The organism is Neobacillus camarae (genome assembly GCF_054950115.1).
This window is the reverse complement of sequence record NZ_JBUCKX010000004.1, coordinates 628,873-744,215: the sequence shown is the minus strand read 5'-3', so window position 1 is coordinate 744,215 and position 115,343 is coordinate 628,873. Positions and strand designations below refer to the sequence as shown.

Below are 115,343 nucleotides of genomic sequence, written 5' to 3'. Positions count from 1 at the left end.
AGACCGACCATTTGGAGGCCGTGGTAGATGCCGTCGTTTTCTACTGATTTGGTTATATATTTTGCAGCTTCTTTTGCTTTGTCTTCGCCATTTCCCATGGCTACGCTGTTTTCTATTGCTTTCAGCATTTGTATGTCGTTCAGGCCGTCACCAAAGGCGAATTGACGCTCAGGCGGGAACCCCAGTTTTTGGACGATTTGTTCAATGCCTTTGGCTTTTGATCCCCCCTTGGGCAGGACATCACAGGAAACCGGATGCCACCTGACGAAATCAAAATCCTGAAACTCCAGCTCGTACTGTTTCTCCTCCCCTTCTTGACAAAATAAGAGAGATTGATACAGTTCACGGCCTTTGTAGTAATGAGGGTCATAGGTTGGAAAAGTGCCGATTTTTAAGGTGTCAATACTTTCTTTAATATAATCATGTTCCGGGACATTCGCTTTCATATCTTCATGGTCCATATACACAATCGGATGATTGTTCTTCAATGCCGCCTCTGTCAATTCTAGAAGGGAGGAAGTCTTCAACGGATTGGTATACAGCACTTCCCCGTTTAACACCACATATTGTCCGTTATAGCTGACATAAGTATTAATATCCAATTCTTTTCGCAAATCCGCAAACATAAATGGGGCCCGTCCTGTTGCGATGGCAACCACATGCCCAAGCTCCTTTAATTTGAAAACCGCTTCTTTCGTTGACGGGGGCAATTTTTTGTCATGGTCTAACAAGGTCCCATCTATGTCAAAAAAAATAACGCTTTGCTCTTTCACTTTTATGCCCTACTTTCGAAGTATATTTTTGCGCAGTTCGAGTCTCCACGAGATTTTAATCATCATCCATTAAATTAGCCATAAAGGAAAATCCCAGATTTGAGACACGAACGCTAATTGCATTGCCTGCAGTCCCACAAGAGAGAGCCCGCTTGGATCATTGCCTTTTTCGCTCCCCCCTATTACACCAAGCGCAGTCCTTTTCTAAAAGTGTAATATATGAAAGCCGTTTCATGTCAATGAATATCATCGAATATATTGTCCCCAAAGAAAAAATACAATATCACCCCTAACCTTCCTATGTTTTAAAATCTCAGGTGACGGGTATCTTAATAGGCATCATGATGTAGGAGGCGTTTAAATATGGAGATGCTGCTTAAACATCAGGTTGCGATCGTTACCGGTGCTGGATCAGGCATTGGAAAAGCCGCTGCATTAAGGCTGGCCGAAAATGGAGCCAAGATTGCCTTAGTTGATTTACATCAAGAAGAATTGGTTGAAGTGAAATGCCAAATTGAAGCATTAGGCAGTGAAGCTCTTATTTTAAAAACCAACGTTGCTAACCCAGAGGAAGTACAAAGCTGCTACCAAAAAATCATCGACAGTTGGGGAAGGCTCGACATTGTCTTTGCAAACGCCGGTATAAATGGCAAGGTAACACCCATTGAAGACTTGGAGCCCAGTGAATGGGATTTAACCATTACCAATAACCTAACAAGTACCTTTTTAACCGTTAAATACGCGGTGCCCCATTTGAAGAAAAGTGGCGGGAGCATCATAATCACCAGTTCAATAAATGGAAACCGGGTATATCGTAACATAGGAATGTCTGCTTATAGCACCTCAAAAATCGGCCAGATGGGCTTTGGAAAAATGGCAGCGTTGGAACTGGCCAAGTACCACATTAGGGTCAACATCATTTGCCCTGGTGCGATTGAAACCAATATCAGCGAGAACACCTGGAAAGAGAGTGACAACCTGAAAAAAGTGGAGGTCCCTATCGAATACCCCAAAGGCAGCCAGCCGTTAGAAAACAGACCAGGGAAGCCGGAACAGGTTGCCGACCTCGTGCTCTTCCTTGCTTCCAGCAGGTCTAGCCATATCACCGGCAGTGAACTGTATATTGATGGAGCTGAATCCCTTTTATAGAAGTCAAAAACCCATGAGCACACCAACTCATGGGTTTTCAATTTGGAGAAAAAAAATGAGGTAACTACTAAACTCCATCTGTTTAAATAATCTGAATTTTGTCCAAACTGGTGAGGAAAATTTTAATTATTTTGAGGTGGTATTGTGAGAAAGTCAGTCATTTACAGTACTCTAGGAGTTCTGTTCGCAGCGGGCTTAGGGACTGCGTTAGTCTGGAATAATCAGAAAGAAGATCAGGACGCCAGCAAAAATCAGGGGTCCCTCCGGCAAGATGCGATTGAAGTAATGGAAAAAACAGTTGAGGTTGTGAAGTCGGATGATGGAGGCGTAAATGCCAATCATTTGTATATCCCATGGACCATCAACAAAAATGGTAATTTGTTTTTCTTAAGCCAACGGGAAGGCTCCGTTATCCAGATTGACGGTGACCTCGGTCTGGTAAAAGTGCAGCAAGTGAAGGTCTCAAAGGATATTGTACATGAAGGAGAAGGCGGCTTCCTCGGTTTCGCACTAGCGCCGGATTTTGAGAAATCAAAAATGGCCTTTGCCTATCATTCGTACAAACAAGATGGCAAAATCCTAAACAGAATTGTTTCACTGAAGCTGGCAGATAACACCTGGAAAGAAGAGAATGTCCTATTGGAAGGGATACCTGGCGGAACAGCGAATAATGGCGGCCGGATTAAAATTGGACCGGACGGAATGCTCTATGCCACGACTGGTGATATTACCCAGTCGGACAATGCCCAAAATCTCAACAGCTTAGCCGGCAAGATTTTAAGAATGGATTTAAACGGTCATATTCCTGCTGACAATCCATTTAAAAATTCCTATGTTTATTCATATGGCCACCGGAACCCTCAAGGGCTTGCCTGGGATAGCAATGGTAACTTATATAGTTCCGAGCATGGAGAATCAGGTCATGACGAAATCAACCTGATTCAAGCTGGCAAAAACTATGGATGGCCTGTCATTCAAGGAGACGAAAGCAAAGAGGGCATGGTCAAGCCGCTAGTGCAATCCGGAGATCAAACCTGGGCTCCTTCCGGAATGGCCTTTCATGATGGAAAACTTTTGGTCGCTTCTTTAGCCGGGAAAAAACTGTTTGCCTACGACCTAACAAGCAAACAGTTCCAGGAATTTTATGGTGATGCCGGACGTTTGAGAGATGTACTCGTAGACAATAACGAGTTATTCACCATAACCAGCAACCGTGACAACCGTGGAAATCCAACCGATAAGGATGATAGGCTGATTCATTTAACTTTAACTGAAAAAGCTAATGCAAACTAATATGTAAAAAAAGGTAATCGTCGTGATGACGATTACCTTTTTTGTATTATCAAACGGTTATCCTCCGCCAAGGCTCTTTACATAATCGGCTACAGCTTCAATCTGCTCTTTTGTCAGCGTATTTTTAAATGGAGGCATCCCGCCGCCACCATTGGTTACCTGCTTAATTACACCAGCCCTATCCAATTTTGTCTGTTGCAAGTTTGGTCCATTATGCCCTCCGGCGCCTTCTGCACCATGACAGGCCAAGCAGTTATTAGTATAAATACTTTCTCCGTCATCCGCACTATCTTTTTTCGAGCTATCATTTTTCTCCTGCTGATTAGCCTGTTTGTTCCCTTTATCTTGGACAGGGGATACATTGATTTTATCCTTAGGAACATCATTCACAGAACCATATTTCCCCTCTAATGAGAAGGTATAAATCTTATCACCATGTTTGGTTCCAGCCAATGTATTACCAGCCGCAAAGATGGTGATATACTGTTTCCCATCCACTTCATAGGTCATCGGCGGTGCATTGGCACCAGCATCCATTTTGAACTCCCACAATTGCTCACCGCTTGATGCATCATAGGCAAGCATCCTACCGTCATTGTGCCCAGTAAGCACCAGGCCGCCTTTTGTGGTTAAGATACCGCTATAGGCGATGGCATCCCATTTCTGCTGCCAAACGATTTTATTGGTTTTAACATCGATGGCCGTAACGGTTCCGCGGCTCGGAGATTTCTCCACCGGCTGCCAGACACTTCCGATATACTCTTTTCCTTCCTTATAGCGGTTTTTATCTTCTTCAGCATAATGTGCATACGCAAAATAATTGTCATTTCCTAATACATAGAAATATTCAGTGTTAGGGTTATAGGCCGATGGCGGCCAGTTTGCCCCGCCTTGAGGCGTTGGTTTAATCGTAACAGGCTTATCCCAGAATGGAGTAAAAATGCCGCCAAAGTCCCCTTTAAAATCGGCTGGCAAGTCACGTTTGACATCTTCTGCCGTGACGGTTTGCGGTACAAACGCATCCCCGACTGGAATCGGCTGAGTAGGGGATGTTTTTTGATTTTCGTTTTGCGGCACCGGTTTTTCCTCAATGCCAATCAGCGGTTTCCCATTTGTCCGGTCCAAAAGATAGACCCATCCAGTTTTTCCCGCCTGAGCGATCCCCTTTTGCATTTGTCCATTCAAATTCACATCAAATAAGACAACAGGATTGGCAGGATCCATATCCCAAATATCATGATGGACTTCTTGGAAATGCCATTTATAGGCTCCCGTATTCGCATCGACTGCAAGGATGGAATTTGCAAACAAATTGTCCCCTTCCCTGCTGCTGCCATCCAAATCAGGGGATGCATTCCCAGTCGCAAAATACACCATGCCCAGATCCGGGTCAACCGCTGGTGTGTTCCAAACCGGCGCACCGCCTTTTAGCCAGTCCTTATTATCCTTCGGCCAGGTTTCACTTCCAATTTCCCCGGGAGCAGGCAATGTATACGAACGCCAGATTTGCCGGCCCATTTCGGCATCATAGGCTGCAACATACCCTCTAATGCCATACTCGCCTCCGGCAATACCCGTATAAACTTTACCATCATAATAGAGCGGAGCACTCGTAATGGTATAGCCTTTTTTCCAATTATCCACTTTGGTTTCCCAAACTACTTTACCTGTCTTTTGATCCAGGGCAACCAGTCTTGCATCCAGCAAACCAACAAAGACTTTTCCGTCCCCTATCGCGACCCCTCGGCTAATCCATCCACAGCATACTGTATTAAGACCGTTACCAAGCTGCGGACGGTATTCCCAAATCATCTTCCCAGTTTTGGCATCAAGCGCTTGAACCTCATCCGCCCCAGTAACTGTGAACATCACTCCATCATAAACGAGCGGGGTGGCTTCTCCTGAATATTTGAATTCCAAACCAGATCCCAGACTAGTGACCCATTCTAATTTTAAGTTTTTAATATTGGTTTTATTGATTTTGTCCAGTGGCGAATAGCGGCTATTACGAATATCTCCGCCGTTGGTAATCCAGTTGCCTGACGGAGCGGCGGCCAGATCATCGGCCGAAAATTTTGGTGCCAATTTTGACTTGTAATCCATATGCTGATAGGCCTGATAATCATTATCCTCTTCGTTGTCATTTCCCTTGTTTTCATTCTTTGCCGTTGTTTTCGTCTGTTCTTGTTTCTTGGCCGTTTTAAAATGCGGCATATGAAAATCAGCATTGGCAGCAAATACACCAGCAGCGACAACAAGCAACAATAGAATCACAAGCACTTCTGACTTTTTCACATATGACACTCCTTTCTAAGATTTCTTTGAGAGTAATTTACCCGGATAGGAATAAATTAACCAAACAAAGAAAAAAGCAATAATCATACGGCCAACTGGCGAAAAACTCTTTTTTAAAGCAAAAAAAAGAAGCAAGGGTTTGCCCTAAGCTCCGATGATACATTTTTATTGAGGTTCCTAATGCTTCGAAAGTTCTCTTATTTTATCCACCCAGTCCTTAAAACTGTTGTACTCTTTTTCGTCAAAGCCAAAATGAGTTTTTATCATTCTAACTGAATCACGTTCTAAGTCATGAAACACACCATCTGCAAAGATTAGTTGAAATAGTTCTGCCAATACTATTTTTTTCGAGCGTTCGCTATTAAAGTGCGGCAGGATTTCTTCTAAAGCAAGCCCTTTTGTTTGATAGTCGGTAAGATCCATTTCCTTCCGGTATTTATCAAGTATCGATGCCTCAAAAATGGAAAGATTTCCATCAATCTTGGCTATGCGGGAAGCCAACTCAAGAAATGCCTTTTTCTCTTCCAACTGCAGTTCTGCCAGGAACATATTCTTCACCCCCTACTAATGTTGTTAATCTAAAAATCGTATCGACAAAACAATTACCATTGGCCAGATTATTTCTTTGGAAAATTATTGCATCGGATCGGCGTAATCATTAACGAGGATCTGAACTTGATCTCCCGAAGTGATTTCTCCGATGCATTCAACGGCACAGACGATGCCTCTTCGCTTGTATCCCGCCTTCACAAAACGGGAAGCAAGTTTGGGGTGGTCCTGATACTGCTTCTGAACCTCCGCCCCTGGCAATGTACACGGTTTATTTTCCCCCATACAAATCAATCCCGCTCCGCCTGGAAACAAAATGCGAGAGCCTATGGGAAGTTTCGTTAAATGGGGGACTCCTATTAATAGAATATTAGCGCCCAGCCACTCTGGCTCAATCTTTTCAACCCCTAATTCTTCTGCTATCAATGCGAGCTCCTCTTCCGCCACAATGGTAATTTGCCGGCGGTTCAAAATCTCTGTGCCTCTAGGATACATCGGCTGTCTTGAATCAGCCAGGCTTGTCATGCCAAAATGCCTGTCTCCCCTTATTCCTCCAAATTCCAAAAGAACGCTTGAAATGTTCCTAGTCACAAATGTTTCCGGCTGGTCTGCTATATATATCCCCTTCACAATTGCTTCCAATTTTTCCATTCAATCCCTGCTTTCTAAAAATAATTATAACACGTTTTGTCCTGTAACCTGGACTATTCTCTTGCATAAGAACACCTTAAGTCAAATATGATAATGATAAGAGTTTAATGAAGGGGTTGTTGTCGTGATTATTTTTAATAAAATTGCCGTCTTTTTCGTCGTTTTATATTCTATCTTCATTATTATCAACACCTATTTAGGAGAAACAGAGCGAGTCCAATCAAATGTTATTTACTTTTTGATGAACGGGTTTGCTTATATTGTATCCGCTATTGAAGTGGAGAAAGGAAAACAAAAGCCGGAAACTTTACAACATATATAAATCCTTGGCACAATAAAACCTTTTCAATTGTTCATCATCATCACTCCTCACTATATTACACAAAAAGAGAACCGATTGACGAGCCTTTAAACTGTGAAGACAGAGATATAGCTTGTCGAAAAGGCCAGCATTTGACTGCGATGCTGATACTTCAAAGCCTTGCTAAGGGCACAATGGTTTTCTTATAGCTAAAAAAACAAGCCCATCTCGGGGCTTGTTTTTTATGCTGATTCTCTTGCCAATCTAGCTTTTTTACGCTTACTTTCAGCCCCAAGGACTCTAATTGATAAGTAAATCCCTGTTCCAGTCAAGATCATCATGGCAACGGCGGTAAGGTCAATTAACCATTTGATATTAGTCGTGCCAATTCTGCCTTCATGAAGACCCCTGATAATTCCCATAAAAGATTGTGATGAACCTTCTCCGCCAGAGAATCCAGTTCCGCGGCCTCCACTTGGGAACTGACCGTTTCCTCCAAATTTCCCATTCATTTGGCCGCCCATTTGCCCGCCAGTTTGGCCATTCGTTTGACCGTTCGTTTGGTTATTCGCATTTCCCTGTGTTTGTCCTGATGACTGTGTAGAATTAGTTGTTGTACCCTGCTGCCCAGGCATCTGGCCCGGCTGGAAATTCCCTCGCTCCGTTGCTGTTGCTTGCCCAATTAACCATGGTTCATTCATGAGCAAGCCGGTAAGGGACTCCATAAAGATAAAAATCGAACAAATTAATCCAATCCATAAATGTACTTTTCTTGCGCTTTTCATAAAAATGCTCCTTTTTCATTTGAATTTTTATATAAAAATACTTCATTACCCCAGATTTTTATGAAAAATAGAATCCTATACGTACATTATTCATACCGCAATGCTTGAATAGGATTTAATTTGGATGCCTTGTTGGCCGGGAAGACCCCAAAAACAACACCGACAGCCAGTGAGAATAAGAACGAGGCCAAAATGATGTTTGATGAGAAGGATATGGTCAAACTCATCACGGATGAGAGAATTTTCCCTACCCCAAGGCCTAATAAGATACCGACGATTCCGCCCATGGCACTTAAAACAACCGATTCAATCAAGAATTGCAACAGGACATCACGCCGTTTGGCACCAATTGCCTTCCTGATGCCGATTTCCTTCGTCCGCTCCGATACCGAAACCAGCATGATATTCATGATCCCGATACCGCCAACCAATAATGAAATACTGGCAATACCGCCAAGAAGCATCGTCATCGTATCCGAGACTGATGTCATCGTATCCATAACATCCTGTTGGTTTGTTACACCATAATAATCACTTTTTCCTGGATAAAGGCTTGCCATCTTCATTTTGACTTCATTCATGACGAAGTCCATTTGGTCCGCATCCTTAGCTTGCAAATAAACGGTACTAATCACAGTAGACCCGACCAAGCGCTGGCCCGTACTTAATGGAACAATCACAACATTATCCCCGCTTTGGCCCAGCGAGCTCCCTTTTGAGGCTAGTACCCCCACGACTTTAAAAGAGGTACCCTCGATTTGAATATATTGTCCAACCGGGTTATCAGCTCCAAAAAAGGTAGAAGCAGTTTCGGATCCAAGAACCACGATCTTTTGACGGTATTCCACGTCCAAGTCCGTGATAAACCGCCCCTGGCTGACATCAGTATCCCTCACATCAGAATAGGCGGCATTAGTTCCCGTTAAGGTGACCTGGGAGGTGGTCTTTTCTTTTTTAACATTGACACGGCCCGAAACGACAGGCGATATCGCTTTTACCCCGGATAAATCACCCAATTCACTGATTTTGTCCTCGGATAATTCTATATCCGTACTGTACGTATTGACTGTTAACAGGTTTGTTCCCAACGAGTTAATGGAATTGGTCACACTTTGGGTGGACCCTTGTGCAATCGATACTAGAACAATCACTGAGGATACCCCTATAATAATTCCGAGCATGGTCAACACGGACCGTAGTTTATTGCCTTTAATACTTTTTAACGCCATTTTAATGGATTGCAAAATGCCCAAGCAGCTCACCCCCATTTTCAAATAACTGGCCGTCCTGAATGCTGACCATCCGTTTCGCTTGTTTGGCAATCTCCAGATCGTGGGTGATTAAGATAATCGTGTGACCTGCTTCATTTAATTCCTTCATCAGCTGAAGGATTTCCTTGCTGGTTTTGCTGTCTAAAGCTCCTGTCGGTTCATCGGCCAGAAGAATCGCCGGCTCGCCGGCCAGGGCCCGCGCAATCGCCACCCGTTGCTGCTGGCCCCCTGAAAGCTGGGTGGGCAGGTGGCCTGCCCTTTCACTCAGCCCGACTTTACTTAAACTCTGCAAGGCCTTTTCGCGGCGATCTTTAGCCGATGCCCCTGCATATAACAAAGGCAATTCCACGTTTTCCAATGCCGTGAGCTTGGTCAGGAGGTTAAAGTTTTGAAAAATAAACCCGATTTTCTGATTTCGAATAACTGCCAGCTGATTGTCATCCATTTTCCCTATGTCTTTTCCATCCAGCTTGTAGGTACCTTTGTCAGGTCTGTCCAGACAGCCAAGCATATTCATTAGCGTCGACTTACCCGATCCGGATGGTCCGATAATCGCAAGGAATTCTCCCTTTTCAATCTCAAGAGACACATTGTTTAAGGCATTAACGGTTTCACCGCCAAGCATATAGGTCTTCATCAAGTTCTTGATTTCAATCATTGGAGAGCTCATTATTGACCGCCTCCACTCATACTGCCGCCGCGATTGCCGCTTGGAGGCATGCCGCCGCCAGTCATTCCACCCATGCTGCTGCCGCCAAATCCTTGCATGGACCTTCCTGATGTAGTGCTAGAAGTGGAATTGCTGGTTGCCAGTGCCGGCAATTGAAGCGTATCACCTTCGCTTACTCCTTCAGTTATTTCTACATTATCCTCATTGGCAATACCTGTTTTCACTGTTTTTTGTTCAGTAGAAGAACTATCGGACCCTGAAACGACGATCACATATTTCTGGTCACCATTTGTATAAACAGCATCTACTGGCACGTAAAGGGCATCATTTTTGCTTTCTGTCAGAATGTTTGCTTCTGTACTCATGCCAATTTTTAAGTTTTCAGGGTTCTCAATATGAATCGTGACATCAAACGTCGAAACGCCATTTGAGGATGTTCCCTCTTCTGCAACAGCCGTTACCTTTCCGGTATAGGTTTTGTCAGAAAAAGCACTTGCCGTGATCTCAGCTGTCTGATCGACCTTAACCTTTGAAATATCCAGTTCATCTACTTGGATAACCGTTTGGAAATCACTATAATTCGTTAGATGAGCGACTGTTTGTCCACTTGTCACGCGCTGCCCTTCAGCAACTGATACAGTTGTAATCGTTCCTGCAGCAGGTGCAGTGATCGGGTCGCTTCCATCCGTGAACGTGACAAGCTCGTCACCCGCGTTAACCACATCTCCGGCTGCGACTAACACTTCATCAATCTCATTATTATCATTAGTTGCCGTTACATCGGAGTTGGTAACAGAGGCCACGGTCCCTGACCCGCTGATTTTCACCTCAAGTTTTCCCTTTTGCACGGTAGCGGTCCGCACCTGTGCCGATGCTTCCTGGGCGGAGGTTTTCGAGTTGAAATATTGAAATCCAACAAATCCAATGACTAAAACACTTATGACGATCCATATCCATTTCTTCATTATCATTTCTCCTTTTTATCCACGGCCAGCAGCGCACGCTGAACCAGGGTAGTTTTATTTTGATGTACCCTATTATCGTGGGAGTTCCTTAACTTATCCTTAAGAAAAGACAAGCAAAAAATAAAAAAGTACACATGAGAATCCTTTAAGAATTCTCGTGTGTACTTTTTGGATTGTTCTACTATTTTTCGTTATTGCGGTGGGCTTCGGTGAGGTGGTATTTATAACATGTTACTCCTTCCACTTGCCGAAAACCTTCCTGAATGTATAAAGCTTTAGCACGTTCGTTTTCACCATTGACCGAAAGGATGGTTCGAGAATAGGCGTTTTCCTTGGCGTAATGAAGAGCGCACCGAAGCAGACACCGTCCCAGCCCTTTCCCCTGATATTCTGGAAGAATGGCAAGCGGCCCGATATTCATAATCGGGGCTCCCTCATATTCGTCGTCTGCTCCCCTGACAACACCGACTGGTTTTTCCTGATGGAATAAGAGCTTCATTCCGCCTTCTAGGTACTCCTTGCTTTTTGTCTGATTTGCAATCATTTCCGGTGTTATCGGTGTCTCATTTCCCTTCAGTGTGGCAAACGCTGCGTTACGGACTTCACACCATAGCTGCTCGTCCTTCCCCCGCTTAAAACTCCTAATCTGATAATCTTCTGGCAATGAGATCTCGGGAACCTCCATGTCCTCTCTCATCAGCAGGAAGGCAAATCGGTCTACAGAAAAACCAAGCCGCTCAATCATAGCAGATAATGGTTTATTTATAAGCGGCACGAAAATGAACAAGTTTTCAATCTCCTTAATGTGTGGCAAAAGGGTGTCCAAGAGCATCGAGTAACAGGCTACATCATCCATCTCAGAATGAAAGATTCGGAACCTGGCCCGCTTCCCTCTCTTTTGATACTCATCCATGATCAGCGAGGCTGCCGCAATTATTTCTCCTTGATGGTTCGTTATTATATAAGTAGGGTTTTCTTCGTTAGGCTCAAATTGTTGTATATCCTCATCATATAAAAAGGAGTCATCGATGGAACTTCGATGTTTCTTACAATAGAGGGCAAAATCTCTTGTTCTTTCATGCGTCAAAGCCTCGGCCTTCATCGTGCACCATCCTTATCCCTATGCATGCTGGGTGATGCTTGGAACAAAAATTTTATCAAACCGGTAATCTCCATCCTCTTCATAAACCTTGATGACAGAGGCATTTTCCACTGGTTTAAACTTTTCTAAACTCTCGATTGGCCAATCCATAAGAAAGGTTAACAGCATTTGAATAAATGCTGCATGAGTCACGATCACTACATTGTCATAGCGCTGCTGCTTCTTGATCCGCTCGATTTTCGTGTTCATGAACGTTGCCGCGCGTAAATACACATCCGCTAGTGATTCGCCATTTTGAAATCGAAAATAAAATTGGCCCGCCGCCTTAAATTCTTTCTTTGCTTCTGGAGTACGGTTATTAAAGTCATAAAGATTTCCCAGTTCCCACTCTCTTATCAACGGATTCTCAAGAAACGGCACCCCTTCAGGGAGCGAGGTGTGGATGGCCTGTGCCGTTTGCTTTGTCCGTAAATAGGGTGAAACAAATAGTACAGTTTTTTCATTTAAAATGGTTTTCATAAATTCGCCGGTCTCTTCTGCCTGCTTAAACCCCAATTCTGTTAAACTATGCTGTGAATCATGGGTATGGGCCATAACGGTACGGTCTACGTTGTGCTGTGATTCCCCATGACGGATGACATAAATATTCAACACGTTCCACCCCTTGAATGATTACTTGTTTTTAGAAAAAACCAATACATGCCAGCCTGCTTTCATTTTGATTGGCTTTTTATTCCATTTTAACACGTAGGGAAAGATATTTTGTTATATTTTAAAATTAAGCTCGTTCTAGAATATACTTCAGTTTCTTTAAATCGTTGTTATTTTCTTTTTTCATCATACCTGACATAAATGGAGAAAGAATTTTAGAGAAGCCAGTCGGAATTCCTTTGTTTCGTAACGTCATTCGAGTGCTGTTGTCAGACAATTCTTCCCAAGTATAGGTTGTCTCCATTGGGAATGGGCCATTGGAAGTTCTCATGACGAGCTTTTTCCCAGGGATATATTCGACAATTTCATAAATATAGGCAAGTTCCCGCCCAAGAAACTGAGCTTTAAAGGCTATTTGTGAACCTAACCTCAGCGGTTTGGCAGTTTTCCATTCAGCTGACTGGATATTGACATACCAGTTTGGCGCATGATCCGGGTCCGCTGCATAGGCAGCCACTTCATCGATGGGGCGTTGTATATTGATTTCCGTAAAAACATCTACCATTGGATTCCTCCTGGGTTTTGGGGCATTAAACCTGTTATTGCTCCATGTAATTTTTCAGCGTTGTACCAAGCAGATACTTCCATCCTTCCCTATGTTCGTGCTCCCCGTTTTCCGGATTACACAGTGTAGTATAGCAAAATTGAAGAATTGTTCCTCCAGCAGAAGGTAGTTACAACCACTTTTACCGTTTTCTTAACGCATCCTTTAAAAAGTTATTGAAAGTGGATACTTCATCAGTTTCTACTTTTGTTATTAAATAAGTAGAAGATGTGGGAGGAATAATGTTGCCTGGCTTAATTTCTATCAATTTTTCCCGATCGATTTCATCTTTAACGGCAGTAGCAGGTAAATAGGAAACCCCAAGCCCTTCTTCGATAAAACGCTTTGTAACCTCTACTTGGTCAACTTTCATTGTGTGCACAGTCGGATAATGCCTCTTAATATCATCCAACAGATGTTCCCAATAGTCTGGATGGTTATGGGTTATTAGTCTATATTTATGTAATATTGTTTGTTCATCAAGGTTTGTACTATTTTTGCATTCATTTGGAGCAACTAATATGACAGATTCTTTATGCACAATCTGGCTCTTTATATTGGTTTGCATTGGTAATATTCTCGTTAGTCCTACATCTGCATTCCCTGCACTGACTTCCTCCCCTATTTCATAAGACTTGAGGACATTAATTAAAACTTCTATATGAGGATTTTCATCCATAAATTCTCTTAATATTGACGGCAAGATTGAGGAGGCAATTTGTGGGGCAGCAGCAATAATTAACCTTTGATTATACCCTTGTTTCCACGATTCAAATTCCATCACTCCTTGCTCATATTTTGAAATGATCTCCCTTGAATAGGAAAGAAACTTATGACCTGCTGGAGTCAGAACCACTTTTTTGCCTGTCCTTTCAAACAACTGAATGTTAAGGTACTCTTCCAACCTTTTAATATGTTTTGTGACAGCAGGTTGAGTCAGAAAAAGCTCCTCTGACGTTAGGCGAAAATTTTCGTACTTAGAGGCAACTATGAAAGTCTTTAACCATTTAATATCCATTTTGTCCCCCTATCTAATAACAATTAGTTATTAATTTTCTTTATTTTCGTTAATATTCATTATTTAATTTTTCAATTATAATCTATTTAAGGAACAACATACAGTCTATTTTGATAATTAGGAATTTCCATACCGAAGGGAGAGAATAATTTTGGAAAAAATCAAACCTGCAAGCGATAGTTGGAATGCAAAATTATATGATAACAAGCATTCTTTTGTTTCAAAATATGGGAAAAGTTTGATTGAATTATTGGCTGCAAAGCATGGGGAGAAAGTTCTTGACCTTGGTTGTGGAACAGGGGATTTAGCCAATACATTATTTGAAAATGGTGTAAAAGTAATCGGTGTAGACAAATCTGAAAATATGGTGAAACAAGCCATCCATAAATATCCGCATATAGAATTTCTGGTTCAAGACGCAACAGAATTGAGTTATCACAACGAATTTGATGCAGTGTTCTCTAATGCAACAATTCATTGGGTACAACCAGCTATCCAAGCACTACATGGTATTTATCGATGCCTAAAAAACGGAGGTAGATTCGTTGCTGAATTCGGAGGAAAAGGAAATGTTCAAACGATAACAAATGAAATCATTCATCAAATAAATGAAGCAGGGTTTGATTTTAAAAAGGAGCAATTCCCTTGGTTTTATCCAAGTATTGCCGAGTATTCTGCTTTAATGGAAGAAGCAGGATTTAGGGTAACTTTTGCCCAGCACTTTGATAGACCAACTCCATTGAATGGGGATCATGGATTAAAAAACTGGATTGATATGTTCGGTCATAATCTGTTTGAAGGTATCCCTGAACAATCCAGAAATGAAATATTGACAAACGTTGAAAATAATTTGAAAGAAGTTTTATACAAAGACGGTAATTGGATGGCTGATTATAGAAGAATACGTGTAATTGGAATAAAAGAATAATGGACAAAAGGGGATTCAACGGAATCCCCCCTTTAATCTTTTCCCTCCTTCACAATCTTGTCCGGTAGTCAAATAAGTTCTTTTTTTGAAGGTTTAACATAACAAAAAAACACAGCCTGCGATAAGCTCACGGCTGTGTTCACATAGTACTGCTCATTTTATCGGACCATTCGCTAAACTTAATAGTGATACATTAAGATTTGCCGGTCTTTATGATGCTCATAAAGCTTTTCGATCATTTGCTGATGGAAAGCATCATCTCGTGTTACTTTACGTTTTGATATATGAATGGTTAGAGATAAAATATGAAGATTCATCCCATTTCCCTTCCTTTCACTGTCTTTTGTTTACTGGTCATGGAAACTAGCATGATACTAAATACAACACAAGCAATTCCCACCATGTGGTACCAAAGCAGCTGTTCCCCTAATACGAAAAATGATACAAGGATGGCACTTACGGGCATAATGGCTGTAAAAACGGCTGTTGAACTTCCCGGTAAAACTTTTGCCGCCTGATTAATGAATAACACCGCCACAACGGAAACCGGTACAGCTGAATAGAAGACCAAGGCTCCATCACTCCAGGAGATGGTAGAGAAATCAAAGTCTATGGCTTGGGATATGGCAAACGGCAAATTGAGAACGGCGCCAATGGTGATGACGATGGTGCTGACCGCAAGCGGGCTGATCTGTTTGGAAACCAGTTTTCCAAAAGTAACGAAAAACGCTTCCCCTGTCACCGCCATCAGGATCAGGATGTTGCCCAACAGCGAGTAGACCGTCCATGACATGTTGCCGCTGATGCCGAACACATTGATTAAAATGGCGCCTGCCAAGGCCATCGCGATCCCCGCTTTTTGAGGGCTGCTAAGCCGTTCTTTAAATATGATGACAGATACGATTGCGACTAAAGCGGGTGTTAAGCTCGTAATAATGCCACTTTCGATTGCACTGGTATACTTGGAACCTAGCAACAGGAACATACTAAATAAGAATACCCCGAGGAATGCCTGGATAAACAATACCAAGACATCCCTTTTGTTGAGAGTGGGAAATTTTGATTCTTTTTTTAATAAAATCAAGCTTAGAATCAAGGCGGCAATCCCCAGCCTTAATTCTGAAAACAAGAAGATGGGCAAGGCAGCCGAGGCTAATTTGTTTAAGGCCACAAATCCGCCAACAAGGATCATCGCTATGACCGTTTTGAAATAGGCACCTGCTTTAGCAGACATTAACATCACCCCACCGCCAGTTGTCTTTCATCGGCAGATGGCTGATTTTGCTTTGAATATAACTCTTGATAATAGCCGTTTCTTTTTAATAGATTTTGGTGACTGCCGCTTTCCACGATTTCACCATTTTTGACCACAAAAATCATATCGGCATTTAAAATAGTGGAAAGTCTATGGGCAATCATGATAATAGTTTTATCACTGTCAAAATGGTTAATCGATTCTTGGACAAGCTTTTCACTTTCGTTATCCAGCGCGCTAGTCGCTTCATCCAGGATAATCAAAGATGGATCCTTTAAGAATACCCTTGCAAGGGCAATCCGCTGTTTTTGCCCGCCGGAAAGCTTGATGCCCCGCTCGCCAATTTCGGTGTCATACCCATTTGACAGGGCCGAAATGAAATCATGGGCAAATGCCTTCTGGGCGGCAGCAATGATCTCTTCATCTGTGGCATCCAGTTTTGCCATTTTAATATTGTCTTTTATAGACGTGCTGTACAGGAAATTGTCCTGTGTGACGATCCCCATATGTTCTCTCAAACTGGCAATCGAGTAGTCTTTAATATTGACTCCATCGATGGTGACTTCTCCCTTGGATGCATCATACATTCGGAGAAGCAGCTGCAGGATTGTGCTCTTTCCGCCTCCGCTTTCACCGACAAATGCATAGGTTTTCCCTTTTTCTAAGGTCAACGTAACGTCTTGCAGGATTTTCCTTTTCCCATCGTAAGAGAATGACACATGATTCAATTCAATGGAATCGTTAAACTGCTTTAACTCAACAGGCTGGGCTTTTTCTTGGATGGATGATGGGGTTTCGAAGAAATCGAATATTCGCCTTAACGCCACATTTCCCTCCGTGATAGTCGGGTAGGCATTGACCAAGGCAGCGACTGGACTTCTCATTTTATCGACGTAAGCGAAAAAGGCAATCAGGCTGCCAACGGTTAAACTTCCATCAATGACATACAGGCTTGCGACGATGGCCACAATGAATGGGGTCATATCACTGAGTACGTTTACCAAGGACAGCATGATGGCATTTATTTTTGCATGCTTATCAGTTAAGGTATCGAAATGGTGTAAATGCTGATTCAATTGCTCTTTATCGTGTTTTTCACTGGCAAACAGTTTGGCTAGAAACGCCCCTTGTATTTTTTCAAAAATAAAGCCGCTCATCACCGACCGATATTTCATCATGTCACGGGTGGATTGTTTAAATCTTTTGGATAAAAGATGCGCCAAAACAAATTGGAAACCAACCAGCAAGACGGATAAAATTGCTAATTTCACATTGAGGGTCACCATGACGATGATCACGAACAGCAGAACAATCATTTCAATCCAGATGTTTCCGAAAACAGCTGTGAGAAAGCCGCGTACTTTTTCAATATCATCGAAGAACCGGGTTCCGATTTCACCGCTTTTGTTTTCCACAAAATATTTGGCGTCGAGTGCGTGAACTTTTTGAAAGGCGTCCTTGCGAAGCTGTTTGATAATATTGTTGTTGCCTTTATGGATGCAAAATTGGCGGACGTATTCCATGGGTGTCCGGATGAAGAGGAATACCACAATCATTCCGCCGGCAATATACAATAATTGTTCCAGCATCTCCGTGCGTGTCATGGCCTCATTTTGCAGCAGTGAGTCGAAGATGTACTTTAGAATTAATGGTACAAACAACGGGATCAGAAAGCGGAACAGGCTCCCGGCAAATCCAATTAAATAATACCGTTTGACTTGATTGACATAGGGTAAAAAACGCTTAAAATCTTCCATTTTTCAATTTCTCCCTTCCCAATAAAGGTCTCATCTATTTGATGATTTCATTCTACGGCAATTTCCCCCCTGCCAAACCGCAGACTTCCCGCATCAAAAACGCACAGTTTTATGGGGCCCACCGCAAGTTTTTTGTGGTGGCCCGCGAAAACCTGTAAAAAACATCTTATCGGAGGCTCGATTACTCTCGGATACTTTGCGTTTACTCTCGGATGGGACCGTGTTACTCTCGGATGAGACCGTGCGAGTGACTCTCGGATGGGACCGCGTTACTCTCGGATATATCTCTTTTTCTCTCGTTCTTTGGTTTTAATCTCGTTACTGCACGGTAACCTAACATTCACTCAAAAAGAAAACACCTTAACAAACCGTTAAGGTGCCCGATCTTTATTTGCTCTCTATGCTCTTTGTACTGTCTTCTTTCTTGCTCCCTCGCTTGATAAGAAAAGAAATGATGCCGATTCCTCCAATTAGAATCACGGCTAAGAATAGAATAATCATATAGGTTGGCAAGAATAAATAGGCAATCGCTAACCAGGCAAACAAAAGGGAAACAGGACTGGTTGCCCGCAAGCATTGATAAATGAATCTCATCCACCCCGTCTGAATAAACGGAGTGGCCTCCAATAACAAAATCGTTGGATTCATCATCGCACCAAAAATAAACGGAATCAGGATATATCCTGCAAACTCGATATTGGCAGCAGCCCCTATTAAATAAGCAAAGCCCGCACTTAACGCCTGCATGAAGTAATCTACGTGCGCTGATTTTAATTTTCGATAGTTCACAAAAATCGTTTTCAATGGCGAGTTCTTTTGGTAATGAACAGCTGCCAATGGCAGCGACAATGCAAGGCCAATCATAAAGGAAAGTAACCCCCATTGCAGCAATACGGTATTCATATCAATACGTCCCCTTTGATTTTTTTAATAAAACCGAATGATAAAAATGGCAAAAATAATGTCATACACCGCGCATAATGGGGGAAACCATTTTACAACACTCGTTTTTACAAGTTTCGGATGGTGCAGCATATCCCATATTCCGTGAAGTAGAAACCCTAGCGCGACCCAAATGGGGGAATACACCATTCCCAAAAAGGCAAGGTGAAAGAAAACCAGCGATACTAACGTTTCGATTGAGATCCACTTCACCCGGGAATCTGATAACGCAGCCCCAGGATACACGCAAGCGGTATAGGCGAGGAAAAGTGTAAATAATTGATAGGAAAGTGGAAATTCAAACGAGTAAAAAAGCCGGATTACCAATAGTGAGAGTAAAATACCTGCCACTATACTTTTCACATTTGTTTTCATTTGGAAATCTCCTTCCATTTATTAAGTTATAAACATCATAAAACAGAAGAAGACTGTCCAAACCGCAAACAATGATATCTACCCCCGCAATTCTTTGCGTGTTTCCCGCATTCGATTCATAAGAAAAGGCTCTTTTCTAAGGAATTGTTGCTATTTTTACATTCATAGACCATCGGACGAGGGTGTTAGCAGATTGGTCTATTATTAGCTACCGATCTCTCGAGAAGATCGCGAGAACGGTAGCTAATATCGTTATATTAACGACCGATTTCTTTGGAAAATCACAAGAACGGTAGCTAATAGCCTTTATTAACGACCGATCTCTCGGGAAAATCACGAGAACGGTAGTTAATAACCTTTATTAACGACCGATCTCTCGGGAAAATCACGAGATCAGTAGCTAATAGCCTTTACGACAAAACACAAGTCCGGTTGATTATACCCCTAATTGGATAACGAGTAATTCAAGAAAACAACAAATATCCCCAAAAACAGCCTAAAAAAAGGCCGGATCCCCGGCCTTCTTTAATACAAATCTTCTGTTGGCAGTATCCCCAGGCTCTTCGCTTTTTTGATTGCTTCCACCCGCGAATTCACATTTAACTTTTGAAAGAGCTCCGTCAAGCTATATTCCAATGAGCGCTGGCTGATTAAAAGTGTCTTGGAAATCTCCTTGTTGCTGTGGCCCTTTGCCAATTCCCGAAGCAGGTTTTCTTCCTTTTTCCCAATCGTCGTTTTTTCATTTTCTTTATCACCTTGGACGACAATTTCCTGACGCCTCAGCTGCTTCAATAGCTGCATTGGGACAATCGCTTCCTTTCTGGCCGCACAGCGGATTGCCTGGACCAATTGCTCCCGTGTCGAGGTTTTAGGAATAAAGCCCGAAACACCGGATTCCATCAGCAGATTAAAATGCGGAGCAATATCAAATCCTGAGTAGATCAGAATCGTGGCATCGGGTACCATATCCAGTACCTTGCGGGCCAAATCCGCTCCATTAATATTGGGCATATATAAGTCAAATAAAATGACATCAAAATGTTTCAGGCGCACTAAATCTGTCACCAGATAGACGTCCGTTTCCACCGTCACATTCATATCCTTCTCCGCTTCAATTAACATTTTGGTCCCTTCGACAACGGATCTATGATCATCAACCAACAATATTTCCATAGTGATCACCTTTTTGCTTTTTTATATAGGGAATATAAATATCAACCTGCAGTCCTTCCCTCGGAGCAGAATATAACTCCACCTCTCCGTCGAGGCTAAGTACCCGATTTTCAATACCGGCAATTCCCATATGTTTAAACGAGCCTTCCTTTAAGTCTGTTAAATCCACCCCAATCCCATCGTCCATATAGGAAAAATGAAAATGGTCATGGTGGCTGGTTAAGATCATGGTTACCTTTTCAGCCTTTGAATGCTTGTTGGCATTGTTAAGCAATTCTTGCACAATCCGATACAGTCCAAGGATTTGATCCTCATTAAGCGGATGCTCCAAATCTCCAGGTTGAAACTCAATCTCATAATTGGAAAACATTCGCGCATAAGAAAACAAGCTTTTTAACGATTCAACCAGGCCCATTTTTATCAAAAACGGAGGGCGGAGTTCATTACACGTAATCCGGATTTGATGGATGGCATCCAACAGTCCCTCTTCAATTTGAATTATTTCCTCTTTTGTCTCATTACTGAAGGGGGAAGAAGAACGCAAGGATTCCAGCTTGCGGTACCAGATGATGAGATCCTGTAATACGGAATCATGCAAGTCGCTGGACAGGGCCGCCCGTTCCTTTTCGGATAAACGAAATAACAGTCTTAACATCCATTTAGGCGTTTGGTTATCTGATACCATCACTTCAAGGCGCTGCATTAAATCTTCAATCAGCTGAAGGTTATCATAAAGTAGGGAAACATAGTGGACAGCCATTTCCAGCCACTCCTGCTCCATTTTTAGTAAAGGCTTCGATAAGGCAATTCTTAAATAAACTGGATGTTCTTTTTCGGCAATTTTCATCCAGGTTTCATGGCTGTTTTCTAGCAAGGACACCTGATCTCTCGTGATTTCTTCAATGGTTACATGGGAAACAGGCAGAACGTTCTTTGCCTCATCGATCAGTCGATTTTCCAATTCAGCGACTTTCATGACGTTGGTAAGATCGTGCGAAAAAACGTTGATGCTATGCTGAAGTGTCTTGTAACGTTCCTCACTTTGAATGAGCTCCTGCTCCTCCTGTTTTCGCTCAGTAATGTCTTTGACGATGCCGTGGACTCCATTAAGTTCGCCGGAAAGCATAATTGGCACAAAAGTAATGCTCACAATTCGCTGCACGCCATTTACGGCGCGAGTAATCCTGCACTCTACATCCCCTGGTTCTTTCATCTGCATAACTTTAGATAATACTTGATAAACCGATATATGATCCTCATCATATATCAATCCGACAAAACAGCGGTCGGAGAGGTTTTCTATTAAAATGCCGGTTATTTTTTCAAATGTCTGGTTGGCGTCAACAAAGTTTCCAAATAAATCGATGGAAAAGACCCCGTCCAAATTATTCTCAAATAAAGATTTATATCTCTGTTCGCTTTCTTCTAATGCCAGCTCGGCCTGCTTTTTTTCGGTAATATCCAAAAGCATGCCATCGAGTCTCTCAACCTCACCTGCGTGATTCTTGTAAGGTCGCACCAACAGATTAACCCATTTGGTATGATTCTCCATATGAATATAGCGGATGATTTTGTTAGCAGGCAGTCCTCGATCTAGGGCTGACTTCAGTTCTCCCATCATCATGGCATTATCATCCGGATGGATATGGTCGTGCAGCCGAATTGGGTTATTCATAATTTCCCGTCTTGCAATTCCTGAGATACTTTCAATACTATTGGAACAATAATTGTAAAAATTAAAATCTTTATCGGTTGACCAAACCGCCGCATTAACGCTTTCCAAAATGGATTCGAGCAGCTGCTCCGTTTGTTTACGGGCAGAGATATCACGAACAACCGCGACAATATATTTGACATTCCCCAAACTATCCAAAACCGGTTTTACACTAGTCTCAACGTAAACCGTTGAACCGTTTGCATGAACCAAGCGGTACTCCAAATGAGTCGCAGTCTTCGTTTGAACTGCTTGGTAGTGGGTTTTTCTTACAAAATCAATATCTTCTGGATGAGTGTGTCCGAAAGCCGTTGTACCAACGTATTGATCACTCGAATACCCAAGCATTCTCTTGATTGATGGAGAAACGTATCTGAACATCTCTCGATGATCCACGAGCACAATCACATCCGATGTGTTATCCGCCACGATTTTGTACATCATATCCTGTTCGTCTTTTGGGGGATAGTACTCTTTTAAAACTCCTGTGTATCCTACCACGCTCTTCTCATCGTTTAAAATGGGGACAAGCTGCCGTTGTACGGTAATGCCAGACCCATCCTTACGGTGGACCAGGGTCCGGCAAAAATCATCCTTGGCGGAAAAAATCAACTGGGAGAACAAGCTGTCCCAACGATTAACGTCCGAACCGAATTGCTCTGCAAACAAATTATTTACCCACACTACTTGATTTTCGAGGCTAATGATATACATAGGGTCAGGTAGGTTTTGCATCAATTGCTGGGCACTCACAATAAAATCCTTCACTTGGTTCATTGCATACTCCTTTCGGGGGTTTTCCATGATTATCCTGTTAATCTCATTATAAACGGGGCAACTTTATAAAAACACGCAAAAATATAGGGAGTCTCCGCAATTCTAACCTCCGTATACGACACAAAACTGACTGAATATATTTAAAAACTTGCATACGATTCATTTTCATAATGGAATACTAACCATATATTTGAACTTTGGGAGGTTTTCGTGATGGGAACCAATAATAACAACCTGTCCATTTTCGCCTTGGGCGGCATTGATGAAATCGGGAAAAATATGTATGTGGTCCAATATGGCGACGATATGGTCATTATAGATTGCGGCGGCAAGTTTCCGGATGAAAGTCTGTTAGGAATCGACCTCATCATCCCGGATATTACCTATCTGGAAGAAAACCAAGATAAAATTCGCGGTTTGGTGGTCACCCATGGGCATGAGGATCATATCGGCGGGATTCCTTATTTGCTCAAAAAAATCAATGTACCTATTTTTGCGACCAGGTTTACATTAGGTTTGATTGAATTGAAGCTGGAAGAACACCGGTTAATTAGAGATACCAAAATGACAACCATTAATGCGGATTCGAAACTCGAGCTCGGAAAATTGACAGTTTCATTTTTCCGGGTCAGCCACAGCATTCCGGACTGCCTTGGCATTGTTTTTGATACACCCGAAGGAACCATTGTCCATACAGGGGATTTCAAATTTGATTTGACTCCAGAGAATAATCAATATACGGATATACATAAAATGGCGGAACTGGGCCGGCGCGGTGTGCTCGCCTTAGTGTCGGAAAGCACGAACGCCGAACGCCCCGGATTGACCCCATCCGAGCGAATGGTCGGGGAAAACGTTTATGAAGCGTTTATCCGTGCGGAAGGGAAAATCTTCATTTCCACCTTTGCTTCGAATGTCAATCGCGTCCAACAGGTTGTCGAGGCCTGTATGAAGACTAACCGCAAGCTGGCACTGCTTGGCCGAAGCATGGTGAATGTCGTGGATGTGGCCATCGAACGCGGTTATTTACTAGTGCCGGAAGGAATGTTGATTGAGCCGAATGAAATTGAAGCGTATCCACCAGAACGGGTGGCGGTTCTTTGTACCGGAAGCCAAGGGGAACCAATGGCCGCGCTGTCCAGGCTGGCAACCGGAAACTACCGGGATGCCTCGATTTACCCAGGCGATACTGTGATTTTGGCGGCATCCCCCATTCCCGGCAATGAAAAAGATGTATCCCGAATCATTGATAATTTGTATCGGGTTGGAGCCAAGGTCATTTACGGATCGGGAAGTTCCACAGGCATGCACGTTTCCGGACATGGATATCAAGAGGATTTGAAATTGATGCTAACCCTCATCCGACCAACCTATCTCATACCGGTACACGGTGAACACAGGATGCTGCACCATCATAAGCAGCTCGCGGAATCGATTGGTGTGGAGAAAGGAAATACCTTTATTATTCGAAATGGCGATGTGGTTGACTTTGAAAACGGCATTGCCAGGCAAACTCGGTCCATTCCAGCGGGAGACACGTATGTGGATGGTATGGGAATCGGCGATATCGGCGACATTGTCCTGCGTGACCGAAGACAGTTGTCTGAAGACGGAATGCTCGTAATCGTCTTGACGTTAAGCAAATCAGAAAACAGAATCATTTCCGGTCCTGATACGATTACCCGAGGATTCGTTTATGTCAAAAACTCTGAGGACCTGATTAGGGAAGTCAACCGGCTTGTTAAAAAAACAGTCGACGACCTATCCCCGGAAAATGTCCGCCAGTGGAGCGTCTTGAAACAGGCCATCAAAAAATCCATCGGTCAGTACTTATACGCCCAAACCAAACGCAAACCGATGATACTTCCTGTTATTATTGAGATTTGACGGCAAATAAGGACGGTGGTGCCACTTCTAGCTTTAGAAGCGGTACCACCGTCCTTTGCGTTTTTAATTTGTGGTTTTTGCGGAGAAGCCGCAACAATTTGGGGCTGGGGTTGCGGAAACATTGCGGTTTGGAACTCTTTAAACTGGCGTATGATGAGAACAACTTAAACGAAAGGTGTTGTTCTCAATGAGCAATCAAGCACAAGTAAAAGGCCCGTCAATGGGGGCGTTGTTCTCAAATCGTTTTATCCAGGCGATTTTGTTATCCGGATTATTTTTGCAGCTCGGGATTTGGGTCCGAAATTTTGCCATTCTCCTGTTTGTGACGGAACAGACCAACAAGGATCCAGTGGCCATCTCCTTAATTTCTGTAGCTGAATTTGGCCCAATCTTTTTGTTTTCCTTTATTGGAGGGGCATTTGCGGACCGCTGGAAGCCGAAACGTACGATGGTTCTATGCGACCTCCTAAGTGCTGTATCCGTCTTTGTCGTCTTATTTGCCCTGGTTTTTGGAGGATGGAAAGCGATTTTCTTCGCTACCTTGGTTTCGTCGATTTTATCCCAGTTTTCACAGCCTTCCAGCATGAAACTGTTTAAACTTCACGTGCCTGAGTCGTTAATGTCCATCGGTATGTCCATGCATCAAACAATTTCATCCGTTTTCATGATATTGGGCCCGATGATTGGGACGCTCATTTACTTTACATTTGGTATCAATGTCGCTATCGCCATGATGGGAGTCTGTTTCTTGTTATCCGCCGCCGTGCTGGCATTCCTGCCCGCAGATAAAGAAGTGGAATCATCCGGTTCAGTCAACGTCGCAAAGGAAATGAAACTCGGCCTGCAGTACGTGTTCGCCAATAAAATGTTCCTCTATATGGGCGCCTTCTTCTTGGCTGCCGGAATGGCGCTGGGTTTAATCAACCCGCTAGCCATTTTCCTGGTTACAGAACAGCTTGGTTTGTCGGCCCAGCAGCTTCAATGGTTTACTGCCGTGAATGGCGTCGGAATGATCCTTGGAGGGGTCGTATTCATGATGCTTTCTAGAAAAATCTCTTCCCAAATGATGCTGTTGGTTGGTTTTATCACGAGCGCCGCCGCAGTGGCGTCACTTGGCTCGACACAATTGATATGGTTTGCCTTAGTAGCCCAACTCGTTTCCGGACTGATGGTTCCGTTTATCCATATCTCTTGTAACACATTGGTTATCAACAACACAGAGGAAGCCTATGTCGGCAGGGTGAGCGGCATTTTAAATCCTCTGTTTATGGGCGGAATGGTCCTCACGATGAGCTTAGTCGGGATTTTAAAAGAACAACTCCCGCTGACCGCCATCTATCTGATTGCCGCTGGATTGTTTGCCTTCAGTGCCCTTTCCATGCTGCCAATGTTTCGGGTAAAACAGGCGAAACAACTGAAAGTCGAAATGCAGCATCATCATTAAAAAATAGTGAGGCAGGTCATCCTGCCTCGTTTTATTTTGTAAAACAGAGACCCGCTCTCCTCCGTTACTTCAATTTAATATACCCTATTTTCTCCACCAGCTCTTGGCCTTGGGAACCTTGCATCCATTCCAGGAAAGGCTGGATGGCTGATTTTGTGTTGTCCTTTAAGGTAATGGCATACAGGGAAGCGGTAAATGGATAGTGGCCGGTTGAGATATTCCCCGAGTCTGGCTTGACCCCGTTGATGGCAAGCAGTTTGATGTCGGAATTGGGGTTCATTCCGGTGGCAAAAAAGCGGAAGGAATATCCGATTGAATTGTCATAGTTGCGGTAATCGGCTACTTGTTCAATAATGCCTCCCATCCCTTCAGGCACATCTTCTTTTAAGGGTTCGATGATTTTAGTGTCCCCCATGATTTTTTCCAAAAGCGTCTGGCTGCCGGAATTTTTCGGACGCTGAAAGGCAATAATTTTTTCATCCGATCCGCCAAGTCTTGACCAATTGGTGATTTTACCTGAATAAATGCCTTTTATGTCATTGACCTTCAGATTGTTAACAGGATTATCTGGATTGACGAAAAACACGAATGCTTCTTTTCCAATCGGTGTCAATACGAGTTCTTTTCCCTCTTTTTCGGCCATTTCCCGCTGCTCTTTGGAGGGCTCAGCACCAAAGTAAATATCTACTTCCCCTGATAGCAACCGTTCATACGCATAAATGGTGTTGGTGAACGTAACGACTTCCCGTCCGTTTTCGGCCGGATTCGGAATCTTTTCATAGACAGCATTAGCAAAGGCGGAATAAACCGGGAAGGCTGCTTCCGCCCCGTCCAATACAGGCATTTCATTGGGATCCTTAACAGAAAATGTTGAAGCATTGTCTAGTTTGGGAAGCTTATTATCAGGGTTTGTCACTTCATACGGCGTCAGGTCTGTGCTGGAATAACCGCCTCCATATTGGAAACCATATGAGGCAGGTAGTACCGTTTTGCTCCGCTGCCACTGTACCGCTCCGCCGGTACCCATTGCCAGAAAAAATACACTCAAGACCGTAATCAATTGTTTTCGATTAATGGATGGATAGGCTTTTTTTAGGATAGTTGAAATTATCATCCCACCGATAAAGGCTAATTCGTAAGCCAACGGTGCCCAAAGAAACAATCTCCCTTCCCCCATTAACATGGAAAAGAAATAAATCGGCGCCAGTCCAGCATGAAGGATCCCATACACCAGCCAGGCTTCGTCACCGTAAAAACCACCGGTAACCAGCATGAATACCGCCCACAAAACAGCCGTATAGGCAAGCGGCAAAAGGAAAAGGATAAAGCCAGTGCTCGTTTTGCCGAATTGGAGTTTCCTCCCGGTAAAAATTCCCGTCGCACCCCCTCCAAGAACAAGTACCATAAGCGATGCCATCAGGATATGATCCATACCAGTAAACATGATTGCCAATGTTATAAATGCTAGAATCAAAGGAACTCCGCCAAAATAACCCGCCAACACAGAAATTTTTCTCCCCATCACAGTCCTCCTCACGTCAAACCAATCATTTCCATCTGTTTCTATTAGTGTAATTTTACACTTTCTCCCCCCCAATTTACAACAAAAATATGTACAAACCAAAATACCCCCACAACCGAATTGGTGTGGAGGTGTTCTTTAACGCATTAACGCGCTGGGGGACAGGCCCCCAACCTGTTAACGCATTAACGTACCGGGGGACAGGCCCCCTAATCCGTTGTAAACTTATACCTTAGAATAGCTGCTAACCCGGCGCCATGGTTGAATTGACCGTTGATGGTCATTTCTTTGAGGTCTTCCATTTTGATTTTATGCAGTTCGATTTGTTCGCTGCTTTCTAGGTTGGGCTGGGTTTTGGTTAGTCCCGCTGCAGCAAATAAGAAGATTTCTTCACTGGTGGAACCAGGGGATGGATAGAAGCTGCCCAGGTCCATCCAGTGCTCGGCTGTGTAGCCTGTTTCTTCCTCCAACTCCCGCTTTGCGGCTTCAAGTGGCGAAGCATCTTCCAGGTCAATCATTCCGGCTGGGAGCTCCCATTGCCAGTCTTTTAATGCGTGACGATATTGTTTTAAGCACAAGATTTGATTATTTCTAGCAATCGGGAAAATGCATACCCCTTTCGCAAAGTCCACATAAGAAAAAAGCTTTTCCTCTCCGTTTGGCAATTCCACTTCATCGATCGTAATCTCAAACCGGTCAGCCTTTTGTTTCGTCGAACGATTTACTTTCCATACCATTCTCCTTCACCTCACTGGATACTATTGTATCACGAGTATTTCTTTTTATGGATTGACTTTATACAAAGTCTTTACACGTTCTTAACTTAAAGTTAAAAAAAGGACATCCCTTCTCAAATATAATAGAGATAAGTACTATTTTTGACAGTTTCATTTAACAAAAGCTTCTGGAAACGATGCTCCGATAGCCTGATCCGTGAGTAGGGATGAATTGAAATCATATGAAGGAGAGCGCAGCAATGATAAGAATATTACATGTGCTTTATGGTTTTGAGTGTCGAATTTTTCATAAGATTAATCGTTATTTTGAGCGGGTGTGGCTGAATCTGTTTTTTCGTAACGTAACACATCTAGGTGGAGCAAGATTTACGATTACAACTGTCATCCTTCTTTTTTTCGTTGCATGGTCCAAAGAAACCCGGCTGCTGGCGATTGCTAGTGCTCTTGCCTTATCGTCCAGCCATATCCCGGTTCATCTGGCAAAAGTGCTGTTTCCTAGAAAAAGACCCTACTTAACATTAGAAAGCACCAAGTTTCCAGAGAATCCTCTAAAGGATCACTCGTTTCCTTCTGGTCATACGACGGCTATCTTTGCCATTTTGACTCCCTATATCCTATCCGTCCCCGAGTTTTCTTTCCTTTTTGTCCTAATTGGTCTTAGTGTAGGGTTATCACGGATTTATCTGGGACTCCACTATCCATCCGATGTCCTTGCCGGTGCCCTTCTCGGCATATGCGCCGGATGTTTTAGCTACTTGTTATTGTGCGCATAAATAAGGACGCCTCTTCTGCTTCACTTTTCATCTAAAAGAAGCAGGAGAGGCGTCCTCTCTATACGATTAGGCTTCCTGAATTGGTTGATTCTGAGTCGCCATAGCTGGTTCCTGCCTGCGAATCAAATAAACCAGCAGATAAACGATTGGCGTGGTCAGAATGGATGCAAAGAATTTAAACAGGTATTGTGTCAAGATTAGCCCGCCCAATGCCGCAATGGGCATGGTGCCATAAAAGGCTATTGAAATAAAGATAGTTGTATCAATTAACTGGCTCAACATGGTGGAGGCGTTATTGCGGAGCCAAAGCTTTTTTTGCCCGTGCTTTGCCTTTAACTTGTTGAACACCAGAACGTCCAGGTTCTGGCTGACAGCATAAGATACTAAACTTGCGACAATGACCCGGAAGCTTCCGTTTAAAATCGTCTCAAATGCTGTTTGGTTTTGAAAAACGGGGGCTGCCGGGAGATGGACCGTGATTGCGATAAAAATCAGCGCCAGAATCTGGGTGATTAATCCGGATTGTACTGTTCTCTGGCCAGCCTTTCTGCCATATACCTCAACAATGGAGTCGACGATCGGATACGTAAAGATATAAACAATCACGGCAGCCGGCAGCATGGCCATCGTGCCAATACTGAATAACTTAACGGCTACAATGTTGGCGAGAATCAATAAACCTACAAAAATTCCATTCAGATAAAATACCATTGGTTTCTCCTCCTCTTAGCGGTTATCTACTTTTTCAGGGTAGAGGTCATGGTTCATCAAGCGGAAATCGGCCATTTTTTCGTACTTCGTTCCCGGCTTCCCGTAATTGCACCACGGGTCGATGGAAATGCCGCCGCGAGGAGTGAATTTGCCCCAAACCTCAATGTAGCGCGGGTCAAGCAGTTCAATTAAATCATTCATGATGATATTGACACAGTCTTCGTGAAAATCACCATGATTTCTAAAACTGAATAAATACAGCTTAAGAGATTTGCTTTCCACAATTTTTTGATCCGGAATATAAGAAATATAGATCGTCGCGAAATCCGGCTGGCGGGTCAGCGGGCATAGGCTCGTAAACTCCGGGCAGTTAAATTTGACAAAATAATCGCGGTCCACGTGGAGGTTATCAACCGCCTCCAACACCTCAGGGGCATAATCAAATGAATAAGCAGTGCCTTGATTACCTAATAAAGTTAAATCGTTTAATCCTTGATCGGATGTGCGTCCAGACATAAAAAAACCTCCTGTAATGGTAGTAAACAGGAGAGTTCTCGTTCAAGCATTCCATAAATAACTAAAGATAACCACATAAAAAGCCACATCCGTATGGACATGGCTGATTGTCATGTATCCATAGTTTTTTATAGAGGGTTTCCGCTATGAACCTCTCCCGTTTATCGGGTATTCACTTCACTATATGATAAAGAACAATCACATAGTCGTCAACACTAAATCTCAAATAAAAATTTTCCAACTTTGGTCCTTTAACGCGCTGGGGGACAGGCCCCCGCTATGGTAACGCATTAACGCGCCGGGGGACAGGCCCCATTATATAATTGGATAATGTTGTTCATACCTGGGATTTGTGTAGTAAGGCGGTCTGGTGCCGATGAGCGGCAGCCGGAACGCGTAGGGGTTGGATGCGTATAGCACTTCTACTTTTTCATTAGAATGATTGATTAATAAGTATTTGACTTCAGGGCTGTAATGCAAGTAGGTCAATGTGATCTCCTCCGCAGATGCTTTTTATTTAACGATATTCAAAAGTCCCTTGCAGCGAGCCCGTCCCCGGTTTAATAAATTGAATGGCAATCCTCACGCCCATGCAATGGCCAGGCACGCATTAAGCCTAAATACCATATGTTACCGCAAACTGTTTTTTTACGAGGAGGATTTATCCGTGCCAGAAGATCAGCAAAATCAATCCTACCCGCTGTATCCCCATTACGGAAAAATAACGCGGTATGAAGATATCCCGCTCACCGTTCCCGAGCAGCGGCAGCTGCGCCAGCCTGGCGTGGAAAGCTTAATGGTTCCCAGGCCCATTATTGAAAACCCCAACTATCGCGGCAGTGGCAAACTGTCCGGAAAAACCGCACTCATCACAGGGGGTGACAGCGGCATCGGGGCAGCGGTGGCAATTGCATTTGCCAAAGAGGGGGCTAATATCGCGATATCGTACTTAGACGAACACGAAGATGCCAACCGGACCAAGTCCAGAATTGAAGAGCTAGGACAACGCTGCTTATTGCTGCCCGGCGACCTAAGAAATAAACAGCAATGCATCGATATTGTGGAACGTACCGTCCAGACCTTTGGCGGACTTGATGTTCTTGTCAACCATGTCGGGGTCCAGTTCCAGCAATTAAGCCTGTTGGACATTTCCGATGAGCAGTTCGACACGACCTTTAAAGTCAATGTTTACTCCCATTTTTATATCACACGGCAAGCCCTTCACCATTTAAAGGCCGGCAGTTCGATTATTAACACCGCCTCCGTCGTGGCGTATTACGGAAATGACCAGCTGATTGATTATTCGGCGACAAAGGCCGCGAATGTTGGTTTTACCCGGGCACTGGCCAATAATTTAGTGGAGAAGGGCATTCGCGTAAACGCGGTTGCCCCCGGCCGCGTCTGGACACCGCTGATTCCTTCAAGCTTTTCAGCCGACCAGGTTCCGCTTGCCGGCAATCCTATGCAGCGGCAAGCACAGCCCTTCGAACTCGCCCCTGCCTATGTTTACCTAGCCTCGGACGATTCACGATTTGTTACCGGCCAAACCATTCATGTGAACGGCGGCCAAATCACTTCATCTTAATATTGATGTAAAGAAGGCACCATCCCTAATCGATGGAGCCTTCGCGCTCTATTCAAAGGAACCTGGAAGCCATTGCTTTGCTTTTTTAATAAATACCATCCCGATCACACCGATGACTGCCATATACAGTTCGATCCCCCATAAACTTTGGGTTTTCCCCATTTGCCAAAAAACGACTGGAAAATCAATGACCGCATGAAAGAGAACCGCATAAATGACATAAATGAATTTCTTTTTTACAACTCCGATTAGTACCAGTAAGCTAAAACCGATTTGCATAAATACGGCAAAGAACCGCTCAGACAGACCCCATAAATAAAAGGAAACACCATGAGATAAGACAGCATCTTTAATCACAGCCATTTGTTCGCTTGGTAATTTGCCCCCCAATTCACTGTCTAATGTACCTGCATTGATCATGAAGGCAAACAGGAGATAGGGTATAACCGTCATTAGCACCAGGGCCACTGCTTCAATACCGCCCCAACCGACACCAAAGGAAATGCCGCCTTTATAATCCAGATATTTTTTCAAAAACCAAGTATATAACAGAAATCTAGCAAACTCCTCGAAAATGCCCGCGGCCAATCCACCGTAAAGTCCGAACAGCCATGGGTGATCGGCGTAATGTGGAAAGTTTAACACGACAATCGTATGCGGTATTTTCTCTAATACCTGCGTAGCAACGATGAATCCTACTGCTCCAATAATGACCGGCTTTGCGGCAATGCCCGTTCTTTTTCGAAAAAATAAAATCAGTCCCACAAATAAAAGAAGTGAAAATACGATTAGTACAAACATCGAAATAATTGTAGCTGTGCTTACCATTTTAAGTCCCCCTTTTATTATCATTATTGATAATGATAATATTATATTTTTTTATTCCCGTCAATAACTTTTTGTAAAATTTTTATTCAATATCCTTTTTTTGTAAATAAAAAGGCTTCACCATAAACTGGAAGCCTTGATATCACGGTTTACATTATTTTTGTGCGAACCAAATCGTCCATCTTTCTTTTTCCACCAAAGGGAATGGTTGTTGGACCCGTTTTGCTATCCGTTCCGCCAGATCATGAACTTGCTCATCGTTTAACTCAAATAAAATCGAACGTCCTTTTCGGGAAATGATTTCCTCTTGCAGTTCCTTAACCGAATCGTATATTTTACGGTGTTCCCAAAACGACACGACCTGAACGGAATCAAATCCAGCTTCCGCCAACAGGGACTGGACTGTTTCAACGGAGTGCCTTCTGGCCATATCTTTTTCCAGCAATTCCGGAAATACCTCAAAAAAATAACCCCTAATATGCTCTTGGCTTCCCGGCAAGCCGCAGTCCTCAACAGTCCGGTCTTGAACAATAAAAACTCCCTGATCCGCCAAGACTCTGGCCGCTTCCTTAAAACATTCCCCGAGCTCCGGTCTTCTTAAATGATGGATTAACGCCCGTTCTAATAGTACATCTACCGACTGGTCCGGAAGATTGGAATCACTCGAATTACCGGATTGGAACCTGATATTATGATAGTCGCGGCAATTTTGCTTGGCTGCCTTGAGCATGTTCTCCGAAATATCAATCCCGATGACACTTTCCGCCCCTAAATCCGCCAAAGCCATCGCATAAATGCCACCGCCCGTGCCTATATCGGCGGCCCGCTTATTCTCGACCTTTACATGGTTCCGGATAAGTTCCATCCAGTTTCGATCCGCCATCCGCTGTGTATAAGTGTCTTTTTCAATTCCATTAAAGAACTCTTTTCTCACCATTTTCCACCCCTTTTTTACTATAAGGGCGACAGGAAATTTTTACTAGTATCCTGTGACAAATAATTGTTACAATTCATGATTTTTATTTTAAAGGGAAAAATATATAATTGGATGGTATCGCATATTTCATGGACAGGAAGTGAAGGAGATGCACCATTTAGCTGGTTTAATTGGGCATTATGGTTATTTTGGGATTACCCTGGCGTTAATTGGCGGTATGATTGGCCTGCCGATTCCCGATGAAGTTCTCCTTACCTACGTCGGCTATAATGTTTATACAGGTAACATGTCATTTCTGCTGTCTCTGTTATTCTCTGTCATTGGAGCGTTTGGTGGAATTACCTTCAGTTACTTGTTGGGTTTCAAATTGGGACTGCCGTTTTTACATAAATTTGGCCCGAAACTGCATCTTACCGAAGAAAGGATTAACCGGACCCATAAACTTTTTGAAAAAATGGGGCCGATTCTGCTGTTTGTCGGTTACTTTATTCCCGGAATCCGGCATATTGCAGCCTATCTCGCGGGGATCAATAGTTACAGTTATAAAAAATTTGCCTTGTTTGCCTATTCTGGTGCCATTAGCTGGTGCTTTACTTTTATAACGGCAGGCAGGTTACTTGGGGAAAACTGGATCCACGTGACTGGCTATTTATCTAAATACAGTATTTATTTGTTTTTCGTCCTATTATTGGGATGTATCGGAATTTATACTTATTGGCGGAAAAAAAGGGTCATCACCAATTAAGTTGGGCCGGAATGCACTCTAAGAATCAAGGGCTTTCCATGATGGAAAGCCCTTGTTTTCACCATATTGATGCAAATGCAATAACGGGGTCACCAGCCGCGGCTGGAACCTCCACCCCCTGACGACCCGCCACCGCCGCCTCGTGAACCCCCGCCACCGCCACTGCCACCGCCTCTTCCTCCACCGTTAGAAAAGATTGACAGAACCAAATAGGTAATGGTTCCTCCCAAAAATTTAAAATCAAGGAACACCAAGACTACTACAATCAAAATAATCAGCCAAAAGGGAATATCCACCCCCTCATCCTGACCTTGCGTATTCAGTGGTTCTGCTCCTGGCTCGGCACTTTGCTGACCGTCTATACCGTATTCGGCAAATACTTCGTTAGCTAAGGCCTTGTATGTTTCCATTACAGCACGGTTGGGCTGTTGGTTTTTCAGGTAAGGAATGGCGTATTGATCCAATAGTCTTCCGGCTTTTCCATCCGGAATCCGCCCTTCGAGACCGTATCCCACTTCAATCCTCACCTTTTTTTCTTTCATGGCCAGCACAAGCAAAACCCCATTGTTTTCCTGTTTGCTGCCAATTCCATACTGACGGAATGCCTGATTTGCATATTCCTCTATTGTCTTGTCCCCGATGGATTGGACCGTTAATACGGCGACTTGAGCCGTTGTCTGTTCCTCGATGCTCCGGCCCAGTTGAACCAGCTCTGATTTTTCTGTTTCTTTTAAGACTTTTGCAAAATCCTGTACATAAATATCCCCGATTGGATTGGGAACTTGAATATCCTCAGCAAAGGCACCCGATGCCCTCAGGAAAAAGGTGATAATCACCAATAATAAGCTGAAGACCTTCCTCCCTCTCATCACCCATTGCCCCCAAAGTCGACTTGGGGCGCCTCTTGCGCTTTAGGGTCCGCTTTGAAATATTCTTTTTCATCAAAACCGCCGACTCCGGCTAGGATGGAGCCAGGGAATCGCTTGACCTTTTTGTTATACTCCGCGACCTGGTCATTATAATCCTTTCTGGCCACGGCAATTCTGTTTTCTGTTCCCGCCAGTTCATCCATCAGCTGGGTGAATTGCTGGTCGGCTTTTAGAGTGGGGTAGTTTTCCACTACCACAAGCAAGCGGCTTAACGCACTTGAAAGTTCCGCGTTTGCCGTTGCTTCTTCCCCTGGTGTATCCGCACCGGCCAACTTGGCCCGCGCATCCGATATCGAGGCAATCACCTCTTTTTCGTGTGACGCGTAGCCTTTTACTGTATTCACTAGGTTTGGTATTAAATCCAGCCTTCGTTGCAGTTGATTTTCAATTTGCGCATAGGACTGATTGACGTTTTCTTCTTGGTTCACAAAACCGTTATAGCTTGACATAAACATGATTCCGAGAGCAACAATGACAACGGCAATAATCCCCAGGACCATATAGCCTTTTTTCAAAATAACCACTCTCCTTTCACTATAGTATATATATCCTGCCAAATAACTTTCTAAAATTAACCATCATTTCATAATTAGTCTTTTTTGCCCATAAAGAAACACCTAAACACAAGGAAAAAACTCCTGTTTTAGGTGCTTCGATCATCCATGAAAAGGTCTTGTCCGGCCACTTACGACTGCTAGTGGGCCTTTTAGCCCATGTACTCCATTGGCGTTTATTTTATCAGGCTCGCGGCAATTGAATCCTAACCATTGTGCCTTCGTTCTCTTTGCTTTCGTAACTAATCGTGCCATGGTGCTGCTTAATGATTTTGTGACAAATCATTAAGCCTAGTCCAGTCCCCTTTTCTTTCAGTGAATAAAAAGGCTCGCCCAAGCGTGGCAAAATTTCTTCGGGAATCCCGCAGCCTTGGTCCTTAATAGATACCACGCAAACGTCTTCTTCCCCTTTTCGAAGCTGGACTTGAATCTGTCCGCCATCAGGCATGGCTTCAATGGCATTTTTAAAAAGATTTAAAAATACTTGCTTTAACTGATTTTTTTCACAAGTGATAATAAAATCAGTATCCTCCGCTTCAATGCTTATCGCCACACCATTCATGTGAGCTTGAGGAGAGATCAACTCCACCGTACTTTCAATCAAATCCCGGGCATCGGCACGAGCCAGTTTGATCGCCTGGGGCTTTCCTAAGGAAAGCATTTCACTGGTAATTGTCTCAATCCGTTCTAATTCATTTAACAACAAATCACTATATTCAAACGCAATATTTTGCGCTTTATACAATTGGACAAAGCCTTTGATTGTCGTAAGCGGATTGCGGATTTCATGGGCCACTCCAGCGGCCAGCTCCCCTACTATCGACAGTTTTTCCGATTGGATTAAAATTTCTTCCGATTTTTTACGTTCAGAGATGTCGCGGCTGATGATGACAATATGCTCGATCGAACCATTTTCCCCTTTAACTGGCATGCAGCGTGACTCAAATTCAATCCAGCGCCCGTCCTTATGCCGGAAGCGGAATTCCATGGAGTAGGATTTCTTTGTATCGAACATGTACTGCACTGTGCTTCTAAAACCAGCTACATCGTCCGGATGAATGAATCCGCATAGTTCAATTCCCTCTAATTCCTCCAACTCATAGCCTAAAACATGTTTATGAGACGGGGAAAAGTATCGGATATGGTGGTCTTTACCCATAACCTTAATAAGGTCGGAGGTATTTTCGGCAATCAATCGGTAATTGGACTCGCTTTCCTCCACCAGCTTATACATAATCGTCAATCGATTATTAAGACGGTATAGCTTTAAGTAAGACTCAATTAGCAGTACCCCTAATATGACGCCAAACAAGACAAACACAACATACTGAACATGGAACAGCGGCTGATCCCGAAATACGTGAAACAATCCTGGAACAGTCACCACGTAGATAACCAGGTAAGCTGCAAACAAGATGTATGATTTTTTTACGGTGGAAACCCTAGTTGTCAGCCAATGAACGGCCATAAAACCAACCGCAATGATCGTCCAGCCTATAATAGCTGGTTCCCAATGGCCGCTGGCAGAAAGTCTTGTCAGAAGGGCAAAACTGCCGGCTATTAGACCGGGAATGGGCCCCAAATAAGCAAAGCTTAAAATAATGGCAGCATAACGGATATCATAGGAATAGCCTTGTTGCTGAAAAGACAATTGCACTAAAATCACAGATACGATACCCGCATATAAGCCCAACCAAAGACGGGCATGTTTGATTGGTTTAATGTTGATAAAAGACTGTATGATTAATGGTAAACTTACCAGCAGAGAAAAAATTGAGAGATTAATAATGTAGTCGAGAAGAAACAAATGACTCCCACCTATATACATTCTTACTCTCTATCATAATGGAGTTGGAACGTTTTTGAAATAGTTTCCTTTAAGTAACAAGACAAAAAAGTGAGGCATCCATTTCAGATACCCCACAGCCATTAACCTTTTAAAAGAAATTCATTTCCGTCTTCATCACTAAACTGGACGAAGGTTCCCCATTGCATTTTTTCTGGTTGACCTTTGAACGTTACACCGTTTGCTTTCATCGTTTCATAGGTTTCTAGGACATTCTCACATACAAAGACAATCGATGCCTTCATGCTTTCATGGCCTTTCATCATCGATTTCGGGTAAATGACAAGATGGGACTGAGCGTTTGACGGCGCAACCTCAAGCCAAAAAGCATTTGGGCCCATTGGGAATTCTGCAGCTACTTTAAATCCGACTTTCTTTGTCCAAAATTCTTTTGCTTTTTGCTGGTCATCCACATAAACGGCAACCGTTGCGATATTTTTAATCATTTTACGTTCCCTCCATATTCTTGTCCAATCAGCTTTACATCGCCTCATCTGGCTTCGGATTTATTGTACCAAAAGTTTGCGGAATACGAATGATAAAGCTAGTCCCTTTTCCTACCTCGCTGGATACGTTGATGGTTCCCTTATGTGCTTCGACAATCCATTTCGCGATGGACAGCCCTAAGCCGTGTCCGCCAATTTGCCGGTTACGTGAGGCATCGGATCGGTAAAACCGTTCAAAGATTTGGCTATAGTCATCCTTTTTAATTCCGATTCCCGTGTCTTGGACGATAATTCCCAGCTCCTGTCCTTTTAGTGCAAGAAAGAGCTTGACCTCTCCGCCATACGGAGTGTATTTTATCCCATTATCCAAAAGGATATATAAAAGTTGGGCTAACTTTTGCTGATCTCCTGTGATCATTATCGGACCTTTCACCTCAAAATGAAGCGATATCTCCTTTGATGCCGCCAATGGACGGACTGACTCAATCGCTATATGTGCCTGCTGATAAAAATCAAAAGTTTCCCTGGCTAGTTCCAATCCATCGGAGTCGGACCGGGCCAACGTCAAGAGATCAGTGACCAAATGAGTCATCCGTTTGACTTCCTGCCTCATGTTCGTCAGCAGTTTATGGGAGAAAACATCCTCACTTGGTTCGATTGTCATCTCCATGGCATCCACACTCGAGAGCATCACGCTTAATGGAGTCCTCAGTTCATGGGAGGCATCCGCCACAAATTCCTGCTGCCGCTTAAACGCACGGCTAATAGGGACCATGGCCCGTTTCGACATAACCACACTGATATACATAGCAACACCAAAGAAGACGGATCCAATGGCCAAAAGAATTACAAGCAGCCAGTGGAATAATTGATAAGCAAAGGAAATATCTTTGCCTATATAAATCTCTCCAACAAATTGTCCTTTATAATATAACGGTTGGCTGGCAATCATGAGACGGATATCTTGGTCTTGTTCGGGGGGGCGAAATTCTCCCTTGTCACCCCGTCCTCTTGAATTCCCCTGGACATGGACCGTTTCTTTGTAAATTCCCCCATTGCTCTGATAATTTTTATTCAATATACCCAGCAGTTGTGATCTCATGCGGGAATTGGATTCATTCCCCATGATTAATTCCCCGTCAGAATTGACCACATAGTAAAAGAATTGATTCGCTCCGGCAAATACGACCTCTTGATTCTGCATGTTGCGGAGATCACTCTGTTGGTTGCTCAATAAGTAGTTTTCAATAAAGCTGGCTTCCTGTTTAATCATCGTTTTTAGTTCACGTTCCTGATTGTTCAGGATGACAAAATAAAGAACAGAAAACACGATGACAATAAATAGAATGAGAAATAGCATAATAAGACCGCTATAAACGCGGATCAGCCGCCCTTGTGTATTTTTAAATACGTCCTTCTCGCGGCGATTCGTAACAGCGCGTATAAACGAAACGAGATTAGTGTTCAAACTTATACCCTACCCCCCTAACACTCTGCAATACACCCGATTTCCCCAATTGATCCAGCTTTTTGCGGATTAACTTAACGGTTGCATCAATGGTTTTCAGCGTCACATCGGCATCCAGCCCCCAAATCCGTTCCAAAATAACCTCACGCGGCAGGACTTGTCCCTTATTTTGCACCAATAAATCCAATAGTTGAAATTCTCGTGGGCTTAAGGTCATTTCATTGGGACCGGACCGAACAATATGGCTTTGGCGGTTTAATTGCAGATCACCGATTTGCACTTCTTCTTCCACGATTGGCGCATAGTTTCTCCTGGAAAGAGCACGCAAGCGGGCTAACAGCTCATCTATTTCAAAAGGTTTGACCAGATAATCATCGGCACCCGAGTCCAGCCCCACGATCCGGTCCTGGACCGAATCTTTGGCAGTCAGCATCAGAATGGCACCCGGATAGCCTTGCTTTCGTAACTTACGGCATGCCTCGACTCCCGTGCCATTAGGCATCATCCAGTCCATGATCAGAACATCATAATGGGCGGAGGTGGCATAAAAACAGGCCTCTTCCCCTTCCATAACCCAATCCACCTTATATCCACCCTTCTTTTTTAACATATACGCAACCAATTCTCCAAGTTGTTGATCATCTTCAGCTAACAGGACATTCATGGCTCCGGCTCCCTTATATATTTTTATCGCTTTAACGCAGTGGGGGCCTGTCCCCCACTGCGTTAAAGCACTGATCCATCCTCATCACAATTCAAATAATAGCAATTGATGCTTAAGACTAGCTTAAAATGAAAGAGAAGCACCCAGGTTCATCAAGGTGCTTCTCTTTTGTTTCCGCGTTACTAGATTGTGATTTTTTCGTTCTTTAGTTTTTCAATTTCCTTATTCAGTTCGTCGTCGTTTAATAGGTTGGTATAGGCTGCATCGAATTGTGCTAAGGGGGCGGCAAATTTCTGCCCGGCTTGAGCCTCTGCTTCCATCAGCATGATTTTTTCCTCAGCCCGGGCTACTCCCCTTGCTATGGTATCGGTCTGGAAGGAGACTGTGGCTTTTTGAACCTGTTTCATTGTCTGGGCAACATTGGCCCTTGATGCTAGCAATATTTTCTTATGCTGCAATTGGTTATAGGTTTCTTTGAGCTGGTCCAATTTTTCGATAAGAAGTTTGGTTTGTCCTTTAACGGATTCATACTGCTGCTCGTATAGGGCAAGCTGCTTTTCGTGGAGCAGTTTTTCCTGGACAGCCAATTTTGCCATCGCCTCCTCGCCCTGCTCGATCGCAAGCTTTGCTTGGCGTGTCCGTTTATCCACTACAGCTTTTGTTTCATTAATGAGTGCGGCCTGTTTATTTTCTACAAAGATTTGTCTTGCCAAGGCTTTCTGGCCTTTGGCAATTTCCTGCTCCATTTCGCGGGAATACTCATTTAACATGGCGATTGGATCTTCCAGCCCATCCAATAATCCATTCAGTTCTGCCATCGTAATTGTTTTCATTCGTTTAAAAATACCCATTTTATTCATTCTCCTTTTTGCTGATTATTTTTTGTTCCCATTGGTCCAATATGTTGGCATTTTGGTTAATTACCGGTGTATGTGAACTCATGATAAATGTGTCAATAAACTGCTGCATCGAGCCTTGCTTTGCTTTTTTTCTCAGCCATCTCACAATCAGAACAACGATCGCCAGTCCGATTAGCAGGGCAAACCAAGGAAAACCTCCATTATGATAACCATTCATCATATGCTGGGGTAAAGCTTCTCCCCGTATCCCCATTCCTCCCGAACCATGTCCGTGCGGTCCGGCAGCAATTGCTGTGGAACTTCCCAAGAGTAATTTGGTTACGAGTACCACTAAGGCAGCCAGCACTCCCCAGAACATTCCTTTTTTCAGTTTCGGATTCATGAAGTTGTTCCCCCTTTCGACTTGATACTTGAAGTCTAGTAAACAATGGTGAAAACTTGGTGAAAGATATAGTTACTTAAAAAAACTATTATTTTTTTAACATATGCGGCCAAGTTCGGCACTGTAGGCTTTCGTTCCCAGAGGTTTGGCACCTATTTGCGAATTTCTGCTGTCTAGTTGCGAATATGGGGATCTTATTTGCGAATTTGCCGTTTTTATTTGCGAATCCCATTCTTTGCAAAAAAATAGCTTTCCCGTTGAACGCGGGAAAGCCTCGTTTCATTCTTTTTATTTTGCCAGTAGCGCTAACACAGTATCCAAAACCACATTTACTCCTTTTTCGCAATCCTCCCAGGTGGTCAACTCCTCCTCACAATGACTTTTTCCATTGATGCTCGGCACAAACAGCATGGCCGTTGGAACGAAGCTCGCAACAAACTGTGAATCATGTCCGGCCCCGCTGACCATCCGTTTATGGGTATACCCCAGCGTCTCGGCAGATTGCTCCAGTAAATCACACAGCTTGGGCTCAAACCAGACAGTATCCCGCTCCCATAATTTTGTCGTCTTCACGTCACAGCCTTCATGATCGCCCAGGTTCGGGAGACCTTCGATGATCCCCTTAACCGTGTTGACGATTGCCATGTCTTTATGCCGGGCCTCCAGCGTGAAAATCACCTTATTCGGGATGACCGTGTGGATGCTCGGATACACATTCACCCGGCCAATGGTAAACACCAATTCTTCGTCCAAGACACTCAAGCGTTTGCGGATTTCGTTGATTAAATTGTTTGCCGCAAACAAGGCATCCTTTCTCATATTCATGGGTGTGGTCCCCGCATGGTCGGATTCGCCCGTCACCTCAATTTCATAGCAGGCCATTCCAACCACACATTCCACTACCCCGATGGACTGCTCCTCTTTTTCTAAAATTGGCCCCTGCTCGATGTGAAGTTCCAACAAGGCCGTGGCCTCCCGCAGCCGATGGGCTGCATCGCCTTCATATCCGATCGAACGGAGGGCTTCTCCGAATGTAACACCATTGGCATCTTTCTTTTGCATCATGGCGGCTTTATCAAATTTACCAGACAGCACCCCGGATGCCATCATCGAAGGTTCAAACCTGGCCCCTTCTTCATTGGTAAAATTCACTACAGTGATTGGCACCCTCGGCTTGATTTGATTGTCCACCAGTGTCCGCACCACTTCCAGCCCTGTCAGCACGCCGAGAACCCCGTCAAACCGGCCGCCTTTTTTCACTGAATCCAAATGGGAACCAATCACTATGGGCGGCCCGTTTTCCACGCCTGAGAGCGTGGCATACATGCATCCCATATCATCGACGGTCACCGTCATGCCCAGCTGCTCACAGCAGGAACGGAAGTAATCTCTCGCACGGCGGTCTTCCTCCGATAGAGCCAATCTAGTGACACCATTGTTCTCTGTCCGGCCAAATTCCGCAAAACGCTCTAGTTCCTCCCTTAAACGTTCCCCATTGATTACTAGTTTTTGTTTTTGCATGTCAGACCTCCCAAGAATCGTTTCCTAACATTTCACCTCATACAAATTTACAGAAATATCCATCCAACTCCATTATATATGACTGGCTGCTATTGTCATTAGACATAATATAAAAACATTCCGGCTAATATTTTTATAGTCTGTATATTTTTTTTAGAAAAAGAAGGTCAATTCTTGTAGTAAAATAGAATATATATTACAATTAGTTGCATAAAAATACAAAAGGAGTCTTCCACACCATGATAAATACTAGCTTAGTAGATACAGAACTAAAAGACTGGGCCATTGAGCAGCGCAGACATTTCCATATGCACCCTGAACTGTCCGGTCAGGAATATGCAACAGCCGCCTATGTGAAAGAACAATTAGCTCAATTTGGCATTCCCGTTGATACGCGATACTCACAGCCTAATGTGATTGGATATTTTAAAGGTACAGAAGGAAAGAAAACGATAGCCCTACGCGCAGACATGGATGCCCTTCCCCTTCATGAGGAAGGAGACAAGCCGTATCTTTCTACTGTTCCAGGTGTCATGCACGGCTGTGGTCATGATGGTCATACAGCCATTCTTTTGGCGGTGGCCAAATGGATGAGCCAAAACCCTAGTTTAGTAAAAAATAATATTGTATTGATTTTCCAAAGCTCGGAAGAAGCCTCGCCGAGCGGCGCAAAGCAGCTAATCCAGGAAGGTATTTTAGACGGGGTTGACGCGATTTACGGAATTCACTTAATGTCGACTGTGCCGCTGGGCAAAATTGGGTTTGCCCCTGGCTTTGCGATGGCATCCAGTGATGACTTTGACATTACGATTGAAGGCAAAGGCGGCCATGGAGGCTTCCCGCATGATGCTGTCGATCCGATTTACATCGCCAGCCATTTAATCCAAGCCTTTCAATCGGTCGTGAGCCGAAGTTTAAATCCGCTTCACGCCGGCGTCATTTCCTTCGGCGGCATGCAGACGGGGAAATCCTATAATGTCATCCCTTCCGAAGTAAAGCTTCAGGGGACCATCCGGGCATTAACTTTTGAAGCGGCTGAACTGATGCATCAAAAAACGGCCCAGTTGACCGAATCGCTTTGCGCCAGCTTCGGGGCCAAGGGACACTATGACTTTATTGAAGGAACTTTGCCCTTGTACAACCATCCGGAAGCATGTGAGTTTGCCAAGGATGTGATCGTCAAAACCTTTGGCGAAGAGGTATTTGTCACCTTGGATCCTGTACTTGGCGCCGAAGATTTCTCTTACTATTTAAAAGAAAAAACTGGTGCGTTTATCAACGTCGGCATGCAAAGCGAAAAGAGCCAATACCCGCACCACCATCCGAAATTTGATATTGACGAAACCGCCATCCCTACTGCTATTGAACTTATGATTCAACTGGCTTTGAACGCATAAAAAAGGTGTCAGGACCTAACCGTGTACGTTATCCGCGGCCGGGTCCTGACACCTTTTTTTTAGTACGACAGTTTGGGTTTGGAACAATGGTTACCTAAAAGCTGCTGTTTCGGATCACGAGTTTGGTGGCGATGTGGACGGTTTTGGCTGTTTTTCTGCCGTCGACTCTTTCGAGCAGCAAATCAACAGCAGTCTCTCCCATGAGTTCGGTATACACCTTCACCGTGCTCAAGGACGGGAACACATACTTTGAAATGCTCACATCATTCACGCCGACGATATTCACCCGGTCCGGCACGGAGATTCCCGCCTCCAAAAGGGCTCTCAGGGCCCCGACCGCAATCGAATCATTGGCGGCAAAGAAAGCGGTCGGCAGATTGTCGCCATGCTCCGCGATGGCCTGTTTCATCAAGTCATAACCATCCGCAACCGAAAATGTCCCTTGGTAAACAAACTCCGGGTTCAAAAGCTCTCTTTCCGCTAAATACCGTTTAAAGGTGGTTTCCCTGGCATCTTCTATCATGGAAGTTTGGTCTTTGAATACCTCCCTGCCGCCGATAAAGCCTAATTTCTTATGGCCTTTCTCCAATAAGTAATCCAGCACCTTCACCGTGGCTTTCTCAAAGTTCACCACGACGGAGTCAAACTGTTCCTCATCAGGGCATGAGTCCACAAATACAACATTTTGGCTGATTGACTGTAGTTCTTCAACTTGCTTAGAACTGAACTTGCCGATCGCCACAAGCCCTTGGATGTCTTCCTGCTTCAAATCCCCTAAATGGTCCTGCGGGCATCTGATCACCTGGATTCCCTGGTCTTGGCAGCGGTTTTCCACACCGAGGCGAATGGACATATAATACAAGTCCTCGAGCTCCTCCTTTTCGGAGTACCAATGGACCAACGCCATTTTTCCTGTCTCCTGCTTTTTCACGGATTTCTTTTTATAAGACAATTCCTCAGCCGCTTCGAAAATCCGCTTCTTGGTTTCATCGCTTACCGAAAGACTGGTATCATAATTCAACACACGCGATACAGTCGCGATGGAGACCCCGGCTTTTTGAGCAATATCCTTAATCGTTGCCATAAAAAACTCCTTATGGTTGGACAAAGAAACGGTAGGTCGTCACCTGATGGTAGACTTCATCAGGTTTTAACACCACAGAAGGAAATTCCGGATGATGAATCGCATCTGGAAGACCTTGCGTTTCTAAGCATACCCCTAAATACTTTCCGGCCGGGACACCCGAGATGGTAAACGGCCCTTCCAATTGGTTGGTCGTATACACGACCACACATGGTTGATCGGTTGCTGCTTCAAGAGCCCGGCCGCTTTTTGCATCACTCAATAAAATCTTGTTGTTTTCCCCTTGCTTGGAAAATACCATTGGGTGGTCGTAACCATTTCCCGCCAGCAGGTTTTGCGGGTGCTCCGATTCTATGCCATCCTTTATCAGCCTGCCCTCGCGGAAATCAAACGGAGTCCCGTTTGTATTCAGCAGGGATCCAGTTGGTATCAGGTCCGGCCCCAGTTCTACAAACCGGTCATTATCAAGCTGCAGCTTGTGCTCTAATACGTCGCGCTTATTATTGCCGCTCAAATTGAAATAAGAGTGATTCGTTAGATTTACCAGCGTTTGTGCATCCGTTCTGGCTTCATAGCTGATCTTAAACTCATTGTCATTATTTAACCAATAGGTGACGGTGGTTTCAAGGTTTCCCGGATAGCCCTCTTCCCCTGCGGCACTGCGGTAAGAAAATTGGACTCCGACAGCCTGTTCATCTTGGATTGGCTCCGCCTGCCAGATGACCGAATTAAACCCCTTTTTACCACCGTGAAGATGGTTTTCTCCTTCATTGAGCGTGAGATGGTAGGTTTTACCTTCCAATTCAAAGCTTGCTCCTTGAATCCTGCCTGCCACCCGCCCGACGACAGCGCCAAAGTATGGGGACCATTTTAAATAGTCTTCCATATTGTCAAAGCCCAGCACGACATTTTCCACATTTCCCTCGCGGTCAGGCGCGAGAATTTTCGTGATGACGCAACCGAAGTTCAAGCAAGACACTGTCATGCCTGAGTCGTTGGTCAAGGAGTATTCAATGACCGGCTGTCCATCATATTGTCCGAAGACTTGATTATCTATTTTCACTCTTTGCCACATCCTCTTCGTTTATTAAGGTTTCGATGAACCGCTCAAATCCCGCTTTTCCGGCTTTATCCCGTTTAAATACACCGGCGTCTTCCAAAACTCTTAAAAATTTCTTTCCGACTTCTTCACGCACGAAGGCTTCAACATTGGACCCTTTCGCTTTTTCGCTATAACGTGCTTTCAGCTGTTGTGCCCAAGCCTCATGGTACTGGGCTACAGTGGATGGTTGGCCAAGAATAAAGTTCTCCACTTCCTTCAGTTCTTCCTTCAACCGGGCCGGTAAAACGGCAAGCCCCATGACTTCAATTAGGCCGATGTTTTCCTTCTTGATATGATGCACATCCGCGTGCGGGTGAAAAATGCCCAGCGGGTGCTCTTCACTTGTCCGGTTGTTGCGCAGAACTAAATCGAGTTCGTAAAAGTCCCCTCTTTTCCGGGCGATTGGCGTAATCGTATTATGAGGAGTTTCATCCGTCCATGCTAAAATGCCGACTGCTTCATCACTGTAATTTTTCCATGATTCTAAAATATGGGCTCCTGCATCGATCAACTGGCTTGTTTGTTTGGAACGCAAGCGAATGACCGACATCGGCCATTTTACGACGGACCCTTTTACGTCTGGATACCGGGACATGTCAAAGTGCCAGTCTGCCTCTGCCTTTGCCATGGCAAATTCATAATTTCCGCCCTGATAATGGTCATGTGATAATATCGAACCGCCGACAATCGGCAGGTCGGCATTGGACCCGAGGAAGTAATGCGGAAATTGTTTCACAAACGCTAAGATCCGCCGGAACGTATCCGGGCTGATTTTCATGTCTGTATGCTGTTCGGACAACACGATGCAATGCTCGTTATAGTAGACATATGGCGAATATTGCAGGTACCATGTCTTTTCCAAAAGATCCACACGGACCATCCGGTGATTGGAACGGGCCGGATGTCCGATTCTTCCGGCATAGCCTTCATTCTCGACACAAAGCAGGCATTTGGGATAGGAGGACTGTTTCGCCTCACGTTCCCGGGCAATGCTTTTTGGATCCTTCTCCGGCTTCGATAAATTAATCGTTATATCAAGCTCCCCGTAAGCCGTCGGCACTTTATATTCGATATTATTACGGATCCGCTTCATTTGAATATAGTTGTTGTTTTTGCTTAACTCATAAAAATACTGAGTGGCTGCCTCCGGACTCTGCTGATATTTTTCAAAAAACACCCGATTTACCTCGGATGGGCGGGCCACGAAACAGTTGATGATTTTGCTTGAAAAAATTTCTTTCTCATCAAATAGATCTTCAATAATTCCTTGTTGAACAGCATAATCCGTGATTTGTTCCAGTACATCCGGAATGGTTTCGGGATTGGCAGATGGAGTTGGTGCCGTTTCGGGAAATTCCGATAGCCGCAGCAAGGACAGCACCTGATTCCTGGCATACATTTCATCTTGCCGGTCGATTAATTCTGCTTCAATGGCTTGATTAATAAGCTGTTGCACATGCTGATAAATCATTTCTCTCACCTTACCTTTGATACCCATTTGGGTGATGCTGATGCCAGTTCCAGGCATCCTGAATGATTTGCCGGATGGACGTTCTAGTCGGGTTCCAGCCGAGCACCTCTGTTGCTTTGGCTGATGAAGCGATTAGTGTACTTGGGTCGCCGGCACGGCGTTCACCCATTTGGACCGGAATGTCGATGCCCGTTACCTCTTTGGCAGTTTCGATGATTTCCTTTACTGAAAACCCTTGGCTGCTGCCGAGATTAAATTTGTTGCTTCCGCCGCCAGTTTGCAAGTAGCGGAGGGCTAATAGATGGGCGGCAATCAAATCTTCGACATGAATATAATCGCGGACACAGGTCCCATCAGACGTGTCATAATCTTCCCCGAAAACCGTAATCGCCGGACGTTTCCCAAGTGCCGCTTCCAATACGACCGGAATGAGGTGGGTCTCCGGGTTATGGTCTTCCCCAATTTGGCCATCATTTCGCGCTCCGGCCACATTGAAATATCGCAAGGAAACATAGTTGATCCCATAGGCCTTTTCACACCAGGCCATCATTTTTTCCATTGTCAGCTTTGTTTCGCCATAAGTATTGGTCGGCAATGCCGCTGCTTCTTCTGTGATGGGCATGACCCTCTGTTCACCGTAAACGGCTGCGGTTGAAGAAAAGACGATGTGCTTCACGCCGAAATCCCGCATGGTTTCAAGCACGATTTGTGTCCCATACACATTGTTGTCAAAGTACTTTAACGGCTCGACCATTGATTCCCCGACTAGCGAGTTGGCGGCAAAATGAAGGATCCCTTCAATCTTTTCTAGTTCAAAAACCGAACGCATAAAATCACGGCTGCGGATGTCCCCTTGATAAAAGCGGGATTTTGGATGAATGGCTTCCTGATGCCCTGTTTGCAGATTATCAATGACTACCACATCGTAGCCTTGGTCGATTAATTGGTAGACAGCATGTGAACCAATATAGCCTGCTCCCCCTAGAACAAGAATGCTCATTTTACTTCCTCCAATTCAATCTCTTTTGCCCCATCGCCAATGCTTGCCACATAGAAGTCCGCTTCGTATCCGATTTTCTCGAGATAAGCTGCTCCCACGTTTGTAATAAAGCTATCTACTTCATTGTTTTCCACTATGGCAATCGCACAGCCGCCGAAGCCTGCCCCTGTCATCCGGGCGCCAAGTACTCCCGGCTGCTTCCAAGCAGCTTCTACTAAACTATCAAGTTCGATTCCTGTCACCTCGTAGTCATCTCGAAGTGAGATATGGGACTGGTTCACCAACAGACCGAATTCTTCCAGATTGCCGGCCCTTAGCGCTTCAAGTGCCTTTATTGTTCTTACATTTTCATAGACAGCATGTTTGGCCCGTTTCCGGACAATTTCATCGGTAACTAGCTGCTGATTTTCATCAAACTCCTGCTCTGTCAGCTGGCCCAGCGCTTCAATTGGAAGTTTTTGCTGAAGCTGCGACAGGGCCAGTTCACATTCGCTCCGGCGTTCATTGTATTTGGAATCCGCCAATTCACGGCGTTTGTTCGTATTCATAATGATAATTTTATGGTTTTCGAGTTCAATTGGCGCATATTCGTAGTTTAATGTTTGGCAATCTAAAAGAATGCCGGCATTCGTTTTCCCCATGCCAATAGCAAATTGGTCCATGATACCACTGTTGACGCCGATGAATTCATTTTCAACCCTTTTGCCAGTTTTGATAAGATCCAGACGGGGAACTTCCAATTGATATAATCCGCTTACCAAAACCCCGGTCAACAGTTCAATCGACGCAGAGGAGGATAGGCCGGCACCGTTTGGTATGTTGCCCTGGATCGCACATTCAAAACCGGTTGGAATTTGATATCCCGCTTCGATGATGTAGCGGATCATGCCCTTAGGGTAGTTCGCCCATGCATGGGCTTTGTCGTAATCCAGTTCATTTAGATTAAATTCAATGATCCCTGTTTCCGGGAAATTGGTTGAGTAAAGCCGGATTATCTGGTCGTCCCGCTTCCTGGCAACCGCATAGGTTCCGTAAGTAATCGCGCAAGGGAAGACATGACCGCCGTTGTAGTCGGTATGCTCGCCAATCAGATTAATCCTTCCTGGAGCAAAGAATGCTTGTTTAGGCAATACTTGAAACAAATCTAAGAACGTTTTGTTGAGTGATGTGATTTCCATATAAAAGGCCTCCTGTGTTCGATTTAAGTAATTGTAATCCCTTACATTATATCTACTGTTATTCTACTCCCCCATCTAAAAACAGACAATGTCTTTTACTAAAATTTTTACTAAAATTTATACTTATTTTTTCAAAAAATAAGCTCTGACCAATTTGACTGTTGTGTTCCGCTCTATTAAACAGTGTAAAAAATAAAAAAATCAACATTATCGGTTTAACAGAGTCAAAATGAAGGGGCGGCATTAACTTAAAGTTAATACCGCCCCTTTCTTATGTTGTCTAACCGGATTCCTAAACCTATTTCTCTCTTATTCTACTGGTACTGCCTCTTCTGCATTTAAGTATCCTGCACCATAGGCATTAGGATCCCTTCCAGGCAGTGAATAGGCCCCATTTACCAGCCATTCTTTTATTTGCTGAGGCGATGCATCAGGTTTATGCTGTTTGATTAACGCGGCAACACCCGCACAAATCGGCGTTGCCATGGAAGTGCCTGATAAAACAAAATAGTCATTGTCTACCCTGCTTGACTTTTGCCATCGATCTAAATAAGAGTTGGGGGAGCGCAATGACACAATATTTACCCCCGGCGCTAATAGGTCCGGCTTTGGAACGTTATAAAGTGTTGGTCCTCTGCTTGAAAAGCTGGCCACCGCATCATCACTATGGCTTACCGTATCCTTATCGTCTAATGCCCCTACGGTAATTACCTTGTCACTAATCCCCGGACTGGCAATTGTTCTGGCTCCTGGTCCTTCATTTCCCGCTGCCACACATACGACAATTCCCGCCGCCCACGCTTCTTCCACAATTTTTACCATCGGGTCGGCATCCTCGTTCCCGTAATTTTGAGCAGGACTGCCAAGCGACATACTAATAATGTCAATCTTTCGTCCCGTATTGCCCTCGTTGTATTGCAAGCACCATTCAATCCCCTGAATGATGGTTTCTAATGATCCCGACCCTCCACTGTCCAATACCTTAACCCCAATTAAGTTAGCTTCTGGAGCGGGACCTGCATATTTAAATCCAGAGGTCCTGCCATTACCCGCCGCGTCACCCGCACAGTGGGTTCCATGGCCGTTATCGTCATATGGGCTGGTCCGATTATTGATAAAGTCTTTGAAACCTATGATTCTATCTGAAACATCCGGATGAGGATAGATTCCCGTATCGACTACAGCAATGGTTACTCCCTCCCCTGTTAAAACCGATTCGTTCCTAATGACATTTTTAGCATTGGCTGCAGGGACTGCGATATTCAAAAGGGCTTGTACTTTGCGGTTTAAATAAACCCTTTTAATATGAGCACAGCTCTTGAGCATTTCCTCTAAACCTGTTGGAGTCACATGGGCGCTTAAACAGGAGATTCTAGCAAACTCCTGCCTGATGCCATTCCTTACATGCTTGCCCATAATTTCCCTGACCTGATGGCATCCTGCCTCATGACAATCTTTTTCAAATTCAATAATAACGGACATTTTCCTGCCCTTCTTGAGAGTACCTTCAAATACTTTGTGGAAAAAGCACGGTGTCCGTTTGAACGGCTTGTATAAGTTCAGGATTTCTTCCCTTAATGGCCTGTCCAGTTTTTCTGCATGGGCCCGTACCATTTGAACCATTGAATATCCAAACATGGATAACTCCTCCTTCATTACGTATCACCATACGTTATGAAAAAGAAGAATTTTGGTAACGGCAGAATACTATATTGCCAAAAATATTTTTAAAAGGGAAAGCAGAACTTTTCCTACGGCTGCATCCCAAATACCTTACTTGATTTCATGACAAAAGTTTGCAATATCTTGGGGATTTAATGCTAGATCGTTTTCAGAGAGACGGCAGTTATATAGACTTTCCTGATAATAATCGTTGTCAAATTGATGCCGGTCCCCGTACTTTTCAAACGTTTTCAAAAGTTTCTCCGGATAATATTCCACTTCCATCCGATACGTATCTAAGGCACGGCTGTTCACAATCTGCCAAAACTGATAGAGTTTCTCCAATTCCACCTCTTTATTGAAAGATGCCGGAAACATCACAATATGGATATACTCATGGGCTTTAAGTGGATGATCCTGATAGATGGACTGATAGGTATCATTTATATCGTATTTTTCTGCGATCTCTTCGGGAAAGGAGCCGAATGCATAGAGTTGCCCCGGATGTTTGAAAAAAGGTTCGGCCATCTTTAGGTATTCCTGCCTTGTCTCATTGCCCCATTTATTTTCCTTAAAGTCATCACTCGTAATTTCATAGTTTTCATTCGCATCTAACAGGAAAGTAATTTCCGGCTTATCGAGTGACCGTGCCTCCACCTGGTAACTTCCTTCATCCTCGCCAAGAATTTTGGAATATTGGACATCGTCTATCTTAAACTGTTGTCCATATTGTTTTTCCAAATACTTTAAGGCGGCATTTTCAACCTTAAAGCCCATTATATTATAATAAACATCTTCTAAAGCATAGATGGCGAAAGCAAAGAGCGGGAGACAAAAAATCACCCCGATTATGATTAAAACCTTTTTCATAATGGACCCCCTTTTTATACCCCTAAAAAGTTGAACGTAGGAATTTCTTCCTATATTGTAACAGAAAAGGAACCACTATCCTTTTGATTTTTCAATGGCAAGTCCATCTTTTTCTCAGACTACGCTCTTATCGGAATAAAGCAGAGTTAAAAAAAATGACAGAGAAAAAATCTCTGTCATTTTGTACGAGTTATTAAAATTATTTATTCAGTGAATCCAAGCTAACCGCAATTTTCGCTCCCAATACGGCATTGTTTTTAACAAGCGCGATATTGGACTCCAAGCTCTTTCCGCCGGTCAGTTCTTTGACTTTTGCCAGCAAGAACGGGGTGACGTCTTTCCCCTTAATATGCTGCTCATCGGCTTCCTTCAGGGCTTGTTCAATCACGTTATTAATGGTTGCTTCATCCATGGCATCTTCTTCAGGAATCGGGTTGGCGATGATGGCGCCGCCATTGATATTTAAATCCCATTTAGCTTTCAATGTTGATGCAATTGTCTCGGCATCATCGACACGGAAGTTGACATTAAACTCGCTTGAACGGGAATAAAAGGCCGGAAGCACATCTGTTTGATAGCCCATGACCGGAACCCCTTTTGTTTCAAGATATTCCATCGTTAGGCCTAAATCCAAAATAGACTTGGCACCAGCACAAATGACAGCTACATTGGTTTGGGCCAATTCTTCCAAATCTGCTGAGATATCCATCGAGGTTTCAGCACCGCGGTGGACGCCCCCAATTCCGCCTGTTACAAATATTTGAATGCCAGCAAGTTCGGCACAAATCATCGTCGCAGCAACGGTCGTAGCGCCCATCTTCTTGGTTGCGAGCAAGTAGGCCAAATCGCGGCGGGATGCTTTTGCTACATCCGTGCTCTTGCCGAACATTTCCAGTTCCTCATCTGATAAGCCGATTTTGATTTTTCCATCCACCAGCGCAATGGTGGCTGGCACAGCCCCAAGGTCGCGAATGATTTGCTCGACTTCACGGGCAGTCTGGACATTTTGCGGGTATGGCATGCCGTGGGAAATAATTGTCGATTCCAAGGCCACAATTGGCTTCCCTTGTTCTTTTGCGGTACGGACTTCTTCTGATAAAGTAATATATTGTTTCATGATTATTCCTCCATGTCTTTGTGCAGTTGCTCTGCTGTTAAGTCTTGACGGACGGTAGAAGCGGATTGCAAAGTTTTTGCCGCATTTACTGTTCCCGCCCTGGCAATATCTTTTAAATTTTTCCCATCGAGCCAGGAAAAAATCGCGGCCGATGAAAAGGCGTCACCTGCTCCCGTGACATCGACTATTTCGTGAATTTTTACAGCGGGTATATGAATAATGCCTTCCTCACGATTCCCAATCATCGCCCCGTTTTTGCCATTGGTGATGACCACATTGGCAATCCCGAGCGAAAGCCATTTTTCAAGGGCTTCTTTCCATTCGTTCTGGTTGGTAATCTCGCAATGAAAATATGTTTCTGATTCATCCCGGTTGGTAATCAACCAGGTCACACCTTTTAAATCATCAGGCAGCCGATTCATTTTTGGAGATGAAACCGGGATTAACACCAGCGGCCGTTCATACTTTTGGGCAAATTGCGTTAAAAATTGCAGCGTGTCTTTTGGACAGTTTAAATCAGCCACAATGCATTTGGCCCGGCTCAATGACATTTCCTGCTTGAGCAAAAGCTCCGGAGTAATCGCCTCGTATACTTCCATATCGGCAAGGGCTATTATCAGCTCCCCGTCGTCATCTAATACGGCCGTATAAGAACCGGTGGACATTCCAGGAAGTTTTGTGACTTGATCCAAGTTCATATAAAAGGAAGAGGCACCCTCAATAGAAGTCCAGTCACTATCTGCCCCGCATGCGGTCAGCAAAGTGACTTCCATCCCAAGCCGGCCTAGATTTTCAGCAATATTCCTGGCCACTCCCCCCACACTCTGCGAGGAGCGAATCGGATTCGATGTCCCTAGCTGCGCATGACTTTTCACCTGCAATTTCCTGTCCAGGTTGGCTCCGCCGATACAAATGATTTGCTGCGATTCATTCACAATATAGGCCCTGCCGATGATATAACCTCTTTTTGTCAGCTTGGAGATGATATTGGCCACTGATGGCCTCGATAAGCCAATGGCTTCGGCCAGCTCCTGCTGAGAAATATAAGGGTTTTTGCGGATTAGTTCAAAAATCACCTGTTCCTTTTCTGTCAAATCATTTGGCAAGCTTTCCCCTCCTTTTATACAAACTTTTGTTTTTAATATAAACTTCTGTTTGTATTGTACTCTCTCAACCCTATCCCAGTCAACTCTATCTATTTACCTTAGCCGAAAGTCTCAGGAAAAATGTATAATTGCCCGGATAGTGACTGGCACTCAATCCATCAAACACTAAGAAAAAAAGGAATACTTTGATACTAGACGAATATAAAAAGTAAGGGACTATTGAAATGGTGCTGAAGGAGGAAACTTGATGGTTCGTTTAGAGGAAATGCAGGAAAAGTTGGCGGAAACGCGGTTTTTGCTATTGAAAGAAATAAGTTCTTTCACGGATGAAGAACTAAACAAGGTACCGGATCAAGATGTATGGAGTGTTGGACAAATAGGCCACCACCTGTATTTAACGGAGTCGGTTTTTACCAAGGCCATTCTATACGGACTTAACAAGAATTATGACCAGGAGTCTTTGCCAACACAAAGACCGATACAGGTCTTAACTGATCGCTCATTCAAAGTGAAAGCTCCCGATCTGGTTGTGCCAAGTGCGGGACCCTTTACCCGGAAGCAAATCTCCCTAATGCTTGAAGAATCTAGGACCAAACTGCTCGACGTGCTAAACGCCATTGACGACGAGCATGTTCTGACCATCAAATCGACCAAACACCCCCTCTTGGGTCAACTGCCTCTTAATCAATGGGTCGAAACCGTTTATTTACACGAACAAAGGCATATTAGCCAAATCAAGGAAATCAAAGCAACAGTCCTTTCAAAATGACCTCCATGTCAGGCACCGGGCTAAACTTACATAGGTAGTTCGATGACAGATGGTGCCTGACGCCAATGTTAAAAATCCATTAAGTTATTTAATAATAATCATACTTGGCCGCCGCTTTTAATAATGTTTAACATTATGGCAAGAGTTGCATCCCATTAGGATTGACAGTCCGATTTTCGTCCAATTACTGCACGCGTGTACCATTCCTTCCATAAGATAACAGTAACAACTCATGCCGAAAATTACTTCTCAGGAAGGGAAAGATGTGGTGGTTTTATGATGAAGAATCCCAGGCCAGCGAGCCTGTTGTTTCAGAATCTCCAAGAGAAAGCGATGTCGTTCGACCAAGTCATGGAGAGAATACTCGAGTTTATGGAAAGCGATCCAAAGGGGAACTACCGGCTGATGGTCGGGACCGATTCCCAGGTCCATAAAACATACACCCGGTTTATTACCGGAATTGTCATCCAGAATGTAGGAAATGGAGTATGGGCATGCATCCGCAAGGTGGTGGTTCCAAGGAAAATGAATCACTTGCATGAGCGGATATCCCTTGAACTCTCCCTAACGGAGGAGATTGTCTCCATGTTTACTGACCAGCAAAAAAACGCCATGATCAACATTGTGCTGCCCCATCTTTATCACGGGGCTACCTTTACCATGGAAGGCCACATTGACATCGGTTCAGGCAAGCGGAACAAAACTAGCGAGTTCGTCAAAGAAATGGTCGCGAGAATGGAATCGATGGGCGTCGAACCTAAAATCAAACCAGATGCCTTTGTTGCTTCTAGCTATGCGAACCGCTATACCAAATAAACAAAAAAACACACTTGAATTCAAGCGTGTTTTTCATATTTTGGGTCATGCTGGAATTGGATTGGGTTTCAAAAGTTTTACGACCTATTTTTCAGCACTTACGTCACATATTTGGTCCTATACGACCTATTTTCAGACCTTTACGACCTAAATTTGGTATATATTGGAAACATTACTCAAATTTTTGCAAATTACTGCTTTTAGTTAAACGCCAAAATAAACATCTTGACTGGATTCAATCACATACTCCGGCTTGGCTGTTCCCTGCTTTGCCTTGTGCCCGGCAATATGTTCAGGGCTTTTCTCCCAATTCTTCCAAGCTTCCTCTGTTTCCCAGCGCATCATCACCATTACTTCCTCATCACCGCGGCGCGATTTTTTCACCAATACATCACGTCCGATAAACCCAGGCTGCTTCTCTACTAAACCACCGCGTTTGGAGAATCTCTCCACGATTTGCTGTGAAAATCCCTCTTTTACGACAAACTTTTTTATTTGATAGAACATAAGTCTCTCTCCTTATAGAAACAGCCAGGGGAGCTAGCTACCTGGCTGTTGCATGATTCATTAGATTGCCTTTTCAATTTCGTCGGCCATCAGCTTAAAGGATTTTAAGCCACCGCCGCTTAAATACCAGGTATCAGGGTCTAAATAGATAATCTTGTCGTTTTTATACGCATTGGTTTTCTCGACCAATTCGTTCTCCACTGCCTTTTTCGCTCCGGCTTCACCGCCAACCGCGACATTACGGTCAATTACAAACAAGACATCCGGATTTTTCTCCATGATATATTCAAATGTTACGGTTTGGCCGTGCGTAGAAACTTCAATGTTCTTATCTGCAGCACCGAATCCGAAAACATCGTGGATTAATCCGAACCGGGAGCTTGGACCGTAGGCACTGATTTTCCCTTCATTAGCCAGGACGATCAGAGCTTTTTGGTCATTTCCTTTTATTTTGTTGTTTACTTCTTCCGCTTTCGCCTTCACGTCTTTAAGTTCTGAGGCAACTTGATCTTCTTTGCCAAAAATCTGGCCGACCAGCTTCATGTTTTTCTCAAATGAGTCCATATAATTGGTGTAATCAAAATCGACATAGACAGTAGGAGCAATTTCCGCAAATTGATCATACAGTTCGGCCTGGCGTCCGGAAATGAAAATGACATCCGGCTGCAGTTCATGAATCGCTTCGAAGTCCGGTTCTTTCAGGCTTCCGACATTGGTATATTTCTTCGTATCCGCATATTCTTTCAAGTATGGAGGAACCGTTGCTTGCGGTACCCCGGTCACTTTAATCCCCAGTTCATCGAGCGTGTCTAAAATGCCAAAATCAAACACCACTACTTTTTTGGGATTTTTCTTCACTTCGACTTCCCCATATTTATGGTTAATGGTAATCGTTTTTCCATCTTCACTTGTACCGGAAGTCTTGTCTTTTTGTGCCTCTTCCTTTGCGCCGCCGCATGCTGCCAACACTAGAATGATGGAAAATAGAATACCAAGCAAACTCCATTTTTTCATTTTCATTCTCCCCCCGAAAAGTTTTTTAAGAATTGAAATACACACAAATCCTGCATCCGCCCATTTGTTGAATCGGAATATCCATGTCATAAATTTCTTTTAACGCATCCGATTGAATGATTTCCTCAGTAGGTCCATCCTTAACAACGTGTCCGTCTTTCATCGCGACAATCCAATCGGAGTAAACCGAGGCAAAATTGATATCGTGCAGCACGATAACCACCGTTTTCCCCAAATCATCAACGAGGCGGCGAAGAATCTTCATAATTTGAACAGAATGCTTCATATCCAAATTATTCAGCGGCTCATCCAGCAATATGTACTCAGTGTCCTGGGCTATGACCATGGCGATAAATGCCCGCTGCCGCTGCCCGCCGGATAACTCATCTAAAAATTGTTCCTGCATATCGGTCAGTCCCATATATTCGAGCGACTGGTCCACAATCTTTTCATCCTCATCCGTCAGTCTCCCTTTAGAGTATGGGAAGCGCCCGAAGGACACCAGTTCACGAATCGTCAGACGGACATTCATATAGTTCGACTGTTTCAAGATGGAAACCCGCTTGGCGAAATCATTGGATTTCATCTTCCGGACATCTGTTTTATCCATCAGAACTTCACCCGTGTCCGCATCCAAAAGCCGGCTTACCATGGACAACAAGGTGGATTTCCCAGCCCCGTTTGGCCCGATAAACGAAGTGATTTTTCGCGGCTGGATGGTGACCGAAATATCTTCGATAACCGCCTTTTTTCCGTAAAACTTTGATAGTGACTTCACTTCAATCATGCCTTTTTCCTCTCCTTCAACAGTAAATAGATGAAATAAACACCGCCGACAAAGTTAATAATGACGCTGAGTGTCGTGGAGAAGGTGAACACCCGCTCAACCACCCACTGGCCGCCGACCAAGGCAATCACACTCATCACCACGGCCCCGCTGATCAGCACTTTATGTTTATAAGTTTTGAAAAATTGGTACGACAGATTCGCAACAATCAGTCCGAAAAAGGTAATCGGACCAACGAGTGCTGTTGAGATAGAAATAAAAATTGCCGTAATAATCAACATTTGCTTCACAACGGAATCGTACGGAACCCCTAAATTGATGGCCGTCTCCCGGCCGAGTGACAACACATCCAAGTATTTGACAAACCGCCAGGCATAAATGATAACGGCGCCGACAATGATTAGTGCCAGCCAGACCAAATCAGCGTTGATATTATTAAAGCTGGCAAACATCCGGTCCTGAACGATTTGGAATTCATTTGGATCAATCAGCACTTGGAAAAACGTCGAGAAGCTTGAAAAGAATGTTCCAACAATAATTCCTACCAGCAGTAAAAAATAAATCTGCTGATCGCCTTTTTTAAATAAAAGTTTATAAAGCAGCATCGCGAATACCATCATCGCCACTACTGAGATTAAGAAATTGATTTGTTTATTGGCAGACACCATATGGTCTGACCCCAAGAAAAAGATAATCAAAGTTTGAAGCAGCATGTATAGCGAGTCTAAGCCCATGATGCTCGGCGTCAATATCCGATTATGAGTGATGGTTTGGAAAACCACTGTCGCATAAGCGATGGTAAAACCCGTAATTATCATAGCAATCACTTTAATCGCTCGGCGCGGCAGGGCATAGTCAAAGCTGCCATTCAAGTCGTGGAACAGATAAAGTGCACAGCATCCGGCTGCCACAAGAACAAGAATCGTCATTTTCATTGAGTTACGCATAAGCCTTCCTCCGGAACAATAAATATAGGAAAATTCCGCTTCCGATTACGCCGACCATGAGACTGATGGAAATCTCGTAAGGATAAATAATCAGCCGGCCTAAAATGTCGCAGATCAGAAGGAAAATGGCCCCGAGAAGAGCAGTATGCGGCAATGTTTTTTGCAAATGATCTCCCTTAAATATGGAAACAATGTTCGGAATGATCAAACCAAGAAACGGTATCATTCCTACTGTTAAAACTACTGTAACGGTAATTAAAGCTACTAAGATGAGACCTATATTAACAATTCGTTTATAAGCAAGCCCTAAGTTTTTCGAAAAATCCTCACCCATTCCGGCAACCGTAAACCGGTTCGCATAAAGGTAGGCGATGATCAGGATTGGAATACTTATGTAGAGAAGTTCGTATCTGCCTTTCATCACTGCCGAAAAATCGCCTTGCAGCCATGCGGACATGTTTTGAATGACATCGGCACGGTAGGCAAAAAACGTCGTGACGGAGGATAAGATATTCCCAAACATCAAACCCACTAGCGGAATGAAAATCGCATCTTTGAATTTGATGCGGTCGAGAATTTGCATGAACAGAAAGGTTCCGGCAAGAGCAAACACCAATGCCACCAGCATCTTTTCCATCATGGTCGCGTTTGCAAATAATAGCATGGCAGCCAATATTCCCAACCTTGTGGCATCCAATGTTCCCGCTGTTGTCGGTGAAACAAATTTGTTTCGGCTGAGTTGCTGCATAATCAGCCCGGCAATGCTCATTCCTGCTCCGGCAAGTAATATGGCCACCAGCCTTGGCAATCGGCTGATCAGGAAGATCTGGGTTTCATCCGAATGGATATTCAATAAGTCTATTGGTGAGATCCGGCTGACTCCAACAAACAGTGAAATCGCTGATAGAACTAGTAAAGTTAGTAGTAAGTATCTTTTCTTCATGAGGGTCCCCAACATTTCTATATTTCTAGCATTTCAGTTGACATTGAAAATCATTATCATTTACCTTCTTTTTTGATTATAACACCCCGTCTCGGTTTGTTCAATTGCTAATTGAGAATTTTTTTCAATTACGCTACTATTAAAAAAATTTGCGCATCCTATTTTCTTTAAAAAGGCTGTGTAAAATTGGGCAGTTGTATTCCTCTCCAGTCGCTCAGAAAACCCGCGGGAGTGCCGTGTGGAGCATCACCGGCGATAGTAGCACCTGCCTGCGAGGTCTCCCCAGCCCCGTACTCCCGCAACCATCTAGCTTATCCGCACCAATCAACTGAGGTAAAAAACCAACCATATCAACTAACAGAGCCTTTAAAAAGGAAAAGGCCAACCGTATGTCGGGCTGGCCTTTGTGGGATGTAATATGTTTTTTACCTTCTAATCGGCAATCTTTCCAGGTAGGTGATCATGCGCCAAACCCATTCCAACGGGCCATAGCGAAACCAACGCAGCCAAACGGCACTAAAGATGAGCTGGACCACGTAAATGAAGATACATACATACAGGGATTGTAAGTAAGTCATATTTCCGGAAAGACCGAAGGCATTTCCTGCTATTAAGACAACGGCCGTTTGAGAAACATAGTTGGTTAGTGCCATCCGACCGTAGCTTTTCAGTGGCGATAAGATTTTTTGAAAAAATGTCCGTCTAACCAGCCATATCAGCAAACAGGCATAAAATGCCGAGACAATCGGGCCGATGGCGATTCCGGCCTCTAGGAATTGCCGAGTTCCCAAATGGCTGCGATCTACATCTGCAGGGGAGTAGTGATTTTGATAAATAAGACCTCCAATGCTTACGGCAAACAAAGCACCGGTCAATACAGCTAGCTTTCTATCATTTATTTTTTCAAAAATCCGATATTGCCCCGCCGCAATGCCCATCAGCATCAAGGGAATGACCATCAAAATCTTGATGGCAAAATAGCCCAATAGGATGAGCAGACAGATGCCAACGAACAGGTTAATCTCTTTTGTGACCTTGTAAAAAGGCATCAGGAGCAATCCGCATACCGCATAGATCGATAAAGCTTCTCCGGGGTGGAATTGCACGTGTACCACCCCCAACATAAACAGGACCAGGATACGTCGCAAAAATAAAGCATAGCCGTTCCTGCCTTTGGCGAATGCACGGGAAAGAAACAGGTAAAACCCGACCCCAAACAGAAAGGTGAAAATTGTATAAAACCGTCCCTCAACAAACAGATACAGAAACCGCGAGTAAGCGGCATCAGCGGAACCAGCTTCCGGGGTTTTTAGATCCAACAGCGGGATGATATTGACAAGGATAATCCCCATCAGTGCAAATCCCCGCAAATAATCAAGGACGTCGATTCGTTTACTTTCTTCCATTGCATTCACCTTACCATCCGGCTAACTATCGTTTAAACTATTGTACCAAATTTAATCGACTTCGCGGATTTCGAACGGATAATCCACTGCCGCTTGCATGGAATTGCCTTTGGTAAATGCCGGTGTGTCCGGATCGGCGATTTCGTAAACAGCATCCTCGATGATTTCTGCCGTCTGTTTCAGCTTTTCTTTGCTGATTTTATCAATTGTATCGGTCGGTTTATGATAATCAGGCTCAGCAGGGGCATGCATGAATAACGCCGCGGGAATGCCCAATTGATGGAACGGCTCATGATCGCTCCGCCCGGATTTTCCATACGGAATCACTTCCGATAAGACCTGTTTGGCTGCCGCAGCACTCAGGTCGGTGACCAGATTTTTCTTTCCATCGAGCGTATACATGATTAAACCGCCGGCAGTATGTTTTCCTCCCGCGTTTTTCGAGCCAATCATGTCCATTTGGAAATGAGCGGTTATTTGGCTGATTTCCTTTTTAGGAAGATGGTTTACATAGTAGGTAGAACCGATTAACCCGCGTTCTTCCGAGCCGAATGTAAGAAAGCGCAGCTCGGTGTCGATTGGCGTTTTGGCAAAAATTTGAGCCAATTCAAGGACAGCCGATACCCCCGAAGCATCGTCGTTAGCCCCCGGCGCCTCAGGTACGGAATCATGGTGTGCCCCGATCGTGACAATTTGCCCAGTGTCGTCCCTCTTATCCGGTTTGCGTGAAGCGATGACATTATAGGATTTGGATTCAACTTTTGTGATATCAATATCCATGTCGGCGGTTACCGATGCGGTTTTAAGCTGCTCCACCAGTTTTAATCCGGCTTCCCGTGATATTGCGACTGCCGGAAAGGTCGTGTTGTCCGGCAATTGGCCGGCAACAACTCCATCAGGGCTGTTGTTGAACATGATGACACCGATGGCTCCCCCCTTGATGAGATTTTGGACCTTTTCCACAAAGGGGATATCGCCCCTTTCCACGAGGGCAATTTTCCCTTTTACCTCCTCATTGATATTCGATTTTTTTGCTTTGCCGGCATAAATCAAGGGAGCTTGGACTTTGCCCGAAGCATCCCCAGTAAATGGTTCTGGGGTTTCCTTTAAGGCTGTGCCGTTTATTTTAACTGAAAGGTGGTTGGTTTTATAATTGTAAATTGGAAATGATTGAACTTCTGTATCGTATCCCAAGCTTTTAAATTGTTTTTCTATGTATTTAACGGCTTTCCGTTCACCATCTGTCCCGGCTGCCCGCGGCTGGGTGGACAAGTACTCAATGGTTTTGTACATATTATCAGCATTCGGAGTCTGGAGTGCTGTCGTTCTTTGCTGTTTTTCCGGCTGATTGGTGCTTGAGTGGACATAAATGGCCCCGGCAGACAAAATGAGTCCTGCAGCAGCTATAGAAAGTATTGTTTTTTGATGCATGGAAATCCCCCTGTATGGATCAGATGAAAAAATGGAATATTTTGTATTTTACCATGATCCATTAATTAATGACAAAGTTACCATTATAGATAAAAATGCTTGGCGCCGTGACAGATGAACAACAAAGTGACTACGGTTTGTGTACTCATGGGGGCTCCATGAAGACAAAAAGCTCTTAGAACTTGCTTGATTTGTCTTCATGACCGCTTCATGAAGACAAAAAGCTCTTTTGACTAGCTTGGTTTGTCCTCATAAATTGCCTATGAATGAATCTACTGGATTTGGCAATTGCCATTCATTATTCCCAATTATGCAATTAGGTACTCATCATTAAAACCAAAATAAATAAAAAAGGGCAGGCATGAAAATACTTCACGTCGACCCTTTTTCTTACAAATACTATTTAACTAATTAAGCTGTCCGACCGGCAGCAGCATCGTGCCTTTCGATGCATAATTCACATGCCAGGAAAAGGCCTTTTCTAGCACATGCGGTGTTTGCCCTCCTCTTGCCAATGCTTCCTCATAATAGTCGCGGAGTTGCTGGCGATACATCGGATGCGCACAATTCTCAATGAGCAGCTCCACCCGTTCCCGAGGCGCAAGCCCGCGCAAATCGGCGTACCCCTGCTCGGTCACGACCACATCGACATCATGTTCCGTATGGTCCACGTGTGAAACAAACGGCACAATACTCGAAATATTGCCGCATTTGGCAATCGACTTGGTGACGAAAATCGCCAGCCTTGCGTTGCGGGCAAAATCACCGGATCCGCCAATCCCGTTCATCATCTTAGTGCCTAGCACATGGGTCGAATTGACGTTCCCGTAAATATCCAGTTCCAGCGCCGTATTAATGGAAATCAATCCGAGTCGGCGGATAATTTCTGGGTGATTCGATATTTCCTGCGGCCTCATCAGAATCCGGTCGCGGTATCGATCAAACGAACCATAGACCTGTTTCATTTTTTCTTCCGACAGCGTAATCGAACAGCAGGAAGCAAAATTCACTTTCCCTGCATCCATTAAGTCAAACACCGCATCTTGCAAGACTTCTGAATAAACCTCTAAATCGGTAAACTCTGAATCTAGCAAGCCATGAAGCACCGCATTGGCTACAGAACCGATTCCCGATTGCAGTGGGGCCAAGCGTTCCGTCAGATGGCCTGCTGCCACTTCTCTTCGCAGAAATCCAATTAAATGATTGGCCATAATTACCGTTTCGTCATCTGGAGGAACAATCGTGGACGGCGAGTCCAGTTGGTTCGTAAAAACAATCCCTTTTACTTTATCGACATCAATGGGAATGCCTCTGGTGCCAATTCGGTCATCCGGCTTTGTTAGTGGAATCGGGCCCCGTTCTCCCTGCTTGCCTGGGTCATATAAATCATGCAGGCCTTCGAGGTTAACCTGATGGGCCAAATTGATTTCGATAATGATAGATTTTGCATTTAAAGCAAAAGACAACGAATTACCAACCGATGTTGTCGGAATGACCATACCGTCCTCTGTAATTGATAACGCTTCCAATATAGCGAAATCGACAGGCTCCATGACGCCTGCACGCAACAGTTCGGCTGTATGTGATAAGTGCTGATCGACAAACAAAAGTTCCCCATGATTGATTTTTTTTCGCATGGTCGGATCGGCTTGGAATGGCAGCCGCTTTCCCAGAATACCCGCCTCGGCGAATAACTTATCGACATCAGAGCCCAATGAGGCTCCTGTATACACATTCACCTTAAATGATTCCGTCTCCGCCCGTTTCACCAACGCGAATGGCACCGCTTTCACGTCACCAGCACGTGTAAACCCGCTAAGTCCCAAAGTCATGCCGTCTTGAATCCAAGATGCTGCATCTTCCGGTGAAACCACACGGTCCCATAAACGCGAATCGCGGATTCTTTCATACTTTAATTCCATTTTAATCCCACTCCCCCATGAGAATATAAATGTATTCTATCTAAAATAGGAACAGCACGGGCAAATCAAAGGATTAATTACGGAATATTCAGATGAAACAGCAAATTTAACTTCCTAACCAGAAAGTTTTTCTAAAAACCTAGCAATCTGCGAAAATAGCTGGAATACGATTGACTGACCGGAACTCTTTCTCCGTTTTTCATTGTCAGAATAAATGTTGAATGGGTATCTGGATGAATTTCACGAATCTGATTCACATTCACAATATAGGAACGGTGGCAGCGGATAAAATAATCCTTCGGCAGCAGAAATTCAAACTCCTGAAGCGTGTCTTTATGGGAACCGCTCACGCCATTTGCCTTTACAAACGTCTTTTTGTCCTTGGCTTCCAGATAAATGACCTCGGAAAACGGAACCGGAATCCAGCCGTCCTCTGTTTTGATTGTCACGACCAGCTTTCCGCTGGTGAGTGCCGGAAAAATCGCCGTGACGCACCCCTCCAGCCGGCCCTCATGAAAAAACGGAACCGCCATCCCATGATAGGGAACACCGAAAACATCCCGATTGATGAATTCCGAAACCTTTTGCTTGGACAAAATGGCTTTATAGGCGATTGTCCCCTCTTTGATTGGGTCACCTTGCCGGATTTTCAAATCAATCCGCCGGCTGGGCCGGTAATAAATGTATTCCTTTGTGTTCGAAACCGCTATTGAAATCTCATCGGAAAATAGTTCGCTGATGACATCCAAAAGAGAAACAACCGTAATGCTTTCCATATGACTCCCCTCCCTATGATTTGAGCCGATAAATCAAAAATCTTTCATTTGGATTATGCTGGTACATATACGGCACTTGAATCTCTTTTTCACACTCAAAAACAGTATAATTTTCTAAATGGTAGATATAATCCTCCGAAGGATAATATAAAATCAATCCCATATCGCGAGGGAATCGTTCCGCTGACAACAGGATATTGTTGACCACCTTCCGGAACACTTGGACGGAAAACGGATTAAAAAAGTAGAAACAATTGTCCAACGGGTCGATGGGATATTCCTCCGCTAAACAACACAAAAAATGCAGCTTATCGGGGCGGGTCTTCGTTCTTTTCAAATAGCTGGTCTGGTTCGCCAACGCCCGTCCATAAAGCTCTTCACTCATTTCAATTCCAACAACCGTTGCGTGATAGAAATGGTGAATATAAAAGTTTAACCTACCCTTCCCGCAGCCAAAATCCACCACACGGTCGCTAGGTTCCACTTCATAATGCTTGAACAATTCTTCCAATCCGCTATAGGGAGTCGGTTCATAGCGGTGGTAATGCAAGGACTTATGAAAGCCCTGCTGCTCATCCCTTGTTTTGATATTCAGCAATTTATCATAATAGTGTTCTTTCATGGTAGCTCCTATCATAGTGTACCTTCTATGTTCACAGAATAATAGAAGAACAAAGAAGAAATCAAATATCATTCTCATAGGCATGATATCGTAAAACCGGACTATAATCAAAATGCCAAGTGATAAAGCCGCTGCATTGCCCTGTCTATTCAAAGACTGAGAAAGCAGTGTTTGTATCTATTACTACTTTTAATGAAAAAAGGCATACAGCCAGTTTCTTGTTAACTGGCCGCATGCCTTTTTTATTATGATTTACTTTTTGCGGATTTTTGCAATTTCGTCGGCGACAAATTGGACGTTTGTGCCCACAATGACTTGAATGCTGTGTTCCCCGACAATATGGATGCCTGGAACTCCTGCAGACTTGATTTTCTTCTGGTCAACAGTTTTCATGTCTTTTACTTCAAGCCTTAAGCGGGTTACACAGTTGTCAACGGAAATCACATTGTCATCTCCGCCCAACCCTTCATAAATAGTCGCAGCTATGGCGGCAAATTTGCTCTCACCGGCAGCTGCTCCTGTTGCTTCTGTTTCATCATCATCTTCCTCGCGTCCAGGAGTCATCAAGTTAAACTTGATGATGATAAACCGGAACAGGAAGTAATAAATCACGGCAAACACTAAACCTTGGACGAGAAGCATATACGGGCTGTTGGCCAAGGGAAGTCTTGAACTTAACACAAAGTCAACCAAACCGGCACTGAATCCAAAACCGGCTGTCCAGTGGAATGCAGCGGCGATCGCTAATGAGATACCGGTCAAGATGGCGTGAACAAGATATAACATCGGCGCCACAAACATGAAGGCAAACTCAATTGGTTCGGTAACCCCCGTGAAGAAAGCGGCAAAGCCGGCTGCTAACATTAACGAGGCGACTTGTTTTTTCTTTTTGTCTTTAGCCGTATGAACCATGGCCAAGGCAGCCGCTGGCAGGCCAAACATCATGACAGGGAAAAATCCTGCCTGGTACATACCAGTTATCCCTTTTACCCCTTTACCGGACCAAAAGTTACCGATATCATTAATGCCGGCTACGTCAAACCAGAAGACAGAGTTGAGGGCATGGTGCAAACCGGTTGGAATCAGCAAACGGTTGAAGAAGCCGTACAAGCCCGCACCAATGGCCCCCAGTTCAGCGATTCCTTTACCAAAAGTAACTAATGCCGTGTAGATGACAGGCCAGATAAAGAATAAAATGGCAGAGACAATAATCATGATAACAGCCGTCATAATAGGCACTAAGCGCTTGCCGCTGAAAAACGCCAAGGCATCCGGCAGCTTAACGTGACTAAACCGATTGTACATATTTGAAGCCACAATACCAGAGATGATACCGACAAAGGCATTACCGATTTTGGCGAATGCCGGATCGACTTTGGCTGCATCGATTCCTTCCAGCAGGGCAACCGAGTTTGCTGACAACAGAGTCGTGACGACCAGGTAGGCAACCAGTCCGCTCAGTGCGGATGACCCATCCTTTCCTTTGGCCATCCCTAAGGCCACACCTACGGCAAACAGGATTGGAATATTGTCAATGATGGATCCGCCAGCTTTAATTAAGAAGGCAGCCATAGGGCTTTCGGCACCCCAGCCATTAGGGTCAATCCAGTAACCAATACCCATTAAAATAGCTGCTGCAGGTAATACGGCGACTGGCAACATCAACGAGCGGCCTAGTCTTTGGAGATATTTCATCATTTTTTATTCCCCCTATAAAATAATGAAACAATAAAAAAGTGTAATACCCGAAACAGACTGACTTTTCGTTATGGAGTTTTGAAGGAACACTACCCCCTTTCAACTTTTTTCCATCAAGGTTATTGGTGATGTCCAACGTGGTTATGGTGCTAGACGCGTTTGCAGTGACAAAATCCCAATCAACCTCAATCAATTCTATTCCTCATTATAAATATGAAACACGCAAGAAAATTAGTCATATTTACCCTCCCCCGCATGGATGGGCACAAAAAAAGGCATGGCAGTAGAATAAAAGGTGCTAAACACCTTTCATTTTACCGCCATGCCTGATCATATCAGTCAAGTGAGAGTAAAACCGCCTTATCCAAGAGTATTCACTCTTTATCCGGGAGTATTTTGCTTGTCGAGAGTAAACTCAGCCTATACGAGAGTATTCACTCTTTATCCGAGAGTTTTCTCCCTGTATCCGAGAGTTTTGCAGTGTTATCCGAGAATAAATGATTGGCCGTTTATCTTCAAAAGTTTCCTGTCCATCTTAATCCTTTAGGATAGTGATTTTTTAATATTCCCCCGGAGACTTTGCCCCAGCCAAGCGAATAACCGTCCACTTCGACCAGATACCATCCTTTTGGACCTTCCACTTGTAAAGCTTCTCCTTTTAGATAGGCAGTCAATTCCCGGGACTGGCTGTCTAAATTCCATCTATGGTACACACTTTCGCCGGTTAAAGATAACGCCAGTGCATGAGAAGGCTCAAAGCGATTCTTTTTAATCGTCCCCAAATGCCAGCCCGGCCGGATGACCTTAAACTGATTGAGCGACAACATGTCCTTCGGGATTAAGTACAATTGGTCACCGAATAGAAGGTACTCACCATTGGGAGGCTGCTTGAGGGATACTTCGGCAAATGCCTGATAGCTTTTTACTAACTTTTTATCAGATAAGGTTTTGACAAATTTCCTTTTAGACGGTTCCTCTCCGTCTGTTTTTCTCAAGACCGCAATAAAATGGCCTTCACCTTGAACCTGATGCGGCCATATCCGAATCGTATGGTCAATATCTGCTGGTGTCTCCGCTGCCCAATCGCAGCGTCCCTTGGCAAAGCCTTCATATGCTTGGACATGTTCGATTTCAAAGTGCCGATTCTGTTCTAAAAACCGGCTGATGGTCCCCTCGTTTTCCTCTGGCGAAAAAGTGCAGGTGGAGTAAACCAATCGTCCGCCGGGACGAAGCATGGTCGCAGCAGATTCCAAGATTTCCAGTTGCCGCACGGCACAAACCTCCACATTTTCCGGACTCCATTCGGCGCAAGCATCGGGATCTTTACGGAACATCCCTTCACCGGAGCAAGGAGCATCGACCATAATCCGGTCAAAATACGCAGGAAATCTTTGGGCCAGCCGTGCCGGAGATTCGTTTGTCACGACGGCATTGGTTATGCCCATCCGCTCAACATTTTGTGAAAGGATTTTGGCCCGGGCCGGATGAATTTCATTGGTCAACAAGAACCCTTGTTGTTGCATTTTTTCAGCAATATGGGTGGTTTTGCCGCCAGGTGCCGAACACAAATCGAGGACCCGTTCCCCTGGCTTGGGATCGACCATTTCGGCCGCGGCCATGGCACTTGGTTCCTGAATATAATATAAGCCGGCATCATGATAAGGGTGTTTTCCAGGACGATCCTCGTTGCCGTAGTAAAATCCTTCTTTTACCCAAGGGATTTTTTTCAATGTAAACGGGCTGATGTTCTGAAACTCTTCCAAGGATATCTTCAAGGTGTTAACCCGAAGGCCCTGGGCTCGGTTTTCTTCATAACTGTGAATAAAATCTTCATATTCGTCTTTTAAAAGGTCTTTCATTTTTATTAAAAATTGCTCTGGGAGCTGCATTTATTTCACCTCAAACAAACTATCGCACATGTAAATACCGAGTATGGCATCCTCTACTAATTTAACCGAATCACAAGTGCAATGCAAAAAAGAAAGGTGTCCGCACTCTGCAGGTAAACGGCTGGTGCATGACACCCGACAACTAATCAGTCAAAATACTTTTGCAGGTCGTCCTCGGTTACCTTCGCCTGGGCCTTCCCTTGGGTTTTTAGCTCACTCATTAGCTTTTGGATAAAGTCAATTTGCAGCTCATAGTGGGCAAACATGTTTTCAAACTGCAGTTTACTAATGGGGTCAATTGTGACATATTGTTCTTTCACCTTTTGCCCCGATTGGAGCAGTCCCAATTCTTTTTCAAGAATCTGCAATTGCTCCTCCAGCCCTGCAAGCTTCTCTTCTAATGTCAGCTCCTGCATAAACGACATCGCGGCATATAAAGTGCTCGGCAGGCTGACCGATTTCTCCCGCAGACTCTCTTTCACTAACAGGAAAAACTCTTCCTTCCCTTTTTCGGTAATCTTATAGATCGCCTTGATCCGGTGACCTGTTTGTTCCACAGAGTCAACCTCTGCCAAGCCTTCCTTATCCATTTTTTTCAATGCGTGATAGATGGAACCTGGCAAAACTCCTGCCCAAATATCCGATTGATTGGTTTGCAGAATCTGCTGAATTTCATAGCCGGACAGCGCTTTAATTCGCAGCAGACCCAGTACCATTAGACGCACCATTGCTAACACCTCAAGTTTATTTAATCAACATTGACTATTACCTTAAAAATAATATACCACTACTCCCTCTTTTAAACAACAGCGCGCTGCCTTTTTTTGGATTTCTTCATTTGAATTTGACCATTGGCATTTGCTTCCCACTTAAAGGTCAGAACGGCTAATATGAGCAACACCGCAGTATAGATTAATAGCACCATGATCGAGCCTAAAGGCGACTTACTGGAAATTCCTAGTACAGACCTTATACCGTGCACATAATAGCCAAGTGGAAACAAGTCTCCCATTGTCGATACCCATTCAGGAGCACTCTTAAGTGAATAAAAGGTGTCAGCGCCAAAGATCATTGGGAAGAAAAATAAATTGGAGATCATATTAATTTGCGCTTCATTGCCAGCAAAATTGGAAATCAGAAAGCCCAAGCAAGTGAAGCATAGGATGCCAATAAACATCATCCCTATCGTTCCTAACACAGCCCCGAAAGTCACCGTAATCTTAAAGAAAATTACGCCAGCTCCCAGCACCACTAAGTTAATCAGAATTCCCAGTATTGTCCTTGCTGCGGTCATTAGAAAGATAAAGCTAATGGTCGAAAATGGAGTCAATTTCAACAGCTTATATACCCCGCGGCTGCGCTGCCAATGCACCTGAAAGGCAATACCGGATACTCCCCAGAATAATGAACTTAAGGCGATGACGCCTGTTACAAGTCGAGGCGTATAGGAAGGATTATCAAAATAGTATCCCAAACCAATGAGCAGTACGATTGGAAAAATGACCGAATAAAACATGGTTATTTTGTCTCTTATTGATGTTACCAGCATCGTTTTGAAAATGGTCCTCATTGTTTACTACCTCCATTTGTTAAGTGTAAATATACTTCTTCTAAACTTTGCACGCCATGTGATTCACACAGTACCTTTGCTGGACCTTCCGCAATCACGGTTCCTTGGTCAATCATCATCACCCGATGGGAAAGCTTGGCGACTTCATCCATGTCATGGGAAGTGAACACGACAGTGGTACCTCTTTTGTTTAGATCTATCACCAATTGGTGGATTTCCCGGCGCGATTTTGGATCCAGCGCAGCTGTTGGCTCATCAAGGAAAACCACCTTTGGTTCATGGACCAAAGCTACTGATATCGCCAGTCGTTTCTGCTGTCCGCCAGATAACCTGGAAGCCTCCGTTTTCATCACGTCTTGCAGTCCGCATAATGTGAGCAGGTCAAGCCCTGCTCGTTTGGAGAGCCTCTTCTTGTAAAAAGCCGCGAAAAGCTGCAGATTCTCAAAGGCGGTCAATCCTGGAAAAAATGGAGTTGCTTGCAATTGGACCCCTACTGACCTCCTAAATTCCTTATCCCAATAAGACACATCCCCTGCATCCTGTTTCCTTAAACCGAGTACCATTTCCAGGGTGGTAGATTTTCCTGCTCCGTTTGGTCCGATGATGGCAAGAATTTCGTTCTCATAGACCGCCATTGAAACCCCATTTACGACTGTTCTTGTGCCGTATTGTTTCATGAGACCTTGAGCCTTCATTAAAATTGTTGTCAACAGAATAACCTCCTAAAATATATTCATCGTTAATTACTCAACGTTGAATAATTGAAGAAATAAAAAGTTGAGGCATCTATACTCAACGTTGAATAAATAAACTTATATACATAATATACCAGTGCTCTTTCCAAATGTAAACATCTAGATGAAAATTTATTCAAAAAATCGGGTGCCAGCACAATGATTTGTGCCTGACACCCTAAAAGGTTATAACTCTTCCATTTTTTGTGCCAATAGTTGAAACGCCTGGGTTAACTCTGGTTTTGGAATCTGTTCATACTGGTCACCGATACTTACCTCGTAATAGACTTCGTCCCCATCAAGTTCGCTTAAGTTTCCAGTGAATCCAACCCCAGTTTTCCCCTGAACCTCCACAAAAATGGATTCCAGCTTATCTTTTGGGGCTTTTAGGTGGACATGAAACATATTTGAAACCGGCACTAACGGTCTTGTGGTAACAGCTGGCAATTGATTATAAAGTCCGGCCAATTCGATTGCCTCTTTATAATACTGCTCCATTTTCGCCACTCGCTGGTCAAAATAATAATCGGCACTAATGATGTACGGATAAAGGCTGATTAAATCGCCGCCATGCCGGCGTTTCCACACTTTCGATTTCTCTGTAAAGGCACGGCCACCTGCTAAAATTGCTCCCGCCACGCCGCCAATTCCTTTATAGAACGACACATATACACTATCAAACAGGCTGCAGATTTCGGCGGCAGACTTCCCGTAATACGGAAGAATTTCAAACAGCCTTGCTCCGTCTAAATGCAATTTGATCCCCTTCTCCCGGCAGTAAGCAGAAATCGACTCAAGAGTTTCATAATCCGGCAGCTGGCCGCCGATTTCCCTCTGCGGCAATTCCAAAAGTAAGCAAGCAATCTCTTCCTTCAGACCGGTAACGTCTTCCAATTGAATAACTTGGTTTTTATCAGCCAGTAACACGGGCTCAATATGATGCAGTTCTTTTAAACCATCCTCCTCATGAATTTCCAGGTGGCATAAGGGATGATACGCGACTTTTCTTACTCCCTGCTCATCACACCAGATTCGTAAGGCGATCTGCTGGGCCATCGTGCCGCTTGGAAAAAATACGGCAGACTCCTTGCCTAAATACTTGGCCAGCTTGGTTTGGAAATCCCCAATTACAGATCCCTTGCCATACATATCGCTCTCTAGGCTGTCCCCCATTCCTTCCAATGCACGTTTCATCACCCCAACATTGCGAAATCCATGGCCTGTTAACTGATACTTTGTCTGTTTAAACGAGTTTAATAATTCGTTCATTGTCTGCCTCTCCCTTCAAGGACACAATTCTGGACTTTATTCCTCCATTATACAGAGTCACAGATCATAATACCCGAAAAAAAGGTGTCAGCGCGGTGTAGACTCATGTCCCAATCCGGCGCTTGACACCCGTTTTTTTAATTCATTACCCATTTATCCTTTAGAAACATCATTCTCCCAATGATAAACAAGACAATCATACAGAGCAGGTTGCTTGTTAAGGCAATCAGAATATGCTGATAATCGATGATGCCAAAAACCAGTTCTTTCAGCAGACTGAACAGGTTCATTATCGGAATCGCAAAGTGCTGGAATGATAACTCGTTAATCCCCATACTAGATAAGCCCATGGCCGGAAACATGGACAGCATTAACACCGGCGTGCTGTAGCTTTGTGCCTCTTTCACGGTTTTGCCGATGATGCTAGCGAGCATTAGCAAGGAAGCATTAAACATGGCATAGATGACTGAAATGACGACGGCCAGCCCAATAATGGCGTACGTTTGCTCCCCAAAGGAAAGAGCCTTCTTTAAATTCTCCGTCAACAGTTGAATTTCAATGACCACCACCGCTAATGTCACAATCCCTGTAACCGTTCCTACTGCGGCAATGGTCAACCACTTGGAGAACAGCAGGGTCGATCGTTTAACCGGGGTGATTAACAAGGCTTCCATTGTCTTCCGCTCTTTTTCTCCGGCAAATAAATCCGCCGCAGCGGGACTGGAGCCTATGCCGATGGCAATCGATAAAATTAATGGGATGAGCATTGCCAATAGTGTTGTGTTTTCATTTTGATCCGCCATTTCTCTTTGTTGAATCACTAATGGCTCAACCAAGCTCGGGTCACTTCCATTGGCTTGCATCCGCTGGGCAATAATTGATTTTTCATAGGCACCCAAAGCTGTTTGTACCATGCCGCTTAACACCGATGATTTCTGGCTGGAGGTATCGCCGACAATCGTCACTTCCGCCTTCTCTCCAGTGCGAATCTGGCTGGAGAAACCTTTGCCAAACACCAACGCAGCTTCCGCTTTTCCATCTTCCAAAACGCCCTCTGGGTCGGCAGCCTCAACCAACTCAATATTTTTAAATCCTGCAAAAATGGCCTCTAGGTCATGATCCATCGATTCTGATACAGCCAGCCGATACTTTTCTTCATCACCGTCAGAAATCAAGTTTTCATAGAAAAAGGTTAGCCCGGTCATCATAATGACCGGCAGCATGACGGTTAACAACAGTGTCCGCCGGTCTCGGAAGCAGTCCTTCAATTCCTTTAGAAAAATATTAAGAAGCATAGTGTTCGTTCCCCCTTACCAGCTTACTCATGAAAATATAGTTCAAATCGCGGCTGCCCTCGGCTTTATACAATGCCTCAAGATTGCCTTGGTAGACCAGTTCTCCTTTATGCATCATGGCCACCGAGTCGCACAGCATCGAAACCTCCTCCATGATATGGCTGGAAAAAATAATCGTTTTGCCTTCCCGCTTCAGCTGATGGACCAGCTGGCGGAACACGTTGGAAGAAGTAATATCCAATCCTGTCGTTGGTTCGTCAAACAAAATGATCTCCGGGTTGTGGACCAACGTCCTGGCAATCGCCACCTTTTGCCGCATCCCCTTGGAAAAACCGCCCACTCTCCGGTTCAAATAATCGCGCATCCCGAACATTCTCGACAAGTCATCAATCCGCACTTTCGTTTCATGTTTACTTAACCCGTACAGGGAGGCAAAGTATTCCAGGTTTTCGCGGGCTGTTAACCTGTCATATAGCCCTGTTTCGCCGCCAAATAATACACCGATTCTTTTTTTCACCTCATTAGGATTTTTCATCGTATCAAAGCCAGCGACTGTGACCGTCCCTTCTGTCGGCGTCAGTAATGTCGCAATCGTCCGCAACAAGGTTGTTTTGCCGGCACCGTTTTCACCAATCAGTCCGACGACCTGGCCTTCTTTTACTGAAAAAGTGACATGCTTTAATGCCGTGACAAACTTCTTTTTATCTTGAAACTTCTTGGTTACTTCATGGATTTCGATCATTTCTCTCCCACCCCGTTTGGTTGTTTCTGATGTCATCATACAAAGAAAACAAATCGAAATCATCAGTTCTGTCGTGAAATGTCCGTTTTATGTCGTGAAAATGCCAAAACCCCCTTTAAAATGGTAAAATATACTTATAGTGTTATTTTGGCAGGATAGGTGGGGCAGCTTATGATGAAGGTCGGTCTGGTCGATGACCGGTACATAGATTTAGATAAATTGACGGCCATTGTCGGCGGCTTACCCGATTTGGAGATGGTGTTTGCGACCACTTCTGCCGAAGAAGCCTATGAACATATCAAAAAAGAAACGATTGATTTGTTGATTGCCGATATTGAGATGCCTAGTTTATCGGGTTATGAATTGGCCGATATTATTCATTCGCACGCACTAAATATCGCGGTGATTTTTGTGACCGCTAACAGCGGCTATGCCGTTCACGCCTTTGAATTGAATGTGCATGATTATATCATGAAGCCTTATACGAAAGACCGGCTGGTCAAATCCATTGAGCGGCTGAAGGAAAAGACCCAATCGGCCGAGATTGCCGGCAGGCTATATATCAAGCATAAGAACGATATTCATATTATCCAAAAGAAGGATATTATTTTTATAGAAAGATCGGGACGTTCCTCCACCATTTACACCAAGTCTGGGAGCATCAAAACCTATCAAACCCTTAACGAACTGGAAGGGGAATTACGCGAGCGGGACTTTATCCGTTCGCACCGCTCGTTCATCATTAACATCCACTATGTAAAAAATTTTTCCCTTTATGCGAAAAATTCGTATGTGGTCACCTTTGAGGGAATCGAGCAACAGGCAATGATTACGAAGGAAAAGGTCGACTTTTTACAAGAAAACTATTTTTAAAGGCGGGAACAGTTTGAAGGAGAAACTGATTTATTGGGGAATAATTGCGGGATTGGGTTTTGCCCATTTCCAGGCGCTGCTGGCAACTCTGCCCTGGGACATTCCGTTTTACATAGGTTTCGTCATTGTAATAGCGGTTGTTTATTATTTGTATCAGAAACTGAACCTCCCTGTTTCCGTTCTAGGACTGAAATGGAATGGGGTGTTCTTTTTCCTGCAGCTTCTGCTTTTCATCCTATACATAAAGGTACACCCTTCATGGGCGTACCTCGTGCCGTTTGCCATTTTTCTCGGTTTGGAAATTCTCAGGTTAAAGGCGGCCAAAAAAATAGCGGATTTTGGCCAAGAGCTTCAATTATTGCAGGAACAAACGGCCCATTTCAATGAGACCTTTCGGATTGTCCGCAGTGAGCGTCATGACTTCCTCAAGCATGTTTCGGCGATTCACTTTATGCTCGAAAATCAATCGTATGACGAGGCAAAAACCTATCTTGATCACTTGGTTGACGGATATGAGGAAACGAATCTCTCGATTAAGGGTGAACGCGGTGCCGTGGCCGGCGTCCTGCACCAGATGTACCGCCGCGCTAAGGGCAGCGGGATTAGTTTGGTTTATGATTTCGATCTGCCCCTATCCACCCTGCCATTAACCGACCAAGACATCGTTGCCCTGATTGGCAATCTTTTATCAAACAGTATCGATGCCTGTGAAGAGTGGCAGAAGCAGCACCAAGACCAAGCCGTGATTACCCTGCAATTTTATAAAAGAAGCGGGCTGTATCTGTTGATTTGTAAAAATAATAGCCTGCCGGTACCCACGAAGGTGTTGGATTCGTTGTTCGAGTCTTTTGGGAAAACAACAAAGGTTGGGCATGAAGGCCTCGGCACAAAAATCATTGATGAAATTATCCATAGCCACCAAGGATTTTTGGATTTTGTCCATAAGGACGAAGAGTTCACTGTAAAAATGAAGTTTCCGGCCATTCAATGATAGAAAAACGGTCAGCTTTCCAACAGCTGGCCGTTTCTTTGTATCCCTATGTTCTTTTTCACCATTGCCATTTGTCAGTTCTGCTGAATCTGGGACGCCCGTTTCGTCTGAACTTTGGCCGGTATGGCTGAAAGTTTGAGAGTCAGCGGGAAAGCGAATAGAAGTAACAGGACAATAAATCCTATGACTCCATGCCAGCCAAAATGTGTCCAGAAAAATCCTCCGGTTGTTCCCGCAAGAGACGAGCCGCTGTAGTAAAAGAATAAGTATAACGACGAGGCTTGTGCTTTTTCCGTTTGTGCCCTTCGCCCAACCCAGCTCGAGGCGATCGAATGGGAACCAAAGAAGCCGAAGGTAAACAGGGCAATGCCGGCAATTTTTAAAAGCAGAGGTGTCGAAAGGGTGATGGCCGCGCCGCTGATCATCATCACCAGACCCATGGATAAGACCTTTTTTCGGCCCAGCCGGTCCGATAATTTTCCCATCCATGTGGAACTGAACGTTCCGGTTAAATAGACGATAAAAATCCAGCCCACAATTGTTTGGCTCAGCCCATATGGCGGCTCCAACAGCTGAAAGCCGATATAATTATATAAGGTGACAAAGGAGCCCATTAAAATAAAGGCAATCCCGTATAAACAAAGCAGCGCTGGGTCTTTTAGATGGCGAAACAACGAAACGAATAATGGTTTTAATTTTAACGGCTGCGGGGTAAAATATTGGGAGTTTGGCAAATGCCGCCAAAACCAAATGCTCAGGATTAGGCTAATCAAGCCAATGCTTCCCATGGCAATCCGCCATGAGAAAAAGTCGGTAACGGTTCCGGTAATGATTCTGCCGGCCATTCCGCCAATGGAATTACCGCTAATATAAATGCCCATGGCCACCCCCAAGCTTTTAGGATCCACTTCTTCCCCGAGATAACCCATCGCGATGGCCGGAAGCCCGGCAAGAACGATTCCTTGGAGGACGCGAAATCCCAATAGAGATACAAAACTTGGGCTAAACGCGGTAAAGATGACGATTAACGATGAGAGCAGAAGCGAAGCGGCCATGATGATTTTGCGCCCCCAAGCTTCCGACAAGGAGCTAGTAATCAGCATCGAGACGGCCAGTGTGAAGGTGGTGACCGATAAGGTAAGGCTTCCCGTGGCGGCGGAAACATGAAATTCTTTTGAGAAAATCGGCATCAATGGCTGGACGTCGTAAAGGATTGAAAATGTGATAAAGCCTCCGGCAAATAAGGCAAAATTGGCCTTGCGGAATGCCGGTGTCCCTTGTTGCAGCTTATTCAACGTAAAACCCTTCTTTCCTATTGGTAACCTCTAACCACTGTATTAAACATTGGCCAAAAACTCAAATGTTTTACCCCAAAAAAGGCCTGGCCTTATACGCGAATCGTGCGCATAAAGGCCAGGCCTCCGTTTGAAAAATTTAACTGTTCACTAGTTCTTTTGCTGATAGCAGTTCCTCAGGAACCTCAATGGAACTTTGAGCTTGAAGCAGCAGTTCATGGCGCTTCGCATATAGGCTTGAACAGGTTGGCTTGAAGCAGCAAGGGCAAGTGCCGCCCATGGTTCCAATATTATAGGCCGTCACTTTATCCCCTTCCACCCGGCAATTTAACATGGCTGTGCGGTCATTTTTGAAGGTTAAAAGAACGTTAAAAGTTGAATTACTAGGCTGTGTATTAAATACTTCTGCGTTTGTTAGTTGCATAGCTGCTCACTCCAATTCTTTTTTAGTCTATCCATTATTATATCAAACAAATATTCTTTCAACATATTAAGTTACTAGTTTGTTTCTGGAAATTTAGTGAGTTTCCACCTTTTGTATGTTTGATAAAATGGACGTGATGATATGCAAAGAGTCCCATTGACCGGAGGAAACATGAATGATCGGGTATTGTTTAGGAAATAATTTTTGTTTTAATTCTTCTGCTGAAAGACCCTCTTTATAAAGCACTTCAACCTCACCACTAAGGTTTTCTAGGTATTCCAGTTTCTTTTTTAACATGGTTTTGCCATTTGGAATGTACCCGGCATGACAGCAAAACATAGAATCAAAATCATGGGAGAGCAGGGTTCGAATGGAGTTCATGATGACAGGAATGGATTCACTGTCCATAATGACTTTTGTCCTTGGGTTGACATATATATCACCTGAAAACAACACACCTGTGTCTTGGTCGAGCAAGGATACATGGTCTTCTGCATGTCCTGGTGTATAGATGACTTTCCATTGGCGGGTCTGTGATTCAATGGTGCCCCCAAGCGTCAGCGCTTGAAATTCCTCACGCACTCCCCAAGCCAGTTGGCGATATTTCGGATAAGGCGATGCTTTGGCGCATATTCCCACCCCCAGTGGATGGACATAGATGGGCACCTGTTTGGTCTTCTGAATCCACGAGGCGTTTCCGGAGTGGTCTTCATGGCTATGGGTTAGAGTTACTAACTCAAAGTTTTGGTCTTGAAAAAAAGAAGTGAAATCTGATTCAATGATTTGCGGTCCGGTATCTACCAGCATGCCGTCCACCAGAAAAGCATACACGGTCCCTAGTTTTCGGCCGGAGTTGACCACACTTCCTTCTATACATATCACGTCTTGGTTCACTTCTACCTTTATCATAGGATTGCCATCACCTCTTCTTTTTAGTTTCATCTGAATATTTTTAAAACAAGTGTATCGTTTAATGAATGAGTAATCAATCATTTTGGATGCAAGGTTATAAAAAATAGCACCCGTTATATGGAGTGCTTTTTGGTGCTCTTTTTATGGACGGATTATTGCTTTACTATGCTGCCAATCTTCTCTAATTCCAAAAGCCGGTTCTTCATCTCCAAGCCGCCGCGGTACCCGGTTAGGGCGCCATTTTTTCCAATTACACGATGGCAGGGCACGGTTATTAACACGGGGTTGGCACCTATGGCGGCGCCGACGGCACGAACTGCTGCGGGTTTGTTAATGGCATGGGCGATATCCGAATAGGTGACCGTTTTACCGTAGGGAATGTTACAAAGAGCCTGCCAGACGTTTTGTTGAAACTCTGTGCCATGATGGTCAGTTGGTAAGGTAAAACTCGTTCTTCTTCCATCGAGGTATTCAATCAGCTCTTCGCTGTAGGGGTTTAGCTTTGGCTCGTCTTGGGTGAGTGGGCTGCCGGGAAAATGTTTGTGGGCCCATTCAGCCAATTCCTCAAATGGCATATTCTGTGAGCCAACGTAGCAAAGGCCAGTATCTGTGGAAGCAAGATACATATTCCAATCCTTGTGGTGGAGAAGGGACCAATAGATTGTAGGTTTGTTATTTGGTTTCATCGGATTTACCTCCCATCTTTACTGTTTTTCTAGTCACAGGAAAGCTGCTAACTCTTCCTTTATTATATCCTATTAGCCTTCTTGAACGAGCTTCTATTTTCCTTAACCTATGATTTTTGGCTGACTCGGGCATTAGGGGCCGTTCTATTTACCCTCGGGCGCATTTTAGGGCTTGCTCGGGTATTAAGGAGCCGCCCTATTTACCCTCACACAGTTTTTGGGACCGGCTCGGGCGTTAGAAAAACACTCTATTTATTTTTATTGCTCTATTAAATATGGCTGTTGATTTCCGCTCCAGTCACTCAGCGAACCCGCGGGCGTGCCGGGGAGCCTTCTCGGCGCTGGAAGCGCCTGCGGGATCTCTCCAGCCCCTCACTCCCGCAGGAGTCGAGTGCCTTCCGCTCCAATCAACAGAGTTAAGAAAAACAACAATATCGTTTAACAAAGCCATTTTTATTAAAAAGTCCATACATGCCATTGGTATTTCCTTCCGCCCCTACGTGACCGAAACGCCATCCTTCCTTCGTTTTCGGTCGCGTATATTCCTTCTACGTTACCCAGACTCAACTTATTTCGATTTCTCGGTCACGTAGACCCTTTATACGTGACCCTCAGCTCTCCTTTTCCTGCTTCACGGTCACATAGAACAATGAGCATAAAAAAATAGGGCCCTTCCACTGGCAGGCCCCATTCAGCTAACAAGACGATTATTTTAAACTACGATTCAAGAATGCCTTTGTGCGGTCATGTTGCGGGTTCGTCAGCACATCGGCCGGATGGCCGGATTCAATGATTTCCCCGTTATCCATAAAGATGACTCGGTTTGCCACTTCCTTGGCAAAGCCCATCTCATGGGTAACGACAATCATCGTCATATGTTCCTCTGCCAGGCCCTTCATTACCTCTAACACCTCTCCAGTCAATTCTGGGTCCAGTGCAGAAGTGGGCTCATCAAACAACATAATATCCGGATTCATCATCAGCGCCCTGGCAATGGCCACTCGCTGCTTTTGACCGCCAGACAAATTCGCTGGATACGCTCCCGCCCGGTCTGTCAGGCCGATTTTCCCAAGAAGTTCGGTGCTGCGCTTACTAATTTCAGCCGCCGATTCCTTCTTCACCAGCTTAGGTGCTAGTTCCAGATTCTCTTTCACCGTCAAATGCGGGAACAGATTAAAATGCTGGAATACCATGCCCATCTTCGAGGTAATCCCCTTGATTTCCTGCGGCTTCGCGTACGATCCATCCTTCACAAGATATTCATCGCCAACCCGGATGCTTCCGCCGTCAATTTTTTCAAGATGGACCAGACTGCGGAGCATCGTGCTTTTCCCCGAACCGGAGGGGCCAATCACAGCGACAACATCATTTTTATTCACATCAAAGGTAATCTGTTTTAACACGTCCAGATTGCCATAAGACTTTTTCAGATTCGTTACTTCCATAATGGCCATGCTAGGACCCCCTCCTTATTCAAACGTAAATCTCCGTTCAATCCATTTAAAGAACATGGTAAGTATAAGTGTCATCAATAGATAAATGACACCCGCCACGACAAACGGGAAAATGGTAAAGTCACGGTTTACCGCAGTCTCCGCAAAGTGCAGTAATTCCGGTACTGCTACTGCATATAGCAGGGCCGTGTCCTTGACCAATGTCACCGATTCGTTGGCAACGGCCGGAAGAGCAATCCTGAACATTTGCGGCAGAATAATTCGGGTCGTCATCTGCCACCTGTTAAACCCAAGAACCTGTGCGGCCTCATATTGACCTTTATCAATCGCCAGCAACCCGCCGCGGAATATTTCCGCAAAATAAGCGGCATAGTTTAGCACAAACCCTAAACAAGCAGCCACAAACCGGTCCAAAACTAAGTACTCCCCAATTCCTGGGATCATCGGCAATCCAAAACAGATAAATAATAGCTGAAGCAATAGCGGCGTGCCGCGCAAAACATAGATATAGGTTTGTGCCAGCCAGGAAAGCGGCTTGAACCTGCTCTGCACTGCCAATGTCAGCAAAAAGCCCAGCGGGATCGAGACAATAATGCTGATAAAGAATAGCAAAATCGTCATTTTGGCCCCTTCGAGCATGGGCATTAGGATGGATACAAAATAATCAAACGACATAGAAGAAATCCTCCAAAAACAAAACAGAATTCCCTTTGGAAATCCTGTTTTGCATTATAATCATTATTTTAACACTTTGTCTTCTCCAAACCATTTAGTTGAAATGTCTGCGGCCGTGCCCTCTTCATTCATTTCATCCAATGCTTTTTGAAGCTTGTTCAATAACTCTTCGTTTCCTTTTTTCACACCAACCCCATATTCTTCAGGGGCAAGTGATTCATCAAGGACTTTAAAGGCATCTTTTTCTTTTGTCATATAATAATCAATAACGACTTCGTCAATAACCACAGCATCCAAGCGTCCGCTCTTTAAGTCGTTCAAGGCCATCACGTTGTCGCCGAACTCGGTTACTTCTTTAACCTTGGATTTAATCGGATTGGCATTCAATGCATCGGCAGCAGAAGATTGTGATTGAAGTCCGACCACTTTGCCTTGCAAGTCTGCCAATTTGGTGATGTCCGAATCTTTTTTAGTCACCACTACTTGTGCATTTTTTAGATATGGTTTTGTGAAAAGAACTTTCTTTTTCCGTTCATCAGTAATAGTATAACCATTCCAAATCAGGTCAATCCGGCCGCTGCTTAGTTCAGATTCTTTGGTTTTCCAGTCGATTGGCTGGATTTTTATATCCATGCCCATCTTTTTAGCCGCTGCTTTGGCAAGGTCAATATCGAAACCAACGATTTTGTTGTTTTCATCGCGGAATCCCATTGGTGCGAATGCATCGTCAATCCCAACCACCAAGGTATCGTCCTTTGCCTTTGTCCCTGTCGTGCTGCCCGAACATGCAGTAAGGAGCATAAATACCGAGGCGATTGCTAGAATCGTAACTGCTAAACGTTTCATATAAAAAACCACCCTTATTGTGTTTTAAATTCGCTTTAGTACGTTACCATATTATCATGCTACTACATTATAACACTATAATATTTTAAAACACAATATCTTTCGTTGGATAAAAATGAAACATATTACTATCCTTATCGACCTTTTGCTGGATCCCAGATTCTTTAGTTGGGCCAAAACTGATTACATAACTTTTTATCTTCCCCATCTTTTTTTTTTCGGACAAATTTAAAGGCAACGGCCGATGCCATTGCCTTTTTTTAATAAAATTATTTTATTATATCCTGCAAATATTTGTGACTATCCACCATCTCGCCGGCATTATACCTGTCTTTCAGGACAACCTCATAAATATAAGGCCGGTTTATCAGATAAGGGATAATCGGTTTCCAATTAACACGCCCAGTCCCCAATGGCAGACCGTCATGCTTCAGTCCCTCACTGTCCACAACATGGAAATATTGAATATAGGAATCAAACTGTTGAATCTGATTGAACAATAAGTCATTATCACCCTTAAACGAGATGAACGCATGGCTGATATCGTAGGCCAACTGCAGATTTAACGGTTTAACGATGTCCTCGAACCAATTTGGATTTTGTGAGGTAAACACACCATTGATGGAGTTTTCCCATAAAAACACATCTTTACCGTAAGACAAAATCTTGTTTAATTCCTGGATGATTTCTGTTGTATTTTCCTTATTGATTGCACAGGTATTCGTTAATATGTAATGTGGATGAATCACACATTTAATGGAATGGGTTGAACAGATCTCCGCGAGGATTCTGGCAGACAGATGATAAAAAAGATAATCTTCTTCTCGCTCATGGTTGATATTAAGGTAGTTGCCATGGTATTTAGTGGGATGATGCAAAAAAACCTGTATTCCCCTTTTTATCAGCATAGAGATGGTATTTTCCAACTGCTGTCTTTTGGCTCCAAACAAATCATCCTCATTTAAGTGCAGTTCGATTATATCTGGGTTATATTTTAACCTGTCATTGAGCTGTTCCGGCTCCCACGAACATTTCAAACCTAGCTTCAGCACTGAAATCACCTCTTTCATAACATCTTATGTCCATGTTAAAATTTGGATTAGTTATTTCGCCTTCCATTATATATCAAAAATACCTCGGGGTCAGTCCCCCACTGCTTTAAAGCGCTGGGGGACAGGCCCCTTTCATGTTAGAATAATAGATATATTGAAATGGGGGATTGATGTTGATGCTAAAAGAAAAAGTCAAGCACCTTCCTTCGACTCCAGGGGTCTACCTTATGAAAGATGGTTATGGCAATGTTATTTATGTAGGGAAGGCCAAAAATCTCAAACGGCGGGTCCAGTCTTATTTTCAGAATTCCAGTTCGCATTCCAAAAAAACTATCAAACTGAAAAATAATATTGATGATATCGAAGTCAGATTAACTGATACGGAATTTGAAGCTTTTATTCTGGAGTGTGAATTAATTCAAAACATAAAACCTTTTTTTAATAGAAAAATGAAAAATCCGCAAGGCTATACTTATATCACCATACAAATGGACCACGAGTACCCTGAAATAAATGTGACGGCTGACCCCTCACCTAATGATCGTACATTGTGCTTTGGACCATTTATCAGTAAGAATACTATAGAGAAGGCCATCATTGGAATAAAGGAATTTTGCAGAATCCTGTGCACTCAGCCTTCTAAAAAGACTTCAACTTGCCTGAACTACTCCCTGGGATTGTGCATAGGAATGTGTGCTGGCGATGCCGCAGCAAAACAATACCGAGCTATTATAAATAATATCATTGGGTTATTAAATGGCACCGACCAGAGTCTGCTTAACCAAATGACGAATAAAATGAACGAGGCCTCTGCTAAGCTTGACTTCGAAACCGCCAGGAAGTATCGGGATGATCTGGATGCCATTCACTTCCTATTAAACAAAGAAAAGGTCATTGGCTTTATAGAAGAAAACAAAAATATCGCCATCCTTGAATATCTTGATGACGACCATTTTAAGCTTTTCCTTATAAGACGAAACAAAGTATTATTCAGTGCTAAGTATGCTATTTTGTCCTATGGATTCGAGGAGATGCTCGCTTCTATTAAAATGAATATGCTTAAGTATTTTACGACAATTAAAATTCAAGACAGCTCAAATCTGAGCAAAACCGAAATTGACACAGCTCAAATCATTTACAGCTACCTACAGAACGGCAGCTGCCGCTATACCATTATCCCAGACGAATGGGTGGAATCAAACAACATTGAACTGGAAAACGCCATTATACAATTTATCGGGGGCCTCCCTTTACCACGTTAATGCATTGGGGGACTGGCCCCATTACCTTCTCTTCATGTAATATAAGCTTCTTTTTATTTCTTTTTCGACGGTTTGGAAGAAGGTATCCAGGCCTTTATTGGAGCCCCCTCCTGTCAGGTGTTTGCCCGCCATGGAAAGTGCGCCGGTCAGCTTGCCTTCCATTTTGCAGGTCAGCCTGGTTGTTCCCGGTTCTTTTTCTTCGAGAAAGATATCGGCAATGGCGTCCACTTCCCCGAGGTTTCCTTTTCCTTTAACCAGCAGTCGGTAATACGATGGGGATGTCTCCGTTTGACGTTTTATTGCCAATCTAAACTCATCCTGGATAGGTCCCAATTTGACGTCGATGGCAGCATGATAAGTACCTTTAGACGTTTCAACAAACGACTTGCAATTGGGAATGGACTTCCTTAGAATCTCTTCATCCTTGATATACTTCCAAACAACCTTCCGAGGCAGACCAAACGTATAACCATACTCAAACTTCAAAACTTCCCCTCCAATAAACAGCAGTCTAGGGATTACCACACATCCCCCAATTTTATTCATATTCAACAGATGACAATTGGGGACTGTCCCCCAGCAGAGTAACGCTTTAACGGAGTGGGGGACAGGCCCCCACTAGAGTAACGCTTTAATGGGGCGGGGGACAGGCCCCCACTAGAGTAACGCTTTAACGGGGCGGGGGACAGGCCCCCACTTAGGTAAAGTGTGTTATAATACTCTTGAAATAATTGGAAATTGTGGAGGGGTTTTGATGACGACGGTTTATGATTTTACGGTGAAGCTGCCTGATGGGACTGATAAGTCGTTAAAGGATTATGAGGGGAAGGCTTTGTTGGTTGTGAATACGGCGAGCAAGTGCGGGTTTACGCCGCAGTTTAAGGGGCTGCAGGAGATGTATGAGAAATACCATGAGCAGGGCCTTGAGGTGCTTGGGTTTCCGTGCAGCCAGTTTCATAATCAGGAATTTGAAAATATTGAGGAGACCACGCAATTTTGCCAGTTGAATTACGGAGTCTCGTTTCCAATGTTTGCCAAAGTGGATGTTAATGGCGACAATGCTGACCCATTGTTTAAATTTTTAAAGGGAGAGAAAAAGGGGCTTCTTACTCAAAACATCAAGTGGAACTTCACCAAATTTCTCGTGGACCGCAGCGGCAATGTAGTAGAGCGGTTTGCACCGACGACAGAACCTGAAAAGATACAACCAGAAATACTCAAGGTATTATAAAGATGACAGGGACCGGCATCATCCAAGCCAGTCCCCGTTTTATCTCCTCTCTATTTTACCTTATCGGTCCCCCGGCTTAAAAAATCACCGATACTAATATTCCCAGCATCATCACGGTCAAATTGATCTGGAATGCCCAGGCTTGCAAACTCCTCTAAATGAACGATTTCCCCTAAACTGTTAACGGTCTTGCATCCGTCCCAGAAATAATTCGTTTCGTCAGCATCTCCGGTAATAAAATCTTTTAGAGTGCCTGCTTCCGTCCGGATGGAGAGGTTATGTTTAAACACCGATTGCTCATCCGGTGTAAAGTATGGACTAATCCTAAAAATGAAATTGCATCTCTTATTATTAAGAGCAATATTGTTCTCCAGCAAAAGTTTTCCGGGATTAAAATTATCCGTAAAGCCATCCAAGTTATTATTGAAGGCAATATTGCCGCGGACAATATGGTCTACCGGCAGGCCTTCCCCGCCCAGTTTAAAGCCGCTTCCGGAGTTTCCATCCTTCCGGTAACCATTGCTGAGCTTGCCATTGGAATAAGAGATATTTCCTTCCAATATGATGGGCATATTGGGTCCTTCATTGGCCCGGTTAAATAAATCCCAGCCGTCATCGATATTGTGGTGCGAAATATTCCCTCTGAAAATATTTCCGACCCCGACACCGAGTTTGGCAGCAAACCCATCGGCATTGTCGTCTGTGGCATCACGATTATCATGCGATTCACAGTTCAAGATTAAATTATGTTTTGGCCAATATTCAGAAGCCGAACCCACGCCGCTGAGGATAAATCCGGTATCGCCGTTATAGCTGAATTCCATCCCCTCAATCACATTTTGGTCTCCACTCACTCTCATCCCGCTCCTGGCCGCCTTCGTGACTTCCATTCCTTTTACATGCCAATAGTCAGCCTCTAAAAAAAGGACATTAGGGAGCCTTTCTTGCCCATCGATGACCACTTTGCTGTTCCCGTAGGCCATTAATGTTTTCAACTGTCCAGCAATGCCGCTATATTCCTTTGGAATTTTAATCGTGGCTGACGGAGTATACGTGCCTTCCAGCAGAAGAATCATCTCACCTGGAAGTACAAATTGAATCGCGGTTTCGAGATCAAGCGGTTCCTCTAATGTTGCTTTTCCATTTGAAGTCCCTTCTGGCGAAACGAACAGACCGGCACCATTCCGGAAAACCCTTTTTGTAACCACCAAATTTTTCGTTATCTGTGTTCCATTGTCTGCTGTAAAAACAACTTCAAATTCAGTGGTTTCCCGCTCCAGTACGGTACTTAAAGAGAAGGCTGCACTTTTCTCAACAAAAGCCCCCCTTGCCACTTCAACCCCATCTTTCAGCAAATCGATATTGCCCTGAACATTTGCCACAACTTTCACTTCATACTCTTCTGAACCCGACGTTGGTGCCGAAACAATTTCCATAACCGGCACAACTGGCTCCGATTCAGCAGCAGCGGGTGTTGGAACAGTACGGGCTTCGCTTAAAGTTACTTTGGTGTTCTCAACCGTCATTTTCGCATTTCTGGCAGCATAGAAACCAAGATACATATTTTCCGGGTCTAGTACCTGAACAGAATCAGCCCCCGCAACCCTATACTCAAAAGTCTTCTCCTCTTTTACATGAGTAAATGTGACCGACATGATAAATTCCGAATCGGTTCTCTCCAACCTTACCCTGAAGGGTGTCCCGCAAGGAACTTGGTAAGCCGGATCAACCGTAAAGGGCTCATCCACCAAAATGCTTCCCGTGTTTCCCCATGGATACATGACTCCTGTCCGGTACAGCGGGCAGACTCCGTGCCGCATCATCCCCACAGCAAACAGGTTGGAAGCTGCCGGAACTTCCTCATATCCGAAAATCATCGGATCCTGTCTCGGGGCACCGATGGCATCCCTTACCATAATCCCTGCACTTTCCTGCCGGTTCGGCCCGGCCCCATTCTCAGGGCCGAACTGTTCAATTGTTAAATCGGCCTCCAGTACAAAATTATGCAGTTGGGGATTTAACTTCGTATAATAGAAGGTCATTCCGTCATGACCAGGAGCCAGCTTGCCGCCCCGGCTTTCCAAAACAATTTTTCCGGCAATTGAACCGGGATACTCTGGTTCCGTGTAATTGACGCCTATTTTTTCAGGCAAAGCCTTCCCTGCGTAGTTTAAATCGGTCGACTGGCCGAACGTGATACTTTGCCATACTAACTCGGTTTCCTGACTTTCCATCCTGGTTTCCTGATTAGACATGGAGCAAAATCCTCTCATCATTATTTAAAGAAAAGCGGCGATAAATGGAAAATTCAGTGGGGAACGCCCTTCTCCACTGAATCAGCACTTGTTCAATTTTAACTTTTTAAAATAGGTCTGCTAATCTTTCTATCAATTAAATAATCACTTATTGGCAGCCCAAGCTCGTTCATCCCCTCAATCACCAACTCGGCTATCTTGGTCGCCCCGTAAGCACTAAAATGCGTGTCATCGACTTTCGGATCACGTTTTTCAGGCTCCAGTTCATACCAAGCGAAAAATTGCTTTGCGGCTTCAGCCCCAACCTGTTCATATAGCAGCTTGGATTTTTCAAACAAATCAATCAGCGGGACATCCTCTGCAGCTGCCAGCTGGCGCACAGCTTCGGGATAATCACCCACTGAGTTGATGACATTTCCGGCATCATCAAACGTGCGGCGATTCACCGAGGTTAACAGAATCGGGATCGCCCCCTTTTCCCTGGCCCCTGCAATATATTGAGATAAATACTTCTGGAAGGTCGTAAACGGGTCCGTGCCCCGCGATTCGTCCTCGACTTTCTGGTCATTATGGCCAAATTGGATGAACAAATAGTCGCCTGCTTCTATCTCATCGAGAATCTCGGCTAACCGGCCTTCCTTCATAAAGCTCATCGTGCTGCGCCCGCCGGCAGCCTTATTGATGAATTGCACCTCATCTGTAAAAAATGGCGAAATCTGCTGGCCCCAGCCTTTTTTAATTCCCTGTTCCGGTTTCACATTTTCGACGGTCGAATCCCCAGCCAAAAAGACGCGTAGCTGCTTTGTCTCGCGGCCTCCCAATGTCGGCCAGCCCTCCAAGGACCCAAAAATCTTTTCCAACGTGTATTCAGTCACTTGTTCTTCCGTTAAAATTTTGGCCCATGGTACCCGTTTGTCCATACAACCCCCTGGACCGCGGCTGTTATACTCCGCGTAAAACGTCGTTTGTTCCGCGTTTGGCTTATCCCAATTATGCCAGCCTTCTTGTTTAATATGATCGCCCATCCATGTATTGATAAACACCGTTTTTGCGTAATCCCGCCATGGCCGGCCTAGATAAACGGTTTGCTCCGCCGCTTTGCTCGATAACACGCAATTAAAAAACACGTAGCCATAATTTTGGCCAAGCGGTGTCGAAGAGGCTGTCACATAGCCATTGACATCCATCTTCCGGTCTAAACTATGAATCTCGCAATTCTCAAAAACCGTTGTGGCCGAGCCGAAAATAAAGTCCACGTCCCCTTCTAGGTAGCAGTTTTTAAAATAACTGCGACATGGCCGTTTTTCAACGCTATCCCGCGGCCCGCCAAACTTGTTTCCTTCGATTGGCTTTGGCGGAAGCGGCGCCGTAAACAATGTATCCTGATAGGCTAAAAACGAACAATCGTGGAACTCAACTTTGTCGGCATCAACATACATCGCTACCGCCTGGCCGACCACGCTGCCTTTGCCAGCATTGTTCTCGAATGTGATGTTCTTGGCCAAAAAGCCATCACCGGTCACAATGCAGGAATAGGAGCCAAACGTCCCCATTTTTTCGCCGTTGTCCAACAGCTTTAAAGCATAGTCATCAAAGGTAATTTTCACTTTATCCCGATGTGTCCCAATGAACGAAACATAAGGTTTATTAATTTCCAGCTTTTCTTTATACGAGCCATCCTTAATATAAATCACCACACGGGTGGTGTTGTCTTTGGGTATACTGTCAATGGCTTCCTGAATGCTTGTAAATTGTCCTGTTCCATCTTGCGCAACTAACATGATTCATCACCCTATAAGTTTTTTTCGAGAAAACGGCAAACTTCCGCTCTCATTCCGGCTGTTTCAATATGGCCGCAGTTATAGCGAACCATCTTCCAGCGCTCTGGTACGCCGGCTTCGGTATAAACTTTTGTCATTTCCTCATTGATGATCGTCAACCCGACAGAAGGCGTGAGCCGGTCGTCATTTCCGGCCAAACTTAAATGATGGCGCGGCACAATCAGACGCTGAATGTCAGAAGTACGAAAATATTTTAATAGTCCGGGAACATAGGAGTAAAAGCCATGCTGGTCCAAACCGCGGTTCGCCACCAATGTTTCGGCATCGACCATACCGGTAATATCGATACAAACCTTCACCCGTTCATCGAGCGCCGACAGCCACCAAGCCATCAGGCCGCCCATTGACATCCCCAAGGTAGCTGCCCTCGATAGATCCACATCTTCCCTTGATTCTAAATAGTCGAGAGCGCGGATGTTATCAAAAATCATCCGGCCCCACATAACCTGTCCTTTCCAAAGCAGATCTTTAAAGATTTCACTTTCCGCCTTGCCCCGTCTCTCCCCGAACCCCAGCATATCAATGCACAAAACCCCATACCCCATCGAGGTCAACTCCTCGGCATACGAAGTTGGCTGGAGATAGGCACTGCTTTGGATCAATTCCGTTTTCCCGACATGGTACTGGCCGCCGTGCGAATGGTTGAATAGCACGACCGGCAGCTTCCCCTCCACAGTTTTTGGACGGGCAAAATAGGCTGGTATTTTCTCATTTTCATAGAGTTCCAACAGCAAAGATTCCAGAATATAATTCCCTTTATCCACTTCGTTTACGGTTTCCGCACCGAGAAAATCGCGATTGGGCAAGTCGCCCAACAGCGAAAATAGTTGACGGCGTTTAGTTTCCTGTGATTCCATCCTATTTTTTCCCCTTACCTTCTATTATTGTGTAACTGTGACATTTTTAAATACCACCATCAGGTCATTCGTGAGCGCCTGTTTCGTACGGCAGCCTGTCACATCAATATCTTCCCCGTTTTCCACATAAAAGGCGGGACCTTCATGTCCAGATACCGTCACCTGATTAAACCGGATATCCCTGACATTGGAGCAGAAAAATCCGCACTGCTTCATCGGTTCAAGCTCTGCCATCATGGCCGGCATGCCAGGCTCCGCATTTTCGGCCATCGCCACGGATACTTGGTCAAACGTGATGTCCTCGACATACATTTCGGCCAATCCGTATAAAAATCCGGCAGCCGCACTGACTTCACGGGCGGTAATATTGGAAAAATGAATCCGTCTAAACGCAGGGGTTTCTTCGGTGATTGGGTAAGGATTCTTGTCCCAAACATATTTGTCCGTGCCGCGTGGCCCACAAAAATAGTAAAGGTTGGCGATAAACGGACAAATGACGCCTTTCATAACAATATTGTTGACTCGCACATCCTCAATGACCCCGCCGCGGCCACGGCGTGATTTTAACCGGATGCCGCGGTCAGTCCCCTCAAACACGCAGTTGCTAACCGTGACATTGCGGATATCACCGCTCATTTCACTGCCCAAAACCACGCCGCCATGGCCATGGATCATCGTACAGTTGGTGATTGTGATATTTTCACACGGAACCTTCTCCGTTGTATCCTCAGTACCCGCTTTGATCGCAATACAGTCATCGCCCACGTCAATATGGCAATCGGATATCCTGACGTTACGGCAGGACTCTGGGTCAATGCCATCCGTATTTGGTGAGTTGTCCGGGTTGAGGATACTGATATTGTGCACTGTGACATCTTCACAGCAAATCGGATTAACGGTCCAGCTTGGCGAGTTGACCATTTTGACGCCGGAAATCAATACACGGGTGCAGGTGTCGAAGCTGACAAGCTTTGGTCTTGGGTATTCATTTTCCTTGCGCCGGAAAATATCCCACCAAAATTGCCCGTTTCCATCTATAGTGCCGCGGCCGGTTACCGAGACATTTTCCGCATTTTCGGCATAGATGCAGGAGGCATAAACCTCTCTTTTTACACCTTCCCAGCGCGAAAGCACGACAGGATATTCGATTACATCGTTACTGAACAGCAGGGTGGAGCCTGCTTCCAAATGAAGATTGACATTACTTTTTAAAATAACGGCCCCCGTCAGGAAAGTGCCTGCCGGGACGAAAACGGTGCCGCCGCCAGCTTCCGAACAAGCATCAATGGCTTTAGAAATGGCCTGGGTATTTAAGGTTGTTCCATCACTAACGGCCCCAAAATCACGGATATTATAAATACTGGTTACTGCAGTTGGTTCCATTTGTTATCCTCCTGAAAACATCTACGAAAATCTTTATGATAAAGATAGCAGAACAGTCCTTCCTTTTTATTCCCAAGTTTCAAGAATGTAAAGGAAAGGACCGTCATTTATTTAGTGATTATTATTTATTGGCTTTTTTATAAGCTTCTTCGTATTCTTTCTTCATTTGGTCGCCGCCGGAATCTTTCCAGTTTTTAACCGCATCGTCGAAGCCTTTTTCATCAAGTTCACCCATGATGTACTTGATGGTGGCGTCGATGATGATTTTGTCCAGCTCAGTTCCGCGTTCCGTGCGGGTTTGTGACTCAAGTGGAACCGTAGGATCCATTTGGGAGAATTTATCATTCTCTGTAATCATGTCATTGACCAATTGTTTATCAGGGTCCGCATCTTTTAGTTTATACGTAATTTCACTTGGTCTAGAACCGGAGAAGCCTTGAACATCTTTCTGCCATAATGGGTTATCCAAAATTTTGTACGCGCCATTTGCATCGATGGTATAGTGGGTATCCTTAATACCGCCAGTCATTAGCATAAAGACATCTTCGTTCATTAAATCATTTGCAAATTGCAGCACGCGTTTTAATTCCGCTTCTGTTTTAACAGCTGATTTCGGGAATGCTAAAAGTCCGTTTACGCCGTTTCCTTCAGACCAAATCCGGTATTCTCCATCCGGACCGGCAATTTTATTTTGTGGAACAATTTCAATTTTATTATTGATGCCTTGAGCCATGTTTTTAAGCTGAGTAATACTGATTAAACCGGCATAAATACCTGCTTTGCCTTGAGCAAATTTTTGCAGCTGGTCATCTTTGGAAGTGACGGCAAAGTCTTTATCCAAGTAGCCATTTTTATAAAGCTTTTTGGAATAATCCATCGTTTCCTTATAGGCTTTCGTTTCGAATTCAGGGGTAAACTTGCCGTTCTTATCCACTGCCCAGCCGTTTGGTACACCAAAGTAGGAAGCAAGTGTTTTGAAGCTGCCGTATCTTAATTCATTCCTGTCACTCCAACCGAATGTATCATTTTTGCCATTTCCATCTGGGTCCTTTTCCGTAAACGCTTTCGCAACTTCGTAAAGTTCATCTAAGTTAGTCGGCACTTTCATGCCAAGATTATCAAGCCAGTCTTTCCGAATCAACACACCGCCACGGGCAAAGTCTTTTAGGAATGGAACGCCGTATAATTTACCTTCGATAGAAGCAGCTTCCCGGCGGTCTTGAGAAATCTTCTTCAAGTTTGGATAATCATCCAAGTATTTGCTTACATCCCAGAATACACCAGATTTTAGAGCTTGGCGGACCGAAGAGTTTGTCATTAAAGTCTGTGGTATAGAAATAATGTCATCCAATTCCCCAGAAGCAATGGCAGCGATCATCCGTTCATCCTTGGTAGCATCCGGTATCCAGTTGAACGTAATATTGGCATTTGTTGCTTCTTCAATTTTTTTCTCAACGGCATCTGTTGGAGCGGTTGCCACATAAAGAATTGGGCTCCAGCTGATGTCTGTTTTGGCATGCAAATCAACTTTTTCCGAGCTTGATTTTTTGGTGCTTGCTGCTTGGTCTTCTTTACCGCAAGCTCCCAATACGAGTGATGAGGCTAACAATGTGCCTGCTGCTAAGATTTTTCCATATTTTTTGATATTCGCCATTTTTACATCTCCTAATATATTTATTGTTTGGAAAAGCAATTTTTTGATCATTTGGCTAAAAGAAGGCGGTTAAGCCCCACCACCTCCTTCAAGGGGCTGCGTGCGATCCTTGGCAGCGATTGCCTCCGATTGCATTTCAATTCTCTTAAACACCTGGTTGGCCATCCACATGACGATGTAGGCGCCAATACTGACTCCAAAAAGGACCATCGTCACCGGCACAAACATCAGAAGAACAAAATACACCGCGGCAAGTGCGACAAATAACATCAACGTATACTGCAAATACGATACACCGAACAACAAGGAACACTTCAGTTTCAGCTTGAAGCCCTTCCAATCATAGTGAACCAATATCGGAAAAATGTAGCTGAGAGAGATAAGGTAAAGGATGCCGATGATAATCATGACACCTCTTAGAACCTGTGATTGGATATGCAGCAAATCTACATACAAAATGGTTCCGCCAGCGATGTACAGCAAACCGAACATGGCCGACTCTTTGAAACCTGTCCGATAAGATTCATAGAATGTCTGAAAAATTGGAACGTCCTGATTGCCCCTAATCCATTGCCTTATAACTGTAAACATCGCATAAGTAGAAGGTCCCACCCCCAAAATAATTAATCCCGTCAAGGTGAATAAGAGCCATAATAGTTGGACGTAAACCAGTTTGAGTATCACGATACATACATTGTTAAACCGTTCTCCAATTCTGCCCATAACCCTCTGGACCTCCTCTCATGTAAAAATAGTAGTTTAATATAATCCTTCCTCGCCAAATTTCTTGGCCAGTCGGTTCGAACCCATGACGAGTATTAAACCTACAATCCCCTTGAATAATCCAACGGCTGTACTAAAGCTTAACTGCCCGTTTTTCATACCGGCCGTATAGACATAGGTATCGAAAATTTCCATAAAATTGCGGTTGATGGAGTTAACTAACAGGTAAAGGTGTTCAAAGCCAAGATCCAATGTATGGCCGATTTTCAGAATTAACATAGTAATAATAACCGGGCGAATGGCAGGTAAGGTAACATGCCAGATTTGTCTTAATCGGCTTGCCCCATCCATTTTTGCCGCTTCATATAATCCTGGGTCAACGGCTGTTACGGCCGCTAGATAAATGATGGTGGACCATCCCATTTCCTTCCATATGACTTGGAGGATGTACACGATCCGGGACCAGGTGCCGTCTGTCAGGAACGGAATCTTTTCCCCACCCAAGGCCGCAATCACTGCATTGATGGCCCCGCCATCCTGGGCTAAAAATACATAACAGATGGAAACGATAATAACCCAGCTCATAAAGTGCGGAATATAAATAATTGTTTGAATCCCACTCTTAAAATATTTGTTTTTCACTTCATTTAACATCAACGCTAAAATAATCGGGATTGGAAAGAAAATGAATAAGTTTAATGCAAACAGCAAAAGCGTATTCCCGAGCAGCATAAAGAATGTAGGTTCTGTAAATAACCGCTCAAAGTGTTTTAACCCCACCCAAGGACTATTGGCAATTCCCAAGAACGGCTGATAGTCTTGAAAAGCAATGATGATGCCTCCCATTGGAAGGTATTTAAAGATGATAAAGTACAACAGACCAGGAATACTCATTATATACAGCCATTTATTCCTTACAATACCGGCAAGAGTTCTGGCCCTGGCCTTTTTTCTGATAGCGTTCTTATCAAGCCCTGGCAAAACACTTTGCTGATCTCCAGTTACAGCTGTGGACTCTCTCACCAAGAATTCCTCCTTTATTAAATTTTCTTCGTGCTTATGTTTTGAGTACATTTCAAAGGTATAAAAAATTCCGTATAACGTCTACAATCATTCGGTTAGATTGTCTGAAATCCAGCACCATGAATGCGCTTTCGTTCCTTTATCGTAAGAAATGATTATCTATTTTCATAAATGAGTATTTGCATATGGAGGTAATTATTGTATACGCTTACAAAATGATTATTGAGGGTGTTCCAATTTTTAGGTCGTGAGAAAATGATTATAGACGTACCATTTTTTCAGTTGCTATAGTGAAATCAAGAAATCATTAACTTAATACGGAGGGATTTTTAAATGCAAGACAAATCATTTGGGAATCGTATGTTTGACTTTGTTAACCATGCGATCTTATTGCTCATTGCGTTGGCCTGCCTGGTCCCCTTTCTAAATGTAATTGCAAGCTCATTTGCAACTACTGAAGAGGTGATCCAAAAGGATTTTATCTTGTTCCCGACTACTTTTTCGCTGGGGGCCTATAAATATATCTTGTCGACCCCGACGATTTTTAAAAGTATGGGCGTATCAATCGTGACCACGGTAGTTGGAACGTTCGTCAGCATGGTTTTAACAGCCTTTTTGGCCTATGCCCTATCGCGCAAATACTTATATGGAAGAGGTGCGATTAACTTTTTAATCGTATTTACCATGTTATTTAGCGGAGGTATGATTCCTACTTACTTAGTGGTTAAGAGCTTAGGCTTAATCAACTCCTACTGGTCCTTAATTCTTCCGGTTGCTGTCAATGCCTTTAACCTGATTATCATGAGAAACTTCTTTTCAGGCATTCCTGATAGTTTGGAAGAATCAGCGAAAGTGGATGGCTGTAACGACTTGAAGATTTTCTTCAAAATCATGCTGCCATTATCACTTCCTTCAATTGCAACCATTTCGCTGTTCTATGCGGTTGCTTATTGGAACCAATATACCAACGCGATTCTTTACCTGACCGATTCAAACAAGTGGCCAATCCAGGTGTTGCTCCGCCAGATTGTCATTGTTTCGAGCGGTATGCAGGCTGATTCCTCTGCAGTGGATGTGATACCGCCAGCGCAAACCGTCAAAATGGCCGTTATTACTGTGGCAACGATTCCGATGCTTATCGTTTATCCTTTCCTGCAAAAATACTTCGTACAGGGTGCCCTGGTGGGTTCTGTGAAGGCTTAATGCATATAAAACCGCAAGCGATTACAAAGAAACAGCAGCCGTTTGGCTGCTGTTTTTAATTAGTTGGCTGCAGGTATCCTCAACTGGAAAGCAGCGAATCATCTCGGTGAAGTTCACGATACTTTCCAGGGGTTGTGCCTTCGATTTTTTGGAACGAGCGGATAAAGTTTTGCGAGTTATTGTATTGTAGTTTCTCGGATATTTCCTTTACAGACAAATTGGTCTCCTTCAGCCATTTTTTTGCCATATCAAATCGGTATAGTGCTAGATACTTACTAAATGACTGGTTAAATTCCTTTTTGAAAATGCTGCTTAAATAATTTTTGTTATAATGCAGGCGTGAAGCGATGGATTCCAATGACAGGTCGGTATCATACTCATGATGAATCATATAAAGCATTTTTTCTGCAATCGTCTTGAATTGCGAATCCGTTCTTTCCACAATCATATCGGTCAACGGATAAACGATCTTGTTTTTGATAAACAGCTCGATTTCCTCCGCTGTATTTCTTTCCGATATCTCTTGATATATGGTTTTCTGGCCATCCACCTCAATGGTGTCCATTCCCATGACTTGCATTAGACCCATTAAATCATTAATAAATCTCATTATGTTTAGTTCTACTTCTTGTGGCGTCGGGCTATGCTTGTACAAATCGGCCAACAGCAGATGCAAGGTTTCTTTGGCCTTTTCACTTTCCCCAAGTTTAATCGCATCAAACAATTGGTTCTCCAACACTTTCGGAAAATACGTATTGATTTGTTTATTATTGTAGATCCCAGAGATACTTTCGTAAAAGATAATCGATCCTTTTCCGACTTTTAACCTGTACTTCAAAGAGTCTATTCCTTGAAGCAAGGCGGTCTTGCTGTCGGTTAAGTTTTCAAATGGTTTGCTGACCCCTATGCTGATTGATAAATTGAATATCTCTTTAATCCTGCTTTGAATTTTTTCTCCAAATTGATTAATCTCTAACACATGCCGTTCATAATCAGTATCCTGGCAAGTAAAAATCGTAGCTTGTGTCTCCGAATCATAGACGGTAGGTGTCAGACGCTCCCATGGCTCCATTAACTCCAACACCATTTGATTGACTGAGAACAGCAGCAGGTCTTTATCATTTCTTGTATACTGACTGTTTTCCAGGCTGTCGAATTGGATGGCAATCACATATAAACAACCCCAGTTTTGGGTATAGTCAAAGCCTTGCAGTTCTTCCTTGATATCCTGTTCATCCATCCGCCCGTGGAACAGATGGAACATAAACAAGGTCTTTAACTGCTCCTGCTGGCTGGTCAGCATATCTTCGAGCGACTGATTTTTCGCCAGTACTTCACGGATGGAGTTACCAATCAGCTCAAACTCGTCCTTGACTCCGTCTTTTTTAGCCAAAGGGATGAACTTTTGTAGTTCACGAATCGGTTTGGAAAGATAGTCCGAGCTCACATAGGCAATAATCAAGGTGATCAGCAACAAAAAGCTGCTCATTAATATAGAAGAAATCATTGTAGCTTTCATATTCTGGGAGAGATCAGCATCACGTATCTTGGATACATACAGCCAGCCATTGTAATCTGATTTGGAATAGACAACTTTATAATTATCTCTTCCTTTCGGGTTTACATCGGTAATCCCCGTCCGTTCATTTTGATTAAATAAGCCTTTAATCACCTGGTGATTAATACTGTCTTCCTTCTTCATGCTGTTTGGATAAAGCAGCTGCCCATCCTTACTGTAAATATATATTGGACTGTTTTCACTAGATTGATAGATAAGATTTGAAAATGACTTTAGGGGAATATCAATAATCATAACACCGTATTTCTTCGATTGATAAAAAGGGGTTCGCTTGATCATTTTGATGGATTTATCGTGTTGTTCTTCTTTTATCCAGGTTGAATCATGCGGGAGTGACAAATAGGCTGCCTCTAGATCTGACTTATCTTGTTCGGTGAGCTGTTTCAGCCCTTTCTCATTGATTCTCCAATTTCCTTCAAGGCTGACCAAATCAACGGATGTTTGGTTTGGTCCAAAAGACGATATATAATTTAATTGTTCTTGTATCGAACGGTATTGATCAAATTGACTGACGGTTAACGGCTGCCGTATATACGATTTGTATGCCGCATCATGAATATAGGAGTTAAACGTATAATCCAATTGTTGAAGCTTTTGCTCAAGTGTATTCATCGTTTGAACGACTGATTCTTGTTTTTCCTTTGTAATTTTCTCCTCAAATGAATTTTTGGTAAACAGATAGGCAAATCCATTGAAAAGAATCATCCCCAAAGTTCCGACGAGTATAAATGGTATAAAAATTCGATAAAAATACTTCGGCTTATGCTTCACTATCTCGACTCTCCCAACCTCATCTTAAGCGCTTTCATATATCAACCTTAAAGAATTCTAGATTTTATGTCAATGTTGTTTCTCACATATAATCATTTTGTCATACTTTTTTCATCAGATATTTTCACAAAAAACTGATGAAATGAACATAGCAAAAAATAATGATTATCCCTTGCGGCCATAGGCTGCTATATAATTTATTTAATAGAATAGCTGTTTTCTCAGTTGTTTTATCCATTTACTTTTAAAAAAAGGGGTTATCATGATGACTTATTCCATCTGGGGAGAGCAGGTCCCTTATCTGCAGCCAGGAGACCAAGAAAATTCCCCCACACTTGTACCTTTCATCGCCGAGGGGAATGCAAATAGAGCGGCCGTGATTGTCTGTCCTGGAGGCGGCTATCAGCACCGGGCCAACCACGAAGGAGAACCGATTGCCTTATGGCTAAATTCACTGGGGATATCCGCGTTTGTGTTACATTATCGGACGGCCCCTTATAAGCATCCTGCTCCATTGGCGGATGCGCAAAGGGCCATTCGGTTTGTCCGCCACCATGCGGAGGAATGGAATCTCGATAAGGGAAAAATTGGCATACTTGGGTTTTCAGCTGGCGGGCATTTAGCCGCATCCGTCTCGACGTTGTCACAGCTTCAGACTACTGATATTAAGGATGGTATCGAGCAGGAAAGCGCCCGTCCCGATCTGACGGTATTATGCTATCCGGTTGTTTCATTATTGGATCATTATCATGAGGGATCCATGATTAATCTGCTTGGTGAAAATTCAAGCGAGGAGCTGCGGTCATTATTGTCGTGTGATCGGAATGTATCCTCTGACACACCACCAGCGTTCCTCTGGCATACAGCCGATGACGCCTCGGTTCCGGTTGAAAACAGCCTATCGTATGCGGCGGCGCTTAGCAAAGCCCAGGTTCCATTTGAAATGCATATTTTCCCACATGGCCGCCACGGATTAGGAATGGCTTCGGAACATCCTGCCGTCGGGCAATGGACGAAGTTGTGCTCTGGCTGGCTCTTACAGCAGGGGTTCTGCTGAGAGATATAGATGAAAAGCTGTCCCATCAGGGGTCTAACCCCTTTGCTTTTGGGACAGCTTGTTTTAATTCGGCGCTCTGTTTAAGGTGAATATTGTTTTAATGGCATTTAAAAATAGGCGGAAAGATTCCTGCTAAATCAGGAAATACACATATTTCTCTACAAATAAGAGGATTTTTTCCTGCTAAACTATACATTTCCACAATTTTAAGGCCTTTTAGGTTATTTAAGCGGAAAATCTCCGCCTATTCCCCTTCCTAACCACTCCTTTTTCTAAATAAACGGAATTCCTCCGATTAAACGAGAACGCTTTCCAAAAATCAACAATGAACAATGACAGAGCCTTTAATTTAAGACTCCGTTGGTCCAAAATATTCAAGGAGTTAGCTAGAATGTTTTATTTGTGACATAATGGGTTACGAATAACAAAACATCATGAAGTTTCCAAGATAAAATGTTTAAATCGATAAAGGAGTAGAATCATGTTTGCAGCCCTGTTAGGCATCGGAATTGGGTTTGGTTTGGCGATCCAAACGGCCATCAATTCTCAATTGAGAAAATTTGTTGTTTCACCTTTTTTAGCTTCAATGGTCTCATTCTTAGTTGGCACCATCTTCTTGGCTATTACGACAATCATAAGCGGTTCTCCGTTAGGTTTTGCTGTAAGCCTCTTCTCCAGCCAACCCATTTGGATCTGGTTCGGAGGTATTTGTGGTGTGATTAGTCTAACCACTAATATACTCCTTTTCCCTAGATTAGGAAGCGTACAAACGACAGTTATGCCTATTTTAGGAATGATCATGATGGGGATGCTGATTGATAATTTCGGCTGGTTACACTCCATGAAACATTCTTTCGGGTTGAACCGAACCATTGGTGTAGTCTTAGTCTTAATAGGCGTAGGTTTAGCTGTAGTTGTACCAGAAATTATTTCCAAACGCCCAAGTAACACAACAACAGAGCAAAGCCAGGGAAGCCAATGGCCATGGCGTTTTCTTGGCATCGGTGCTGGAATGTTAATGTCTGTCCAATCCGCTATCAATGGACTGTTGGGTACAGTCCTCCATTCTCCGACCCATGCTGCCTTTATATCATTTTTTGTTGGTTCTGCAACGTTAGTGATTGTAGTGGGCATAAAAGAGCGGAGTTACACACGGGTCAAGGAGCCGATTAAACAATCAGCACCATGGTGGGTATGGCTTGGTGGTATAATCGGCGGATTATACGTGCTCATTAACGTGTATCTTGTCGGTCATATCGGCACCGGACAGACAGTGGTCCTTGCCCTATTTGGTCAGATTGCCGGCAGCCTGCTAGTGGAACAATTCGGTCTGTTAAAATCTGTAAAGAACCCAATAACACCCATTCAAATAGTGGGCCTTATTTTAATGCTTGGTGGTGTGTTTTTAATAAAAATGGTCTAACAGAAAAATGGCATGCCCTTTTATCGGTGACCGTCCAGCTGCTTTTTTCAGCTAAACGAGAAACAGACTATTATAAAATAAAGCCGGCTACATAAATGTAGTTCGGCTTTATTTTATAAAAAAGTATTTTTATCTATTGGCCTCTGGATTCCAGCCATTTAGCACATTCTCAATTGTAAATTTCTCAGCATCTTCATCCGAAAGCTGCGGCCGGTCAAGATTGACGCCAGGGCCGTAATTTTGGTATTCAAAAAACCGGGCTTCCTTGGCACTGAATCCGGACATGTCGGTCCAGCCTTCCGGATGGATGTGAGAGCCCAGATAGTTATTTTTAAAAACGACACTAGCAATGGCATTGGGATCACCGCCTGGATGCCACGGTCTGCCCAAATAGACGGTGCCTTCGGGCGATGGGCTGACAAACCTGTTGTTGATAAACAAGAATCCAAACGGTTCAGTGATAGGGGTACTGGCGGCCGAGATATATCCGTTATCGGTGTCTGAACCGCGATCTAATGACAATATCTCGCAACCTTCAAATACCGCTCTAGCCCCGCCAAAAATAAAGTCAATGTCCCCTTCGATATAACAATCCTTGAAATATTGGGTTCCGGTCCCTGCGTAAAGGGTATCTTGGTTCCCAAGAAACCGGACCTGATAAAAGGACATTCTTTCTCCACTGGCATAGACAGCTACAGCCTGTGTTTCTCCACTCATTCGCTTGGGGTTAAATGAATTTTCCATGGTCAGATTTTTGGCTGTAAAGTCACTGGCATATAGATAAATGCTGGCACTGCGGCCGGTTCCGATGATGCCGCCCTCAGGGTTTGGCATTTTGGCATGGTGGTCGTAAGTTAAAATCGTATTCTCAACACTTTCTCCGATTAGCGTAATAAATGGTTTTTCTGCTGGAATCGTAAGGCGTTCTTTATAGACCCCATTTTTTATAAATATCTCAACTTTATCCCTATTATTGGCCGGTATGGCATCGATTGCTTCTTGGACGGTTTGGTAAGCACCTCTGCCGTCTTTAGCTACCGTGATTCTTAATGTAACTTTCTTGCCCTGTATGGTTGTCATAGCTCCACTTCTCCATTGATAGATTATTATTTAGCGATGCTTTTCAGAGGTTACCGGCGTTTTTTCGCGGGTTACCGGCACTTTTAACCTATTTACCGGCAAAGTTCACAATTATTACGGAAATTCCCATAAGGTAAAAAACGATAGAAACAAGGTTCTATCGTTTTTCGTTCCTGTTTATAACGTAACGCCAGTTTTAAAAATAGCAATCTCTCTAAAATCATTTTTCTCGTTATTCACAAGTTCACCGCTAGCAACGCTAATAATGTAGTTAATGAACTCTCTTAATACAACATCGGATTCCTTCTCTAACAATACCCCGGCATTGAAGTCAATCCAGTGCGGTTTGTTTTCATAGAGCGGAGTATTAGTCGAAACTTTCATCGTTGGAACGAAAGAACCGAATGGTGTTCCGCGCCCAGTCGTGAACAACACCAATTGGCATCCCGCAGCTCCTAAAGCCGAAGAGGCGATCAAGTCGTTACCAGGAGCACTCAGCAAATTAAGACCTTTTTGCTGCAGGCGGTCACCATATTTAAGTACATCTGTGACAGTCGACGTACCGGCTTTTTGTGTACAGCCTAGCGACTTATCCTCTAAAGTCGTAATCCCGCCGGCTTTGTTTCCTGGAGAAGGATTCTCATAGACAGGCTGTTTGTTTTCCAAGAAGTACTCTTTAAAATCATTGATTAAGTGAACCGTTTTTTCAAACACTTCATGGTCAGCAGCCCGTTCCATCAAGATGGTTTCAGCCCCGAACATTTCCGGAACTTCTGTTAAAACCGTCGTTCCGCCTTGTGCGACTAAGAAATCAGAGAACCGTCCCAACAGCGGGTTGGCTGTGATACCGGAGAAGCCGTCAGAGCCGCCGCATTTCAAGCCGACTTTTAACTCTGAAAGAGGCACCGTTTCCCGTTTATCGTTTTTCGCAGCTTCATAGATTTCTTTTAACAATTCGACACCGGCGTCAATTTCATTGCTGACTTCTTGAGATACCAAGAACTTCACGCGGTCCTCGTCATATTCGCCCAAGCTTTCTTTGAATTCATACAGATTGTTGTTTTCGCAGCCGAGGCCCAGAACCAGGACACCGCCGGCATTTGGATGAAGAACTGCGTCGCGTAGAACTTTTCTGGTATTCTCGTGGTCGTCACCCAATTGCGAGCAGCCCAGATTATGCTTCACCACCATGATGTTATCAAACGGGTTGCTGTCACCGATTTCTTTTTCAAACAGCTTGATCATCCGCTCCGCCATGCCGTTGACACAGCCGACTGTCGGGACAATCCACAGCTCGTTGCGGATCCCGACTTCGCCGTTCTTTCTGCGGTAGCCTTGGAACGTTAAATTCTCGCTTTGATATGGATTGCTATTCAGCTTTTGGCTGAATTGATATTCCTTGATTCCGTCCAAGTTAGTCTTTGTATTGTGGGTATGAATATGTTCCCCAACGGCTATTTCAGTGATGGCATGGCCGATCGGATAGCCGTATTTGATGACATATTCATTGACGGCGATAGGCTGGATGGCAATCTTATGGCCCCTGCTTACCTCCTGCTTCAGTTCAATGGTTTCCCCTTTTACGGTAATGACATGGCCAGCCGGTAAATCCCTCAGCGCGACAACGACATTGTCAATATCGTTAATTTGCGTAAAATCCAACATGGTCTTTCTCCCCCTTTAGTTCGTTGCTTTTTGGCCCAACACGGCCTGAACAGCCTGTTGCATTCCCTTTGTTAGAATGTCAAAAAGATCTTTTGTTACAGCTTCCGTTAAACCAGCTACTTGGTTTAAATCCATTTCCCAGTTCTTCTCGAAAGCTAATACATTTTTCACAATGGATTCGACACTTTCAATCGTTCCATCATATCCACCCCATTGTTCGGCAAACAGTTCAAGGATGTCTTGGTCATCAGCAAGCTTGATGTCCTCTTCCCCGCGTTTTCCTTTATAAAAGGCGATGAGGGCTGCTAAAGAGAATACAAGTTTTCTGGGCAATGCTTGCTTGCGGTTGATGTATTCCAATAAAGACGGCAGATCCCTTGTCGTAAACTTGGACATGGAGTTCAGTGCAATGCTCATTAAGAAGTGCTGAACAAACGGGTTTCTAAACCGATCCAATACCGCACTTGCAAAGGAGTTTAACTCGTCAAGCGGCAGATCCAATGTTGGAATGATTTCTTCATAGACTAATTCCTTGATGTATTGGCCAACCACTTCATGATCAACCGCATCAGCCACTGTATCCAAACCGTATAAGTAAGATACTGGTGTCATCGCCGTATGGGCGCCGTTTAAGATCCGTACCTTTCTTGTGCGATATGGAGTCATGTCATCGACAAACAATGTGTTCAGCCCTGCTTTGTGGGCTGGGAACTCTTCGCGAATCCATTGCGGCCCCTCAATGACCCATAAATGGAACTGCTCACCGACAACCACTAAATCATCTTTATAGCCAAGCTCTTCGGTAATTTCCTCAATGTTATCACGAGGGAAGCCTGGAACAATCCGGTCCACCAAGCTGCAACAGAACGTATTGCCTTCCTCCAGCCACTCCACAAAGCCCTCGCCAAGATTCCAAAGCTCTGCGTATTGAAGCACGATTTGTTTTAGTTTTTCACCGTTGCGGTCTATGAGCTCACATGGAATGATGATCAACCCTTTTTCCTTATCACCGTTAAAAGCTTGATAACGTTGATATAAGAAGGCAGTCAATTTGCCTGGATAGCTGCTTTGCGGACGGTCTTCCAAGCGGTCACCTTCTGCGAAGGCAATTCCGGCTTCAGTAGTATTGGAAAAAATAAACCGCAATTCCGGATTAGCAGCCAGCTCCAAGTATTTGTCATATTCCGTGAACAGATTGATGCCTCTGCTGACGCTGGTAATCGTTGTATGCTCGCGAACGGCTTTTCCTTCTTTCATTCCCTGCAAGTAAAGGGTATAGAGCCCATCTTGCTCTTTCAGCTTTTCCACCATACCCTGGCCGAGCGGCTGGACAATCACAACACTGCCGTTAAAATCTGCTTCTTTGTTCAAAACATCAATTTGCCAGTCCACAAATGCCCGCAGGAAGTTGCCTTCACCGAATTGAAGCACTTTTTCCGGATAGCGTAGTGCATCTTGTAGTAGATTGCGAGTTAACTTTTCCATGAGAAATTCCCCTTTGTTAGTATATTTATGCACACGTTAACAAAATAATATCTGTCTGCCGGCCCAGCCAGCAGAATTTAACGATTTGTTTTAACGATTTGCTGGTGTGACAGATTGGCGGATAACCAGTTCCGTCTCCACAAAAATTTTTTCACCAGCTATAGGTTCTTCTGTATTCATCATTTCCAGAATCTTTTTGGCGCCTAGAGAACTGATTTTTTCTATCGGCCGTTTGACTGTGGTCAGTGACGGATTCGTATACCGCGCGAATTCAATGTCGTCAAAACCGACAATCGAGATATCGTCCGGCACCCTGACACCATGGGCAAAAGCTGCATTGATGGCACCAATGGCCATATCGTCATTAGAACAAAAAACAGCGGTCGGCGGATTGTCCAGTGCAAGTAATTTTTCCATCGCTTTATAGCCGCTTTCCATATCATAATTTCCCTGAATGATGTATTCATTTTTTATCGGAATATTATAATCGATGAGGGCTTTTAAGTATCCCTCTCTCCGTTCCATAGACGACTTAAATCCCTTAATCCCTTCAATTAGCCCAATAGCACGATGGCCGCTTTGCAGAAGGTGCTTGACTACCTGTGTCGAGCCTTCCTTGTCATTCGATAAAATATTAATAATCGACGGATCACCAATATCCCGGTTCAACACGACGCAAGGTATCTCTTTTTCCTTCAGGTAGGCAATGAAACCATCGTCCACTTCACTCTGGCTCATCAAAATAATCCCGTCAAACCGTTTGTTGTGAATCGTCGCGTAGTCGTGAATATCATCAATTCCCCTGACAAACAGGTTATAGTTCTGATTAATAATTTGATTCACACCTTTTACCGTCTCCACAAAAAAGCTCGATGAAGTCCCCTGTGTGATGCTCGTCAAAAACAGTCCAATCGTATAGGACCTCTTCATGACAAGGCTTTTGGCGTTATAGTTTGGTGTATAATTAAGCTGGGAGGCTATCTCCAGTATCTTTTTCTTTGTCCCTGGTTTGATAAGCGGGCTGTCATTTAATGCCCGTGACACCGTTGTATGGGATACATTTGCGATTTTGGCAATGTCTTTTATTGTAACCATGGTTTCACCCTTTACACATTAGCTGTCCTTCATTTTATCATATCAGGAGTGTCCACTTTTGATAGCCGCTCAGCCCTGTATTTTACTTCACTACAGCTTCTTTTTCTTGAAACTGAAAGTATTGTTTCGCATTGTTGTAAGAAATGCCTTGCACGACTTGGCCTAAGAATTCAAGGTCATATGGCACTTCGCCGTTTTCCACCCACTCACCGATCAAAGAGCAGATCAGTCTTCTGAAGTATTCATGTCGTGTATAAGATAGGAAACTTCTTGAGTCGGTCAGCATGCCGATAAACCGAGTGAATAATCCCAAGTTGGAAAGTGCTTGCATTTGCTCGAGCATGCCGGTTTTGTTATCGTTGAACCACCATGCCGTACCGAATTGGATTTTCCCTGGGATGCCGCCGCCTTGGAACGAACCGATAATCGCTGCAATCACGGTGTTGTCACTTGGATTTAGCGAATAGATGATGGTTCTTGGCAGGCCGCTTTCCTCCTCGATGGCATCCAATAACCGGACAAGCGGTTTAGCGATTTGATCATCATTGATGGAATCATATCCTGTATCCGGTCCAAGCTGCTTAAACCCTCTGGTGTTGTTATTTCTCAATGCATTAATGTGGAATTGCATAGCCCATCCAAGTTCGGAATACAGGCCGCCCAAGAATTTCATGGTATACGTTTTGTATTTTTTCTCGTCTTCAAGGGAAACTTTATTGCCTGTTAGCGCTTCCGCAAAAATCACTGCTGCTTCTTCTTTAGTAGTCTCGGCAAACAGCATGGTATCGATTGCATGGTCTGAAACCCGGCCGCCTACGGAATGGAAGAAGCGGACACGCTGCTCAATGGCTTGTAAAAATTGCTCGTAAGAAGTGATTTCAATGCCTGATGCTACTTGAAGCTTTTGCACCCATTCCTGATAACCGTCACGGTTGATTTCCAGGCCTTTGTCAGGTCGGAAGCTTGGCAATACCTGAACATCAAAACCCGCATCTTCTTTTAATTTCAAATGATACTCCAAACTGTCAATCGGATCATCGGTTGTGCATACTACTTCAACCTTGGATTTCTTAATCAAATCTCTTGCCCCGAAGCCTTCGCTGTTCAGCAGGGCGTTTACTTTTCCCCAAATTTGCGGTGCGCTTTTTTCGTTTAAAATTTCATCGATGCCGAAGAAGCGCTGCAGTTCCAAATGGGTCCAGTTATATAATGGATTTCCGATGGTCATCGGGACGGTTCTTGCCCATGCAAGGAACTTGTCGTAATCGCTTGCATTTCCTGTGATGTGATCTTCTTCAACACCGTTAGCCCGCATAGCCCGCCATTTGTAATGGTCGCCGTATAACCAAATCTCGGTGATATTTTTAAAAGTTTTATTTTCGTAGATTTCCTTTGGACTTAAGTGGCAATGATAATCGATAATCGGCATGTCTTTGGCGTAATCGTGATACAAGCGGATAGCCGTTTCGTTGTTTAAAAGAAAATTCTCATCCATGAATTTCTTCATCTCAAGCACCAGCTTTCAATAAAATAGATTTATATGTTTACAAAATGTTCACGTTAACAATTTTGATTAAAAAAATATGTTAACGTGAACATCTTCCTTCCACTTCATTTTACCTTGACTGAATGGTGATAGCAATCATTTTTAAAAATAAATTTAAAACGGTTACAACCCCAAGATATAAGGTTCTATCCTGAGGTTGTAACCCTATTATTCTATTCTATACTAAGCTTTTTCAAATTTTTCCTGCAAATAAGCAATACTGCCATTAATAAAAGGTTCCCTTGTGTCCTCTAATAAAATGTTGATCAGGGGCTTTTGATATTTGAGATATTTAAAGACAGCATCATAATTCAAGATCCCCTTACCAACAGGAACCATTTTAATCCAGTTATCTTCAATGACAATATCCTTGGCATGCACGATCGCAATGCGGTCGCCAAACAGTTCAAAAGCTTCTTCAAAGACTTGTTCCTGATGCTGATAATTCTCCATTGATAAGAAGTTTGCTGGGTCAAAAATAACTTGCAGGTTGTTCGACGGTATATCATCCAGCAGACGCTTCATTCGCTGTGGAGTATGGATGGGGTGATTAATGCCGCCTTCAATCCCAACGATCACACCGAATTTTTCTGCTTCGCTGACCAGTTCACGGACACTTTCGACAACATCTTGATAAGGCTGTTCGGCAAAATTTTCTTCCGTATAATGAATCTCAGCATGCACATTCCCGGTTTCCGTTCCGACAATGCTGCAGCCAAAATCACAGGCATAGCGGATATGTTCTTTAAACCGGTCCAAAACTTTCCGTCTTTCCACCGGGTCGGGGTGAATCATATTAATATAGCAGCCCAACACCGCCACTTGCAGGTTTTCATTGCGGAAGGCGTCCCCAATATGCCGTGCCAGACCTGGACTTAAACTCCCCAGTCCTGTGTTAATATCAGGAAACGACTTGGCCAGTGCCAGTTGGACACCAGTGAGACCTTTGCCGGCGATTTCTTTTGTTAATTCCTCTAAAGGTAGATCCGGCACATCATGGGCTCTAATTCCAATATTCGCTTTCATTCTATATCCTCCATGGGAATATGATTTTTAAAAAAAGGCTCTATAAAACTTGGATTTTCATTTTTGTTCTACGGACCGCTTTTAGGGTTCGTCATAAAGAGGATTCTTAACGACAAGTGCTCCTGATTTCTCTTAGATTTTGCCGCCAAGACATCTATACAACCCTTTCTCGAAGAATACGGTCCAACTGCTTTCGCTAACCCTGTCGAGATATCAAATATAAAATTTAAGAAAGCCTTCTTAATAGGCCGTACCCTTCCAGTACAGGTACGGCCAAGTTTTGTGCTTGATTATCTTGCAAGCCAGCCGCCATCAACGGCCAGAATGTGTCCATTCATGTAGTCAGATGCCTTGCTTGCCAAGAATACAACCGACCCCATTAAGTCAACCGGAGTTGCCCAGTAGCCAGCCGGAATCCGGGCAGTGATTTCCTTTTTTCGTTCTTGGTCTTCACGAATAGGTGCTGTGTTTGCGGTTTCTACATATCCAGGGGCGATGGCATTGATTTGAACGCCATATTGGGCCAGTTCATTCGCGAACGCCCTTGTTAAACCAGCCACAGCATGCTTACTGGCAGTATATGGCGGAACAAACTTGCCTCCTTGGAATGACAGCATAGAAGCCACGTTGATGATTTTGCCGCTTTTTTGCTCGACCATCACTTTCGCCACTTCTTGGCTAAGGAAATAAACGGAATTCAAGTTCAGGTCCATCACAGCATCCCAATCTTCCTGCTTATACTCAAGAAGCGGCGCACGGCGGATGGTGCCGGCATTGTTGACAAGAACGTCAATTCGGCCGTAGGCCTGTTTGCACGCCTGCACCAAATCGGTAATGACCTCGCGCTTGGATAAGTCCGCTTGGAAAAACTCCACACGCCGGCCTTCTTGTTCGATTAGGCTGCGGGTTTGATCCCAGTCACGACCATGGGTAACGATGAACAAATCAGCACCCGCTTTGGCAAGCCCCACGGCAAGCCCTTGACCGATTCCTTTATTTCCTCCAGTAACAATTGCCACTTTCCCTTTTAGTGAAAAATAATCCAATGAAAAATCAGTTAATTGTGATGTCATTTAAAATTCCCCCTGTTGTCATGAATTTTCCCTTGTTCGATATTTTATCATTTGCAAAACCAGCGCATCCCCTATTACGCCGGTTCTTGAAAAAACCGTATCATTCCCAATGATGATACGGCTTCAGGTGTTTTCTTAGGTTATCTTGCAAGCCATCCGCCATCAACTGCGAGGATGTGTCCATTCATATAATCAGATGCCCTACTTGCCAAGAAGACAACTACACCCATTAGGTCAGCCGGAGTGGCCCAGCGGCCCGCCGGAATCCGGGCAGTGATTTCTTCTTTGCGCTCTTCGTTTGCGCGAATCGGAGCGGTGTTGGCTGTTTCTACATATCCAGGAGCAATCGCATTGATTTGCACGCCATATTGCGCAAGTTCATTGGCAAATGCCCTTGTAATACCGGCAACAGCATGCTTGCTGGCTGTGTACGGAGGAACGAATTTTCCGCCTTGGAAAGATAGCATGGAAGCAATGTTAATAATTTTTCCGCTCTTTTGTTCTACCATGACTTTGGCCACTTCTTGGCTCAAGAAATAAACGGAATTCAAGTTAATATCCATAACCGCATCCCAGTCTTCTTGCTTATACTCAAGAAGCGGAGCACGGCGGATGGTGCCTGCATTGTTAACAAGGATATCAATATGGCCGTAAGCTTCCACGCAAGCCGCAACGACTTCTTTGATTGCATCTCTGTTAGTCAGGTCGGCTTGGTAAAACTCGACGCGCCGGCCATGTTTTTCAATCAATTCTCTTGTTTCATCCCAGTTCCTGTCATAGGTAACAACAAAAAGATCGGCACCTGCTTTTGCCATAGCAACCGCATAACCCTGTCCAAGGCCGGTATTTCCTCCTGTTACAATGGCCACTTTTCCTGTTAATGCGAAGAAATCTAATGAGAAGTTATCTAACTGCGTAGTCATCTGATTAAGCCTCCGAATGGTATATTATTATTTTTTTAAAATGCTAAACTAAAAAACTCGGGGATTCCCCTGCACTAGGTGACTGACCTAGGCAGTGCGCTTTCGCTTTTCTTAGCTGATAGGAAAGTTAAACTTTCCTATCAGGCATAAGTGGTGCAACTACGCCTCATGAACCGCCCTTTAGGGCTTGCCAGTCGGCGAGTTTTCTTTATCGCAAATCTTCCATTTTTACAAAATCCATGTCATCGTAAGTAATGTTTTCGCCGCACATGCCCCAAATAAACGTATAGTTGCTGGTGGCAGTACCGGTATGGATGGACCAGCTAGGTGAAATAACCGCTTGTTCATTTTTCATGACCAAATGTCTTGTTTCATTTGGCTGACCCATGAAGTGGAATACGCGGGTATCTGGCTCCATATCAAAGTATAGGTAAACTTCCATACGGCGCTCATGTGTATGGCATGGCATGGTGTTCCAAACGCTTCCTGGGGAAAGCATGGTTAAGCCCATTTGTAACTGGCAGCTTTCACATACATTCGGATGGATGTACTGATGAATTTTTCTCACATTCAATGTGCCTGGCTCACCGGCTTCAAGCGGCTTAATTTTGTTTATATCAATTTTCACCGTTGGATAGGTGTGATGAGCAGGTGTGGAATTGATATAGAATTTTGCTGGATTAGAAGCATCCTTGGAGCGGAACAGCACTTCCTTCGTGCCCCGTCCCACATATAGGCCATCATAGCGCACCATATCGTATTCTAGGCCGTCAAGAATAACGGAACCTTCACCGCCGATATTGATGATTCCTAATTCACGGCGCTCAAGGAAGTAAGAAACCCCCAATTGTTTGTCGAGCTTAATGGTTAATTCTTCCTCAGCAGGCGTAACGCCGCCGAAAATCATGCGGTCAACATGTGTATAGGTTAAATGAACTTGTCCTGGTTCAAAAAGTTTTTCCACCAGAAAATGATTCCTTAACTCGTCTGTATTGTAACGTTTAATTTCTTCAGGATGATTGGCATAACGTGTTTCCATTATCGATTTCCTCCTCTAATATTCGTTAAAAATAATTGGCTATCTGACAATTTTTCCAGGTGCGCTATTGGCAAAGGTGCGAATTTCTTCCGGAGTGAAAATATTGCAGTCGCCATGGACCGTATGCTTTAACACCGATGCGGCTGTTGCAAAGGTGATCAGCTCATCCGGAGCAGCTCCTTCCAAAATTCCGTGAAGGATTCCGGCCGCGAAAGCATCACCGCCGCCCACACGGTCGACAATATGGTCAATTTGGAACTCCTTCGATTGGTAAAGCACACCCTCTTTATAAAAGTTCCCCTGCAGCGTGTTCGTCGAAGCCGAAATCACACCGCGGAAGGTAGAACTGATATAGCGGATATTCGGGTATTGGGCGGTAATCTTTTGATAATAGTAGTCGAGCTTGGCTTCACGGCTTAACGACTCATCCGCTCTCTCCATACCCAATAAGTAAATTGCATCCA

At 44.0% G+C, this 115,343-nt stretch carries 108 protein-coding genes and 1 riboswitch (2 of these 109 only partly in view); of the genes, 19 read left to right on the top strand and 89 right to left on the bottom strand.

Translation table 11 applies throughout. The features are described from left to right. Positions 1 to 773, bottom strand: the 5' portion of a protein-coding gene (locus tag ACY8D0_RS24920) for a Cof-type HAD-IIB family hydrolase (protein WP_462413137.1). Its footprint begins 7 nt before the window's first position; only the first 773 of its 780 coding nucleotides appear in the window; it begins with the start codon at positions 771 to 773; its stop codon lies beyond the left edge, outside the window. A 369-nt stretch (positions 774 to 1,142) separates the two neighbouring features. On the opposite strand from ACY8D0_RS24920, the gene ACY8D0_RS24915 reads away from it, so the two are divergent. Together ACY8D0_RS24915 and ACY8D0_RS24910 are read left to right on the top strand one after the other, a co-directional pair. Beyond that, positions 1,143 to 1,922 carry an SDR family oxidoreductase gene (locus tag ACY8D0_RS24915; RefSeq protein WP_462413175.1) on the top strand — a complete coding sequence of 260 codons (780 nt, stop codon included), beginning with the start codon at positions 1,143 to 1,145 and terminating at the stop codon, positions 1,920 to 1,922. A 144-nt stretch (positions 1,923 to 2,066) separates the two neighbouring features. Then, complete coding sequence (locus ACY8D0_RS24910) at positions 2,067 to 3,215, top strand: PQQ-dependent sugar dehydrogenase (RefSeq protein ID WP_462413136.1); 1,149 nt, start codon at positions 2,067 to 2,069, stop codon at positions 3,213 to 3,215. Between the two features lie 57 nt (positions 3,216 to 3,272). Here ACY8D0_RS24910 and ACY8D0_RS24905 read toward each other — a convergent pair whose 3' ends face one another. The 3 genes from ACY8D0_RS24905 to ACY8D0_RS24895 all read right to left on the bottom strand — a co-directional run bounded on the left by ACY8D0_RS24905 (position 3,273) and on the right by ACY8D0_RS24895 (position 6,710). Continuing rightward, positions 3,273 to 5,510 (bottom strand): outer membrane protein assembly factor BamB family protein, encoded by a 2,238-nt coding sequence (locus tag ACY8D0_RS24905; RefSeq protein WP_462413135.1) that lies wholly within the window; start codon positions 5,508 to 5,510, stop codon positions 3,273 to 3,275. A gap of 177 nt (positions 5,511 to 5,687) precedes the next feature. Further along, positions 5,688 to 6,059 (bottom strand): hypothetical protein, encoded by a 372-nt coding sequence (locus tag ACY8D0_RS24900; RefSeq protein WP_462413134.1) that lies wholly within the window; start codon positions 6,057 to 6,059, stop codon positions 5,688 to 5,690. Positions 6,060 to 6,143: 84 nt separating this feature from the next. After that, positions 6,144 to 6,710, bottom strand: coding sequence for an MOSC domain-containing protein (locus ACY8D0_RS24895; protein ID WP_462413133.1), 567 nt, complete (start codon positions 6,708 to 6,710; stop codon positions 6,144 to 6,146). A 124-nt stretch (positions 6,711 to 6,834) separates the two neighbouring features. Between ACY8D0_RS24895 and ACY8D0_RS24890 the strand changes: the two genes are divergently transcribed. Then, on the top strand, positions 6,835 to 7,032 hold the full coding sequence (locus tag ACY8D0_RS24890; RefSeq protein WP_462413132.1) for a hypothetical protein: 198 nt from the start codon (positions 6,835 to 6,837) through the stop codon (positions 7,030 to 7,032). A gap of 221 nt (positions 7,033 to 7,253) precedes the next feature. On the opposite strand, the gene ACY8D0_RS24885 is transcribed toward ACY8D0_RS24890, so the two are convergent. The 8 genes from ACY8D0_RS24885 to ACY8D0_RS24850 form a co-directional block, all read right to left on the bottom strand. Beyond that, positions 7,254 to 7,796, bottom strand: coding sequence for a PepSY-associated TM helix domain-containing protein (locus tag ACY8D0_RS24885; protein ID WP_462413131.1), 543 nt, complete (start codon positions 7,794 to 7,796; stop codon positions 7,254 to 7,256). An 86-nt stretch (positions 7,797 to 7,882) separates the two neighbouring features. Continuing rightward, a complete protein-coding gene (locus tag ACY8D0_RS24880; RefSeq protein ID WP_462413130.1) occupies positions 7,883 to 9,049 on the bottom strand; it encodes an ABC transporter permease in 1,167 nt (388 codons plus the stop codon). Beyond that, on the bottom strand, positions 9,027 to 9,737 hold the full coding sequence (locus ACY8D0_RS24875; protein ID WP_462413129.1) for an ABC transporter ATP-binding protein: 711 nt from the start codon (positions 9,735 to 9,737) through the stop codon (positions 9,027 to 9,029). The genes ACY8D0_RS24880 and ACY8D0_RS24875 overlap by 23 nt, the downstream gene beginning before the upstream one ends. Beyond that, a complete protein-coding gene (locus ACY8D0_RS24870) occupies positions 9,737 to 10,702 on the bottom strand; it encodes an efflux RND transporter periplasmic adaptor subunit (RefSeq protein WP_462413128.1) in 966 nt (321 codons plus the stop codon). Before ACY8D0_RS24870 ends, ACY8D0_RS24875 begins: the two co-directional genes overlap by 1 nt. A gap of 181 nt (positions 10,703 to 10,883) precedes the next feature. Continuing rightward, positions 10,884 to 11,804, bottom strand: coding sequence for a GNAT family N-acetyltransferase (locus tag ACY8D0_RS24865; RefSeq protein ID WP_462413127.1), 921 nt, complete (start codon positions 11,802 to 11,804; stop codon positions 10,884 to 10,886). An 18-nt stretch (positions 11,805 to 11,822) separates the two neighbouring features. Continuing rightward, positions 11,823 to 12,455 carry a histidine phosphatase family protein gene (locus ACY8D0_RS24860; protein ID WP_462413126.1) on the bottom strand — a complete coding sequence of 211 codons (633 nt, stop codon included), beginning with the start codon at positions 12,453 to 12,455 and terminating at the stop codon, positions 11,823 to 11,825. Between the two features lie 127 nt (positions 12,456 to 12,582). Further along, positions 12,583 to 13,020, bottom strand: a complete 438-nt coding sequence (locus ACY8D0_RS24855; RefSeq protein WP_462413125.1) for an SRPBCC family protein — start codon at positions 13,018 to 13,020, stop codon at positions 12,583 to 12,585. A 181-nt stretch (positions 13,021 to 13,201) separates the two neighbouring features. Next, a complete protein-coding gene (locus ACY8D0_RS24850; protein WP_462413124.1) occupies positions 13,202 to 14,077 on the bottom strand; it encodes a LysR family transcriptional regulator in 876 nt (291 codons plus the stop codon). Positions 14,078 to 14,237: 160 nt separating this feature from the next. Here ACY8D0_RS24850 and ACY8D0_RS24845 point away from each other — a divergent pair, with 160 nt between their 5' ends. Further along, positions 14,238 to 15,005, top strand: coding sequence for a class I SAM-dependent methyltransferase (locus ACY8D0_RS24845; RefSeq protein ID WP_462413174.1), 768 nt, complete (start codon positions 14,238 to 14,240; stop codon positions 15,003 to 15,005). Between the two features lie 179 nt (positions 15,006 to 15,184). Here the strand turns inward: ACY8D0_RS24845 and ACY8D0_RS24840 are convergent, their stop codons facing one another. The 7 genes from ACY8D0_RS24840 to ACY8D0_RS24810 all read right to left on the bottom strand — a co-directional run bounded on the left by ACY8D0_RS24840 (position 15,185) and on the right by ACY8D0_RS24810 (position 22,998). Next, a complete protein-coding gene (locus ACY8D0_RS24840; protein WP_462413123.1) occupies positions 15,185 to 15,322 on the bottom strand; it encodes a YrzI family small protein in 138 nt (45 codons plus the stop codon). After that, positions 15,319 to 16,239, bottom strand: a complete 921-nt coding sequence (locus ACY8D0_RS24835) for a DMT family transporter (RefSeq protein ID WP_462413122.1) — start codon at positions 16,237 to 16,239, stop codon at positions 15,319 to 15,321. The genes ACY8D0_RS24840 and ACY8D0_RS24835 overlap by 4 nt, the downstream gene beginning before the upstream one ends. Before the next feature lie 5 nt (positions 16,240 to 16,244). Beyond that, positions 16,245 to 18,017, bottom strand: a complete 1,773-nt coding sequence (locus ACY8D0_RS24830; RefSeq protein WP_462413121.1) for an ABC transporter ATP-binding protein — start codon at positions 18,015 to 18,017, stop codon at positions 16,245 to 16,247. A gap of 387 nt (positions 18,018 to 18,404) precedes the next feature. Next, the gene (locus tag ACY8D0_RS24825) at positions 18,405 to 18,920 is read right to left on the bottom strand and encodes a hypothetical protein (protein ID WP_462413120.1); all 516 of its coding nucleotides are present in this window, start codon (positions 18,918 to 18,920) and stop codon (positions 18,405 to 18,407) included. A 24-nt stretch (positions 18,921 to 18,944) separates the two neighbouring features. Next, positions 18,945 to 19,334 (bottom strand): DUF6010 family protein, encoded by a 390-nt coding sequence (locus ACY8D0_RS24820; protein ID WP_462413119.1) that lies wholly within the window; start codon positions 19,332 to 19,334, stop codon positions 18,945 to 18,947. Between the two features lie 525 nt (positions 19,335 to 19,859). Further along, positions 19,860 to 20,507 carry a response regulator transcription factor gene (locus tag ACY8D0_RS24815; protein WP_462413118.1) on the bottom strand — a complete coding sequence of 216 codons (648 nt, stop codon included), beginning with the start codon at positions 20,505 to 20,507 and terminating at the stop codon, positions 19,860 to 19,862. Continuing rightward, a complete protein-coding gene (locus ACY8D0_RS24810) occupies positions 20,488 to 22,998 on the bottom strand; it encodes a sensor histidine kinase (protein ID WP_462413117.1) in 2,511 nt (836 codons plus the stop codon). Before ACY8D0_RS24810 ends, ACY8D0_RS24815 begins: the two co-directional genes overlap by 20 nt. Positions 22,999 to 23,211: 213 nt before the next feature. Between ACY8D0_RS24810 and ACY8D0_RS24805 the strand changes: the two genes are divergently transcribed. Further along, positions 23,212 to 24,885 (top strand): ribonuclease J, encoded by a 1,674-nt coding sequence (locus ACY8D0_RS24805; RefSeq protein ID WP_462413116.1) that lies wholly within the window; start codon positions 23,212 to 23,214, stop codon positions 24,883 to 24,885. Between the two features lie 187 nt (positions 24,886 to 25,072). Beyond that, on the top strand, positions 25,073 to 26,329 hold the full coding sequence (locus tag ACY8D0_RS24800; protein ID WP_462413115.1) for an MFS transporter: 1,257 nt from the start codon (positions 25,073 to 25,075) through the stop codon (positions 26,327 to 26,329). A 64-nt stretch (positions 26,330 to 26,393) separates the two neighbouring features. On the opposite strand, the gene ACY8D0_RS24795 is transcribed toward ACY8D0_RS24800, so the two are convergent. Both ACY8D0_RS24795 and ACY8D0_RS24790 read right to left on the bottom strand, forming a co-directional pair. Beyond that, positions 26,394 to 27,851 carry a PstS family phosphate ABC transporter substrate-binding protein gene (locus ACY8D0_RS24795; RefSeq protein WP_462413114.1) on the bottom strand — a complete coding sequence of 486 codons (1,458 nt, stop codon included), beginning with the start codon at positions 27,849 to 27,851 and terminating at the stop codon, positions 26,394 to 26,396. Between the two features lie 209 nt (positions 27,852 to 28,060). Next, positions 28,061 to 28,588, bottom strand: a complete 528-nt coding sequence (locus ACY8D0_RS24790; RefSeq protein WP_462413113.1) for an NUDIX hydrolase — start codon at positions 28,586 to 28,588, stop codon at positions 28,061 to 28,063. Between the two features lie 239 nt (positions 28,589 to 28,827). Between ACY8D0_RS24790 and ACY8D0_RS24785 the strand changes: the two genes are divergently transcribed. Then, positions 28,828 to 29,361 carry a phosphatase PAP2 family protein gene (locus ACY8D0_RS24785; RefSeq protein WP_462413112.1) on the top strand — a complete coding sequence of 178 codons (534 nt, stop codon included), beginning with the start codon at positions 28,828 to 28,830 and terminating at the stop codon, positions 29,359 to 29,361. A gap of 66 nt (positions 29,362 to 29,427) precedes the next feature. Here ACY8D0_RS24785 and ACY8D0_RS24780 read toward each other — a convergent pair whose 3' ends face one another. The 3 genes from ACY8D0_RS24780 to ACY8D0_RS24770 form a co-directional block, all read right to left on the bottom strand. Further along, positions 29,428 to 30,072 carry a queuosine precursor transporter gene (locus ACY8D0_RS24780; protein ID WP_462413111.1) on the bottom strand — a complete coding sequence of 215 codons (645 nt, stop codon included), beginning with the start codon at positions 30,070 to 30,072 and terminating at the stop codon, positions 29,428 to 29,430. 15 nt (positions 30,073 to 30,087) lie between these two features. Further along, positions 30,088 to 30,588 carry a preQ(1) synthase gene (queF, locus tag ACY8D0_RS24775; protein ID WP_462413110.1) on the bottom strand — a complete coding sequence of 167 codons (501 nt, stop codon included), beginning with the start codon at positions 30,586 to 30,588 and terminating at the stop codon, positions 30,088 to 30,090. Positions 30,589 to 30,702: 114 nt separating this feature from the next. Further along, a riboswitch (PreQ1 riboswitch) is annotated at positions 30,703 to 30,749 on the bottom strand. A gap of 154 nt (positions 30,750 to 30,903) precedes the next feature. Further along, positions 30,904 to 31,077, bottom strand: coding sequence for a hypothetical protein (locus tag ACY8D0_RS24770; RefSeq protein ID WP_462413109.1), 174 nt, complete (start codon positions 31,075 to 31,077; stop codon positions 30,904 to 30,906). A gap of 178 nt (positions 31,078 to 31,255) precedes the next feature. On the opposite strand from ACY8D0_RS24770, the gene ACY8D0_RS24765 reads away from it, so the two are divergent. After that, positions 31,256 to 32,173, top strand: coding sequence for an SDR family oxidoreductase (locus ACY8D0_RS24765; RefSeq protein WP_462413108.1), 918 nt, complete (start codon positions 31,256 to 31,258; stop codon positions 32,171 to 32,173). A 48-nt stretch (positions 32,174 to 32,221) separates the two neighbouring features. On the opposite strand, the gene ACY8D0_RS24760 is transcribed toward ACY8D0_RS24765, so the two are convergent. After that, positions 32,222 to 33,001, bottom strand: a complete 780-nt coding sequence (locus ACY8D0_RS24760) for a YhfC family intramembrane metalloprotease (RefSeq protein WP_462413107.1) — start codon at positions 32,999 to 33,001, stop codon at positions 32,222 to 32,224. Between the two features lie 154 nt (positions 33,002 to 33,155). Beyond that, a complete protein-coding gene (locus ACY8D0_RS24755) occupies positions 33,156 to 33,938 on the bottom strand; it encodes a class I SAM-dependent methyltransferase (protein ID WP_462413106.1) in 783 nt (260 codons plus the stop codon). Positions 33,939 to 34,086: 148 nt separating this feature from the next. Between ACY8D0_RS24755 and ACY8D0_RS24750 the strand changes: the two genes are divergently transcribed. Next, positions 34,087 to 34,683, top strand: coding sequence for a DedA family protein (locus tag ACY8D0_RS24750; RefSeq protein ID WP_462413105.1), 597 nt, complete (start codon positions 34,087 to 34,089; stop codon positions 34,681 to 34,683). An 89-nt stretch (positions 34,684 to 34,772) separates the two neighbouring features. Here the strand turns inward: ACY8D0_RS24750 and ACY8D0_RS24745 are convergent, their stop codons facing one another. The 9 genes from ACY8D0_RS24745 to ACY8D0_RS24705 all read right to left on the bottom strand — a co-directional run bounded on the left by ACY8D0_RS24745 (position 34,773) and on the right by ACY8D0_RS24705 (position 43,353). After that, positions 34,773 to 35,552: a TPM domain-containing protein gene (locus tag ACY8D0_RS24745; protein WP_462413104.1), complete on the bottom strand. Its 780-nt coding sequence runs from the start codon at positions 35,550 to 35,552 to the stop codon at positions 34,773 to 34,775. Next, positions 35,552 to 36,112, bottom strand: coding sequence for a LemA family protein (locus tag ACY8D0_RS24740; protein WP_462413173.1), 561 nt, complete (start codon positions 36,110 to 36,112; stop codon positions 35,552 to 35,554). Before ACY8D0_RS24740 ends, ACY8D0_RS24745 begins: the two co-directional genes overlap by 1 nt. A 238-nt stretch (positions 36,113 to 36,350) precedes the next feature. After that, a complete protein-coding gene (locus ACY8D0_RS24735; RefSeq protein ID WP_462413103.1) occupies positions 36,351 to 37,973 on the bottom strand; it encodes an ATP-binding protein in 1,623 nt (540 codons plus the stop codon). Between the two features lie 122 nt (positions 37,974 to 38,095). Further along, positions 38,096 to 38,458, bottom strand: coding sequence for a VOC family protein (locus ACY8D0_RS24730; protein WP_462413102.1), 363 nt, complete (start codon positions 38,456 to 38,458; stop codon positions 38,096 to 38,098). A 34-nt stretch (positions 38,459 to 38,492) separates the two neighbouring features. Further along, entirely contained in the window at positions 38,493 to 39,926 is a 1,434-nt protein-coding gene (locus ACY8D0_RS24725) for a sensor histidine kinase (protein ID WP_462413101.1), read from the bottom strand. Beyond that, a complete protein-coding gene (locus tag ACY8D0_RS24720) occupies positions 39,916 to 40,590 on the bottom strand; it encodes a response regulator transcription factor (RefSeq protein WP_462413100.1) in 675 nt (224 codons plus the stop codon). The genes ACY8D0_RS24725 and ACY8D0_RS24720 overlap by 11 nt, the downstream gene beginning before the upstream one ends. Positions 40,591 to 40,772: 182 nt before the next feature. Beyond that, entirely contained in the window at positions 40,773 to 41,441 is a 669-nt protein-coding gene (locus ACY8D0_RS24715) for a PspA/IM30 family protein (RefSeq protein ID WP_462413099.1), read from the bottom strand. A gap of 1 nt (position 41,442) precedes the next feature. Then, positions 41,443 to 41,832 carry a hypothetical protein gene (locus tag ACY8D0_RS24710; protein ID WP_462413098.1) on the bottom strand — a complete coding sequence of 130 codons (390 nt, stop codon included), beginning with the start codon at positions 41,830 to 41,832 and terminating at the stop codon, positions 41,443 to 41,445. A gap of 288 nt (positions 41,833 to 42,120) precedes the next feature. Next, positions 42,121 to 43,353, bottom strand: a complete 1,233-nt coding sequence (locus ACY8D0_RS24705; RefSeq protein WP_462413097.1) for a Zn-dependent hydrolase — start codon at positions 43,351 to 43,353, stop codon at positions 42,121 to 42,123. 239 nt (positions 43,354 to 43,592) lie between these two features. On the opposite strand from ACY8D0_RS24705, the gene ACY8D0_RS24700 reads away from it, so the two are divergent. After that, positions 43,593 to 44,750: a M20 metallopeptidase family protein gene (locus tag ACY8D0_RS24700; protein WP_462413096.1), complete on the top strand. Its 1,158-nt coding sequence runs from the start codon at positions 43,593 to 43,595 to the stop codon at positions 44,748 to 44,750. Positions 44,751 to 44,844: 94 nt separating this feature from the next. On the opposite strand, the gene ACY8D0_RS24695 is transcribed toward ACY8D0_RS24700, so the two are convergent. From ACY8D0_RS24695 to ACY8D0_RS24655, 9 genes are all read right to left on the bottom strand, one after another. Further along, on the bottom strand, positions 44,845 to 45,834 hold the full coding sequence (locus tag ACY8D0_RS24695; protein ID WP_462413095.1) for a LacI family DNA-binding transcriptional regulator: 990 nt from the start codon (positions 45,832 to 45,834) through the stop codon (positions 44,845 to 44,847). A 10-nt stretch (positions 45,835 to 45,844) separates the two neighbouring features. Continuing rightward, on the bottom strand, positions 45,845 to 46,897 hold the full coding sequence (locus ACY8D0_RS24690) for an aldose epimerase family protein (protein ID WP_462413094.1): 1,053 nt from the start codon (positions 46,895 to 46,897) through the stop codon (positions 45,845 to 45,847). Then, on the bottom strand, positions 46,884 to 48,407 hold the full coding sequence (galT, locus tag ACY8D0_RS24685) for a UDP-glucose--hexose-1-phosphate uridylyltransferase (protein ID WP_462413093.1): 1,524 nt from the start codon (positions 48,405 to 48,407) through the stop codon (positions 46,884 to 46,886). The genes ACY8D0_RS24690 and galT overlap by 14 nt, the downstream gene beginning before the upstream one ends. 10 nt (positions 48,408 to 48,417) lie before the next feature. Continuing rightward, complete coding sequence (gene galE, locus ACY8D0_RS24680) at positions 48,418 to 49,407, bottom strand: UDP-glucose 4-epimerase GalE (RefSeq protein WP_462413092.1); 990 nt, start codon at positions 49,405 to 49,407, stop codon at positions 48,418 to 48,420. Further along, positions 49,404 to 50,585 carry a galactokinase gene (locus ACY8D0_RS24675; RefSeq protein WP_462413091.1) on the bottom strand — a complete coding sequence of 394 codons (1,182 nt, stop codon included), beginning with the start codon at positions 50,583 to 50,585 and terminating at the stop codon, positions 49,404 to 49,406. The genes galE and ACY8D0_RS24675 overlap by 4 nt, the downstream gene beginning before the upstream one ends. Positions 50,586 to 50,894: 309 nt before the next feature. Further along, positions 50,895 to 52,223 carry a S8 family peptidase gene (locus ACY8D0_RS24670; RefSeq protein WP_462413090.1) on the bottom strand — a complete coding sequence of 443 codons (1,329 nt, stop codon included), beginning with the start codon at positions 52,221 to 52,223 and terminating at the stop codon, positions 50,895 to 50,897. A 135-nt stretch (positions 52,224 to 52,358) separates the two neighbouring features. Then, entirely contained in the window at positions 52,359 to 53,117 is a 759-nt protein-coding gene (locus tag ACY8D0_RS24665; protein WP_462413089.1) for a hypothetical protein, read from the bottom strand. A 199-nt stretch (positions 53,118 to 53,316) separates the two neighbouring features. Then, positions 53,317 to 54,234, bottom strand: coding sequence for a pseudouridine-5'-phosphate glycosidase (locus tag ACY8D0_RS24660; protein ID WP_462413088.1), 918 nt, complete (start codon positions 54,232 to 54,234; stop codon positions 53,317 to 53,319). A 2-nt stretch (positions 54,235 to 54,236) separates the two neighbouring features. Beyond that, positions 54,237 to 55,340 carry a carbohydrate kinase gene (locus ACY8D0_RS24655; protein ID WP_462413087.1) on the bottom strand — a complete coding sequence of 368 codons (1,104 nt, stop codon included), beginning with the start codon at positions 55,338 to 55,340 and terminating at the stop codon, positions 54,237 to 54,239. Between the two features lie 247 nt (positions 55,341 to 55,587). On the opposite strand from ACY8D0_RS24655, the gene ACY8D0_RS24650 reads away from it, so the two are divergent. Further along, entirely contained in the window at positions 55,588 to 56,109 is a 522-nt protein-coding gene (locus ACY8D0_RS24650) for a DinB family protein (RefSeq protein WP_462413086.1), read from the top strand. 279 nt (positions 56,110 to 56,388) lie between these two features. Then, positions 56,389 to 56,925 (top strand): ribonuclease H-like YkuK family protein, encoded by a 537-nt coding sequence (locus tag ACY8D0_RS24645; RefSeq protein ID WP_462413172.1) that lies wholly within the window; start codon positions 56,389 to 56,391, stop codon positions 56,923 to 56,925. Between the two features lie 204 nt (positions 56,926 to 57,129). Here ACY8D0_RS24645 and ACY8D0_RS24640 read toward each other — a convergent pair whose 3' ends face one another. From ACY8D0_RS24640 to ACY8D0_RS24555, 18 genes are all read right to left on the bottom strand, one after another. Next, positions 57,130 to 57,432, bottom strand: coding sequence for an antibiotic biosynthesis monooxygenase family protein (locus ACY8D0_RS24640; protein ID WP_462413085.1), 303 nt, complete (start codon positions 57,430 to 57,432; stop codon positions 57,130 to 57,132). Positions 57,433 to 57,492: 60 nt separating this feature from the next. Further along, positions 57,493 to 58,446 carry a siderophore ABC transporter substrate-binding protein gene (locus tag ACY8D0_RS24635; RefSeq protein ID WP_462413084.1) on the bottom strand — a complete coding sequence of 318 codons (954 nt, stop codon included), beginning with the start codon at positions 58,444 to 58,446 and terminating at the stop codon, positions 57,493 to 57,495. A 25-nt stretch (positions 58,447 to 58,471) separates the two neighbouring features. Next, complete coding sequence (locus ACY8D0_RS24630) at positions 58,472 to 59,233, bottom strand: iron ABC transporter ATP-binding protein (RefSeq protein WP_462413083.1); 762 nt, start codon at positions 59,231 to 59,233, stop codon at positions 58,472 to 58,474. Continuing rightward, on the bottom strand, positions 59,230 to 60,180 hold the full coding sequence (locus tag ACY8D0_RS24625; protein WP_462413082.1) for an iron chelate uptake ABC transporter family permease subunit: 951 nt from the start codon (positions 60,178 to 60,180) through the stop codon (positions 59,230 to 59,232). Before ACY8D0_RS24625 ends, ACY8D0_RS24630 begins: the two co-directional genes overlap by 4 nt. Further along, positions 60,173 to 61,123, bottom strand: a complete 951-nt coding sequence (locus ACY8D0_RS24620; RefSeq protein ID WP_462413081.1) for an ABC transporter permease — start codon at positions 61,121 to 61,123, stop codon at positions 60,173 to 60,175. The genes ACY8D0_RS24625 and ACY8D0_RS24620 overlap by 8 nt, the downstream gene beginning before the upstream one ends. A 425-nt stretch (positions 61,124 to 61,548) precedes the next feature. Further along, complete coding sequence (locus ACY8D0_RS24615) at positions 61,549 to 62,529, bottom strand: DUF418 domain-containing protein (RefSeq protein ID WP_462413080.1); 981 nt, start codon at positions 62,527 to 62,529, stop codon at positions 61,549 to 61,551. Between the two features lie 51 nt (positions 62,530 to 62,580). Further along, complete coding sequence (locus tag ACY8D0_RS24610; RefSeq protein ID WP_462413079.1) at positions 62,581 to 63,960, bottom strand: M20/M25/M40 family metallo-hydrolase; 1,380 nt, start codon at positions 63,958 to 63,960, stop codon at positions 62,581 to 62,583. Between the two features lie 407 nt (positions 63,961 to 64,367). Next, entirely contained in the window at positions 64,368 to 65,882 is a 1,515-nt protein-coding gene (locus ACY8D0_RS24605) for a succinyl-CoA:acetate CoA-transferase ScpC (protein WP_462413078.1), read from the bottom strand. Between the two features lie 131 nt (positions 65,883 to 66,013). Next, the gene (locus ACY8D0_RS24600) at positions 66,014 to 66,658 is read right to left on the bottom strand and encodes a LytTR family DNA-binding domain-containing protein (protein ID WP_462413077.1); all 645 of its coding nucleotides are present in this window, start codon (positions 66,656 to 66,658) and stop codon (positions 66,014 to 66,016) included. Between the two features lie 13 nt (positions 66,659 to 66,671). Beyond that, positions 66,672 to 67,280 (bottom strand): methyltransferase, encoded by a 609-nt coding sequence (locus ACY8D0_RS24595; RefSeq protein ID WP_462413171.1) that lies wholly within the window; start codon positions 67,278 to 67,280, stop codon positions 66,672 to 66,674. 252 nt (positions 67,281 to 67,532) lie between these two features. Next, on the bottom strand, positions 67,533 to 68,978 hold the full coding sequence (nagE, locus tag ACY8D0_RS24590; RefSeq protein WP_462413076.1) for an N-acetylglucosamine-specific PTS transporter subunit IIBC: 1,446 nt from the start codon (positions 68,976 to 68,978) through the stop codon (positions 67,533 to 67,535). 515 nt (positions 68,979 to 69,493) lie between these two features. After that, complete coding sequence (locus ACY8D0_RS24585) at positions 69,494 to 70,867, bottom strand: RsmF rRNA methyltransferase first C-terminal domain-containing protein (RefSeq protein ID WP_462413075.1); 1,374 nt, start codon at positions 70,865 to 70,867, stop codon at positions 69,494 to 69,496. Between the two features lie 146 nt (positions 70,868 to 71,013). Next, complete coding sequence (locus ACY8D0_RS24580; RefSeq protein WP_462413074.1) at positions 71,014 to 71,595, bottom strand: PadR family transcriptional regulator; 582 nt, start codon at positions 71,593 to 71,595, stop codon at positions 71,014 to 71,016. Positions 71,596 to 71,666: 71 nt separating this feature from the next. After that, positions 71,667 to 72,437, bottom strand: a complete 771-nt coding sequence (locus ACY8D0_RS24575) for an ABC transporter permease (protein ID WP_462413073.1) — start codon at positions 72,435 to 72,437, stop codon at positions 71,667 to 71,669. Next, positions 72,434 to 73,147 carry an ABC transporter ATP-binding protein gene (locus ACY8D0_RS24570; RefSeq protein WP_462413072.1) on the bottom strand — a complete coding sequence of 238 codons (714 nt, stop codon included), beginning with the start codon at positions 73,145 to 73,147 and terminating at the stop codon, positions 72,434 to 72,436. Before ACY8D0_RS24570 ends, ACY8D0_RS24575 begins: the two co-directional genes overlap by 4 nt. Positions 73,148 to 73,357: 210 nt before the next feature. Then, positions 73,358 to 74,440, bottom strand: a complete 1,083-nt coding sequence (locus tag ACY8D0_RS24565; RefSeq protein ID WP_462413071.1) for a threonine aldolase family protein — start codon at positions 74,438 to 74,440, stop codon at positions 73,358 to 73,360. Positions 74,441 to 74,577: 137 nt separating this feature from the next. After that, positions 74,578 to 75,735 (bottom strand): ABC transporter permease, encoded by a 1,158-nt coding sequence (locus ACY8D0_RS24560; RefSeq protein ID WP_462413070.1) that lies wholly within the window; start codon positions 75,733 to 75,735, stop codon positions 74,578 to 74,580. Next, entirely contained in the window at positions 75,725 to 76,477 is a 753-nt protein-coding gene (locus ACY8D0_RS24555) for an ABC transporter ATP-binding protein (RefSeq protein WP_462413069.1), read from the bottom strand. The genes ACY8D0_RS24560 and ACY8D0_RS24555 overlap by 11 nt, the downstream gene beginning before the upstream one ends. A 171-nt stretch (positions 76,478 to 76,648) precedes the next feature. Between ACY8D0_RS24555 and ACY8D0_RS24550 the strand changes: the two genes are divergently transcribed. Together ACY8D0_RS24550 and ACY8D0_RS24545 are read left to right on the top strand one after the other, a co-directional pair. Further along, entirely contained in the window at positions 76,649 to 77,350 is a 702-nt protein-coding gene (locus tag ACY8D0_RS24550; RefSeq protein WP_462413068.1) for a LytR/AlgR family response regulator transcription factor, read from the top strand. A gap of 13 nt (positions 77,351 to 77,363) precedes the next feature. Further along, a complete protein-coding gene (locus ACY8D0_RS24545; RefSeq protein ID WP_462413067.1) occupies positions 77,364 to 78,341 on the top strand; it encodes a sensor histidine kinase in 978 nt (325 codons plus the stop codon). A 74-nt stretch (positions 78,342 to 78,415) separates the two neighbouring features. Here ACY8D0_RS24545 and ACY8D0_RS24540 read toward each other — a convergent pair whose 3' ends face one another. The 8 genes from ACY8D0_RS24540 to ACY8D0_RS24505 all read right to left on the bottom strand — a co-directional run bounded on the left by ACY8D0_RS24540 (position 78,416) and on the right by ACY8D0_RS24505 (position 85,685). Then, on the bottom strand, positions 78,416 to 79,636 hold the full coding sequence (locus ACY8D0_RS24540) for an MFS transporter (RefSeq protein WP_462413066.1): 1,221 nt from the start codon (positions 79,634 to 79,636) through the stop codon (positions 78,416 to 78,418). Positions 79,637 to 79,775: 139 nt separating this feature from the next. Further along, entirely contained in the window at positions 79,776 to 80,060 is a 285-nt protein-coding gene (locus ACY8D0_RS24535) for a hypothetical protein (RefSeq protein WP_462413065.1), read from the bottom strand. Positions 80,061 to 80,153: 93 nt separating this feature from the next. Beyond that, positions 80,154 to 80,969: an MBL fold metallo-hydrolase gene (locus ACY8D0_RS24530; RefSeq protein WP_462413064.1), complete on the bottom strand. Its 816-nt coding sequence runs from the start codon at positions 80,967 to 80,969 to the stop codon at positions 80,154 to 80,156. A gap of 155 nt (positions 80,970 to 81,124) precedes the next feature. Continuing rightward, a complete protein-coding gene (locus ACY8D0_RS24525) occupies positions 81,125 to 81,658 on the bottom strand; it encodes a methylated-DNA--[protein]-cysteine S-methyltransferase (RefSeq protein ID WP_462413063.1) in 534 nt (177 codons plus the stop codon). Positions 81,659 to 82,365: 707 nt separating this feature from the next. Further along, entirely contained in the window at positions 82,366 to 83,112 is a 747-nt protein-coding gene (locus tag ACY8D0_RS24520) for an amino acid ABC transporter ATP-binding protein (RefSeq protein WP_462413062.1), read from the bottom strand. Positions 83,113 to 83,127: 15 nt separating this feature from the next. Next, positions 83,128 to 83,787 carry an amino acid ABC transporter permease gene (locus ACY8D0_RS24515; RefSeq protein ID WP_462413061.1) on the bottom strand — a complete coding sequence of 220 codons (660 nt, stop codon included), beginning with the start codon at positions 83,785 to 83,787 and terminating at the stop codon, positions 83,128 to 83,130. Between the two features lie 63 nt (positions 83,788 to 83,850). Next, complete coding sequence (locus ACY8D0_RS24510) at positions 83,851 to 84,633, bottom strand: amino acid ABC transporter substrate-binding protein (protein WP_462413060.1); 783 nt, start codon at positions 84,631 to 84,633, stop codon at positions 83,851 to 83,853. A gap of 269 nt (positions 84,634 to 84,902) precedes the next feature. Then, on the bottom strand, positions 84,903 to 85,685 hold the full coding sequence (locus tag ACY8D0_RS24505) for a sugar phosphate isomerase/epimerase family protein (protein ID WP_462413059.1): 783 nt from the start codon (positions 85,683 to 85,685) through the stop codon (positions 84,903 to 84,905). A gap of 227 nt (positions 85,686 to 85,912) precedes the next feature. Between ACY8D0_RS24505 and ACY8D0_RS24500 the strand changes: the two genes are divergently transcribed. Continuing rightward, positions 85,913 to 86,947 (top strand): UvrB/UvrC motif-containing protein, encoded by a 1,035-nt coding sequence (locus ACY8D0_RS24500; protein ID WP_462413058.1) that lies wholly within the window; start codon positions 85,913 to 85,915, stop codon positions 86,945 to 86,947. A 21-nt stretch (positions 86,948 to 86,968) separates the two neighbouring features. Here the strand turns inward: ACY8D0_RS24500 and ACY8D0_RS24495 are convergent, their stop codons facing one another. Then, positions 86,969 to 87,433, bottom strand: a complete 465-nt coding sequence (locus ACY8D0_RS24495) for an SRPBCC family protein (RefSeq protein ID WP_462413057.1) — start codon at positions 87,431 to 87,433, stop codon at positions 86,969 to 86,971. A 268-nt stretch (positions 87,434 to 87,701) separates the two neighbouring features. Between ACY8D0_RS24495 and ACY8D0_RS24490 the strand changes: the two genes are divergently transcribed. Beyond that, a complete protein-coding gene (locus tag ACY8D0_RS24490) occupies positions 87,702 to 88,178 on the top strand; it encodes a glutathione peroxidase (RefSeq protein WP_462413056.1) in 477 nt (158 codons plus the stop codon). Positions 88,179 to 88,228: 50 nt separating this feature from the next. Here ACY8D0_RS24490 and ACY8D0_RS24485 read toward each other — a convergent pair whose 3' ends face one another. From ACY8D0_RS24485 to ACY8D0_RS24455, 7 genes are all read right to left on the bottom strand, one after another. Then, complete coding sequence (locus tag ACY8D0_RS24485; RefSeq protein WP_462413055.1) at positions 88,229 to 90,433, bottom strand: right-handed parallel beta-helix repeat-containing protein; 2,205 nt, start codon at positions 90,431 to 90,433, stop codon at positions 88,229 to 88,231. Between the two features lie 98 nt (positions 90,434 to 90,531). Further along, on the bottom strand, positions 90,532 to 92,214 hold the full coding sequence (locus tag ACY8D0_RS24480; protein ID WP_462413054.1) for a pectinesterase family protein: 1,683 nt from the start codon (positions 92,212 to 92,214) through the stop codon (positions 90,532 to 90,534). A gap of 11 nt (positions 92,215 to 92,225) precedes the next feature. Further along, the gene (locus ACY8D0_RS24475; RefSeq protein ID WP_462413053.1) at positions 92,226 to 93,131 is read right to left on the bottom strand and encodes a dienelactone hydrolase family protein; all 906 of its coding nucleotides are present in this window, start codon (positions 93,129 to 93,131) and stop codon (positions 92,226 to 92,228) included. 24 nt (positions 93,132 to 93,155) lie between these two features. Next, complete coding sequence (locus ACY8D0_RS24470; protein ID WP_462413052.1) at positions 93,156 to 94,514, bottom strand: glycoside hydrolase family 28 protein; 1,359 nt, start codon at positions 94,512 to 94,514, stop codon at positions 93,156 to 93,158. Between the two features lie 121 nt (positions 94,515 to 94,635). Then, positions 94,636 to 96,168: an extracellular solute-binding protein gene (locus tag ACY8D0_RS24465; RefSeq protein ID WP_462413051.1), complete on the bottom strand. Its 1,533-nt coding sequence runs from the start codon at positions 96,166 to 96,168 to the stop codon at positions 94,636 to 94,638. A gap of 69 nt (positions 96,169 to 96,237) precedes the next feature. Next, on the bottom strand, positions 96,238 to 96,891 hold the full coding sequence (locus ACY8D0_RS24460) for a YesL family protein (RefSeq protein WP_462413050.1): 654 nt from the start codon (positions 96,889 to 96,891) through the stop codon (positions 96,238 to 96,240). Between the two features lie 36 nt (positions 96,892 to 96,927). Then, complete coding sequence (locus ACY8D0_RS24455; RefSeq protein WP_462413170.1) at positions 96,928 to 97,785, bottom strand: ABC transporter permease; 858 nt, start codon at positions 97,783 to 97,785, stop codon at positions 96,928 to 96,930. Positions 97,786 to 98,247: 462 nt separating this feature from the next. On the opposite strand from ACY8D0_RS24455, the gene ACY8D0_RS24450 reads away from it, so the two are divergent. After that, positions 98,248 to 99,117 carry a carbohydrate ABC transporter permease gene (locus ACY8D0_RS24450; protein WP_462413049.1) on the top strand — a complete coding sequence of 290 codons (870 nt, stop codon included), beginning with the start codon at positions 98,248 to 98,250 and terminating at the stop codon, positions 99,115 to 99,117. A 79-nt stretch (positions 99,118 to 99,196) separates the two neighbouring features. Here the strand turns inward: ACY8D0_RS24450 and ACY8D0_RS24445 are convergent, their stop codons facing one another. Continuing rightward, positions 99,197 to 101,467, bottom strand: coding sequence for a helix-turn-helix domain-containing protein (locus tag ACY8D0_RS24445; RefSeq protein ID WP_462413048.1), 2,271 nt, complete (start codon positions 101,465 to 101,467; stop codon positions 99,197 to 99,199). A gap of 265 nt (positions 101,468 to 101,732) precedes the next feature. Between ACY8D0_RS24445 and ACY8D0_RS24440 the strand changes: the two genes are divergently transcribed. After that, positions 101,733 to 102,524: an alpha/beta hydrolase gene (locus ACY8D0_RS24440; RefSeq protein WP_462413169.1), complete on the top strand. Its 792-nt coding sequence runs from the start codon at positions 101,733 to 101,735 to the stop codon at positions 102,522 to 102,524. Positions 102,525 to 103,005: 481 nt separating this feature from the next. Next, the gene (locus ACY8D0_RS24435; RefSeq protein WP_462413047.1) at positions 103,006 to 103,947 is read left to right on the top strand and encodes a DMT family transporter; all 942 of its coding nucleotides are present in this window, start codon (positions 103,006 to 103,008) and stop codon (positions 103,945 to 103,947) included. Positions 103,948 to 104,076: 129 nt separating this feature from the next. Here ACY8D0_RS24435 and ACY8D0_RS24430 read toward each other — a convergent pair whose 3' ends face one another. The 10 genes from ACY8D0_RS24430 to ACY8D0_RS24385 all read right to left on the bottom strand — a co-directional run. After that, on the bottom strand, positions 104,077 to 105,027 hold the full coding sequence (locus ACY8D0_RS24430) for a pectinesterase family protein (protein ID WP_462413046.1): 951 nt from the start codon (positions 105,025 to 105,027) through the stop codon (positions 104,077 to 104,079). Positions 105,028 to 105,204: 177 nt separating this feature from the next. After that, positions 105,205 to 106,692: a UxaA family hydrolase gene (locus ACY8D0_RS24425; protein ID WP_462413045.1), complete on the bottom strand. Its 1,488-nt coding sequence runs from the start codon at positions 106,690 to 106,692 to the stop codon at positions 105,205 to 105,207. Between the two features lie 15 nt (positions 106,693 to 106,707). After that, positions 106,708 to 108,177, bottom strand: coding sequence for a tagaturonate reductase (locus tag ACY8D0_RS24420; RefSeq protein ID WP_462413044.1), 1,470 nt, complete (start codon positions 108,175 to 108,177; stop codon positions 106,708 to 106,710). Between the two features lie 90 nt (positions 108,178 to 108,267). Next, a complete protein-coding gene (locus ACY8D0_RS24415; protein WP_462413043.1) occupies positions 108,268 to 109,272 on the bottom strand; it encodes a LacI family DNA-binding transcriptional regulator in 1,005 nt (334 codons plus the stop codon). A gap of 82 nt (positions 109,273 to 109,354) precedes the next feature. Continuing rightward, positions 109,355 to 110,779 (bottom strand): glucuronate isomerase, encoded by a 1,425-nt coding sequence (gene uxaC, locus ACY8D0_RS24410; RefSeq protein ID WP_462413042.1) that lies wholly within the window; start codon positions 110,777 to 110,779, stop codon positions 109,355 to 109,357. Between the two features lie 222 nt (positions 110,780 to 111,001). After that, positions 111,002 to 111,844: a sugar phosphate isomerase/epimerase family protein gene (locus ACY8D0_RS24405; RefSeq protein ID WP_462413041.1), complete on the bottom strand. Its 843-nt coding sequence runs from the start codon at positions 111,842 to 111,844 to the stop codon at positions 111,002 to 111,004. A 290-nt stretch (positions 111,845 to 112,134) separates the two neighbouring features. Continuing rightward, a complete protein-coding gene (kduD, locus tag ACY8D0_RS24400; protein WP_462413040.1) occupies positions 112,135 to 112,917 on the bottom strand; it encodes a 2-dehydro-3-deoxy-D-gluconate 5-dehydrogenase KduD in 783 nt (260 codons plus the stop codon). A gap of 140 nt (positions 112,918 to 113,057) precedes the next feature. Continuing rightward, a complete protein-coding gene (kduD, locus tag ACY8D0_RS24395) occupies positions 113,058 to 113,840 on the bottom strand; it encodes a 2-dehydro-3-deoxy-D-gluconate 5-dehydrogenase KduD (RefSeq protein WP_462413039.1) in 783 nt (260 codons plus the stop codon). Between the two features lie 208 nt (positions 113,841 to 114,048). Continuing rightward, positions 114,049 to 114,879: a 5-dehydro-4-deoxy-D-glucuronate isomerase gene (gene kduI, locus ACY8D0_RS24390; RefSeq protein WP_462413038.1), complete on the bottom strand. Its 831-nt coding sequence runs from the start codon at positions 114,877 to 114,879 to the stop codon at positions 114,049 to 114,051. Positions 114,880 to 114,918: 39 nt separating this feature from the next. After that, positions 114,919 to 115,343, bottom strand: the 3' end of a protein-coding gene (locus tag ACY8D0_RS24385; protein ID WP_462413037.1) for a PfkB family carbohydrate kinase. 589 nt of this gene lie beyond the right edge of the window; the window shows 425 of its 1,014 coding nt (coding positions 590-1,014); its start codon lies beyond the right edge, outside the window; it ends in the stop codon at positions 114,919 to 114,921.

What these genes read in the sequence shown, in the direction of transcription:
- ACY8D0_RS24630 (WP_462413083.1), bottom strand. Translation starts at nt 59,233, where the DNA reads ATGATTGAAGTGAAGTCACTATCAAAGTTTTACGGAAAAAAGGCGGTT.
- ACY8D0_RS24560 (WP_462413070.1), bottom strand. Translation starts at nt 75,735, where the DNA reads ATGCTTCTTAATATTTTTCTAAAGGAATTGAAGGACTGCTTCCGAGAC.
- ACY8D0_RS24405 (WP_462413041.1), bottom strand. Translation starts at nt 111,844, where the DNA reads ATGAAAGCGAATATTGGAATTAGAGCCCATGATGTGCCGGATCTACCT.
- ACY8D0_RS24565 (WP_462413071.1), bottom strand. Translation starts at nt 74,440, where the DNA reads ATGAACGAATTATTAAACTCGTTTAAACAGACAAAGTATCAGTTAACA.
- ACY8D0_RS24660 (WP_462413088.1), bottom strand. Translation starts at nt 54,234, where the DNA reads ATGAAACAATATATTACTTTATCAGAAGAAGTCCGTACCGCAAAAGAA.
- galT (WP_462413093.1), bottom strand. Translation starts at nt 48,407, where the DNA reads ATGATTTATCAGCATGTGCAACAGCTTATTAATCAAGCCATTGAAGCA.
- ACY8D0_RS24705 (WP_462413097.1), bottom strand. Translation starts at nt 43,353, where the DNA reads ATGCAAAAACAAAAACTAGTAATCAATGGGGAACGTTTAAGGGAGGAA.
- ACY8D0_RS24835 (WP_462413122.1), bottom strand. Translation starts at nt 16,239, where the DNA reads ATGTCTGCTAAAGCAGGTGCCTATTTCAAAACGGTCATAGCGATGATC.
- ACY8D0_RS24620 (WP_462413081.1), bottom strand. Translation starts at nt 61,123, where the DNA reads ATGAAGAAAAGATACTTACTACTAACTTTACTAGTTCTATCAGCGATT.
- queF (WP_462413110.1), bottom strand. Translation starts at nt 30,588, where the DNA reads ATGTCTGGACGCACATCCGATCAAGGATTAAACGATTTAACTTTATTA.
- galE (WP_462413092.1), bottom strand. Translation starts at nt 49,407, where the DNA reads ATGAGCATTCTTGTTCTAGGGGGAGCAGGCTATATTGGTTCACATGCT.
- ACY8D0_RS24720 (WP_462413100.1), bottom strand. Translation starts at nt 40,590, where the DNA reads ATGAATGTCCTGTTAGCTGAAGATGATCAACAACTTGGAGAATTGGTT.
- ACY8D0_RS24535 (WP_462413065.1), bottom strand. Translation starts at nt 80,060, where the DNA reads ATGCAACTAACAAACGCAGAAGTATTTAATACACAGCCTAGTAATTCA.
- ACY8D0_RS24830 (WP_462413121.1), bottom strand. Translation starts at nt 18,017, where the DNA reads ATGGAAGATTTTAAGCGTTTTTTACCCTATGTCAATCAAGTCAAACGG.
- ACY8D0_RS24730 (WP_462413102.1), bottom strand. Translation starts at nt 38,458, where the DNA reads ATGATTAAAAATATCGCAACGGTTGCCGTTTATGTGGATGACCAGCAA.
- ACY8D0_RS24855 (WP_462413125.1), bottom strand. Translation starts at nt 13,020, where the DNA reads ATGGTAGATGTTTTTACGGAAATCAATATACAACGCCCCATCGATGAA.
- ACY8D0_RS24460 (WP_462413050.1), bottom strand. Translation starts at nt 96,891, where the DNA reads ATGGGCAGAATTGGAGAACGGTTTAACAATGTATGTATCGTGATACTC.
- ACY8D0_RS24615 (WP_462413080.1), bottom strand. Translation starts at nt 62,529, where the DNA reads ATGGAAGAAAGTAAACGAATCGACGTCCTTGATTATTTGCGGGGATTT.
- ACY8D0_RS24675 (WP_462413091.1), bottom strand. Translation starts at nt 50,585, where the DNA reads ATGGAAATCACATCACTCAACAAAACGTTCTTAGATTTGTTTCAAGTA.
- ACY8D0_RS24440 (WP_462413169.1), top strand. Translation starts at nt 101,733, where the DNA reads ATGACTTATTCCATCTGGGGAGAGCAGGTCCCTTATCTGCAGCCAGGA.
- ACY8D0_RS24585 (WP_462413075.1), bottom strand. Translation starts at nt 70,867, where the DNA reads ATGCAGCTCCCAGAGCAATTTTTAATAAAAATGAAAGACCTTTTAAAA.
- ACY8D0_RS24875 (WP_462413129.1), bottom strand. Translation starts at nt 9,737, where the DNA reads ATGAGCTCTCCAATGATTGAAATCAAGAACTTGATGAAGACCTATATG.
- ACY8D0_RS24485 (WP_462413055.1), bottom strand. Translation starts at nt 90,433, where the DNA reads ATGTCTAATCAGGAAACCAGGATGGAAAGTCAGGAAACCGAGTTAGTA.
- ACY8D0_RS24695 (WP_462413095.1), bottom strand. Translation starts at nt 45,834, where the DNA reads ATGGCAACGATTAAGGATATTGCTCAAAAAGCCGGGGTCTCCATCGCG.
- ACY8D0_RS24605 (WP_462413078.1), bottom strand. Translation starts at nt 65,882, where the DNA reads ATGGAATTAAAGTATGAAAGAATCCGCGATTCGCGTTTATGGGACCGT.
- ACY8D0_RS24450 (WP_462413049.1), top strand. Translation starts at nt 98,248, where the DNA reads ATGCAAGACAAATCATTTGGGAATCGTATGTTTGACTTTGTTAACCAT.
- ACY8D0_RS24865 (WP_462413127.1), bottom strand. Translation starts at nt 11,804, where the DNA reads ATGAAGGCCGAGGCTTTGACGCATGAAAGAACAAGAGATTTTGCCCTC.
- ACY8D0_RS24755 (WP_462413106.1), bottom strand. Translation starts at nt 33,938, where the DNA reads ATGGTGAGAAAAGAGTTCTTTAATGGAATTGAAAAAGACACTTATACA.
- ACY8D0_RS24515 (WP_462413061.1), bottom strand. Translation starts at nt 83,787, where the DNA reads ATGTCGTTTGATTATTTTGTATCCATCCTAATGCCCATGCTCGAAGGG.
- ACY8D0_RS24455 (WP_462413170.1), bottom strand. Translation starts at nt 97,785, where the DNA reads ATGAGTATTCCTGGTCTGTTGTACTTTATCATCTTTAAATACCTTCCA.
- ACY8D0_RS24600 (WP_462413077.1), bottom strand. Translation starts at nt 66,658, where the DNA reads ATGGAAAGCATTACGGTTGTTTCTCTTTTGGATGTCATCAGCGAACTA.
- ACY8D0_RS24815 (WP_462413118.1), bottom strand. Translation starts at nt 20,507, where the DNA reads ATGGAAATATTGTTGGTTGATGATCATAGATCCGTTGTCGAAGGGACC.
- ACY8D0_RS24825 (WP_462413120.1), bottom strand. Translation starts at nt 18,920, where the DNA reads ATGAATACCGTATTGCTGCAATGGGGGTTACTTTCCTTTATGATTGGC.
- ACY8D0_RS24895 (WP_462413133.1), bottom strand. Translation starts at nt 6,710, where the DNA reads ATGGAAAAATTGGAAGCAATTGTGAAGGGGATATATATAGCAGACCAG.
- ACY8D0_RS24800 (WP_462413115.1), top strand. Translation starts at nt 25,073, where the DNA reads ATGAGCAATCAAGCACAAGTAAAAGGCCCGTCAATGGGGGCGTTGTTC.
- ACY8D0_RS24480 (WP_462413054.1), bottom strand. Translation starts at nt 92,214, where the DNA reads ATGTTAGTTGCGCAAGATGGAACAGGACAATTTACAAGCATTCAGGAA.
- ACY8D0_RS24715 (WP_462413099.1), bottom strand. Translation starts at nt 41,441, where the DNA reads ATGGGTATTTTTAAACGAATGAAAACAATTACGATGGCAGAACTGAAT.
- ACY8D0_RS24415 (WP_462413043.1), bottom strand. Translation starts at nt 109,272, where the DNA reads ATGGTTACAATAAAAGACATTGCCAAAATCGCAAATGTATCCCATACA.
- ACY8D0_RS24665 (WP_462413089.1), bottom strand. Translation starts at nt 53,117, where the DNA reads ATGAAAAAGGTTTTAATCATAATCGGGGTGATTTTTTGTCTCCCGCTC.
- ACY8D0_RS24745 (WP_462413104.1), bottom strand. Translation starts at nt 35,552, where the DNA reads ATGAGAGGGAGGAAGGTCTTCAGCTTATTATTGGTGATTATCACCTTT.
- ACY8D0_RS24510 (WP_462413060.1), bottom strand. Translation starts at nt 84,633, where the DNA reads ATGAAACGTTTAGCAGTTACGATTCTAGCAATCGCCTCGGTATTTATG.
- ACY8D0_RS24795 (WP_462413114.1), bottom strand. Translation starts at nt 27,851, where the DNA reads ATGGGGAGAAAAATTTCTGTGTTGGCGGGTTATTTTGGCGGAGTTCCT.
- ACY8D0_RS24710 (WP_462413098.1), bottom strand. Translation starts at nt 41,832, where the DNA reads ATGAATCCGAAACTGAAAAAAGGAATGTTCTGGGGAGTGCTGGCTGCC.
- ACY8D0_RS24915 (WP_462413175.1), top strand. Translation starts at nt 1,143, where the DNA reads ATGCTGCTTAAACATCAGGTTGCGATCGTTACCGGTGCTGGATCAGGC.
- ACY8D0_RS24555 (WP_462413069.1), bottom strand. Translation starts at nt 76,477, where the DNA reads ATGATCGAAATCCATGAAGTAACCAAGAAGTTTCAAGATAAAAAGAAG.
- uxaC (WP_462413042.1), bottom strand. Translation starts at nt 110,779, where the DNA reads ATGAAGAAATTCATGGATGAGAATTTTCTTTTAAACAACGAAACGGCT.
- ACY8D0_RS24550 (WP_462413068.1), top strand. Translation starts at nt 76,649, where the DNA reads ATGATGAAGGTCGGTCTGGTCGATGACCGGTACATAGATTTAGATAAA.
- ACY8D0_RS24595 (WP_462413171.1), bottom strand. Translation starts at nt 67,280, where the DNA reads ATGAAAGAACACTATTATGATAAATTGCTGAATATCAAAACAAGGGAT.
- ACY8D0_RS24625 (WP_462413082.1), bottom strand. Translation starts at nt 60,180, where the DNA reads ATGCGTAACTCAATGAAAATGACGATTCTTGTTCTTGTGGCAGCCGGA.
- ACY8D0_RS24530 (WP_462413064.1), bottom strand. Translation starts at nt 80,969, where the DNA reads ATGATAAAGGTAGAAGTGAACCAAGACGTGATATGTATAGAAGGAAGT.
- kduD (WP_462413040.1), bottom strand. Translation starts at nt 112,917, where the DNA reads ATGACATCACAATTAACTGATTTTTCATTGGATTATTTTTCACTAAAA.
- ACY8D0_RS24870 (WP_462413128.1), bottom strand. Translation starts at nt 10,702, where the DNA reads ATGAAGAAATGGATATGGATCGTCATAAGTGTTTTAGTCATTGGATTT.
- ACY8D0_RS24425 (WP_462413045.1), bottom strand. Translation starts at nt 106,692, where the DNA reads ATGTTGGATTTTACGCAAATTAACGATATTGACAATGTCGTTGTCGCG.
- ACY8D0_RS24580 (WP_462413074.1), bottom strand. Translation starts at nt 71,595, where the DNA reads ATGGTGCGTCTAATGGTACTGGGTCTGCTGCGAATTAAAGCGCTGTCC.
- ACY8D0_RS24430 (WP_462413046.1), bottom strand. Translation starts at nt 105,027, where the DNA reads ATGACAACCATACAGGGCAAGAAAGTTACATTAAGAATCACGGTAGCT.
- ACY8D0_RS24475 (WP_462413053.1), bottom strand. Translation starts at nt 93,131, where the DNA reads ATGGAATCACAGGAAACTAAACGCCGTCAACTATTTTCGCTGTTGGGC.
- ACY8D0_RS24820 (WP_462413119.1), bottom strand. Translation starts at nt 19,334, where the DNA reads ATGAAAACAAATGTGAAAAGTATAGTGGCAGGTATTTTACTCTCACTA.
- ACY8D0_RS24840 (WP_462413123.1), bottom strand. Translation starts at nt 15,322, where the DNA reads ATGAATCTTCATATTTTATCTCTAACCATTCATATATCAAAACGTAAA.
- kduD (WP_462413039.1), bottom strand. Translation starts at nt 113,840, where the DNA reads ATGACTACGCAGTTAGATAACTTCTCATTAGATTTCTTCGCATTAACA.
- ACY8D0_RS24790 (WP_462413113.1), bottom strand. Translation starts at nt 28,588, where the DNA reads ATGGTATGGAAAGTAAATCGTTCGACGAAACAAAAGGCTGACCGGTTT.
- ACY8D0_RS24850 (WP_462413124.1), bottom strand. Translation starts at nt 14,077, where the DNA reads ATGGATATTAAATGGTTAAAGACTTTCATAGTTGCCTCTAAGTACGAA.
- ACY8D0_RS24700 (WP_462413096.1), top strand. Translation starts at nt 43,593, where the DNA reads ATGATAAATACTAGCTTAGTAGATACAGAACTAAAAGACTGGGCCATT.
- ACY8D0_RS24635 (WP_462413084.1), bottom strand. Translation starts at nt 58,446, where the DNA reads ATGAAAAAATGGAGTTTGCTTGGTATTCTATTTTCCATCATTCTAGTG.
- ACY8D0_RS24520 (WP_462413062.1), bottom strand. Translation starts at nt 83,112, where the DNA reads ATGGCCATTATGGAAGTAACGAATCTGAAAAAGTCTTATGGCAATCTG.
- ACY8D0_RS24900 (WP_462413134.1), bottom strand. Translation starts at nt 6,059, where the DNA reads ATGTTCCTGGCAGAACTGCAGTTGGAAGAGAAAAAGGCATTTCTTGAG.
- ACY8D0_RS24805 (WP_462413116.1), top strand. Translation starts at nt 23,212, where the DNA reads ATGGGAACCAATAATAACAACCTGTCCATTTTCGCCTTGGGCGGCATT.
- ACY8D0_RS24670 (WP_462413090.1), bottom strand. Translation starts at nt 52,223, where the DNA reads ATGTTTGGATATTCAATGGTTCAAATGGTACGGGCCCATGCAGAAAAA.
- ACY8D0_RS24750 (WP_462413105.1), top strand. Translation starts at nt 34,087, where the DNA reads ATGCACCATTTAGCTGGTTTAATTGGGCATTATGGTTATTTTGGGATT.
- ACY8D0_RS24470 (WP_462413052.1), bottom strand. Translation starts at nt 94,514, where the DNA reads ATGGAACCAACTGCAGTAACCAGTATTTATAATATCCGTGATTTTGGG.
- ACY8D0_RS24760 (WP_462413107.1), bottom strand. Translation starts at nt 33,001, where the DNA reads ATGGTAAGCACAGCTACAATTATTTCGATGTTTGTACTAATCGTATTT.
- ACY8D0_RS24740 (WP_462413173.1), bottom strand. Translation starts at nt 36,112, where the DNA reads ATGGTCCTGGGGATTATTGCCGTTGTCATTGTTGCTCTCGGAATCATG.
- ACY8D0_RS24435 (WP_462413047.1), top strand. Translation starts at nt 103,006, where the DNA reads ATGTTTGCAGCCCTGTTAGGCATCGGAATTGGGTTTGGTTTGGCGATC.
- kduI (WP_462413038.1), bottom strand. Translation starts at nt 114,879, where the DNA reads ATGGAAACACGTTATGCCAATCATCCTGAAGAAATTAAACGTTACAAT.
- ACY8D0_RS24650 (WP_462413086.1), top strand. Translation starts at nt 55,588, where the DNA reads ATGGTTCGTTTAGAGGAAATGCAGGAAAAGTTGGCGGAAACGCGGTTT.
- ACY8D0_RS24640 (WP_462413085.1), bottom strand. Translation starts at nt 57,432, where the DNA reads ATGTTCTATCAAATAAAAAAGTTTGTCGTAAAAGAGGGATTTTCACAG.
- ACY8D0_RS24810 (WP_462413117.1), bottom strand. Translation starts at nt 22,998, where the DNA reads ATGAACCAAGTGAAGGATTTTATTGTGAGTGCCCAGCAATTGATGCAA.
- nagE (WP_462413076.1), bottom strand. Translation starts at nt 68,978, where the DNA reads ATGATGAAATATCTCCAAAGACTAGGCCGCTCGTTGATGTTGCCAGTC.
- ACY8D0_RS24645 (WP_462413172.1), top strand. Translation starts at nt 56,389, where the DNA reads ATGAAGAATCCCAGGCCAGCGAGCCTGTTGTTTCAGAATCTCCAAGAG.
- ACY8D0_RS24420 (WP_462413044.1), bottom strand. Translation starts at nt 108,177, where the DNA reads ATGGAAAAGTTAACTCGCAATCTACTACAAGATGCACTACGCTATCCG.
- ACY8D0_RS24610 (WP_462413079.1), bottom strand. Translation starts at nt 63,960, where the DNA reads ATGCATCAAAAAACAATACTTTCTATAGCTGCTGCAGGACTCATTTTG.
- ACY8D0_RS24490 (WP_462413056.1), top strand. Translation starts at nt 87,702, where the DNA reads ATGACGACGGTTTATGATTTTACGGTGAAGCTGCCTGATGGGACTGAT.
- ACY8D0_RS24575 (WP_462413073.1), bottom strand. Translation starts at nt 72,437, where the DNA reads ATGAGGACCATTTTCAAAACGATGCTGGTAACATCAATAAGAGACAAA.
- ACY8D0_RS24465 (WP_462413051.1), bottom strand. Translation starts at nt 96,168, where the DNA reads ATGGCGAATATCAAAAAATATGGAAAAATCTTAGCAGCAGGCACATTG.
- ACY8D0_RS24785 (WP_462413112.1), top strand. Translation starts at nt 28,828, where the DNA reads ATGATAAGAATATTACATGTGCTTTATGGTTTTGAGTGTCGAATTTTT.
- ACY8D0_RS24885 (WP_462413131.1), bottom strand. Translation starts at nt 7,796, where the DNA reads ATGAAAAGCGCAAGAAAAGTACATTTATGGATTGGATTAATTTGTTCG.
- ACY8D0_RS24500 (WP_462413058.1), top strand. Translation starts at nt 85,913, where the DNA reads ATGAAAGATGGTTATGGCAATGTTATTTATGTAGGGAAGGCCAAAAAT.
- ACY8D0_RS24525 (WP_462413063.1), bottom strand. Translation starts at nt 81,658, where the DNA reads ATGAAACCAAATAACAAACCTACAATCTATTGGTCCCTTCTCCACCAC.
- ACY8D0_RS24780 (WP_462413111.1), bottom strand. Translation starts at nt 30,072, where the DNA reads ATGGTATTTTATCTGAATGGAATTTTTGTAGGTTTATTGATTCTCGCC.